This is a genomic window from Actinophytocola oryzae (assembly GCF_004364325.1).
GTDB lineage: Bacteria > Actinomycetota > Actinomycetes > Mycobacteriales > Pseudonocardiaceae > Actinophytocola > Actinophytocola oryzae.
Genome location: NZ_SOCP01000017.1, coordinates 114,269 through 226,318 on the forward strand (window position 1 = coordinate 114,269; position 112,050 = coordinate 226,318).

General features: G+C 70.3%; 103 protein-coding genes and 6 pseudogenes (1 of these 109 running past the window's edge). 67 read left to right on the plus strand and 42 right to left on the minus strand.

Going from position 1 to position 112,050, the window contains the following annotated elements; genetic code table 11:
- Nucleotides 1-265 carry the 3' end of an alpha/beta hydrolase gene (locus tag CLV71_RS35255; protein ID WP_133907333.1) on the plus strand. The gene continues 1,334 nt to the left of window position 1, outside the view, so 265 of the gene's 1,599 nt are visible here — the last part of the coding sequence; its start codon lies beyond the left edge, outside the window; the stop codon is at nt 263-265.
- Nucleotides 266-404: 139 nt separating this feature from the next.
- On the plus strand, nt 405-1,337 hold the full coding sequence (locus CLV71_RS35260; RefSeq protein WP_133907239.1) for a DNA-3-methyladenine glycosylase family protein: 933 nt from the start codon (nt 405-407) through the stop codon (nt 1,335-1,337).
- Between the two features lie 378 nt (nt 1,338-1,715).
- On the opposite strand, the gene CLV71_RS35265 is transcribed toward CLV71_RS35260, so the two are convergent.
- Entirely contained in the window at nt 1,716-4,514 is a 2,799-nt protein-coding gene (locus CLV71_RS35265) for an aconitate hydratase (protein ID WP_133907240.1), read from the minus strand.
- A 98-nt stretch (nt 4,515-4,612) separates the two neighbouring features.
- On the opposite strand from CLV71_RS35265, the gene CLV71_RS35270 reads away from it, so the two are divergent.
- The gene (locus CLV71_RS35270; RefSeq protein ID WP_133907241.1) at nt 4,613-4,978 is read left to right on the plus strand and encodes a VOC family protein; all 366 of its coding nucleotides are present in this window, start codon (nt 4,613-4,615) and stop codon (nt 4,976-4,978) included.
- A gap of 59 nt (nt 4,979-5,037) precedes the next feature.
- Here CLV71_RS35270 and CLV71_RS35275 read toward each other — a convergent pair whose 3' ends face one another.
- Both CLV71_RS35275 and CLV71_RS35280 read right to left on the minus strand, forming a co-directional pair.
- Entirely contained in the window at nt 5,038-6,531 is a 1,494-nt protein-coding gene (locus CLV71_RS35275) for a flagellar basal body protein FliL (RefSeq protein ID WP_208297903.1), read from the minus strand.
- Entirely contained in the window at nt 6,528-7,016 is a 489-nt protein-coding gene (locus CLV71_RS35280) for a hypothetical protein (RefSeq protein WP_133907242.1), read from the minus strand. Before CLV71_RS35280 ends, CLV71_RS35275 begins: the two co-directional genes overlap by 4 nt.
- Nucleotides 7,017-7,210: 194 nt before the next feature.
- Here CLV71_RS35280 and CLV71_RS35285 point away from each other — a divergent pair, with 194 nt between their 5' ends.
- On the plus strand, nt 7,211-8,506 hold the full coding sequence (locus CLV71_RS35285; RefSeq protein WP_133907243.1) for an NlpC/P60 family protein: 1,296 nt from the start codon (nt 7,211-7,213) through the stop codon (nt 8,504-8,506).
- 1 nt (nt 8,507) lies between these two features.
- Here CLV71_RS35285 and CLV71_RS35290 read toward each other — a convergent pair whose 3' ends face one another.
- Genes CLV71_RS35290 through CLV71_RS35300 form a run of 3 tightly spaced genes read right to left on the minus strand, consistent with a single transcriptional unit; the run spans nt 8,508 to nt 10,114 of the window.
- The gene (locus CLV71_RS35290) at nt 8,508-9,272 is read right to left on the minus strand and encodes an SDR family NAD(P)-dependent oxidoreductase (protein WP_133907244.1); all 765 of its coding nucleotides are present in this window, start codon (nt 9,270-9,272) and stop codon (nt 8,508-8,510) included.
- Entirely contained in the window at nt 9,265-9,774 is a 510-nt protein-coding gene (locus CLV71_RS35295; RefSeq protein WP_133907245.1) for a cupin domain-containing protein, read from the minus strand. The genes CLV71_RS35290 and CLV71_RS35295 overlap by 8 nt, the downstream gene beginning before the upstream one ends.
- 10 nt (nt 9,775-9,784) lie before the next feature.
- Complete coding sequence (locus CLV71_RS35300; RefSeq protein ID WP_133907246.1) at nt 9,785-10,114, minus strand: TfoX/Sxy family protein; 330 nt, start codon at nt 10,112-10,114, stop codon at nt 9,785-9,787.
- A gap of 78 nt (nt 10,115-10,192) precedes the next feature.
- On the opposite strand from CLV71_RS35300, the gene mobA reads away from it, so the two are divergent.
- The 7 genes from mobA to CLV71_RS35335 all read left to right on the plus strand — a co-directional run bounded on the left by mobA (nt 10,193) and on the right by CLV71_RS35335 (nt 16,474).
- Nucleotides 10,193-10,741: a molybdenum cofactor guanylyltransferase gene (gene mobA / locus CLV71_RS35305; RefSeq protein WP_133907334.1), complete on the plus strand. Its 549-nt coding sequence runs from the start codon at nt 10,193-10,195 to the stop codon at nt 10,739-10,741.
- 75 nt (nt 10,742-10,816) lie between these two features.
- Complete coding sequence (locus tag CLV71_RS35310) at nt 10,817-11,887, plus strand: AAA family ATPase (RefSeq protein ID WP_243867005.1); 1,071 nt, start codon at nt 10,817-10,819, stop codon at nt 11,885-11,887.
- A 58-nt stretch (nt 11,888-11,945) separates the two neighbouring features.
- Nucleotides 11,946-12,830, plus strand: coding sequence for a DUF58 domain-containing protein (locus CLV71_RS35315; protein ID WP_133907336.1), 885 nt, complete (start codon nt 11,946-11,948; stop codon nt 12,828-12,830).
- Complete coding sequence (locus CLV71_RS35320) at nt 12,830-13,822, plus strand: VWA domain-containing protein (protein WP_133907247.1); 993 nt, start codon at nt 12,830-12,832, stop codon at nt 13,820-13,822. Before CLV71_RS35315 ends, CLV71_RS35320 begins: the two co-directional genes overlap by 1 nt.
- Before the next feature lie 92 nt (nt 13,823-13,914).
- Nucleotides 13,915-14,619, plus strand: a complete 705-nt coding sequence (fabG, locus tag CLV71_RS35325) for a 3-oxoacyl-ACP reductase FabG (protein WP_133907248.1) — start codon at nt 13,915-13,917, stop codon at nt 14,617-14,619.
- 55 nt (nt 14,620-14,674) lie between these two features.
- The gene (fabI, locus tag CLV71_RS35330; protein WP_133907249.1) at nt 14,675-15,445 is read left to right on the plus strand and encodes an enoyl-ACP reductase FabI; all 771 of its coding nucleotides are present in this window, start codon (nt 14,675-14,677) and stop codon (nt 15,443-15,445) included.
- Nucleotides 15,446-16,474: a ferrochelatase gene (locus CLV71_RS35335; RefSeq protein ID WP_133907250.1), complete on the plus strand. Its 1,029-nt coding sequence runs from the start codon at nt 15,446-15,448 to the stop codon at nt 16,472-16,474. It begins immediately after the preceding gene.
- On the opposite strand, the gene CLV71_RS35340 is transcribed toward CLV71_RS35335, so the two are convergent.
- From CLV71_RS35340 to CLV71_RS35350, 3 genes are all read right to left on the minus strand, one after another.
- Nucleotides 16,456-16,899, minus strand: a complete 444-nt coding sequence (locus tag CLV71_RS35340; protein WP_243867007.1) for a Clp protease/crotonase-like domain-containing protein — start codon at nt 16,897-16,899, stop codon at nt 16,456-16,458. The two genes, CLV71_RS35335 and CLV71_RS35340, sit on opposite strands and share 19 nt — an antisense overlap.
- A gap of 587 nt (nt 16,900-17,486) precedes the next feature.
- Nucleotides 17,487-18,272, minus strand: coding sequence for a hypothetical protein (locus CLV71_RS35345; RefSeq protein ID WP_133907252.1), 786 nt, complete (start codon nt 18,270-18,272; stop codon nt 17,487-17,489).
- Nucleotides 18,273-18,331: 59 nt separating this feature from the next.
- Nucleotides 18,332-18,814 (minus strand): YcxB family protein, encoded by a 483-nt coding sequence (locus CLV71_RS35350; protein WP_133907253.1) that lies wholly within the window; start codon nt 18,812-18,814, stop codon nt 18,332-18,334.
- Between the two features lie 48 nt (nt 18,815-18,862).
- On the opposite strand from CLV71_RS35350, the gene CLV71_RS35355 reads away from it, so the two are divergent.
- Nucleotides 18,863-20,071 (plus strand): low temperature requirement protein A, encoded by a 1,209-nt coding sequence (locus CLV71_RS35355; RefSeq protein WP_133907254.1) that lies wholly within the window; start codon nt 18,863-18,865, stop codon nt 20,069-20,071.
- On the opposite strand, the gene CLV71_RS35360 is transcribed toward CLV71_RS35355, so the two are convergent.
- On the minus strand, nt 20,068-21,219 hold the full coding sequence (locus CLV71_RS35360; RefSeq protein ID WP_133907255.1) for a phosphotransferase: 1,152 nt from the start codon (nt 21,217-21,219) through the stop codon (nt 20,068-20,070). The genes CLV71_RS35355 and CLV71_RS35360 overlap by 4 nt on opposite strands.
- 124 nt (nt 21,220-21,343) lie before the next feature.
- On the opposite strand from CLV71_RS35360, the gene CLV71_RS35365 reads away from it, so the two are divergent.
- From CLV71_RS35365 to CLV71_RS35375, 3 genes are read left to right on the plus strand one after another with little or no spacing between them, the layout of a single operon-like run.
- Nucleotides 21,344-21,832 carry a signal peptidase II gene (locus tag CLV71_RS35365; RefSeq protein WP_133907256.1) on the plus strand — a complete coding sequence of 163 codons (489 nt, stop codon included), beginning with the start codon at nt 21,344-21,346 and terminating at the stop codon, nt 21,830-21,832.
- A gap of 53 nt (nt 21,833-21,885) precedes the next feature.
- The gene (locus CLV71_RS35370) at nt 21,886-23,295 is read left to right on the plus strand and encodes a sigma 54-interacting transcriptional regulator (RefSeq protein ID WP_133907257.1); all 1,410 of its coding nucleotides are present in this window, start codon (nt 21,886-21,888) and stop codon (nt 23,293-23,295) included.
- The gene (locus tag CLV71_RS35375) at nt 23,292-25,223 is read left to right on the plus strand and encodes a VWA domain-containing protein (RefSeq protein WP_133907258.1); all 1,932 of its coding nucleotides are present in this window, start codon (nt 23,292-23,294) and stop codon (nt 25,221-25,223) included. Before CLV71_RS35370 ends, CLV71_RS35375 begins: the two co-directional genes overlap by 4 nt.
- Nucleotides 25,224-25,299: 76 nt before the next feature.
- Here the strand turns inward: CLV71_RS35375 and CLV71_RS35380 are convergent, their stop codons facing one another.
- Nucleotides 25,300-26,223 carry an ABC transporter permease gene (locus tag CLV71_RS35380; RefSeq protein WP_133907259.1) on the minus strand — a complete coding sequence of 308 codons (924 nt, stop codon included), beginning with the start codon at nt 26,221-26,223 and terminating at the stop codon, nt 25,300-25,302.
- 26 nt (nt 26,224-26,249) lie between these two features.
- Nucleotides 26,250-29,138: an alpha/beta fold hydrolase gene (locus tag CLV71_RS35385; protein WP_243867008.1), complete on the minus strand. Its 2,889-nt coding sequence runs from the start codon at nt 29,136-29,138 to the stop codon at nt 26,250-26,252.
- Nucleotides 29,139-29,407: 269 nt separating this feature from the next.
- On the opposite strand from CLV71_RS35385, the gene CLV71_RS35390 reads away from it, so the two are divergent.
- A complete protein-coding gene (locus tag CLV71_RS35390; protein WP_133907260.1) occupies nt 29,408-30,505 on the plus strand; it encodes a TerC family protein in 1,098 nt (365 codons plus the stop codon).
- A 9-nt stretch (nt 30,506-30,514) separates the two neighbouring features.
- Here the strand turns inward: CLV71_RS35390 and CLV71_RS35395 are convergent, their stop codons facing one another.
- The 8 genes from CLV71_RS35395 to CLV71_RS35430 form a co-directional block, all read right to left on the minus strand.
- A complete protein-coding gene (locus CLV71_RS35395; protein WP_133907261.1) occupies nt 30,515-30,736 on the minus strand; it encodes a hypothetical protein in 222 nt (73 codons plus the stop codon).
- A gap of 123 nt (nt 30,737-30,859) precedes the next feature.
- A complete protein-coding gene (locus tag CLV71_RS35400) occupies nt 30,860-31,534 on the minus strand; it encodes a DUF899 domain-containing protein (RefSeq protein ID WP_133907262.1) in 675 nt (224 codons plus the stop codon).
- A complete protein-coding gene (locus tag CLV71_RS35405; RefSeq protein WP_133907263.1) occupies nt 31,531-31,890 on the minus strand; it encodes an ArsR/SmtB family transcription factor in 360 nt (119 codons plus the stop codon). The genes CLV71_RS35400 and CLV71_RS35405 overlap by 4 nt, the downstream gene beginning before the upstream one ends.
- On the minus strand, nt 31,880-32,311 hold the full coding sequence (locus tag CLV71_RS35410; RefSeq protein ID WP_133907264.1) for an SRPBCC domain-containing protein: 432 nt from the start codon (nt 32,309-32,311) through the stop codon (nt 31,880-31,882). The genes CLV71_RS35405 and CLV71_RS35410 overlap by 11 nt, the downstream gene beginning before the upstream one ends.
- A 38-nt stretch (nt 32,312-32,349) precedes the next feature.
- The gene (locus tag CLV71_RS35415) at nt 32,350-33,723 is read right to left on the minus strand and encodes an MFS transporter (protein WP_133907265.1); all 1,374 of its coding nucleotides are present in this window, start codon (nt 33,721-33,723) and stop codon (nt 32,350-32,352) included.
- Nucleotides 33,724-34,038: 315 nt separating this feature from the next.
- Nucleotides 34,039-34,692: an RES family NAD+ phosphorylase gene (locus tag CLV71_RS35420; protein WP_133907266.1), complete on the minus strand. Its 654-nt coding sequence runs from the start codon at nt 34,690-34,692 to the stop codon at nt 34,039-34,041.
- 1 nt (nt 34,693) lies between these two features.
- Nucleotides 34,694-35,269: a DNA-binding protein gene (locus CLV71_RS35425; protein ID WP_133907267.1), complete on the minus strand. Its 576-nt coding sequence runs from the start codon at nt 35,267-35,269 to the stop codon at nt 34,694-34,696.
- Nucleotides 35,270-35,313: 44 nt separating this feature from the next.
- Nucleotides 35,314-36,168: an alpha/beta fold hydrolase gene (locus CLV71_RS35430; RefSeq protein WP_243867009.1), complete on the minus strand. Its 855-nt coding sequence runs from the start codon at nt 36,166-36,168 to the stop codon at nt 35,314-35,316.
- Nucleotides 36,169-36,276: 108 nt separating this feature from the next.
- Here CLV71_RS35430 and CLV71_RS35435 point away from each other — a divergent pair, with 108 nt between their 5' ends.
- Nucleotides 36,277-36,549 carry a DUF4342 domain-containing protein gene (locus tag CLV71_RS35435; RefSeq protein WP_243867010.1) on the plus strand — a complete coding sequence of 91 codons (273 nt, stop codon included), beginning with the start codon at nt 36,277-36,279 and terminating at the stop codon, nt 36,547-36,549.
- 8 nt (nt 36,550-36,557) lie between these two features.
- Here the strand turns inward: CLV71_RS35435 and CLV71_RS35440 are convergent, their stop codons facing one another.
- The gene (locus tag CLV71_RS35440) at nt 36,558-37,199 is read right to left on the minus strand and encodes a nucleoside/nucleotide kinase family protein (RefSeq protein ID WP_133907269.1); all 642 of its coding nucleotides are present in this window, start codon (nt 37,197-37,199) and stop codon (nt 36,558-36,560) included.
- A gap of 87 nt (nt 37,200-37,286) precedes the next feature.
- Here CLV71_RS35440 and CLV71_RS35445 point away from each other — a divergent pair, with 87 nt between their 5' ends.
- A complete protein-coding gene (locus tag CLV71_RS35445; RefSeq protein WP_133907270.1) occupies nt 37,287-39,236 on the plus strand; it encodes a beta-propeller domain-containing protein in 1,950 nt (649 codons plus the stop codon).
- On the opposite strand, the gene CLV71_RS35450 is transcribed toward CLV71_RS35445, so the two are convergent.
- Entirely contained in the window at nt 39,209-40,447 is a 1,239-nt protein-coding gene (locus CLV71_RS35450; protein ID WP_133907271.1) for a nitric oxide synthase oxygenase, read from the minus strand. The genes CLV71_RS35445 and CLV71_RS35450 overlap by 28 nt on opposite strands.
- 87 nt (nt 40,448-40,534) lie before the next feature.
- Here CLV71_RS35450 and CLV71_RS35455 point away from each other — a divergent pair, with 87 nt between their 5' ends.
- Together CLV71_RS35455 and CLV71_RS35460 are read left to right on the plus strand one after the other, a co-directional pair.
- Nucleotides 40,535-42,025, plus strand: coding sequence for an MFS transporter (locus tag CLV71_RS35455; RefSeq protein WP_279588777.1), 1,491 nt, complete (start codon nt 40,535-40,537; stop codon nt 42,023-42,025).
- Between the two features lie 166 nt (nt 42,026-42,191).
- On the plus strand, nt 42,192-42,734 hold the full coding sequence (locus CLV71_RS35460; protein ID WP_133907272.1) for a hypothetical protein: 543 nt from the start codon (nt 42,192-42,194) through the stop codon (nt 42,732-42,734).
- A gap of 25 nt (nt 42,735-42,759) precedes the next feature.
- On the opposite strand, the gene CLV71_RS35465 is transcribed toward CLV71_RS35460, so the two are convergent.
- On the minus strand, nt 42,760-44,046 hold the full coding sequence (locus CLV71_RS35465; protein WP_133907273.1) for a cytochrome P450: 1,287 nt from the start codon (nt 44,044-44,046) through the stop codon (nt 42,760-42,762).
- Between the two features lie 31 nt (nt 44,047-44,077).
- Here CLV71_RS35465 and CLV71_RS35470 point away from each other — a divergent pair, with 31 nt between their 5' ends.
- On the plus strand, nt 44,078-44,842 hold the full coding sequence (locus tag CLV71_RS35470) for an alpha/beta fold hydrolase (RefSeq protein WP_243867011.1): 765 nt from the start codon (nt 44,078-44,080) through the stop codon (nt 44,840-44,842).
- Here the strand turns inward: CLV71_RS35470 and CLV71_RS35475 are convergent.
- Together CLV71_RS35475 and CLV71_RS35480 are read right to left on the minus strand one after the other, a co-directional pair.
- On the minus strand, nt 44,807-45,292 hold the full coding sequence (locus CLV71_RS35475) for an AMIN-like domain-containing (lipo)protein (protein ID WP_133907274.1): 486 nt from the start codon (nt 45,290-45,292) through the stop codon (nt 44,807-44,809). The genes CLV71_RS35470 and CLV71_RS35475 overlap by 36 nt on opposite strands.
- Nucleotides 45,293-45,386: 94 nt before the next feature.
- Nucleotides 45,387-45,761: an FKBP-type peptidyl-prolyl cis-trans isomerase gene (locus tag CLV71_RS35480; RefSeq protein WP_133907275.1), complete on the minus strand. Its 375-nt coding sequence runs from the start codon at nt 45,759-45,761 to the stop codon at nt 45,387-45,389.
- A 116-nt stretch (nt 45,762-45,877) separates the two neighbouring features.
- Here CLV71_RS35480 and CLV71_RS35485 point away from each other — a divergent pair, with 116 nt between their 5' ends.
- The 4 genes from CLV71_RS35485 to CLV71_RS35500 all read left to right on the plus strand — a co-directional run bounded on the left by CLV71_RS35485 (nt 45,878) and on the right by CLV71_RS35500 (nt 50,277).
- The gene (locus tag CLV71_RS35485; RefSeq protein ID WP_243867012.1) at nt 45,878-46,675 is read left to right on the plus strand and encodes an ArsR/SmtB family transcription factor; all 798 of its coding nucleotides are present in this window, start codon (nt 45,878-45,880) and stop codon (nt 46,673-46,675) included.
- Nucleotides 46,676-46,817: 142 nt separating this feature from the next.
- Nucleotides 46,818-47,900: an aminotransferase-like domain-containing protein gene (locus CLV71_RS35490; protein WP_243867013.1), complete on the plus strand. Its 1,083-nt coding sequence runs from the start codon at nt 46,818-46,820 to the stop codon at nt 47,898-47,900.
- Nucleotides 47,901-48,484: 584 nt separating this feature from the next.
- A complete protein-coding gene (locus CLV71_RS35495) occupies nt 48,485-48,835 on the plus strand; it encodes a hypothetical protein (RefSeq protein ID WP_133907278.1) in 351 nt (116 codons plus the stop codon).
- On the plus strand, nt 48,832-50,277 hold the full coding sequence (locus CLV71_RS35500) for a hypothetical protein (RefSeq protein WP_133907279.1): 1,446 nt from the start codon (nt 48,832-48,834) through the stop codon (nt 50,275-50,277). The genes CLV71_RS35495 and CLV71_RS35500 overlap by 4 nt, the downstream gene beginning before the upstream one ends.
- Before the next feature lie 387 nt (nt 50,278-50,664).
- Here the strand turns inward: CLV71_RS35500 and rnhA are convergent, their stop codons facing one another.
- Nucleotides 50,665-51,111, minus strand: coding sequence for a ribonuclease HI (gene rnhA, locus CLV71_RS35505; protein WP_133907280.1), 447 nt, complete (start codon nt 51,109-51,111; stop codon nt 50,665-50,667).
- A gap of 30 nt (nt 51,112-51,141) precedes the next feature.
- On the opposite strand from rnhA, the gene CLV71_RS35510 reads away from it, so the two are divergent.
- Both CLV71_RS35510 and CLV71_RS35515 read left to right on the plus strand, forming a co-directional pair.
- Complete coding sequence (locus CLV71_RS35510) at nt 51,142-51,813, plus strand: DUF429 domain-containing protein (protein ID WP_133907281.1); 672 nt, start codon at nt 51,142-51,144, stop codon at nt 51,811-51,813.
- A 43-nt stretch (nt 51,814-51,856) separates the two neighbouring features.
- Complete coding sequence (locus tag CLV71_RS35515) at nt 51,857-52,762, plus strand: phosphotransferase family protein (protein ID WP_208297904.1); 906 nt, start codon at nt 51,857-51,859, stop codon at nt 52,760-52,762.
- Here CLV71_RS35515 and CLV71_RS35520 read toward each other — a convergent pair.
- On the minus strand, nt 52,751-53,494 hold the full coding sequence (locus CLV71_RS35520; RefSeq protein ID WP_243867014.1) for a GNAT family N-acetyltransferase: 744 nt from the start codon (nt 53,492-53,494) through the stop codon (nt 52,751-52,753). The two genes, CLV71_RS35515 and CLV71_RS35520, sit on opposite strands and share 12 nt — an antisense overlap.
- Before the next feature lie 166 nt (nt 53,495-53,660).
- Here CLV71_RS35520 and CLV71_RS50765 point away from each other — a divergent pair.
- Nucleotides 53,661-53,723, plus strand: a pseudogene (locus CLV71_RS50765) (SEC-C metal-binding domain-containing protein); the annotation flags it as partial.
- 21 nt (nt 53,724-53,744) lie between these two features.
- Here the strand turns inward: CLV71_RS50765 and CLV71_RS35530 are convergent.
- The gene (locus CLV71_RS35530) at nt 53,745-54,212 is read right to left on the minus strand and encodes a hypothetical protein (RefSeq protein ID WP_133907282.1); all 468 of its coding nucleotides are present in this window, start codon (nt 54,210-54,212) and stop codon (nt 53,745-53,747) included.
- 138 nt (nt 54,213-54,350) lie between these two features.
- On the opposite strand from CLV71_RS35530, the gene CLV71_RS35535 reads away from it, so the two are divergent.
- The gene (locus tag CLV71_RS35535; protein WP_133907283.1) at nt 54,351-55,478 is read left to right on the plus strand and encodes an alpha/beta hydrolase family protein; all 1,128 of its coding nucleotides are present in this window, start codon (nt 54,351-54,353) and stop codon (nt 55,476-55,478) included.
- Here the strand turns inward: CLV71_RS35535 and CLV71_RS35540 are convergent.
- Nucleotides 55,471-56,352 carry a hypothetical protein gene (locus CLV71_RS35540; protein ID WP_133907284.1) on the minus strand — a complete coding sequence of 294 codons (882 nt, stop codon included), beginning with the start codon at nt 56,350-56,352 and terminating at the stop codon, nt 55,471-55,473. The two genes, CLV71_RS35535 and CLV71_RS35540, sit on opposite strands and share 8 nt — an antisense overlap.
- A 307-nt stretch (nt 56,353-56,659) precedes the next feature.
- Between CLV71_RS35540 and CLV71_RS35545 the strand changes: the two genes are divergently transcribed.
- From CLV71_RS35545 to CLV71_RS35575, 6 genes are all read left to right on the plus strand, one after another.
- Nucleotides 56,660-58,273 (plus strand): TIGR02677 family protein, encoded by a 1,614-nt coding sequence (locus CLV71_RS35545; RefSeq protein WP_243867016.1) that lies wholly within the window; start codon nt 56,660-56,662, stop codon nt 58,271-58,273.
- On the plus strand, nt 58,270-59,496 hold the full coding sequence (locus tag CLV71_RS35550; RefSeq protein ID WP_133907285.1) for a TIGR02678 family protein: 1,227 nt from the start codon (nt 58,270-58,272) through the stop codon (nt 59,494-59,496). Before CLV71_RS35545 ends, CLV71_RS35550 begins: the two co-directional genes overlap by 4 nt.
- Nucleotides 59,493-63,569, plus strand: coding sequence for a TIGR02680 family protein (locus tag CLV71_RS35555; RefSeq protein ID WP_133907286.1), 4,077 nt, complete (start codon nt 59,493-59,495; stop codon nt 63,567-63,569). The genes CLV71_RS35550 and CLV71_RS35555 overlap by 4 nt, the downstream gene beginning before the upstream one ends.
- Nucleotides 63,569-64,846, plus strand: coding sequence for a TIGR02679 family protein (locus CLV71_RS35560; protein ID WP_133907287.1), 1,278 nt, complete (start codon nt 63,569-63,571; stop codon nt 64,844-64,846). Before CLV71_RS35555 ends, CLV71_RS35560 begins: the two co-directional genes overlap by 1 nt.
- A 771-nt stretch (nt 64,847-65,617) precedes the next feature.
- Entirely contained in the window at nt 65,618-66,178 is a 561-nt protein-coding gene (locus CLV71_RS35570) for a TetR/AcrR family transcriptional regulator (RefSeq protein ID WP_133907288.1), read from the plus strand.
- Nucleotides 66,179-66,271: 93 nt separating this feature from the next.
- On the plus strand, nt 66,272-67,042 hold the full coding sequence (locus tag CLV71_RS35575; RefSeq protein ID WP_133907289.1) for an SDR family NAD(P)-dependent oxidoreductase: 771 nt from the start codon (nt 66,272-66,274) through the stop codon (nt 67,040-67,042).
- A 424-nt stretch (nt 67,043-67,466) separates the two neighbouring features.
- Here the strand turns inward: CLV71_RS35575 and CLV71_RS49700 are convergent, their stop codons facing one another.
- The 5 genes and pseudogenes from CLV71_RS49700 to CLV71_RS49705 all read right to left on the minus strand — a co-directional run.
- The gene (locus CLV71_RS49700) at nt 67,467-68,288 is read right to left on the minus strand and encodes an RNase H family protein (protein WP_243867018.1); all 822 of its coding nucleotides are present in this window, start codon (nt 68,286-68,288) and stop codon (nt 67,467-67,469) included.
- Nucleotides 68,289-68,697: 409 nt separating this feature from the next.
- Nucleotides 68,698-68,898: a type II toxin-antitoxin system Phd/YefM family antitoxin gene (locus CLV71_RS35590; RefSeq protein WP_208297905.1), complete on the minus strand. Its 201-nt coding sequence runs from the start codon at nt 68,896-68,898 to the stop codon at nt 68,698-68,700.
- Nucleotides 68,899-68,944: 46 nt separating this feature from the next.
- Nucleotides 68,945-69,136, minus strand: a pseudogene (locus tag CLV71_RS35595) (MBL fold metallo-hydrolase); the annotation flags it as partial.
- A gap of 37 nt (nt 69,137-69,173) precedes the next feature.
- Nucleotides 69,174-70,424, minus strand: coding sequence for an ATP-binding protein (locus CLV71_RS35600; RefSeq protein WP_133907290.1), 1,251 nt, complete (start codon nt 70,422-70,424; stop codon nt 69,174-69,176).
- 194 nt (nt 70,425-70,618) lie between these two features.
- Nucleotides 70,619-70,759: pseudogene (locus CLV71_RS49705) on the minus strand (MBL fold metallo-hydrolase); the annotation flags it as partial.
- A gap of 110 nt (nt 70,760-70,869) precedes the next feature.
- On the opposite strand from CLV71_RS49705, the pseudogene CLV71_RS50770 reads away from it, so the two are divergent.
- From CLV71_RS50770 to CLV71_RS35625, 5 genes and pseudogenes are all read left to right on the plus strand, one after another.
- Nucleotides 70,870-71,010 (plus strand): annotated as a pseudogene (locus CLV71_RS50770) (hypothetical protein); the annotation flags it as partial.
- A 103-nt stretch (nt 71,011-71,113) separates the two neighbouring features.
- A pseudogene (locus CLV71_RS50775) lies at nt 71,114-71,230 on the plus strand (hypothetical protein); the annotation flags it as partial.
- A 7-nt stretch (nt 71,231-71,237) separates the two neighbouring features.
- A pseudogene (locus tag CLV71_RS50780) lies at nt 71,238-71,402 on the plus strand (DUF2399 domain-containing protein); the annotation flags it as partial.
- 31 nt (nt 71,403-71,433) lie between these two features.
- Entirely contained in the window at nt 71,434-73,287 is a 1,854-nt protein-coding gene (locus tag CLV71_RS48855; protein WP_208297907.1) for a plasmid pRiA4b ORF-3 family protein, read from the plus strand.
- Nucleotides 73,288-73,410: 123 nt separating this feature from the next.
- Nucleotides 73,411-74,067 (plus strand): Uma2 family endonuclease, encoded by a 657-nt coding sequence (locus CLV71_RS35625; protein ID WP_133907291.1) that lies wholly within the window; start codon nt 73,411-73,413, stop codon nt 74,065-74,067.
- Between the two features lie 126 nt (nt 74,068-74,193).
- Here the strand turns inward: CLV71_RS35625 and CLV71_RS35630 are convergent, their stop codons facing one another.
- A complete protein-coding gene (locus CLV71_RS35630) occupies nt 74,194-74,871 on the minus strand; it encodes an MBL fold metallo-hydrolase (protein WP_133907292.1) in 678 nt (225 codons plus the stop codon).
- A 47-nt stretch (nt 74,872-74,918) separates the two neighbouring features.
- Here CLV71_RS35630 and CLV71_RS35635 point away from each other — a divergent pair, with 47 nt between their 5' ends.
- Nucleotides 74,919-75,464: a DUF1349 domain-containing protein gene (locus tag CLV71_RS35635; RefSeq protein ID WP_133907293.1), complete on the plus strand. Its 546-nt coding sequence runs from the start codon at nt 74,919-74,921 to the stop codon at nt 75,462-75,464.
- Here CLV71_RS35635 and CLV71_RS35640 read toward each other — a convergent pair.
- Nucleotides 75,461-76,258 carry a maleylpyruvate isomerase N-terminal domain-containing protein gene (locus CLV71_RS35640; protein ID WP_133907294.1) on the minus strand — a complete coding sequence of 266 codons (798 nt, stop codon included), beginning with the start codon at nt 76,256-76,258 and terminating at the stop codon, nt 75,461-75,463. The genes CLV71_RS35635 and CLV71_RS35640 overlap by 4 nt on opposite strands.
- Before the next feature lie 213 nt (nt 76,259-76,471).
- Here CLV71_RS35640 and uvrA point away from each other — a divergent pair, with 213 nt between their 5' ends.
- Entirely contained in the window at nt 76,472-79,324 is a 2,853-nt protein-coding gene (gene uvrA / locus CLV71_RS35645) for an excinuclease ABC subunit UvrA (RefSeq protein WP_133907295.1), read from the plus strand.
- A gap of 6 nt (nt 79,325-79,330) precedes the next feature.
- Here uvrA and CLV71_RS35650 read toward each other — a convergent pair whose 3' ends face one another.
- The gene (locus CLV71_RS35650; protein WP_133907296.1) at nt 79,331-80,200 is read right to left on the minus strand and encodes an oxidoreductase; all 870 of its coding nucleotides are present in this window, start codon (nt 80,198-80,200) and stop codon (nt 79,331-79,333) included.
- 32 nt (nt 80,201-80,232) lie between these two features.
- On the opposite strand from CLV71_RS35650, the gene CLV71_RS35655 reads away from it, so the two are divergent.
- Both CLV71_RS35655 and CLV71_RS35660 read left to right on the plus strand, forming a co-directional pair.
- Complete coding sequence (locus CLV71_RS35655) at nt 80,233-80,679, plus strand: SRPBCC family protein (protein WP_133907297.1); 447 nt, start codon at nt 80,233-80,235, stop codon at nt 80,677-80,679.
- A gap of 122 nt (nt 80,680-80,801) precedes the next feature.
- Nucleotides 80,802-81,779, plus strand: a complete 978-nt coding sequence (locus tag CLV71_RS35660; RefSeq protein ID WP_133907298.1) for an AraC family transcriptional regulator — start codon at nt 80,802-80,804, stop codon at nt 81,777-81,779.
- Nucleotides 81,780-81,844: 65 nt separating this feature from the next.
- Here the strand turns inward: CLV71_RS35660 and CLV71_RS35665 are convergent, their stop codons facing one another.
- Nucleotides 81,845-82,408, minus strand: a complete 564-nt coding sequence (locus CLV71_RS35665; protein ID WP_133907299.1) for a TetR/AcrR family transcriptional regulator — start codon at nt 82,406-82,408, stop codon at nt 81,845-81,847.
- Nucleotides 82,409-82,452: 44 nt separating this feature from the next.
- Between CLV71_RS35665 and CLV71_RS35670 the strand changes: the two genes are divergently transcribed.
- A complete protein-coding gene (locus CLV71_RS35670; RefSeq protein WP_133907300.1) occupies nt 82,453-82,911 on the plus strand; it encodes a pyridoxamine 5'-phosphate oxidase family protein in 459 nt (152 codons plus the stop codon).
- A gap of 87 nt (nt 82,912-82,998) precedes the next feature.
- Here CLV71_RS35670 and CLV71_RS35675 read toward each other — a convergent pair whose 3' ends face one another.
- On the minus strand, nt 82,999-84,384 hold the full coding sequence (locus CLV71_RS35675; RefSeq protein WP_243867020.1) for a cation:dicarboxylate symporter family transporter: 1,386 nt from the start codon (nt 84,382-84,384) through the stop codon (nt 82,999-83,001).
- A gap of 102 nt (nt 84,385-84,486) precedes the next feature.
- Here CLV71_RS35675 and CLV71_RS35680 point away from each other — a divergent pair, with 102 nt between their 5' ends.
- The 9 genes from CLV71_RS35680 (at nt 84,487) to pheT (ending at nt 93,750) form a co-directional block, all read left to right on the plus strand.
- Nucleotides 84,487-86,073: an ATP-binding protein gene (locus tag CLV71_RS35680; protein WP_133907302.1), complete on the plus strand. Its 1,587-nt coding sequence runs from the start codon at nt 84,487-84,489 to the stop codon at nt 86,071-86,073.
- Nucleotides 86,070-86,744, plus strand: coding sequence for a response regulator (locus CLV71_RS35685; protein ID WP_133907303.1), 675 nt, complete (start codon nt 86,070-86,072; stop codon nt 86,742-86,744). The genes CLV71_RS35680 and CLV71_RS35685 overlap by 4 nt, the downstream gene beginning before the upstream one ends.
- A 288-nt stretch (nt 86,745-87,032) precedes the next feature.
- Nucleotides 87,033-87,587, plus strand: a complete 555-nt coding sequence (gene infC / locus CLV71_RS35690; RefSeq protein WP_133907304.1) for a translation initiation factor IF-3 — start codon at nt 87,033-87,035, stop codon at nt 87,585-87,587.
- Between the two features lie 74 nt (nt 87,588-87,661).
- A complete protein-coding gene (gene rpmI / locus CLV71_RS35695; protein ID WP_133907305.1) occupies nt 87,662-87,856 on the plus strand; it encodes a 50S ribosomal protein L35 in 195 nt (64 codons plus the stop codon).
- A gap of 66 nt (nt 87,857-87,922) precedes the next feature.
- Entirely contained in the window at nt 87,923-88,297 is a 375-nt protein-coding gene (gene rplT, locus CLV71_RS35700; protein ID WP_133907306.1) for a 50S ribosomal protein L20, read from the plus strand.
- Nucleotides 88,294-89,109 carry a TrmH family RNA methyltransferase gene (locus tag CLV71_RS35705; RefSeq protein ID WP_133907345.1) on the plus strand — a complete coding sequence of 272 codons (816 nt, stop codon included), beginning with the start codon at nt 88,294-88,296 and terminating at the stop codon, nt 89,107-89,109. Before rplT ends, CLV71_RS35705 begins: the two co-directional genes overlap by 4 nt.
- Before the next feature lie 94 nt (nt 89,110-89,203).
- Nucleotides 89,204-90,031 (plus strand): DUF6159 family protein, encoded by an 828-nt coding sequence (locus CLV71_RS35710; RefSeq protein WP_133907307.1) that lies wholly within the window; start codon nt 89,204-89,206, stop codon nt 90,029-90,031.
- A gap of 110 nt (nt 90,032-90,141) precedes the next feature.
- Nucleotides 90,142-91,209, plus strand: a complete 1,068-nt coding sequence (gene pheS / locus CLV71_RS35715; protein WP_133907308.1) for a phenylalanine--tRNA ligase subunit alpha — start codon at nt 90,142-90,144, stop codon at nt 91,207-91,209.
- Nucleotides 91,210-91,245: 36 nt separating this feature from the next.
- Nucleotides 91,246-93,750: a phenylalanine--tRNA ligase subunit beta gene (pheT, locus tag CLV71_RS35720; protein WP_133907309.1), complete on the plus strand. Its 2,505-nt coding sequence runs from the start codon at nt 91,246-91,248 to the stop codon at nt 93,748-93,750.
- Between the two features lie 1,780 nt (nt 93,751-95,530).
- On the opposite strand, the gene CLV71_RS35730 is transcribed toward pheT, so the two are convergent.
- Nucleotides 95,531-96,325, minus strand: coding sequence for an AAC(3) family N-acetyltransferase (locus CLV71_RS35730; protein ID WP_133907310.1), 795 nt, complete (start codon nt 96,323-96,325; stop codon nt 95,531-95,533).
- 19 nt (nt 96,326-96,344) lie between these two features.
- Nucleotides 96,345-97,031 carry a DNA alkylation repair protein gene (locus tag CLV71_RS35735; protein WP_133907311.1) on the minus strand — a complete coding sequence of 229 codons (687 nt, stop codon included), beginning with the start codon at nt 97,029-97,031 and terminating at the stop codon, nt 96,345-96,347.
- A gap of 394 nt (nt 97,032-97,425) precedes the next feature.
- On the opposite strand from CLV71_RS35735, the gene CLV71_RS35740 reads away from it, so the two are divergent.
- From CLV71_RS35740 to argH, 9 genes are all read left to right on the plus strand, one after another.
- The gene (locus CLV71_RS35740) at nt 97,426-99,048 is read left to right on the plus strand and encodes an alpha/beta hydrolase (protein WP_133907312.1); all 1,623 of its coding nucleotides are present in this window, start codon (nt 97,426-97,428) and stop codon (nt 99,046-99,048) included.
- A 114-nt stretch (nt 99,049-99,162) separates the two neighbouring features.
- On the plus strand, nt 99,163-100,179 hold the full coding sequence (gene argC / locus CLV71_RS35745) for an N-acetyl-gamma-glutamyl-phosphate reductase (protein WP_133907313.1): 1,017 nt from the start codon (nt 99,163-99,165) through the stop codon (nt 100,177-100,179).
- A gap of 34 nt (nt 100,180-100,213) precedes the next feature.
- The gene (gene argJ, locus CLV71_RS35750; RefSeq protein ID WP_133907314.1) at nt 100,214-101,371 is read left to right on the plus strand and encodes a bifunctional glutamate N-acetyltransferase/amino-acid acetyltransferase ArgJ; all 1,158 of its coding nucleotides are present in this window, start codon (nt 100,214-100,216) and stop codon (nt 101,369-101,371) included.
- Nucleotides 101,368-102,252 carry an acetylglutamate kinase gene (gene argB / locus CLV71_RS35755; protein WP_133907315.1) on the plus strand — a complete coding sequence of 295 codons (885 nt, stop codon included), beginning with the start codon at nt 101,368-101,370 and terminating at the stop codon, nt 102,250-102,252. Before argJ ends, argB begins: the two co-directional genes overlap by 4 nt.
- The gene (locus tag CLV71_RS35760; protein ID WP_279588778.1) at nt 102,249-103,433 is read left to right on the plus strand and encodes an acetylornithine transaminase; all 1,185 of its coding nucleotides are present in this window, start codon (nt 102,249-102,251) and stop codon (nt 103,431-103,433) included. The genes argB and CLV71_RS35760 overlap by 4 nt, the downstream gene beginning before the upstream one ends.
- Entirely contained in the window at nt 103,434-104,351 is a 918-nt protein-coding gene (argF, locus tag CLV71_RS35765; RefSeq protein ID WP_133907316.1) for an ornithine carbamoyltransferase, read from the plus strand. It abuts the gene before it with no gap.
- Entirely contained in the window at nt 104,348-104,860 is a 513-nt protein-coding gene (locus tag CLV71_RS35770) for an arginine repressor (protein ID WP_133907317.1), read from the plus strand. The genes argF and CLV71_RS35770 overlap by 4 nt, the downstream gene beginning before the upstream one ends.
- The gene (locus CLV71_RS35775) at nt 104,853-106,049 is read left to right on the plus strand and encodes an argininosuccinate synthase (protein ID WP_133907318.1); all 1,197 of its coding nucleotides are present in this window, start codon (nt 104,853-104,855) and stop codon (nt 106,047-106,049) included. Before CLV71_RS35770 ends, CLV71_RS35775 begins: the two co-directional genes overlap by 8 nt.
- On the plus strand, nt 106,042-107,445 hold the full coding sequence (argH, locus tag CLV71_RS35780) for an argininosuccinate lyase (RefSeq protein WP_133907319.1): 1,404 nt from the start codon (nt 106,042-106,044) through the stop codon (nt 107,443-107,445). The genes CLV71_RS35775 and argH overlap by 8 nt, the downstream gene beginning before the upstream one ends.
- Here the strand turns inward: argH and CLV71_RS35785 are convergent.
- The gene (locus CLV71_RS35785; RefSeq protein ID WP_133907320.1) at nt 107,414-107,797 is read right to left on the minus strand and encodes a hypothetical protein; all 384 of its coding nucleotides are present in this window, start codon (nt 107,795-107,797) and stop codon (nt 107,414-107,416) included. The genes argH and CLV71_RS35785 overlap by 32 nt on opposite strands.
- A gap of 120 nt (nt 107,798-107,917) precedes the next feature.
- On the opposite strand from CLV71_RS35785, the gene CLV71_RS35790 reads away from it, so the two are divergent.
- Genes CLV71_RS35790 through tyrS form a run of 4 tightly spaced genes read left to right on the plus strand, consistent with a single transcriptional unit; the run spans nt 107,918 to nt 111,650 of the window.
- Nucleotides 107,918-108,475, plus strand: a complete 558-nt coding sequence (locus tag CLV71_RS35790) for a winged helix-turn-helix domain-containing protein (RefSeq protein WP_133907321.1) — start codon at nt 107,918-107,920, stop codon at nt 108,473-108,475.
- The gene (locus CLV71_RS35795) at nt 108,472-109,710 is read left to right on the plus strand and encodes an MFS transporter (protein ID WP_133907322.1); all 1,239 of its coding nucleotides are present in this window, start codon (nt 108,472-108,474) and stop codon (nt 109,708-109,710) included. Before CLV71_RS35790 ends, CLV71_RS35795 begins: the two co-directional genes overlap by 4 nt.
- A 10-nt stretch (nt 109,711-109,720) precedes the next feature.
- Nucleotides 109,721-110,353, plus strand: a complete 633-nt coding sequence (locus CLV71_RS35800; protein ID WP_424923933.1) for a DNA-3-methyladenine glycosylase — start codon at nt 109,721-109,723, stop codon at nt 110,351-110,353.
- 22 nt (nt 110,354-110,375) lie between these two features.
- Nucleotides 110,376-111,650, plus strand: coding sequence for a tyrosine--tRNA ligase (tyrS, locus tag CLV71_RS35805; RefSeq protein ID WP_133907323.1), 1,275 nt, complete (start codon nt 110,376-110,378; stop codon nt 111,648-111,650).
- Nucleotides 111,651-112,050 lie beyond the last annotated feature (400 nt).

Here is a 112,050-nt window from a genome sequence, read left to right on the forward strand (position 1 = left end):
GCGGACCGACAACCCGGTGCTCGTGTTCGGCAACTACTACGACCCGGCCACGCAGTACGAGTTCGCGAAGCGCATGTCCAGGCAGCTCGGCAACGCACGGCTGGTCAGCGTCGACTCGTTCGGCCACTGCATCCTCGGCGACAGCTCGTGCACCGACGTGATCGCGGCCGACTTCCTGGTCGACCTCGAGGTCCCGGGCCCCGGCACCGTGTGCCACCCGGACGTCCAGCCGTTCCCGGCACCGCCGCCCGCACGGACCAGCTGACGTGGGAGCCGGTCGGTCCTCGGGCCGACCGGCCTCTCTCGTCCCGAAAACGGCAGGTCAGACACCTTCCCGCGCGAAAGTCCCTTTCGTGCGGCCCACCCGAGCGGTTTTGTCGGTGCCTCCCGGCAGAGTGCACCCCATGACAACTATCGACCAGGTCACCTGGCTTGAGCTCGACTTCGACGGACCCTTCGACCTGACGGCGAGCGCTCGTTTCCTCGAGGGCTTCGCCCCCGCGGCGCGTGCCGACGCCGCCACCCAGCCCGGCGAGCTACGCCTCGCGTTCCCCGTCGCGCCCAGCTGGCGGCCAGTCGGCGTGCTGGTGCGACAACCCGTGCCCGGCGGGCCCCTGCGGGTGGCTGTCCGGGCGGCTCCCGACGACGTGGACGACACGGTGGCCGCGGTGCGGCGCATCCTGTCGATCGACGTGTCCGGCGACGGCTTCCTCGACGTCGGCGCCCGCGACCCCGTGGTGGGTGAGCTGCAGAGACGCTATCCGGGCCTGCGCCCGGTGGCGTTCTACTCGCCGTACGAGGCGGCCTGCTACGCGATCATCGGGCACCGCATCCGCATGACGCAGGCCGCGACCATCAAGTACCAGCTGTCGACGCGTCTCGGCGAGCCGGTGGAGGTGCACGGCACGACCCTGCCGACGTTCCCGGCGCCGGCGGTGCTCCGGTCGCAGCCACACGTGCCCATGGTGAGCGAGCTGAAGAGCGACCGGCTGAAGGCGATCGCCGAGGCGGCGCTGGACGGGCGGCTCGACGCGGCGGAGCTGAGATCACTGCCGGTCAAGGAGGCGCTGGCCCGCCTCAAACAGCTCCCCGGCATCGGCGACTTCTCCGCGGAGCTGGTGTTGATGCGCGGGGCGGCCCACCCGGACGGGTTCCCCGTGGCGGAAACCCGTCTGCATGAGGAGATGCGTCGCGCCTACCACGCCGCGACGAGGAGCGACCTCGAGCAGGTGGCCGAGGAATGGGCGCCGTTCCGCACGTGGGTCGCGCTGCTGATGAGGGTCCGCAGAGAGGAGGAGACGGGGGAGATCGCCTCGGGCCGGCGGCCTGATCGCTGAGCGGTGTGAGTACGCCGTCGACCGCTCTGACCCGAGTGGGCCGGCCTTCCACGATGGTCGTCCGGACGCGGTGGCGCTGACGCGGCAGCGCCACCGACCGGAACCTCCACCCGGACACCGCTCGGGTCGATGTCGCCCGCCCGGTGCCCGGAGGCGCCGGTCGACGCACTCGGGCAGGCACGGTGTGCCGGAAGTGGACGGCGCCGGAAACCGACATTGGCGGGAGGCGACATTGGCGGGAGGCGACGGTGGCGGAAGCGGACCGTGCCGGGAGTGGACTATGCCGGAAGCCGACCGTGGCAGGAGGTGACGGTGCCAGGAGGTGACGGTGCCGGCGGCCTGTGAGTGGCCGCCGGCACCGGGGAAAGGAGGGAGCTGTCAGCTGTTGACCATCTTGCGCAGCACGTACTGCATGATGCCGCCGTTGCGGTAGTAGTCGGCCTCGCCCGGGGTGTCGATGCGGACCACCGCGTCGAACTCCTTGGTGGAGCCGTCCTCGTGGGTCGTGGTGACCTTGACCGTGCGGGGGGTCCTGCCCTCGTTGAGCTCGGTCACGCCCGCGACGGAGAAGGTCTCCGTGCCGTCGAGGCCCAGTGACGACGCGGTCTCGCCCTGCGGGAACTGCAGCGGCAGCACGCCCATGCCGATGAGGTTCGAGCGGTGGATCCGTTCGAACGACTCCGCTATGACCACACGAACACCCAGAAGGGAGGTGCCCTTGGCGGCCCAGTCACGGGACGAGCCGGATCCGTACTCCTTGCCGGCCAGCACGACCAGCGGCACACCGGCCTCCGCGTAGGCCACTGACGCGTCGTAGATCGTGGTCTGCTCGCCGCCCGCGAGGAAGTCGCGGGTGAAGCCGCCCTGCACGTCGTCCAGCAGGAGGTTGCGCAGGCGGATGTTCGCGAACGTGCCCCGGATCATCACCTCGTGGTTGCCGCGGCGGGAACCGTAGGAGTTGAAGTCCTTGCGCTCCACGCCGTGCTCGGTCAGGTACTTCCCGGCCGGGGAGTCCTGCTTGATGGCACCCGCGGGGGAGATGTGGTCGGTGGTCACGGAGTCGCCCAGCATGGCGAGCACGCGTGCGCCGTCGATGTCGGTGACCGGCGACGGCTCCTGTGCCATGCCCTCGAAGTACGGGGGCTTGCGCACGTAGGTGGAGTCGGCGGCCCACTCGAAGGTGTCGCCGGAGGGCGTGGGCAGCGACTGCCAGCGCTCGTCGCCCGCGAACACGTCCGCGTAGTCCTTCGTGAACATCTCGGAGGAGATGGCCGACGCGACGACCTCCTGGATCTCCTGCGGCGACGGCCAGATGTCGGCGAGGTAGACCGGCTCTCCGTCGCTGCCGGTGCCGATCGGCTCCGTCGTGATGTCCTTGTCCATCGACCCGGCCAGCGCGTACGCCACCACCAGGGGCGGGGACGCGAGGTAGTTCATCTTGATGTCCGGGTTGATCCGGCCCTCGAAGTTGCGGTTGCCGGACAGCACGGACACCACGGCGAGGTCGGACTCGTTGACGGCAGCGGAGATCTCGTCCTGCAGCGGGCCGGAGTTGCCGATGCAGGTGGTGCAGCCGTAGCCGACCAGGTGGAAGCCCAGCTTCTCCAGGTACGGCAGCAGGCCCGCGCGGTCGTAGTAGTCCATGACCACCTTCGAGCCGGGCGCCAGCGTCGTCTTCACCCACGGCTTGCGGGACAGGCCCTTCTCGACGGCCTTCTTCGCGAGCAGGGCCGCGCCGATCATGACCGACGGGTTGGACGTGTTGGTGCACGACGTGATCGCCGCGATGGCCACGGCGCCGTGGTCGATCTCGAAGGTCGCCCCGTCGAGGGTCACGGTCGTCGGCTTGCTCGGCCTGCCCTCCGCGCCCTCGGCCGCGGTGTAGTGGACGGGCTTGCCGTCGCCGTTGCCCTCGGAGACCGCGGGGGCGTCGGAGGCGGGGAAGGTCTCCTTGCCCGCCTCGTCCACCGGCGAGTGCGGGGCGTCGGAGGTGTACGAGCCGAGCGCGCCGCGGAACGCGGGCTTGGCGTCGGACAGGGCGATCCGGTCCTGCGGGCGCTTCGGGCCCGCGATGGACGGGACGACGCTGGACAGGTCGAGCGTCAGCGTCTCGGAGTAGACCGGCTCGACCCCCGCGTCGTGCCAGAGGCCCTGCTCCTTGGCGTACGCCTCGACGAGCGCGACCTGCTCGGCCGAGCGGCCGGTGAACCTGAGGTAGTCGACGGTCTCGCCGTCGATCGGGAAGATCGCGCAGGTAGAGCCGAACTCGGGGCTCATGTTGCCGATCGTGGCGCGGTTCGCGAGCGGCACGGCCGACACGCCCGCGCCGTAGAATTCGACGAACTTGCCGACGACGCCGTGCTCACGCAGCATCTCGGTGATCGTCAGCACCAGGTCGGTCGCGGTGGCGCCCGCGGGCAGCTCACCGTCGAGCTTGAAGCCGACGACGCGCGGGATGAGCATCGACACCGGCTGGCCGAGCATCGCGGCCTCCGCCTCGATGCCGCCGACGCCCCAGCCGAGCACGCCGAGGCCGTTGACCATGGTGGTGTGGCTGTCGGTGCCGACCAGCGTGTCCGGGTAGGCCTGGCCGCCCCGGGTCATCACGACGCGGGCGAGGTGCTCGATGTTGACCTGGTGCACGATGCCGGTGCCCGGCGGCACGACCTTGAACTCGTCGAACGCGCTCTGGCCCCACCGCAGGAACTGGTAGCGCTCCCTGTTGCGCTCGTACTCGAAGTCGACGTTGCGCTCGAAGGCGTCGGGGCGGCCGAAGATGTCCGCGATCACCGAGTGGTCGATGACCAGCTCGGCAGGCGCGAGCGGGTTGACCTTGCCGGGGTCGCCGCCCAGCGCGGTGATGGCCTCGCGCATGGTCGCGAGGTCGACCACGCACGGCACGCCCGTGAAGTCCTGCATGACCACGCGGCCCGGGGTGAACTGGATCTCCGTCGACGGCTCGGCCTCGGGGTCCCAGTCGGCGAGCGCGTTGACGTGGTCGGCGGTGATGTTCGTGCCGTCCTCGGTGCGCAGGAGGTTCTCCAGCAGGATCTTCAGGCTGTAGGGGAGGCGTTCCGAGCCCTTGACGGCGTCGAGCCGGAACACCTCGTGCGAGGCGTCGCCGACGGTCAGCGACTGTCGTGCGCCGAAGGTGTCCTTACTTGCTGGTGCGGTCACGTCCATCTCCATTGGCCTGTGGTGGTCTTCTGGGAACGTCCTCTCGACGCAAACAGTACGCTTGTCCTGTATTCGACGCCAAGGGAGGGTCAGCCACCATGCTGCACCACGTACAGATAGCCGCACCGGCCGGCAGTGAAGATCGGCTTCGCGCCTTCTACACGGGGGCCCTCGGCTGGCGGGAGCTGGCGAAACCCCCGCTGCTCGCGGTCCGGGGCGGTTGCTGGTTCCAGGTCCCCGGCAGGGGCGGCCCGGACGCCGAACTGCACGTCGGCATCGAGGAGGACTTCCGCCCGGCGCGCAAGGCGCACCCGGCCTTCGTGGTCGACGTCGACGAGACGGCCGCGAGGGTCGAGGCGGCCGGCCACGAGGTCCGCTGGGCCGACCCGGCGGAGATCCCCGGCCTCAGGCGCTTCCACACGGACGACCCCGTCGGCAATCGACTGGAGTTCCTGGCGGGCTGAGACGCCGAACGGCCCGGCACCTCGGGCGAGGGCCGGGCCGTCCGGGACAGAAGGAGTGATCAGCCGTTGGACACCAGGGCGATGACGTCGTCCGGGGTCAGGTCGGACAGAGCGGTCAGGCCCAGCTCGCTGTAGGTGCGCAGCGGGCTGACGTACCACTTGCCGTCGACCTCGGTCGCGACCACGCCGGTGTTCTTCAGCATGCCGGACGCCAGGTGCGCCAGCGCCTGCTGCATGGCGGGGCTCATGCTGCTGCCGCCGAGCTCGGTGGCGATGTCCTCGGCGCAGAGCTGCTGCTTCTCGCCCTCGCCCTCGGCGCTGTAGCAGTCGCCGTCCTTGGTGACGCGGTAGGTCTGGCCGTCGGCGTTGACCTCGACCGTCTTGAGCATCACGCGCTTGCCGCCGGTCTCCGCGTCGGTCGACTCGGTCTCCAGCTTCGTGACCTGGACACCGGCCGCGGGCGGGTTGCCCATCTCGTCGAGCAGGGCGGGACCCGCGTCGTGCAGCGCGCCCATCTCGTCCGGCGGGAGCAGCTCGATGACGCGCTCGGCGTCGCTGTTGACCGCGGCCTGGACCATCTGCTTGACCGCTTCGTCGGCGGTGGCCGCGCCGTTGTCCGGGATGGACTTGGCAGGCCACTTCTTGCCCGCGTCCTGCAGGGCGTAGTCGGCGATCGTGTAGAAGAGGCTCGGGTACCACTTGTCGTCGACCTTCACGGTCGCGATGCGGATCGGCTCGCCGCCGTTCTTCCTGACCTCGTCGGCGATGTCGATCTTCTCGTCGGTCGGCTTGGAGTTCACCCCGTCCGGGAACGCGGCCTGCATGAAGTCCTCGGTGAGCGGCAGCTCGTTGAAGTCCGAGTGGAAGGCCACGGTGCCGCCGACGAGCTTGGTGATGGTCAGGTGGTCGTTGACCTTCTCCGCGCCCTTCTCGTCGTACTTGAGGTTCGCAGCCTTGATCTCCGCCCCGTGCAGCTGGTTGGGGTCGGCGTCCTTCTTGTAGACGTTCAGCTCCTGGAGCCGCTTGCTCGTCCTCGAGTTGAAGTCGACGAGCAGCGCCGACTCGGCGGGCGTCAGGCTCTCCAGGACACCGAGCACGTCACCCTGGCTGAGGCTGTTGACCAGGTTGGTCGCGGCCTGCGTCGGGTCGTCCTCGCCGCCACTGCCCGCGTCGCTGCGGTTGAGCACGAAGAACGTCGCGGCAACGCCGACGGCCACCACGACCACCGCGGCGATGGCGCCGATGATCGGGCCCTTGCTCTTCTTCTTGGGCGCCTCGCCGAAGCCGCCCGGCACGCCGCCGTACTGCGGCTGCTGCTGCCCGTACTGACCCCCGTACTGCGGCGTCTGTGGCGCCTGGAACCCCTGCGGGCCCGTCTGCGGCTGCTGCGGGAAGCCCTGCGGCCCGGTCTGCGGGTAACCGCCCTGCTGCTGGCCGTACCCCTGCTGGCCGTACCCCTGCTGTGGGTAACCACCCGGCTGGGCCGGGAAAGGGCCACTTCCCGGCTGGTTCGGATCCTGTGGCTGCCACTGGCCGCCAGGTGGATAGGTCACGGTTCCCCTCCTGCGTGTTCGGTCGCTCTTCCGCGCCGCCCTACGAAGACGCCCACGACCCCGGTCAAGGTCAGCACCGCCCCGATCAACGTCGTCGTCGGACCGGTACCGGAGATGCCGAGGCGAACTTCCTCGCCACCGCTTACGACGTTCGCCGCACCGGCGATGGTTCCGCTGATTATCGCGACGACCCCGGAAATCGTTGCGGCCGACCGGCGAAACCCCGCCGCGTAGGCGACCACGCACGCAGTGCTCACCGGGATCAGCAGCGTCCACGCGACGACCACCAGCGCCAACGGGCTGCCGTCGAGCACCCTGGTCGACCGGATGATCGCGATCGACTCGTAGCTGTCGCGCAGCACGGAACCCGAGACCACCCACGGCAGGAACGTGCCGACCGCGACGGTCGCCAACCCGAGCGCGGTCAGCACAGCGCCCGCGAGGCCGGCCCCGGTGTGCGGGCGGGTCGCGTCTCTGGTCAGCACCGGCCCATGGTGGCAGCCCCTCGGACATCGCGGGGGCGGACACCCTCAGTGAGCCTTGCCGTGCCCAAAGGGGTGAAAGTTTCCCCAGAGGTGGATGTGACTCGTGTTGCTGACGGTACGAAAGGTGCGAAGGGTGGGAGAGTGACCTGCCTGAGCCGCAGCTCAGAAGGGTTGTTCGAGGGAGGTTGTGCACCATGGGCGGCACCAGACTTCGGATCGTCGTGGCGTCCCTGTTGCTCAGCACGAGCATGGCCGCGGGCACGGCGGTCGCGGCCCCGCCGCCGCCACCCAACCCGAGTGACGACCAGCTCGGGGCGAGCAGGGCCGATGCGAACACCAGGGCGACCGAGGTCGGGCAGCTCACCAACCAGGTCGCCCAGGCCGAGGCGCAGCTCGACCAGCTCCAGGCCGACGTCGAGCTGAAGATGGAGGACGCCAACCGCGCGCTCGTCGACCTGCAGCTGGCCCAGGACGAGGCCGCCAGGGCCAAGGCGGAGGCCGACGCGGCGAGGGCGGCCGCGGACGGCGCGTCGAAGGACATCACCGACGCCCGCGCGGACGTCGACAGGTTCGCCGCCGCCAGCTACAGGCAGGGCACCGAGATCGGCTCGATGTCCGCCTACATCGGGTCGAAGAACCCGGATGACCTCCTGGCCAGGGCGCAGTTGCTCGCCGCCGTCGGCTCCAGCCAGCTCGACGCGCTGGACGCGATGGAGGTGGCCAGGACCGAGAAGGCCAACAAGGACTCGACCGCCCGCCAGGCGCTCGACGTCGCGAACCAGAAGCAGGCGGCCGCGTCGGCCGCCAAGGACGCCGCCGACGCCGCCACCGCGGTCGCACAGGCGGCGCAGGACAGCCAGGCCGCGGCCACCCAGCAGCTCGAGGCGCGGAAGAGCTCGGCGGAGTCCGCCCTCGCGGCCGCGCAGTCGACCGTGTCCGGGCTGGCCGGCCAGCGGCAGGCGTACCTGAACTGGCTCGCGGCCAGGCAGGCCGAGGACGCGGCGCAGAACCAGCCGCCACCCGGCACCGGCGGGGGACAGCCTTCCGCCGCCGCGCCGCCACCGTCGAGCGGCGGCGCGCAGGCCGTGATCGACCGTGCGATGTCACAGCTGGGCGTGCCCTACGCGTGGGGCGGCGGCAACGCGAGCGGCCCCACCCGCGGCATCCACGACGGCGGTGTCGCCGACGCGCACGGCGACTACGACAAGGTCGGCTTCGACTGCTCCGGCCTGATGATCTACGCGTTCGCGGCGGTCGGCAAACGGTTGCCCCACTACAGCGGCTACCAGGCGACCGCGGGCAGGCGGGTGCCGCTGTCCCAGAAGGCGCCCGGCGACATGCTGTTCTGGGCCACGCAGGGCCACATCCACCACGTCGCCCTCTACATCGGCGGCGACCGGATGGTGGAGGCCCCGTACTCCGGGTCGCACGTGCGTGTCGCCGCCGTCCGGTACGGCGGCATCGTGGGCTACGCGACCAGGCTGCTCTGACCTACCAGGTCGGGTGCGCCGACACGCCGCCGTCGACGACGAGGTTGTGGCCGGTCACCCACGCGGCCAGCGGCGAGGCCAGGAACACGCACGCGTTCGCCACATCGGCGGGCGTGCCGAGGCGGGTCAGCGGCGCGGCGTCCCGCCACCGGCGCACGCCGTCGGGCCAGTCCTCGGCGAGGCCGGGCCGGTCGACGAGACCGGGGGAGACGGCGTTGACGCGGATGCCCCTCGGCCCGTACTCGAGTGCGGCGTTGCGTGCGTGCATGACCAGCGCCGCCTTGGCGGTGCTGTAGTGCGCGTGCCCCGGCGTGGGCTGGGTCGCCTCGATGGAGGCGATGTGGATGACCGAGCCGCCGGTCATGACCTCGGCGGCGGCCTGCGTGCAGGAGAACGCGCTGGTCAGGTTCGTGTCGAGCATGGCGCGCCACCGGGTGACCGGCATCCCGGCCAGTGGCTCCACCGGCTGGATACCCGCGTTGTTGACGAGCGTGTCGAGTTGTCCCGACCACTCGACGACCGCCCGCACCAGCCCGTGGCACGCGTCGTCGGCGGACAGGTCGGCCGCGAAGGCGGCTGCCTTGCCGCCACCGGACTCGATCGCCGCGACCACGTCGTCGGCGGCCTGCCGGTGCGTGTTGCAGTGGACGGCCACGGCACTGCCCGCCTCGGCGAACCGCAGCGCGATGCCGCGGCCGATGCCACCGCCTGCGCCGGTCACGAGCGCCGTCGTGCCGGTCAGGTCGGGCAGGGCGGGGTCACGCATCGGGGTCCTCCGTGAGGTGCGTCGGCGCGTCCGGCCTGCACAGGGCCCGGATGAGGTCGGCCTCGCCGGGGTAGCGGGCGCACAGCGTGTCGGCGTCGCCGCCCTCGTAGTCGGCAGGGACGAAGCCGGGTGCCATTGTCGTGCCGCACAGGGCCCAGCGCCCGCCGTCCGCGACCCGAGCACCCATCCAGGTGCCCGCCGGGACGGTCAGCTGCACGAGGTCCGGCCCGAGCGCCTCGACACGTGCCTGCCCGGACGGGGACAGCAGGAGCATCTCCAGCGGGTCGCCGCGGTAGAAGTGCCACACCTCGTCGATGGGTAACCGGTGCATGGCAGAGAACAGCCCGTCCTCGATGGACAACAGGACCATGATCGCCGACCCCGAGGGCCGTCCGGTCCCGTCGACCGGTCCGGCCCAGGTCCGCCGGAACAGGCCGCCTTCGACAGGCAGGGGCGCGAGCCCGTACCGCGCGGCGATCAGGGCAGGTTCGTCGCTCAACACGGGCAGGAAGCTACTTGGTCGGCAGCGTCCGCACGAAGGAGATGCTCCGCGCCACCCACTCCGCGAGACACGCGTCGTCGTCGACCGCCTCGGCGTCCACCCGCAACCAGCCACGCATCTCGCGGCCACCCATGACCGCCGTGTGGACCTGGTCGCCGAGCAGGTCTGGCACGTCGGCCGGGTCGACGCGGACCAGCAGCCCGCCCTTTCCGCTGGCCGACACCGACATGTTCCCGCCGACGAGGAACGACAGCCCACCGAACATGCGCTTCTCGTCGACGCCCTTCTCGGTGGCGACCAGCTCACGGATGCGGTCGGCCAGCTCGTGGTCGTAGGCCATGGCGGCGATTATCGCGCGGGCGGCCATTCGACGGGGGTGACCACACGCGACACCGCCATGGCCCCGATAATCACCCGCGTGCGTTTCGCCGCGGTGATCGTCGCCGGGGGTGCGGGCAGGCGCCTCTCCGGCATGGACAAGCCCGCCATCGAGGTCGGCGGCCGGTCCCTGCTGGCCCGCGCGGTCGACGCGGTCGCCGACGCGGAGGACGTCGTCGTGGTCGGGCCCGAGCGCCCCCTCGACCGGGCCGTCACCTGGACCAGGGAGGACCCGCCCGGCACCGGTCCGCTCGCCGCCCTCTCGGCGGGACTCGCGGCACTCGGCCCCGCCGACGAGGTGGCGGTCCTGGCCGCGGACCTGCCGAACGTGACGCTCGAGACCGTCCGCCGCCTGCGTGCCGCGCGCGGCGACCACGACGGCGCCGTCCTCGTCGACGCGGGTGGTCACCGGCAGTGGCTGCTCGGCGTCTGGCGCCGCGACGCGCTCCGCGCGGCCATCCCCCCGGACCCGGCGGGCGGCGGCATCGGTCGTGCACTCGGCGGCCTGGCGCTCGTGGAGGTCGCGGCGCAAGCCGGTGAGGCGGACGATGTGGACACTCCGGACGACCTGGCCGGACTCGACCGGTAGTAGTTCACAGCCGTCATACCGCTTGTCCGGTTGCCTGTACCCCGGAGAAGCACAGCTTCACGAGGAGGTTTGTCAGTGACCGAGCCGGCGGAGTCGGTGAACGGATCGGGGAGCGACGCGCCCGTCAGCACGCCGGCCCGGGACGCACAGCTGCTCGAACGCACCGTGTTCGAGGTCAAGCGCGTCATCGTGGGGCAGGACCGGCTGGTCGAGCGCATGCTCGTCGGTCTGCTGTCCAGAGGTCACCTGCTCCTGGAGGGCGTCCCCGGCGTCGCGAAGACGCTGGCCGTCGAGACCTTCGCGAAGGTCGTCGGCGGGTCGTTCACGCGTGTCCAGTTCACCCCCGACCTCGTGCCCGCCGACATCCTGGGCACCAGGATCTACCGGCAGGGCAGCGAGAAGTTCGACGTCGAGCTGGGTCCGGTCGTGGCCAACTTCGTGCTCGCCGACGAGATCAACCGCGCACCCGCGAAGGTGCAGTCGGCGATGCTCGAGGTCATGGCCGAGCGGCACGTGTCGATCGGCGGCGAGACCTTCCCGATGCCCGACCCGTTCCTTGTCCTCGCGACGCAGAACCCGATCGAGAACGAGGGCGTCTACCCGCTGCCCGAGGCCCAGCGCGACCGGTTCCTCTTCAAGATCATCGTCGACTACCCGACGGCGGAGGAGGAGCGCGAGATCGTCTACCGGATGGGCGTGACCGCGCCGGAGCCGCACCAGGTCCTGAGCCCCGCCGAGCTGGTCCGCCTGCAGGAGGTCGCCTCGCGCGTCTTCGTGCACCACGCGCTGGTCGACTACACGGTCCGCGTCGTCCTCGCGACCCGCACACCCGCCGAGCACGGTCTCGCCGACGTCGCGGGCTGGGTGGCCTACGGCGCCTCGCCGCGTGCGAGCCTCGGCATCGTCGCCGCCTCGCGTGCGCTCGCGCTGATCCGCGGGCGTGACTACGTGCTGCCGCAGGACGTCGTGGACGTCGTGCCGGACGTGCTGCGCCACCGTCTCGTGCTGTCCTACGACGCGCTCGCCGACGGCGTGCCGATCGACCACATCGTGTCCCGCGTGCTGCAGACCGTGCCGCTGCCGCAGGTCTCCGCCCGCCCGCAGTCCGGTGGCGTCCAGCCACCGCCAGTCGGGGTGGGCCGCTGACTTGAGCAGGGAGAAGGAGCGGCCGCCCTGGGCGCCTCCGATCCTGCAGGGCGATCGGATGGAGCACGGGCTGCGGCTGCTCGAGCTGGACGTGCGTCGCAGGCTCGACGGGCTCCTGCAGGGCAACCACCTCGGTCTCGTGCCGGGGCCCGGCTCCGAGCCGGGGGAGGCCCGCACCTACCAGCCCGGTGACGACGTGCGCCGCATGGACTGGGCGGTCACCGCGCGCACGACCGTGCCGCACATCCGCGAGACGGTCGCCGACCGCGAGCTGGAGACCTGGCTCGTCGTCGACCTGTCCGCGAGCCTGGACTTCGGCACGGCCGCGTGCGAGAAGCGTGACCTCGTGGTGGCCGCGACGGCCGCCGTCGCGCACCTCACCGGCGGTGGCGGCAACCGCATCGGCGCGATCATCTCCACCGGCGAGAAGATCACCCGCATCCCGGCGCGGGGCGGCCTCGCGCACGCCCGCGGCCTGGTCCGCAAGATGGCCGAGACCCCTCGCGCCGCGGAGGGTGTCCGCGGCGACCTGCGGGAGACGATGGAGCAGCTGCGCCGTCCGCCCCGCCGCAGGGGCCTGGCCGTGGTGATCTCCGACTTCCTCGGCGACATCGACTGGCAGCGTCCGCTGCGTGGCCTGTCCACGCGGCACGAGCTGATCGCCATCGAGGTGGTCGACCCCCGCGACCTCGACCTGCCGGAGGTCGGCACGGTCGTGCTGGCCGACCCGGAGTCCGGGCGGCAGCGCGAGGTGCACGCGTCCGCGCTGCTGCGCAGGGAGTTCGCCGCCGCGGCCGCCGAACACCGGTCGAACGTCGCCTCCGCCATCCGCGGCGCCGGTGGCGGGCACCTGGTGCTGCGCACGGACTCCGACTGGATCGCGGACACCGTACGTTTCGTCGTCGCCCGCAAGCGACGGTGGTCTGGAGGAGGGGTGGCCTGATGTTCGGCCTCAGCTTCCGCAACTTCACGGCGCCGTGGTGGTTCCTGCTGCTCGTCGTGGTCGGCGCGATCATCGCCGGTTACGTCCTGGTGCAGCGCATGCGCCACCGGCGGACCATGCGGTTCACCAACCTGGAGCTGCTCGAGAAGGTCGTGCCCAAGCGGCAGAACTGGATACGGCACATCCCGGCGGTGGTGCTCGTGGTCGCGCTGATGCTGCTGACCACGGCCATGGCGGGCCCGACCGACGAGCAGCGCGTGCCACGCAACCGGGCGACCGTGATGCTGGTGGTCGACGTGTCCCTGTCGATGGAGGCCACCGACGTGCGGCCGACCCGGCTGCGGGCCGCCCAGGACGCCGCGAAGGACTTCGCCACCGGCCTCACCCCGGGCATCAACCTGGGCCTGATCTCCTTCGCGGGCACCGCGAGCGTGATGGTCTCCCCGACCACCGACCGGACGAGCGTCGCGAAGGCCATCGACAACCTGAAGCTCGCCGAGTCCACCGCGACCGGCGAGGCCATCTTCGCGGCACTGCAGTCGATCGAGGGCTTCTCGCAGATCATCGGCGGCGCCGAGGGTGCCCCGCCTGCCCGCATCGTGCTGATGACCGACGGGAAGCAGACCGTCCCGACCGACGACGCCGACGACCCCAGGGGCGCGTTCACCGCCGCCCGCGCCGCCAAGGACGCGAAGATCCCGGTGTCCACGATCTCCTTCGGCACCAGCGACGGCGAGGTCACGATCGACGGCAAGAGCCAGCCGGTGCCGGTCGACGACGAGTCGATGAAGCAGATCGCCGACCTGTCCGGCGGCGAGTTCTACAAGGCGGCCACGGCCGACCAGCTGCACCGGGTGTACGACACGCTGGGTGAGCAGATCGGCTACGAGACCAAGGACGCGGACGCCAGCAAGCCGTGGCTGATGCTGGGCACCCTCGCGGCGCTGGTCGCGGCGGGCAGTGCGCTGCTGATCGGGCAACGGCTGCCGTAGCGCACCTGACCGCGCGGAGCCAGCGGCGACTTCGTCAGTGCTGACGGATAGCCTTTGGACCGGCATGGCCGTCGCACGGGCAAGGAGCAGAAGTGGGCCGTTCAGTACTGGTAACAGGGGGTAACCGGGGGATCGGTCTGGCGATCGCCAGGGCGTTCGCGGCGCAGGGGGACAGCGTCGCGGTGACGTACCGGGGCAAGCCCGCGCCGGACGACCTGTTCGGCGTGCGGTGCGACGTCACCGACACCGAGCAGGTCGACGCGGCGTTCAAGGAGGTCGAGGAGAAGCAGGGTGCCGTCGAGGTGCTGGTGTCCAACGCGGGCATCACCGACGACACGCTGCTGATGCGGATGACCGACGAGCAGTTCGCGAACGTGCTCGACGCGAACCTGACGGGTTCGTTCCGCGTCGCCAAGCGCGCCACCCGCGCCATGCTGAAGGCCCGCTGGGGCCGCATGATCTTCATCTCGTCGGTGGTCGGCCTGATGGGCGGCCCCGGCCAGGTCAACTACGCGGCCAGCAAGGCGGGTCTCGTCGGCGTCGCGCGCTCGATCACGCGTGAGCTGGGTGGCCGCAACATCACCGCGAACGTCGTCGCACCGGGCTTCATCTCCACCGACATGACCGAGTCGCTGACCGACGAGCGCAGGAAGACGATCCTCGCGAACGTCCCGTCCGGCCGCTACGGGCAGTCCGACGAGGTCGCGGCGGCGGTCACGTTCCTGGCCTCCGACGCCGCCGCGTACATCAGCGGCGCGGTCCTGCCCGTGGACGGCGGCCTAGGGATGGGGCACTGAACCGGTACTGACAGACTGACGCCAGAACCATCGCCAGCGTTTTGGAGGACGGCAAGTGACCGGTCTGCTCGAGGGGAAGCGCCTGCTCATCACCGGCGTCATCACCGACGCTTCCATCGCGTTCCACGTGGCCAAGGTCGCCCAGGAACAGGGCGCGACCGTCGTGCTCACCGGTTTCGGCCGGATGAGCCTCGTGGAGCGGATCGCCAAGCGCCTGCCGGAGCCGCCACCGGTGATCGAGCTCGACGTGCAGAACCAGGAGCACCTGGACTCGCTGGCCGACCGGGTGCGCGAGCACGTGGACGGCCTCGACGGCGTGCTGCACGCGATCGCCTACGCCAACCCGGAGACCTGCCTCGGCGCGCCGTTCATCGACGCGCCCAAGGGCGACGTCTCCAACGGCTTCGAGGTGTCGGCGTTCTCGTACAAGTCGCTCGCCGCCGCCACACTGCCACTGCTCGGGCCGGGTTCGTCGATCGTCGGCCTCGACTTCGACGCCCGCGTCGCGTGGCCCGGCTACAACTGGATGGGTGTCGCGAAGGCGGCGCTGGAGTCGGTCAACCGCTACCTCGCGCGTGACCTCGGCGCCCAGGGCATCCGCGTGAACCTCGTGTCGGCGGGCCCGCTCAAGACGATGGCCGCGAAGTCCATCCCGGGCTTCAGCGAGCTGTCCGACCCGTGGAACGACCGGGCGCCGCTCGGCTGGGACGCCGAGGACGCGACACCGGTCGCCAGGTCGATCTGCGCCGTGCTGTCCGACTGGCTGCCCGTCACGACCGGCTCGGTGGTCATGGTGGACGGTGGAGTCCACGCGATGGGGATCTAGATGGACGCGTTGCTGTGGCTGTCGTTCGGCGGGCCCGAGAAGCCCGAGGACGTGCGGCCGTTCCTGGAGAACGTCACCAGGGGCAGGGGCGTGCCGCCGGAGCGGCTCGACGAGGTCGAGCAGCACTACCTCGGCTTCGGCGGCGTGTCCCCGATCAACGAGCTGAACAGGGCGGCCATCGAGGCGGTCGAGCTGGAGCTGACCGCGCAGGGCATCGACCTGCCGGTGTACTTCGGCAACCGCAACTGGCACCCGATGGTCGAGGACACGGTCGAACGGATGGCGGCCGACGGCGTGAAGTCGGCCCTCGTGTTCCCGACCAGCGCCTACGGCGGGTACTCGGCGTGCAGGCAGTACGACGAGGACATCTCCCGTGCCCGCGCCGCGGTCGGTGACGGTGCGCCGGATCTGACGAAGCTGCGGCAGTTCTTCGACCACCCGCTGTTCGTGTCGGCGTACGCGGACGCGGTCCGCACGGCGGCGTCCGGTCTGGACGACTACCGGCTGGTCTACACCGCGCACTCCGTGCCGGTGTCCGCCGACGCCGCCGCCGGCCCGCCGTCCTCGGGGGGCCACCTGTACTCGCAGCAGGTCGCCGAGGCCGCCCGGCTCGTGGCCATGGACCTCGGCGTGGCGGACTACGACGTCGTGTGGCAGTCGCGGTCGGGGCCGCCGAGGGTGCCGTGGCTGGAGCCGGACATCATCGACCACCTGGAAGCCCTGCACGACAAGGAGGTCCCGGCGGTCGTGCTGTGTCCGGTCGGGTTCGTGAGCGACCACCTCGAGGTCGTGTGGGACCTGGACACGGAGGCCGCGGAGAAGGCCGCCGAACTGGGCATGGGCTTCGCACGGGCCGTCGCGCCCAGCGGTGATCAGCGGTTCGCCCAGCTGGTCGTCGAGCTGATACGGGAGCAGCTGGCGAGCGCGCCGGCGCGCAAGCTGTCGGCGTTCCCGGTGGCGGGCTGCACCCTCAACGGCGCACCGTGTGCCGTGGGGTGTTGTGAACCTGCTCAGCGGAGTCGCAAGTAGGCTTCGCCGCGGGGCGAGAGCCGGTAGCCGACCACCAGGCTCAGTGTCAGGCCCAGGTTCTTCAGCTTGCGAACGTCCAGTTTGAACGGTGCGGTCTCGCGGCCCAGTTCCGCCGCGAGGTCGCCCGCCCGGACGGCCGGTCGCTTCTCGATGACGGCAAGGGTTTCGTTCGTCCACGGGCCGTCGCGGTCGAGCCGCTCCAGCCGACGCGTGATCTCCTCGACGTCCGAAGAGGACAGTGCGGCACTGTTGGCCAGCTCGGTGCGCGGGTCTTCACCGTCGGCCGGGTGCAGGCGCAACAGAAACACCGGATCTCCTGGCGTACCACGGAGATCCGCCACAGCCTCGGCCGTGGACGCGTAACCGGCGGCACGCGCGTCGGCCAGGCGGATCCGGGACGGTGACACCTCGGTCACCTCGTCCACGACGATCCGCCCGGCCGCCGTCCGGTACGTGTTCCCCGCAGTGACCTGCCGACGCTTCCAGCGCCGGAACATCACCGTGACGGAACCGTCCTGTATGCCTTTGTGTAACCGCTTCTCGATTAACACGGCCTCGCTCCGCTCGGCGCTTCGCGAGCCTCAGTCCGGCGTCTTCCCTCCTGCGCTGCTCGTCCCCTGGGCTCGTTCCTCGCGCAGGAGCCTCCGCTGCTCGTCAGTCCAGACGCCGGCGGCTCGCTCAGTCAACACGGCCTCGCTCCGCTCGGCGCTTCGCGAGCCTCAGTCCGGCGTCTTCCTTCCTGCGCTGCTCGTCCCCTGGGCTCGTTCCTCGCGCAGGAGCCTCCGCTGCTCGTCAGTCCAGACGCCGGCGGCTCGCTCAGTCAACACGGCCTCGCTCCGCTCGGCGCTTCGCGAGCCTCAGTCCGGCGTCTTCCTTCCTGCGCTGCTCGTCCCCTGGGCTCGTTCCTCGCGCAGGAGCCTCCGCTGCTCGTCAGTCCAGACGCCGGCGGCTCGCTCAGTCAACACGGCCTCGCTCCGCTCGGCGCTTCGCGAGCCTCAGTCCGGCGGCTCGCTCAGTGAGCATCCGAGACGTCCAGCGACCGGACCGCCTCGGCGACCGCCGCGCAGCGGGCCGTGCGGACGGCGTGGAACAGCGGGCGGATGGCCTCGGCACGCTTGTGCGCCGCCGAAGCCGACAGGGCCCCGCCCGGCTCGTCCTCCATGGCCAGCTCCAGGATCGCCGCCACCTCGGCCGCGCGCTGCAGGACGCGCAGCGCCCGCTGCGGCATCCCTTCCGGCCACCGCGACTTGGTGCGTTCGGCGACCCGGGCCTGCAGTTCCTCGCGGACACCCGCGCGCTTCTTGGCCACACCCAGCTCGATCAGGATGCCTGCCGCGACACGCATCGCGCCGGTCAGCTCGTGCTCGGCCTCACCGAGCGGCACGTTGGGTGCCGGCGTGGTGCGGTCGATCTCGAAGACGGTCCAGCGGATGATGCCCTCACCGATCGGCTCCGGCACGATGCCGAGGCCGTTGAACACCACCGCCTCGCCCGCTCGTAATGCCTCGGAAGCGAACCGGCTGGCGCCGCCCAGGCCGCGCACGTCGCCGGGAACCGGCATCACCAGTTCGGCGTTCTCGGCACCGGAGCGGCGCAGTGCGGCGAGTAACACGGCCGGTGAGCCGCCCGCCTCGCCGCGGAGGGGGATCTCGAGGGTGGAGGCGAGCCGCTCGTCCGCGGCCACCACCTCGTGCAGCTCGGCCCAGTCCTGCAGGGCGTCGAGCACATCGTCGGCGGCAGCAGCGCCACTCAGCCAGGCTGAGCTCCACACCGCCAATGTCGCGCTGGGGGATGACACGAGGGAAAGATTACGCGACGATGGTCGGCTGGCTCACGGGTGGTGATCCGTGGTGGCGCTCAGCGCCTGGCAGGCTCCCCGAGCTGGGCGCGGAGCAGGTCGCGGAAGCCGTCGAGGTCTCCCTGCTCGCCGAAGGCCCGGCCCGGCACGGGGAACAGCGACGTCCCGCCGGTGCGCAGCACGAAGTTGTGCCTGGTCTCGACCCAACCGTCCATCGCGGACCAGCGCAGGTCGGTGTACGCGGTGCCGTCGACGGTCATCATGCGGAACGACCGGTCGTCCACTGTCGCCGTGACCGTCGAGGCCGCGACCGGGTTGCGGCGGAACTGCAGCCACACGGCCACCATCGGCAGCGCCGCGATGACCATCGCGGCCAGCACCCCGAACGAGCCGGGCAGCGGCTGCCCCGCCACGAGCAGCACGATGGCCAGCACCCCGAGGCCCAGGCCGAACCAGGGGGCGAAACGGTAGGTCGGGTACACCGCGCGCAGTGCGTCGTTCCAGTCGGAAGGCGCGGGGTCCCACCGCAGTTCGAGCGCCATTCCGTGGCCGTCCTCCCAGGTCGTGGCCTCGTGGGCGAGACTGTGCGCATGTCACGTCCAGCCCGCGTACGGGTCGAGAGGGTACGGGAGGCCGGTTCGGCCACGACGCTGGAACTGTTCTTCGACCTGGTTTTCGTGTTCGCGCTCACGCAGATCACGGCGCTGATGGCCGAGGAGCCGACCGCGACGGGCCTGCTGCGCGGCACGCTGCTGATGATGGTCGTGTGGTGGTGCTGGGTCGGGTACTCGTGGGTGTCCAACCTGGTGAAGGCCGACGAGGGTGTCGCACGCGTCGTCATGCTCGTGGCGATGGCGGCCATGTTCCTGCTGGCGCTCGCCATCCCCGAGTCCTTCCGCGACCTGCCCGGCGGCCTGCACGGCCCGACGGTGTTCGCGTTCGGCTACCTCGTGCTGCGGCTGGTGCACGTCGTGCTGTTCTGGATCATTAGCGGCGACGACGCCGGGCTGCGCAGCCAGGTCGGCCGGTTCGCGTTCACGATGGTCGGCGGCACCGTGGCACTGCTGTTCGCCGCGAACACGTCCGGCACCGCGCAGCTCCTGCTGTGGGGCGCGGCTGTGGTGGCCGACTACGGCGGCACGCTGGTGATCGGTGCGAAGGGCTGGCGGCTCAACTCGGCGGGCCACTTCGCCGAACGCCACGGGCTCATCGTGATGATCGCCCTCGGCGAGTCGATCGTGGCCATAGGTGTGGGTGTCACCCACCTGGCGATCTCGTGGCCGATCGTGGTCGCCGCGATCCTCGGCCTCTCGGTGTCGGCGAGCCTGTGGTGGGTGTACTTCGACACCACGGCCCTGCTCGGCGAGCACGCACTGAGCGGCGCGGAGGGCGAGAAGCGGGTGTCCATGGCCCGGTCGGCCTTCACCTACCTGCACCTGCCGATGACGGTCGGCATCGTGATGCTGGCACTGGGCCTGAAGAAGGTCCTCACCTATGTGGGTGACACCGAACACCACTCGCTGTCGGACGCCCTCCACGGGGCGCCGCTGTGGGCCATGTACGGCGGCACGGCCCTCTACCTGCTGGCCCACGTCGGCTTCGCGTGGCGGTGCTACCAGGGCCGCAAGGTCTACCGCCTGGTCGCGGGCGTCGTGCTGGTGGCGCTGGTGCCACTCGTCGCGAACCTGCCCGCGCTGGGCAGCCTCGGCGTGCTCGCGGCACTGCTGATCGCACTGAACGTCGTCGAGTCGATCCGCTTCAGCGCCTCCCGCGACGAGATCCGCCACGCGGACGCCTAGCGTGCCGCGTCGAGCAGCCGCCCGAGCGTGGCAGGCGTCGGCAGGGACGACAGCAGGTGCCGCACGTTCCGGTCCGCGAACCGGCGGTCCTCGCCCGTCACCGACAGGGCGTGCCGCACCTGCCCGCACAGGTAGTTGGCGAGGGCGGTCAGCGCCCCTCGGAACGCGCCGAGGTGAAGCGCGGGCACCGAGCCCGTGACCGCGCGGTAGCCGTCCACCAGCGCGCGTGCCCCGGCCGGGTTCACGCCGCGGCCCGCGTCGACCGTCCAGTCCAACAACGCGCCGCACAGCTCCCACGCGGGCGGCTGCCCACCTGCGTGCTCCCACCCGAACACGACGAGCCGCCCACCCGGTCCGCGCCGCACGACGCCCGGTGTGAGCGCGTTGTGCGTCAGCACCGGCCCGGCGGGTTCGCCGTCGATGGCACCCAGCTCGTCCAGGCCGGGCACCGCGTCGGTCAACGCTGCCGCCCACTCGGCGTTGCCGGCCCGCGCCGCCAGCTCGCCCCAGCTCACGTCCGACATGCGTGCCGCGTGCCACGGGCTGACCCGGTCGACCGGCAGTGCGAGGCCGTGGAGTGTGCCGAGCACCTCGCCGACCGCCCGGGTGACAGCCGCGCCCGCGGGTGCGACCAGCGGCGGCCCGGAGTGCCGCCACTCGGACACCCGCCAGTCGTGCCCGCCGATCGACTCGACGACGTTGCCCGTCCGGCCGAGGACCGGGGCCGGCAGCAGCACACCTGCCTTCGCGGCGGCCTCCTGCAGCGCGACGTCGTCCTCGGCGCTGACGATGGGCCACCACGCGTCCATCGTGCGGACGGCCCAGCGGCCACGTTCGGTGTCGAGCGACCAGCGGCGGCCCATCTCGTCCTGGCGGGCCACCGACCGCAGCCCGCCGGTCACCGCGCCGAGGTCGTACGCGTCGGCGACCGCCCGTGCCAGCTCCGGGTCGCCCGCCTCGGCGCCACCCCGCAGGCGGTCGGCCTCGGCCTTGAGCTCGGGCCAGGAACGGAAGCCGTACTGCCGCGCCAGGGCGGCCTGCGCGGTGGCCAGGGAGGTGGCCGGTTCGGTGTCCCGCAGCCCGGCCAGGAGGTCCTTGGCCTGCTGGCGCAGGTGGCCGAGATCGGGGTTGTCGGGGAGTGTCCTCATGCGGATGCACCTCGCTCGTGGGAGAACGGGGTGGCTTCGAGCCTTCCGGCCGATCGCGGCGCGTCCCCGACGCGCTCCCGGCGAGCGTAACCCGCCTGACCTGGGGTGGCTACGCTTGACCGCGATGAACACCACACCAGTACGCAGGCTGCCGCTCGCCCTGGGCATCGCGGTCGTCGTGGTCGTGCTCGACCAGGTCACCAAGCTGTGGGCCGTGCGCACCCTCACCGACCATGCCCCGATCAGGGTGATCGGCGACTTCATCCGGTTCCGGCTGCTCTACAACCCGGGCGCGGCGTTCTCCATGGGCGAGAACGCGACCTGGCTCTTCACGATCATCGCGGCGGTCGCGGTCGGTGCGCTGCTCTGGTACCTCACCCGCCCCCAGCCGACGAACCGCGCGGTCGGGCTGGCCCTGCTCCTCGGCGGCGCGACGACCCACCTCGGTGACCGGCTGTTCCGCGCGCCGGGCTTCGCGCGCGGGCACGTCGTCGACTTCATCGACTACAACGGGTGGTTCGTCGGGAATGTCGCGGACATCGCGCTGGTCGGCGGCGCCGCGTGGCTCATCCTGCTGAGCTTCGCGAAACCCGAGGTGCCCGCCAATGGATAGTTCGAGCGCACTCCACGTCGACTGATCGACGTAACGCCAGTAGCGTCGTAATCGTGACAGGCGCTGTACCAACCCCACCCGAGAACCTCCCACGCACAGCAGGGGAGGTGCGCGCGGCCGAGTACGTCCCCCGGGGCGTCAAGGCCGAGATCCGCGAAAACCTGCTGGCGGCGTTACGCGAGGGCCGCGACCCGTGGCCCGGCATCGTCGGCTTCGACAAGACCGTCCTGCCCCAGCTGGAGCGGGCACTGCTGGCCGGGCACGACGTCGTGCTGCTCGGTGAGCGCGGCCAGGGCAAGACCCGGCTGCTGCGCACCATGGTCGGCCTGCTCGACGAGTGGACCCCGGTCATCGAGGGCTCCGAGCTGGGCGAGCACCCCCTCGACCCGATCACGCCGGAGTCCCGCCGCAGGGCCGCCGAGCTTGGCGACGACCTCCCGGTCGCGTGGCGGCACCGCTCCGAGCGCTACTCCGAGAAGCTCGCGACCCCGGACACGTCCGTCGGCGACCTCATCGGCGACGTCGACCCGGTCAAGGTCGCGCAGGGCCGCACGCTCGGCGACCCCGAGACCATCCACTTCGGACTCGTGCCGAGGGCCCACCGCGGCATCGTGGCCATCAACGAGCTGCCCGACCTGGCCGAACGCATCCAGGTGGCACTGCTGAACGTCATGGAGGAGCGGGACATCCAGGTCCGCGGCTACACGCTGCGCCTGCCGCTCGACGTGCTCATGGTCGCCACCTCCAACCCCGAGGACTACACCAACCGCGGCCGGATCATCACCCCGCTGAAGGACCGCTTCGGCGCCGAGGTCGTCACGCACTACCCGCTGACGGTCGCCGCCGAGGTCGAGGTCATCCGCCAGGAGGCGGGCCTCGTCGCCGAGGTCGGCGACGAGCTGCTGGAGATCCTGGCCCGCTTCGTCCGCAACCTGCGGGAGTCGACCGCGATCGACCAGCGCTCCGGCGTGTCCGCGCGGTTCGCGGTCGCCGCCGCGGAGACGGTCGCGGCAGCCGCGCTGCGCCGCTCCGCGCTGGTCGGCGAGCACCCGGCGGTCGCCCGCCCGATCGACCTCGACTCCGTGCCGAGCGTGCTGCGCGGCAAGCTGGAGTTCGAGTCCGGTGAGGAGGGCCGGGAGACCGAGCACCTCGTGCACCTGCTGCGCCGCGCGGTGGCCGAGACCGCGAAGGACCGGTTCGCGGGCCTGGACCTGCGGCCACTCGTGGACACGGTCGTCGACGGCCACCTGGTCGCCACCGGCGAGCGAGTGTCGGGTGCCGAGGTACTGGAGGCACTCCCGGAGCTGCCGCTGCTGCACGAGGTCGCGAGCCGCGTCGGCGTGTCCTCGACGGACAGTCCCGGCCGGATCGCCGCCGCGGTCGAGCTGGCACTGGAGGCGTTGTACCTGCGTCGCAAGCTGGCGAAGGACTCCGACGAGGGAACCACGGTCTACGGCCCATGAAGTTCACCTATGGCCGCTACTACGACGGTCCTGACCCGTTGGCGCCGCCGGTCGACCTCAGGGACGCCCTGGACGCGATCGGCCGGGACGTCATGGACGGCCGCTCCCCGAGGTCCGCGCTGGAGGAGCTGCTCCGGCGCGGCACCCGGAACTCGGCGGGCCTGGACGAGCTGACCCGCAAGCTCTGGGAGAAGCGGTCGCAGATCCAGCGCAGGCACAACCTCGACGGCACGCTGCAGCAGGTGCGCCAGCTGCTCGACGAGGCCGTCCAGCTGGAGAAGACGGCGCTGTTCCCCGACCCGGACGACGACGCCCGGTTCCGGGAGGCGCAGCTGGACGCGCTGCCCTCCGGCACGGCGGCAGCGGTGCGGGAGCTGGCCGAGTACGACTGGCGTTCCCCCGAGGCACGCGAGAAGTACCAGGAGATCCGCAACCTGCTCGGCCAGGAGCTGATGGAGTCCCGCTTCCAGGGGATGAAGCAGACGCTCGAGAACATGACGCCGGAGGACACCGAGCGGATCCGCCAGATGATGGCGGACCTCAACGAGCTGCTGCTGTCCCACCTGCGCGGCGACGACACCACCCAGCAGTTCCAGGACTTCATGCGCAAGCACGGGGAGTTCTTCCCGGAGAACCCCCGCAACACCGAGGAGCTGATCGACACGCTCGCCGCCAGGGCCGCGGCGGCGCAGCGGATGATGAACTCGATGTCCGAGCAGCAGCGGGCGGAGCTGTCGGAGCTGATGTCCTCGGCGTTCGGCGATCCCCGGCTGGCACAGCAGGTGTCCACACTGGACGCGAACCTGCGGGCGCTGCGGCCGGGCGAGGACTGGACGGGCTCGGGCCGGTTCCGCGGCAACCAGCCGCTGGGCATGGGCGAGGGCGCACAGGCGATGGCCGACCTCGCCGAGCTGGACGCGCTCGCCGAGCAGCTGGCCCAGTCGTACCCGGGTGCCCGCCTGGAGGACATCGACCTGGAGGCACTGGAACGCCAGCTGGGCGAGGACGCGAGGGTGGACGCCAGAAGGCTCGCCGAGCTGGAGCAGCAGCTGCGCCAGCAGGGCCTGCTGGAACGTGCCCCGGACGGCTCGCTTCGCCTGTCGCCCAAGGCGTTGCGCAGGCTCGGCCAGACCGCGCTGAAGGATGTGCTGAACGCGGCGCGGGCGTCGGGCCAGCGTGACTCCACACTGGCCGGTGCGTCCGGCGAGCCGACGGGCTCGACGCGCCCGTGGGAGTTCGGCGACACGTCCTCGTGGGACACGTCCAGGACGATCCGCAACGCGGTCCTGCGCTCGGGCCCCGGCCCGGTGACGCTGGACGTCGTCGACGTCGAGGTGGTGGAGACCGAGCAGCGTTCCCGCGCGGCGGTAGCGTTGTGCGTGGACACGTCGTGGTCGATGGTGCAGGACGGCCGCTGGGTGCCGATGAAACGCACGGCCCTGGCCCTGCACCAGCTGATCACGACAAGATTCCGAGGCGACGCGCTGCAGCTGATCACGTTCGGCAGGCACGCCCAGCCGGTGGAGCTGCCGGAGCTGGTCGGCCTGGAGGGTGTGTGGGAGCAGGGCACGAACCTGCACCACGCGCTGCTGCTGGCGGCCAGGCACCTGCGCAAACACTCGGACGCGCAACCGGTGGTCCTGGTGGTCACCGACGGCGAGCCGACAGCCCACCTGGAACCGGACGGCGAGGCCCTGTTCGACTACCCGACGACCCCCAGGACGATGCGCAAGACCCTCGCCGAGGTGGACGCACTGGCCAAGCTGGGCGCGTCGGTGAGTGTCTTCATGCTGGGCGAGGACCCGAAACTGGAGGCGTTCGTCGACATGGTCGCCCGCCGCAGCGGCGGCCGCGTGATAGCCCCCGACCTGGACGGCCTGGGCGCCGCGGTGGTCGGCGACTACCTGCGCACCCGCCGAGCCCGCTAGCCTTCGTAACGCTCAGCGCCACGAAGGACTCCTTCAGTGCGCCCAGCGTTACGAAGGCGTCCTTCAGTGCACGGGGTCAGGACGTGATGTCCTTCGTGCGGAAGCGGCGGGCCGCCAGCAGGCCGAAGAACGCCGCGTAGCACACCGACGAGAACGCGCCCGCGGCCATGTTCGACCAGTCGATGTCCGTCGAGATCAGGTCCGACCACGCGAACGCGTAGTGCGTCGGCAGGTAGTTGCGCAGTCCTTCCAGTGCCGTGATCTGGTCCAGGATCGACGACAGGATCGCGATCAACACCGTGCCGCCGACGGCCCCGAGGGGCGCGTCCGTCGACACCGTCAGGAACAGCGCCACCCCGGCCACCCACAGCAGGTGGATCGCCAGGTAGATCACCGTGAACAGCAACGCCAGCATGGCCTGGTCGAACGGGATCGCGTCCCCGGTGGGGCTCAGCGCCTCACCCGCGCCGTAGAAGATCACGCCGACACCGAGCGCCACCAACGGCAGCAACGTGATCGCGAACAACGACAGCAGCGCCGACGTGATCGCCTTCTGACGCATCAGCCGATGCCGTGGGACGGGCGTCGCCAGCAGGTACTTCAGCGACGACCACGACGCCTCGCTCGCGATCGTGTCGCCGAAGAACAGGGCCACGATCATCGGCAGCAGGAAGCTCGACACCGCGAACAGCACGAACACCACGAAGTTCGGCGCCGACGACGTCGCCAGGTCCACGAACCCACCCGACCGGTTGCCCCGCGAGTCGCTCCCGAACTCGAACGCCGCCCACAGGATCCACGGCAGCAGCACCAGGAACGCCAGTACCAACTGCACGCGCCGCCGCCGCAGCTGACGGGCCATCTCGACCCGCAGCCGCAACGTCCGGGACGCCTTGTACCCCGCGACCGACCCGTCCGCCTGAACCGCGGACTCCTCGTGGGAGGCGGCCTCGGCCAACTGCTCGATAGCGGCTTCGTCCGTGTGAACCTCGGTGCTCATCTGGCTCGCTCCGTTTCCCTGCGCGGTCATGACTCCCCAACCAGAGCAAGGAACGCGTCCTCGAGGCGCCGGCGTGGCCCGGCCTGTTCCACCGCGACACCCGCACCGACGAGCTTCGCCAGAGCCTCGGCGCGGGGGAGGCCGTCCAGGTCCGCGTGCACCTGGTTGCCCTCGATCTCCACGCCCTCGACGCCGTCGACCGACCGCAGCAGCGACGCGGCCTCCTCGGGACGGTCGACCCGGAACGTGGCCTCGCCACCCCCGCCGACGATGTCCTCGACCAGACCCGACGCGACCAGCCTGCCGTGGTGCATGACCACGACGTGGTCACACGTCTGCTCGACCTCGGCCAGCAGGTGCGACGACACCACCACGGTCCGCCCGGTCGACGCGTACCTGCGCAGCACGGCCCGCATCTGGTGGATCTGCGGCGGGTCCAGCCCGTTGGTCGGCTCGTCGAGCACCAGCAGGTCCGGCAGCCCCAGCATGGCCTGCGCGATCGCGAGCCGCTGCCGCATGCCCTGGCTGTAGGTCCGCACCCGCCGGTGCACCGCCTTGCCGAGCCCCGCGATCTCCAGCGCCTCGGCCACGTGCGCCCTCGACGGCGGCCGGCCGGTCGCCGCCCAGTACAGCTCCAGGTTCGCCTCGCCGGACAGGTGCGGCAGGAACCCGGCACCCTCCACGAAGGACCCGATCCGCGACAGCACCGGCGCACCCGAGTACACCTTGTGGCCGAACACCCGGATGGACCCGCCGGACGGCTGGATGAGACCCATGAGCATCCGCAGCGACGTCGTCTTGCCCGCCCCGTTCGGGCCGAGCAGGCCGAGCACCTGACCCGCCTCTACGCGGAACGACAGGTCGTCGACGGCGACCACGTCACCCGGGTACTTCTTCGACAGCCCCTCGATCACGAGCGGCACGTCGCCCAGCGACGGGTCGTGGTCGGTCGCCCGGCGCCGCCGGAACGCACCCCAGATCGCCGCGAGGACCACGATGCCCAGCACGATCGCGATGCCCACGAGCGGTCCGGCCGGCGGGCCGCCGTCGGAGCGCGTGCCGGACACGACCGGTGCCGCGACGGTCGCGTCGTCCGCGATCGACACCCGGTAGGCCGCGGCCTGCGTCGGTGTCGCGTACGCCTGGTCGGTCGTCGCGATGACCAGCTCGATCCGGTGGTCGGTCTCGACCGGGCGGACGACGGCGGGCAGCGTCACGGTCACGTCGACCGGGGAGCCGTCCGCGGGCAGCGCCGGGATCCGGAACGGCGACACCGCCGAGCCCGGCAGGACCCGGCTCGCGCCGTCCTGCGAGACGTCGTACAGCTTCGCGAACAGCACCGCGCCGTCCTGGCTCGCCGGCGCGACACCCGGCAGGGCCGAGACCCGCACCTTCACCGTGCTCGCCCCGGCGATCAGCAGTTGCTCGGTCAGTGGCCTGCTGTCGAACCGCGCGGACTGTCCCGGCAGGTCGATCGACAGCTGGTTGACCAGCCGCGAGGACGTCCCGATCATCGCGCCGAGCCCGGGCAGGCTGCTGATGGCCGCTGGGTTGCCGCCCGGCGGGTTGATGATCGTCTGTTCCGGGCCGTAGATCCGCACCTGACGCCGCTGGGTCGCCGGGTCGCCCGGCAGGCCGGGGTAGGCGTTCGCGCTGACGGTCCGCACCGACGGCGCGTCCTGCACCCGCAACGCGCCCTGCACGGCGTACTCCAGCCCGGTTCCGGGGTCGGTGCCTCGGCCACGCAGGTGGAAGTCGAACCAGTCGGCGATCTCGGCCCGCAGCTCCGGTCCGGGCTTGCCGCCGTCGTGTCCGCCGGTGTACCAGACGACCTTGACCTCGCCGCCCGCCGCGGCGATCTGCCTGGCACTGGCGTCGGCCTGGTCGAGGCCGAAGAGCGTGTCCTGCTCGCCCTGCACCAGCATCGTCGGCTGGGTGATGTTCTTGGTGACCGTCATCGGCGACACGGACTTCAGCAGGTCGACGGTCTTCTGGCTGGCGCGGCCGGTGGTCGCGACCTCGGCGTAGGCGGCGCAGACATCAAGGCGGAACCGGCCGCACGGGCTGTCCGCGTTCAGCTGCTGCGGCGCACCACCCGGCTGCGCCTCCTGCCCGCCGTCCGTGGGCACCCCGCTCGCCGGTGCGGTGCCACCGCCCGCCGGGGCGTTGATGTCGTCGTCCTCGCTGCCCGGCTCGATGGCGTCCGCGCTCGGGTCGGCGATCCCGGCGCCGCCGAGGCCGGAGGAGAAGAAGATGCCCGCCCACGACCGCTTGAACACGCCGTCCGGCGCGTACGCGTTGGCCGCGGGCGTGCCCGGCACGCTGCCGGTGGTCGCCGAGTTCGGCAGCAGCGCCTGGCTCAGGTCGTTGTAGGTGATCACCGGCGCGAGGGCGTCGACCCGCTTGTCGGTGCCCGAGAGCAGCAGCGACAGCGACCCGCCGTAGGAGCCGCCGGTCACGCCGACCTTCGGGTCGTCGGGTCCGTCCTTGGTGACCTCGGACTGCTCGCCGAGCCAGTCGACGACCCTGGACGCGTCCGCGACCTCGTAGGGGATCGCGTTGAGCCCGATCTGCCCCTCGCTGCGCCCGAAACCGCGTGCGGAGTAGGCCAGCGCGACGAACCCGCGCTCGGCCAGCTCGCGTGCGTCGTTCGCGACGCTCTGCTTCGACCCGCCGAACCCGTGCGCGACGATGATCGCCGGTGCCGGCGTCTGTTCCGGCAGGTAGAGGGTGGCGTCGAGCTTGACGGGGGCCTTGTCGTCCGGACCCTGGGCGCCGGTGAGCGTCAGGTCTCGAGTGTGGACCGGGGGCGGCTCGTCACCGCTGTTCAGCCAGACGAGCGCGCCCGCGGCCGCGATCACGACGACCAGCGCGGCGGCGATGGTGCGTGGTCGGGGACGTGGGATGCGGGGCACGCCAGAGAAGCTATTGGAAGATTCCTGAGAGTAGCTGAGAGGGTGTGTCCAAATCGTCGGGTTCGTCCGATGTGATGTATCACAACCCGTCTCGACTGGTGCGAATCGGACGCAACAAGGACAATGGGCCGTGTTGGAGGGGAGTATTCCTTCGCGGCGGTGTCGTCAGCACGGACCTGGAATGACAGGGCCCGGCACCCCCGGCGGGCGGTAGGCCCGCGGAAGAGACCTCCGGTTTTGGCCTGTTGTGCGCTTGAACCGGAGGTTCAATGATCGTGCCCGCATGGATCTGGTTGGCCACGATCGGTGGTCTCCTCGTGCTACTTGCCATCGACCTCGTCATCGTCGATCGCAAGCCACATGAGGTCACTGTCGGTGAGGCCGGCCGTTGGGTCGCCTTCTACGTCGCCTGTGGTGTGTTGTTCGGCATCGGCATCTGGATGTTCTCCGGAGGCACGCATGCCGGGGAGTACTTCGCCGGCTACATCACCGAGTACTCGCTCTCGGTGGACAACCTGTTCATCTTCCTGGTGATCATGTCGGCGTTCAAGGTGCCTGCGATCCACCAGCACAAGGTCCTGCTCGTCGGCATCCTGCTGGCGCTGGTCTTCCGCGGTGTCTTCATCGCGGTCGGCGCGGCGGCCATCTCGCAGTTCAGCTGGGTGTTCTACGTGTTCGGCGCGTTCCTCGTCTACACGGCGGTCAAGCTGTCCGGCTCCGGCCTCGGCGGCGACGACCACGACGAGGAGTACGAGGAGAACCGGGTCACCAAGTGGGCCCGCAAGCTCTTCCCGGTCACGGACGACTACCGCGACGGCAAGGTCTTCACCAAGGTCGACGGCAAGCGCCTCGCGACGCCGCTGTTCATCGTGATGATCGCGATCGGCTCAGCGGACCTCATGTTCGCGGTCGACTCGATCCCCGCGATCTTCGGGCTCACGAAGGAGGCGTTCCTGGTCTTCGCGGCCAACGCCTTCGCGCTGATGGGCCTGCGGCAGCTGTACTTCCTGCTCGGCGGCCTGCTCAGGCGGCTGGTCTACCTGTCGATGGGGCTCGCGGTGATCCTGGCCTTCATCGGCGTCAAGATGGTGCTGGAAGCCCTGCACACCAACACGTTGCCGTTCGTCAACGGCGGCGAGCCGCTGTCCGTGCCGACGATCGGCATCCCGCTGTCCCTGTCGGTCATCGTCGGCGTGCTCGTGATCACCGCCGTGGCGAGCCTGGCGAAGACCCACCGGGACGAGCGCAGGTCGACCGGTGAGGGACCCTCCGAAGACGATCCGACCGCCGGGGGCACCAACGGTGCCGCCGTCACCGCCGAACGGTCACCCGTCGAGGCCGGGGACACCGCCTCCGACCATCGCTGAGGTGACCGCTCACGCCACCTCGACCAGGTCGTACCGAGTGTGCAGCTCGGTCCAGGTGGCGTGGTGCCAACCGTCCGCGGAGTGGTAGATCCCGTCGGTGCCGGGCACCCAGGTCCGCATCCTGGTGTCCCGGACCGGCGGCAGGTCGGCGGGATCGGGGGTGGTCCCGACCCTGCCGACCAGCCACACCCGCGGACGGTTCGGCATGTCTGCCGCGGCTTCCTGGCTCATGACGCCCTCCCAGTGTCTGTGATGCGACTCACGATCCGTTGTCCCAACGCTAGGACGCGAGAGCCGGTCAAAACACCAGGGAAGCCCCCGAACCGGGGTAGGGGCAGCCCCACCGGGGACCCCTCAGGACGTCCGAGCGTCGTACAGGTCGTGCGGCTTCCACCAGTCGTAGGCCGGGGTCTGCGGGTAGCCCTCCGGTGAGTCCTCCCACTCCTCCTGACGCCCGAGCGCGGTGAGGTCGAGGCAGCCCCAGGTGCTGCCCATCGCCTCGTCGCCGCGGTTGTTGACGAAATAGGTGCGGAACACACGGTCGCCGTCGCGGAAGAACGCGTTCGTGCCGTGCCACTCGGCGACCCCGAAGTCGGCGTCGAACGAGTCGGTCAGCGAGTACCAGGGCATCGTCCAGCCCATCCGCTCCTTGAGCCGCTCGATGTGCCCCTGCGGTGCGCGCGACACGAACACCAGCGAAGTGTCGCGGACGTTCAGGTGTGCGACGTGGGCGACCTGGTCGGCCACCATGGAGCAGCCCTGGCACGCGTGGTCGGGCCACCCGTTCACGTCCGGGTCGAAGAAGGCCCGGTAGACGAGCAGCTGGCGCCTGCCGTCGAACAGGTCGAGCAGGCTCACCCGACCCGAGGGCCCGTCGAACGCGTACTCCTTCTCCACCAGGAGCCACGGCATCCGCCTGCGCTCGGCCGCCAGCGCGTCCTTGGCGCGGGTGACCTCCTTCTCCTTCACGAGCAGCCGCTCGCGGGCCGCCTCCCACTCCTTCGCGGTGACTACCTCCGGTGTGTTCATCGTTCTCTCCCTTCCTGTTCTCGCGCCGTTCTGTCCAGGTGGTCGCTCAACGCGCCGAGCGGGCCGTCCCAGTCGCGGGCAAGACCGGCCAGGAACTGTTGCGCCACCTGCATGGGTGCCGAGCGGAGCCGGTAGCGCACGCGGCGCCGCTCGCCCGGCTCGGCGATGACCAGCCCCGCCTCGGACAGCAGGGCCAGGTGCTTGGCGATCGCCTGACGGGTGATCGGCAGGCGGGTGGCCAGGTCGGTCGCGGTGGCCGGCCCGCGTGCCGCCAGCTCGGCGAGGATGACGCGCCGGGTGGGGTCGGCGAGGGCCGTGAAGACCTGCTCGGCCACCGCCTCGATGTCAGGCGGCATCGAGGTAGGCGACGAGCTCGTCGAGCTCGCGCAGCCAGCCGTTGCTGTTCCCGCCGAACGCCGTGTCGTGGGTGTCGTCGGGCAGCTGGGCGAAACCGGTCTCGACGACCGTGAGCCGCGTGCCGGGGCCTGCGGGCTCGAGCGTGAACTCCACGTACGTGCGGCGCGGGTCGTCCTCGGGCAGGCCGTAGATCTTCCAGGTGAACCCGAACACCGTGGGCTCCTCCACCCGCTCGACGCGCATGGTGGCGCTGGCCCCGTCGGTCCACCGCATGGACGCCGCGCCACCGGGACGCAGGTCGATCGTCGCCTCGTTGCCGAACCACGTGCCGAGCCCCTCGGCGGTGGTGATCGCCGCCCACACCGCCTTCGGCGGGTGCGCGACCTCCAGGGTCCGTTCGATGCGGTCGGGGAATGCCATGTCGTGCCTCCATTCATCGCAACCGGTTGGTTGCAAACCTATGACAGCTTCCGCAGCCCGCGCCACACGAGCCCGGCGCTCACGAGCGTGACGACGACGTCGACGCCGAGCGCGAGTCGAAGCCCGGCGAGCTGGGCCACCTGCGTGGCGCCGATCGCGCTGAGGACCGGGATGCCGACGGCACCTGCGACCTGCTGGGTCATCGAGGTGAGACCGGTGGCGAGGCCCTGCTCGCCGTTCGGCAGGCCGGAGGTGCCGGTCACGGTGTAGGCGACCATCGCGGCCACGTGGCCGAAGAACGCCACGAACAGCGCAGGGACGACGATCACGAGCGAGAGCCGGTCGGCGGAGGTGAACAGCAGGGCGATCGTGGTGAGACCGGACGCGACCATGGCCACGGTCAGGACCGGCCGGGGCCCGAAGCGCCCGATGGCCCGCCCGGCGACCACGCCCGCGGCAACGGACGCGAGGCCGGGAACCCCGAGGACCAGGCCCGTCATCAGGGGTGACAGACCGAGTACCTGCTGCAGGTACAGCGTGACCATGAAGATCATCGCGGGCACCAACCCGCAGGTGACCAGCCCCGCGACGTTCCCCCAGCGCACCGAGGGTCGGGCAAGGATGCGCGGCGGGACCAGGGGTGCTGACGCACGCCGCTCGACCAGCCAGAACGCGACGAGCAACACGACGCCGACGGCCGAGGCGGAGAGGCTCCGCTCGATCACCGCGTAGACCACGGCGAGCAGGCCACCGGTCACGGTCACGGCGCCCGGTACGTCGAGCCGAGGCCGCGTCGCCGCCCGGCTCTCGATGATCACGAAGGGGGTGACCAGCAGTGCGGCCACGGCCACGGGCACGTTGACGAAGAACGCCGCCCGCCAGCCGAGCGCGGTGACCAGGGTGCCGCCGAGCAGCGCGCCGACGGTGAAGCCGCCGCAGGCCAGGGCGCCGTTGAGCCCGAGCACGCGGTCACGGCGAGGTCCTTCGGCGAAGGTGGTGGTGAGCAACGACATCGCGGAGGGGATCGCCATCGCGGTGGCGAGCCCCTGCAGTGCCCTGGCGAGCAGGAGGGTCCGGGGGCCGGCCGCGAGACCGCCGAGCATCGAGGCGCCTGCCAGAAGGGCCATGCCGAGTAGCAGGAGTCGTCTGCGCCCGAACAGGTCACCGAGGCGCCCGAAGAGGAGCGTGAAGCCCGCCGCGGGCAGCGCGAAGGTGGACGTGATCCACGCGAGGTCGGCCCGGTCGAGCCCGACGCCCGCGCCGGCGCCGGGCAGCGCGACGTTCAGGATCGAGAAGTCCACCGAGAGCATGAAACCCACTCCGAGCAGGACGAACAGCACCACGCTGTGTCGAGCGGCCGCACGTGGTGGGTCGGCCACCGGGGTGGTGACGGACGCGGTCATGACGGCCATGGCAACCTCCTCCAAGTAGCAACCGAACAGTTGCGACACTATGGCAACCGATGAGTTGCGTCAAGAGGATGGCGCAGACCGCGCAATGCCGCTGGTGGTGTCCCCTCGTGAATGTCGCCTTCGCCCGCGTTCGTCGGCGAAATTCATCCACAGGCCGCCCTGAACAGGGCTTTTGTCGGTTCCACCTAGTACACTGGCGTGGCGGGGTGCCCCCGGGACAGGGTGGGGGCTGCCCGGGTTACCTTCTGTGCCGTCATTGATCATGAAACAGCGAAGGCCCAGCGACCTGCGGATACGCGGTCTGGGGTCGGTAGGTCAGTTGAGCACGTAGTTGAGCGAGTCGCAGATGCGCGCCAGCGGGAGGTCGAGGCCCGGGTAGTCCAGCGGCAGCAACACCTCCGGCGTCAGGGGCAGCGCGTCACCCGCCGGAGGGTGCCACAGGCACACGGCAGGGTCGCCGGAGTCCATCGACGACCGGTACCAGAGCCCGTCGAGATGGGGAAACGCGTCACGGATCGTGCGGGCCCAGGCCTGCGTGATGTCCTTGGGACCGCTGGAGATCTCCTGCGAGGCGCCGACCCGCGTCGGCCAGAGGCCGGTCAGGTCCAGCAGACACAGGGGCCGCGTCGGCGCGAACACCGCGAGGTGTGGCCGCCGCGTCGTGCGGTCCACCATCGACGACGCCTGGAACACCTCGGCGATCGAGGTCCGCACCGACAGACCGAAGTAGAGCACCCCGTGCTCCGGGGACGTGATCACCCCGCCGTCGGGCTGCGGCGGTTGCGGGTCGAAGCGGGCGTGCGGCAGGGGACCGGTGTGGCGGAAGGTGTTCCACCGCTGCTGGTGCGCGCCGGACGCGACGAACACCCTGACCAGCCGCGTGGACGTCGGCAGTGCCACCACGTCCTCGTCCTGGCGCAGCAGCTTCTGCAACACGGCCGAGTTCGGGGGCATGGGAAGTCGGGACACGTCAGGCAGGCGTCCCCAGTACGGACATCAGCGCCGCGACCCGTCTCGGGGCGCCGCCTGCCAGGAGCCAGTCCCTCGGGGTGACCGGCGGGTCGCCCAGTGCGGCCTGCGGCGTGGTCATGAACGCCGCCACCACCAGCGCGGGCTGGTCCGCGGGCACGGCGGCGAGCACGGTCGCGAGCCCGGGCAGCGCGTCGTCGTCGGTGAACTGCCACACCGGCAGCCGCCAGCCGCCGCGGTCCTTCCAGCCGACCAGCTGACCGGCCGACAACCGGTGCCGCACCCGGCTCGAGTCGACGCCGAGCCGGTCGGCGGCGCCTGCCACGGTCAACGCGGTGTCCCGCAGCACGGCCTGCAGTGCTACCGTCCGCGCCCGCACGTCCTTCTCGCCGGACCGCTGGGGTGACAGGTCCAGGCCGACGGACTCGAGGGCGGCACGCTGGTCGACGCTGAAGTAGTCGGCGGGCCGCGGGTCGACGGGGGCGAGCCTCCTGGAGGCGTCCTCCACGAGCGACACGAACTCGTCGGCCTCGACGCGCAACCCGGCGCGGGTGAGCGCGGACCGCAGGCCTGACATGCACCCAGGCTAGCACGCCCGTGCGCCAACGTGCGCCAAGGCCCTCACCCGGTGAGGAAGTCGCGGAGCTTTCGACTGATCATCGGCCAGTCCGGGCTGAACCAGACGAAGTGGCTGTCGGCCCCGCTCTCGAGGAGGGTGGCGTACCGGATGCCGGACGCGAGTGCCTCGGCGTGGGCAAAAGGTACGGCGGCGTCGTTTCGGCTGGCGATCACGAGAGCGGGCTGTGTGACGTCGCCGGAACAGTCGGGTGTGACGGCGAGGTCGTTGAGGAAGCCGCGACCCGACCGCATCCGGGAGAACAGGTCGATCAGGGTCGCTCGATCGCCTGGCGACAGGGCCGTCACGACCTGTCGCGCGGGGCGGGTGGAGAGCGGCCCCAGCAGAGCCCGCAGACCGAGGTCCGGGACGGTACGCATGATCGCGTGCACCACCGACCAGGTGACTCCCTCGGTCGCGCCGGCGAACACGAGGTGAGCGCCCAGCCGGGTCCCGCGGTCCGGCCAGGGCAGCGGTCCCAGCGCGCTCTGCAGGACGACCCGTTCGACCAGGTCCGGGTGGCGCGCGGCGGTCGCTGTCGCGGTCGGCCCGCCACCCGAAACGCCCACGACCGCGGCGACCCGCCTGATGCCGAGGTGTTCGCACAGCGAGCCGACGACGTCCGCGAACCCGGTGACCGTCGTGCCGGTCGACACCGGTGTGCGCCCGTAGCCGGGGCGCGACGGCACGAGCACCGAGTAGCCCGCGTCGACGAACACGTCCTCGCCGAGCGCGAGTCCCGCGTGCATGTGGCCGCCGTACAACACCACGACCGTGGCGCCCCCGCGCCGGTCGTGTCGGTACTCGACGACCCCGTGCGCGAGCCTCGTGGTCGTGGTGGGACGGGCAACGGTGGCCATGGCGCCATGATGGGCCATCCGGCGACCACTCCCGCGTGCTGTACCCGGCGACCAGGGCGTGGCAGACTTTCACGCCGACTGACCACGCGGCGGAAATGGGGGAGAACCGTGGGCAAGGAAGCCGAGGGCACCGGCGTACAGGCACTGTTGGACAAGGTGAACGACCTCGTGCGCGAGGGCAACGTCCGGCGGATCGTGATCACCGACCGGACCGGGCGCAAGGTCCTGGACATCCCGGTCAACGCGGGCCTGATCGCCGCCGTGATCGCCCCGATGCTGACCGTCGCGGGCACCGGTCTGGCGCTCGCGGGCGGCTGGCACGTCTCGGTCGAGCGCACCGAGTCGACCGTGGTCCCCGCCGCGCCCGACGACGAGGCGTAGACCCCCCGTCAGCCCAGCAGGACCGGGTTCGTCAGGTCCGCGTTGTCGATCACCACGGTCGCCCGGTCACGCGGATGGCACTCCGCCATGTACAGCCGTTGACCGCCGACGTACCGGCGGTTCTTCATCGACTGCGGGTCCGCGTCGGGCGTCTTCTCCCGCTGCGCCGCCCTCGGGATCGACACCTCGAACGGGACCTCCAGCCACACCGAGTAGTCCCAGTAGCGGATCAGCTCGTCCCGGTGGGTGAAGATCCCGTCGAACACGAGGATCGCGTCGTCGTCGGCGAGCTCCGGCAGCCTGCGCACCTCGCGTTCGCGCCTGATGTCGTAGACCTCGCGGATGTACTCGCGGTTGCCGCCGGGGCTGAGCGGGTCGAGCAGCAGTCTGACCATGCGGCCGTAGTCGTAGGAGTCCCGGTAGAACCCCTCCGGCGAGTCGCGACCTCGGCGGTGTCTCGTACGGGGTGGGTTGAGGAACCCGTCGGCCGACGCGCGGATCACCTTCGCACCGCTGACGGTCAGCTCGGCGCCGACCGCGTCGGCGAAACGAGTCTTGCCGGCACCGTCCACCCCGTCGACCGCCACGCGGCGGACCCGGTCGGCCGGCAGCGCGAGCACCGCTGCCGCTACGTGTTGACTGGGACGCATCCCGTAAGTGAACCCGTACCGCCGCCGATTTCCAAGAACTTCGCTTGATGGAGCAACGCACTCGCAACCCGCGTCCGTCCTGGCGGCATGAGGCACCACTTACCGAGCACCCGACGGTCCGCGCTCACGGCCGGCGTCGTGATGGCACTCGGCGCAGGCATGATCACCGCGGGAGTGGTCGTCGGCGCGGCGGACGGCGGCGGCGAAACGCATGTGCCACAGGGGATCCGCCTCGTGGCGTACGACAGCTGCGCGAGCGCGCTCCGGGAGATGAAGGACCGCCTCCTCCCGCACGTCGGCGCCTACGGCCTCGAGTCGGGCGACGTCGCGATGCCCGAGGGCGGTGACATGCGTGCGATGGAGGACGCGGCAGGCGCCGCGCCGAAGCAGGCGGGCGCCCCCGGGGCGCCGGAGGCGGGGGAGCACTCGACGACCAACGTCCACGAGGCGGGCGTCGACGAGCCCGACCTCGTGAAGACCGATGGCAGGCGCGTGGTCAGCGTCGCCGACGGCGTGATCCGGGTCGTCGACGTCGCCTCGCGTGCGGTCACCGCGACGGTCCCGCTCGACGGCAACGCCCAGGCGAGCCAGCTGCTGCTCGCCGGTGACCGGGCGCTCGTCATGACCTCCTCGGCCATCGCCTACGACGTGCCCGGCATCGCGCCGGGCGAGCGCACCCCGAAACGCGCGCCGACCGACACCCTCCCCGGTGGCTCGCAGCTCGTGCTCGTCGACCTGACCGGCGCCGGCAAGGTGCTCGCCACCCTGGCCGTCGACGGCACCTACCTCGACGCGCGGCAGGTCGGCGACATCGCCAGGGTCGTCGTGCGGTCGATGCCGCACATGGAGTTCCGCTACCCGGCGACCGAGGGCGACCAGTTCGCGACGCTGCTCGCGAACAAGGACACCGTGGTCAACTCCACGATCGGGGACTGGCTGCCCCGCTACCAGCTGACGGTGGCGGGCGGCGCGACGACGAACGGCCAGCTGACCGCCTGTGCTGACGTGAGCCACCCCGTCGACTACACGGCGACCGGCATGCTCACCGTGCTGTCCTTCGACCTGACCAGGGAGCTCGGCACCGGCGACCCGGTCACGATCGTCGCCGACGGCGACACCGTGTACGGCACCGAGCGCAGCCTCTACGTCGCCGACGACCACTTCACGCACGGGACGGTCGAGGGTCCACTCGAGGGCGAGCGCACCGAGCTGTACCAGTTCGACATCTCCGGGCCGGGCAAGCCGGTGCACGTGGCGTCCGGTGGCGTCGACGGCAGCCTGCTCAACCAGTACTCGCTGTCGGAGTACGAGGGCAACCTGCGGGTCGCCACCACGACGTCCGGCCGGAGCGGCTCGCAGAGCATGATCACCGTGCTGACCCGCAAGGGCGACCAGCTGACCAGGGTCGGCCAGGTCGGCGGGCTCGGCCTCGGTGAACGGATCTACGCCGTCCGCTACTTCGGCGACATCGGCTATGTCGTGACGTTCCGGCAGACCGACCCGCTGTACACGGTGGACCTGTCGGATCCGGCCGCGCCGAAGGTGACCGGCGAGCTGAAGATCACCGGCTACTCCGCGTACCTGCATCCCGCTGGCGACGGTCGCCTGATCGGTGTCGGCCAGGAGGCCAGCGAGGCCGGTAGGGCACAGGGCGCCCAGCTCTCCCTGTTCGACACGTCCAACCCGGCGGGCGCCACCAGGCTCGCCCAGTACCACCTGCCGTCCTCCTACTCCGAAGTGGAGAGCGACCCGCACGCGTTCCTCTACTGGCCGGACGCGAACCTGGTGGTGCTGCCGATGAGCGGCGGCGGCGACCCGAACCTGCCCTACGGCGGCGCGGTCGTGCTTCGCCTTCGGGACAACGGGTTCACGCAGGTGGCGGTGCTCGGCCACCGCTCGCCGAAGTACGGCGACACGCCGCTGGTGCCGAGGCGCGCGATGGTGGTCGGCGACGAGCTGTGGACCGTGTCCGAGGCGGGCATGCTGGTCAACGACACGGGCTCGCTGGCTCAGCTGGCCTGGGTGCCGTTCGTCTGACCGGTCCGCAGGTAGGTCCACAGCGGACTGTGGGAGGGCGTGCCCCGCGTGGCGACACGCGGCGGCACGCCCTCGAGGGCGGCCCGTGTGGACTCGTCGTCGGTGACGAACTCGGGCCTGAGCCGGTCGGTGTCGTAGTAGCGGTGGTACACGGGCGTGAGCGCGCCGGACATCGGCGGCACGATCCAGCTCCAGTCGGCCGGGCAGGTGCGGCCCGCCCGTTCCTCCCTGGCGAGGTGCTTGAGGAACCGGGAGGTCTCCGTGTGGTGGTCGCTGATCGTCACCCCGGCCTTCTCGAACGAGTGAAGCACCGCCCGGTTCAGCTCCACGAGCGCGGTGTCCCGCCACAGTGTCCGGTCGTTGCTCGTGTCCAGCCCCAGCTCGGCCGCGACGGTCGGCAGCATGTCGTACCGGTCGGCGTCCGCGAGGTTGCGCGCGCCGATCTCGGTGCCCATGTACCAGCCGTTGAACGGCGCGGCGGGGTAGGTGATCCCGCCGATCGACAACCGCATCGAGCTGATCGCGGGCACCGCGTGCCAGCGCAGCCCGAGGCCGGCGAACCAGTCGTGGTCGGGGTGGGACAGCGGCACCTCGGCCGTAGCGTCGAACGGCAGCTCGGTAACGCAGGTCACACCATCGGCTGACACCACGAGCGGCAGCACGTCGAACGCCGTGCCCGCACCCCGCCAGCCGCGGCGGGCGACGGCCTCGGTGAACTTCACGTAGCGCGGGTCGCCGACCACCGTCCCGTCCGCCCTCCGGTGGCCCGCGTACCGGATGAGCTGGTCGTTCCAGATCCTCGGGCCGGGCAGACCCGGCTCGTCGGGCGCGAACACGGTGATCACCGGCCGGACCCGGCCACCGTTGTAGGCCATCCGCAGGTGGTCGAAGCAGTGTGCGGCCACCTCACCCGGCTCGCGGACCGCCCGCAGGTCGCGCACCCGCATGCTCTGCCAGTACAACCGCCCCACACAACGTGCGCTGTTGCGCCACGCGACCCGCGCGCCGAACGCCAGCTCGTCGCTCGTGTGCGCGTAGGTGCCGGTCAGCTCGATCTCGCCGCGTACCCACGCGACGCGGTGCTCGGCCGAGCCCGCGTCGGGGTTCTCCGCGTGGAACAGCCGGAGGAACTCCACTGCCTCGTCCACGTCGACCGGCGCTGCGGGGGGATCCGTGGTATGCCCCGGCGGATCCCAGGTCTGGGCGGTCACTCGCGCGAAGTTACCCGACGCGGCCCGTCTGCCCGGCGACAGTTCGCCCGTGTGGAGGAGATCGCTTCCCTGGGGTACACATCAGACGTGCCACGACCAACCACGCAGCCGACCGACTACGAGCCGGGAACGGATCCCCGGCGATGGCGGGCCCTCGTGGTCACCCTGGCCGGCGGGTTCATGATCCTTCTCGACGTCAGCATCGTCACCGTCGCGATCCCGGCCATCGAGCAGGGGCTCGGCACGTCGGCGAGCGGCGTCCAGTGGGTGGTCTCCGGCTACCCGTTGACCTTCGGCCTCGCGCTGGTCGCGGGCGGGCGCCTCGGCGACGCTTTCGGCAGGCGCACCATGTACCTCATCGCACTGACCGCCTTCGTGGCCGCCAGTGTGTTCGCCGGGCTGTCGACCACGCTCACCATGCTGGTGATCGCCAGGCTGCTGCAGGGGCTGGTCGGCGGCCTGGTCACGCCGCAGAACTCCGGCCTGATCCAGGACCTGTTCCGAGGTGCGGAGCGGGGTCGTGCGTTCGGGCTGCTCGGCGCCACCATCGGCATCTCGACCGCGGCCGGGCCCGTGATCGGCGGGCTCATCCTCGGCGTCGCCGGTCAGCCGGACGGCTGGCGCTGGGTGTTCCTCGTGAACCTGCCGTTCGGCCTCCTCGCGCTCGTGCTGACGCTGTTCCTGGTGCCGAGGACACCCAAGCGCCAGACCCGTCCCGACATCGACTACGCAGGCATCCTGCTGCTCGGCCTCGCCGTGCTGTGCGTGATGTTCCCGATCGTGCTGTCCGACGCCGACGGCTTCCGCCGGTTCTGGTGGCTCATCCCCGTCGCGGTGCCCCTGAGCTGGGCTTTCCTGCGCTGGGAGCGACGCCGCGTGGCGCGGGAGCGGGCGCCGCTCGTCGACATGCGCCTGTTCACCGCGACGCCCGGCTACTCCTCCGGCGCCGGGATCGCGACCGTCTACTTCTGCGGGTTCAGCGGGATCTGGCTGATCTTCGCGGTGTACTTCCAGACCGACCTCGACATGACGCCACTCGAGTCGGGGCTCATGGTCACGCCGTTCTCGGCCGGCTCGGCCGTGTCGTCGTGGCTGGCCGGGCGGCTGGTCGCGCGCTGGGGGCGGTGGGTGACCGTCTCCGGTCTCGTGCTCATGGCGGTCGGGCTCGGCGCGGTCGGTGTGATCGGGTTCCTCGTCGACAAGGACGCGCTCGCGTTCGCGATCGCGGTCCCGCTGCTCGTGGCAGGCGTCGGCGGCGGCGCGGTGATCTCGCCGAACACGACGCTGACTCTCGCGCAGGTGCCGAGCCGGATGGCCGGCGTGGCGAGCGGGGTGCTCCAGACGGGTCAGCGGCTCGGCACCGCGGTGGGCACCGCGCTGCTGGCGGCCGTGTTCCACGCCGTAGCCACCGCGTCCGGCGCGTACGCGAACGGCTTCTCGGCCGCCATGTTCGCCGCCGTGCTCGTGATCGTGATCGCCCTCGTGCTGGCCGTCCGGGAAGAACGTGGACGAATTGGGAACCATGGGAACGTCGAGTTGGAAAGTTTCTCATCGAACACTGTGACACCTCGTCAATAAATGCTAGCGTTTCGCACCGAAAGCGTTCTGGTGACCGTGTGCGTGGGCCCTGCTGATCCCCGCCCGGTTCGAGGGCCGCTTTCTTTCGCTCATTCCCGGAAAAGGGGCCGGCTGCCGGCGCACGTCGGCGGCCTCGTGCTGCCCCGAGGATGGAGGGATCGAGATAATGAGACTGGTAGTTCGTGCACTCACAGTGGCCGCGGCCGCCGCGACCGCCCTGCTCATCGGTACGTCAGGCGCGCAGGCCACCGCGAACGGCAGCGACCCGGTGTTCGACAACCCGCCGGCAGGCACCGCGACGATCGGCATCCTGGCCACGAAGCTCACCCACGCGGACGCGACCGCGCGGTTGCGGTCGTCCGGCATCACCTGGTCCTCCAGTGGCGGCTGCAGCAACCGCAACAACGCGACGTGTACGTCGTTCGACCAGGTCAACCTGACGACGATCCAGGGCATCCAGACGCTCCGGTCGGCGAGTGGCTGCGCGATCAACGTCACCGGCGGCACCGAGACCGGCCACGCCAGCGGCACCTACAGCCACTGGAACGGCTACAAGCTCGACACCAGCCTGTCGACCTGCCTGAACAACTACATCCAGGGCAACTTCTCGTCGATCGGCGGCTCCAAGTGGGAGTCCGGCGCCGGCAACATCTACTACAAGGAAGGCAACCACTGGGACATCACGTACTACAACTGCGGCGGCTGCTGAGCGGTGCGGGTCGGGCTCGCTCCGCTCACCAGCTGATCGGCAGACGTTTGACCCCGTGCTGGAAGTTCGACCGCAGCCGTACCATCTCCCCGGCCGGTCGCACCTCCCCGAGACGGTCGAACACAGCCGAGAACAACGCCCGCATCTGGGCCTTCGCGAGATGTGCCCCGATGCAGTAGTGCGGCCCGTGGCCGAAGCTCAGGTGGTCATTCGACGAGCGGGTGACGTCGAACCGGTCAGGTTCGGCGAACACCCGCTCGTCGCGGTTCCCGGACGAGAACCACACGACCACCTTGTCGCCCGCCCTGATCTCCTGGCCACCGAGCACCGTGTCCACGACCGCCGTGCGCCGGAACCGCATCACCGGCGACCACCAGCGCAGCATCTCCTCGACCGCGCCGGGCAGCAGTGACCGGTCCACCATCACGCGGCGGTACTGGTCCATGTCGGACATGAGCGCGTGGAGGCCGCCGGGCAGCCCGTTGCGCAGGGTCTCGTTGCCCGCCACGGCGAACAGCCAGAACATGTTCTCGAACTCCGCCGTCGTGACGCCCTCCGCGACGAGGTTGCTCATGACGTCCTCGCCCGGCTCCCGTCGCTTCAGCTCGGCGAGGTCGCCGGCGTAGGCGTACAGGTCGGGCATGCCGTCCCTGGTCCGCTGGTTGGGCAGCACCCCGTTCTCGTCCGGCTCGGGCCGCAGCGCCATGGCATGCCTGGCCATCTCGGTCGAGCCCGCCGCGCTCGCCTTGGCGCTCAACGCGTACTCCGGGTCCTGGTAGCCGATGACCCGGTTGCTCCAGTCGTACAGCAGCCAGCGATCCTGCTGCGGCACACCGAAGATCTCCGCGAGGGTCCGCAGCGGCAGGTCGGCGGCGAGCTCGGCGAAGTCGCACTCGTGGTCGGACGCCACCCGGTCCACCAGCTCCCGCGCACGCGTGGTGATGCGGTCCTCCAACCGGGCGACCGCCTTGGGAGTGAACGCGCTGGCGAGCATCCGGCGCAGCCGTGAGTGCCCGGGCGGGTCCTGGTTGAGCATCATCTGCCGCACGAACGCGAGGTCCCGCTCCGTCGGCGGGTCCATGATCTGCGTGGCCCTCGCGTACGACGAGAAGGTGGCGGGGTCACGCATGACCTGCTTGATCTCCGCGTGCCGCACCACGCCCCAGAACCCGGGACCCGCGGGCCACGGCGGCAGCGCGGGCTCGGTCATCCACACCACGGCCGACTGTTCACGCAGTCGGGCGAACTCCTCGTGCGGGACCCCGGTCACGTACGTACCCGGGTTGATGAAGATGTCGTTGGCACTGGACATGATCAGCATCCTGCCGGTTCGATCGAGGGCTGTGACCGCACTCCATCTTGCCCGGCACGCCGCCGGTGGCGATCCCGTCCTGCTGCTCCTGCACGGCCTCGGCGCCACGGGCGAGGTGTGGCACGAGCTGCTGGAACGCGGGTGGCCGGGGGAGGTGCTCGCCCCCGACCTGCCGGGACACGGCCGCTCGCCCCGGCTCGACGAGTACACGTTCGAGGCGATGGCGGCGTCGGTCGCGTCCGTCCTGCCCGCGGGGCGGCCGGTCGTGGTGCTGGGGCACTCGCTCGGGGGAGTGCTCGCGTTGACGCTGGCCGCCGGTTCGTACGGCGTCGTGGCCGCGTGCGGGCTGGGCATCAAGCTGCGGTGGTCGGCGGAGGAGCTGGAGAGGGCGGCCGGGGTCGCGGCACGGCCGGAGCGGGTGTTCGCCACGCGCGAGGAGGCCGTGGACCGGTGGTTGAGGGTGTCGGGGCTGGCCGGTCTGGTGCCGCCGTCGTCGCCGCTGGTCGGACCCGGAGTCGTGGCCGGGGACGACGGGTGGCGGGTCGCGGTCGACCCGCGTGCGTTCGGGGTCGGTGCGCCCGACGTGCCGTCGCTGCTGGCCAGGGCCTCGTGCCCGACGGTCCTGGCGGCGGGGGAGCGGGACCCGATGTGCCCGCGTGAGCACCTGCTGGCGGTCTCACCCACGGCGACCCTGCTGGCGGGGGTCGGCCACAACGCCCACGTCGAGGACCCGTCGACGTTGTGGCCGCTTCTGGACCGGCTACACGCCGACGTCGATAACCACCCGGTTGGGTGACGTCAGGACGGAGGTGCGCACCCACGTCTGGTTGCGCAGACCGAGCCCGACGGAGAGGTAGCCCTCGAAGTCACCGGTGAGGGCGACCGCCATGACGTTGCGGAGGTCGCGCGTCCGGAACCGCTCGGGGCCGGGGTAGGTCCTGTTGCCCGCGTCGTCGTGTGCGGCGGCCGGGTGGGACACGACCTCGACGAAGTACTGGCCCGTGAGCCAGACGACCTCGCCGGAGCCGTCCGCGGTCAGCTCGTCGACCCATCTGTTCGTGACCGTCGGGGGCGTCGACCCCGTCAGATCGAGGACGACGCGGTCGAAGCCGGGGTGCTGACCGGTGCGGATCGCGGTCAGCGCGGGAAGGGTGGTGGCTGGCTGGGCGGCGGCTGTGGCGCCGCCGCCCACCACCAGGACGATGGCGACGAGCGCGCCGAGCGCACGTCGCGAAATGGTGGTCATCTCGTGGACCTCCTGCCGGGAGTGGTGACAACGAGTCCCAGCGCCGGGTCTTCTACGAGACGTGCCGATATTGCTTTGGTTGCCTGGTTCGTCCTCAGCGGACGCCGAGCAGGTCCACCACGAAGATGAGGGTCTCGCCGCCCTTGATCGCGCCACCCGCGCCGCGGTCGCCGTAGCCGAGGTGGGGCGGGATGACGAGCTTGCGACGGCCGCCGACCTTCATGCCCGCCACGCCGCGGTCCCAGCCTGCGATGACGCGACCCGCGCCGAGCGGGAAGTTGAACGCCGAGCCGCGGTCCCACGACGCGTCGAACTGCTCACCGGTCGAGTGCGCGACGCCGACGTAGTGGACGTCCACGCTCTTCCCGGCTGTGGCTTCGTCCCCGTCACCGACAGTGATGTCCTCGACGACCAGGTCAGCGGGCGGCGCCCCCTCGATCGGGTCGACCTCGGGCTTCTCGAGCGCCATGCGTGTTCCTCCTTGGTTGGTTCCTCTGGTTGCCCGACCCATCCAACCAGCCGCGAGCCCGCGACGTCCGACCAGTCGGGTTGACATGTGACCAAATGGTCACCTATCTTTGCCTCGTGACCGACGACGACCGGGTTTTCAAAGCCCTGGCCGACCCGACGCGCAGGCTCCTGCTCGACCGCCTGTTCGTTCGCGACGGCCGGAGCCTGAGCGATCTCGAGTCCGACGTGGACATGACCCGCTTCGGAGTGATGAAGCACCTGCGCCTGCTGGAGGAGGCAGGTCTCGTCACGACCCGCAAGGCCGGACGGGAGAAGTTGCACTTCCTGAATGTCGTACCCATCCGGTTGATTCACGACAGGTGGATCGACAAGTACACGGAGCCGCAGGTGGCCGCGCTCACCTCGCTCAAGACAGAACTGGAGCAGACGATGACTACTGCCGCGACCGCAACGACCGTGCAGGTGCACCGCGTCTACATCAAGGCGACCCCGCAGGCGATCTGGGACGCGATCACCAGGCCGGAATGGTCGAAGCGCTACGGCTACCGCGCGGTCGTGAACTACGACCTGCGTGCGGGTGGCAGGTTCGAGGCCCTGACCGGTGACGGAATGCCCGGCATGGACCCGACGGCCTGCGTCGTCGAGGGCGAGGTGATCTCGGCCGACCCGCCGCACCGTCTCGTGCAGACGTGGCGCCCGACCTGGCTGGACGAGCCCTTCACCACGGTCACGTACGAGATCAGGGAGGGCCAGGACGGCGTCTGCTCCCTGACCCTGACCCACGACGTGCGCGACGCCCCACAGACCGCGGCCCAGACGTCCGGCAGCGTGGAGGGCGCGGGCGGCGGCTGGCCTGAGGTCTTAAGCGACCTGAAGTCGTTGCTGGAGACGGGGAGCGGCATGTACACGTGAGCGGAGCCCGCGGAGCGGGACAGAGCCTGCGAGGGCCGACGTGAGCGTTCGTTAACATTGGTGTATGTCGCCAGCCCGCCGGTTGCACGGTGTCAAGAGTTCCCCGGTCCGTGATCTGTTAGCGCTGACACTCCGACCGGAGGTGATCTCCTTCGCCGGCGGGCTCCCGGCTCCCGAACTGTTCGATGTGGACGGCTGGGCAGACGCGTTCGCGAAAGCGGCCACCGACCGGCGCAACCTGCAGTACGGCACAACGGAAGGTGACCCGCATCTACGTGCGCAGCTCGCGGCACGCATGACGTCGAAGGGCGTCCCGACAACGGAGTCGGACCTGCTGGTCACGACGGGCTCCCAACAGGCACTGACTCTGGCGACCATCGCGCTGGTGGAGCCCGGCGACGTGGTGGCGGTGGAGGAGCCGACCTACCTGGCGGCACTGCAGTGCTTCCAGCTGGCAGGCGCCCGCGTGGTCCCGGTGGCCAGCGACGACCAGGGCATGGTCCCGTCCGCGCTGGCGGAGGTCCTGACACGGGAGAAGCCGACCCTGGTCTACGTGGTCCCGACGTTCGCCAACCCGAGCGGCCGCACCCAACCCGCGGCACGCCGCGAGGAGATAGCGGCACTGGCGGCCACCCACGACACCTGGCTGGTGGAGGACGACCCGTACGGCGAACTGCGCTACAGAGGCACTCCCGTCCCGCCCCTGGCGGCCTACGGCGACAAGGTCCTGTACCTGGGAAGCCTGTCAAAGATAGGCGCCCCGGGCCTGCGCCTGGGCTGGCTGAGGGCACCGAAGGACCTGATGCCTGCGACGGTGATAGCGAAACAGGCGGCAGACCTGCACACGAGCACGATCGACCAGGCGGCAGCGGCGACCTACCTGGCGAACACGGACCTGAACGCACACGTGGCAGCCCTGTGCACCGCCTACCGCGAGCGCAGGGACACCATGATCAAAGCCCTGCCCACGACGGTCCCGAAAGGAACCGAGTGGACAGACCCGGACGGCGGCATGTTCGTGTGGCTCAAACTCCCCGACACCACCGACACGGCGGACCTACTGAAAGAGGCACTGAAACACAACGTGGCCTTCGTCCCGGGCGCCCCGTTCTTCGCGACCACTCCGGACAACACCACTTTCCGCATGTCCTTCACGACCAACCCGCCAGAAGAAATATCGGAAGGCATGCACCGCCTGGCGACGACGTTCAGCTCATTGACGTGATCTCAGTGACTTCCATCTGAGTCGGCTGTGTTCGAAATGGGTGAGGACGAGCGCGGCTGTGACGATGTCGCCGATCTTGCCGGGGCTGGCGGTGGTGTGGCGGTGGAGTGCGCGCCAGCGGCCGGTGAGGACGGCGAAGCGCGTTCGTCCAGGCAGTGCATGCCGCGGCGCAGGGTGTTGTGGGTGCGGTTGTCCACGTGGAGTACTCGGTCACCGGCGGGTTGTCTGGTCAGGGAGCACGTCGATGACCTCGTCCGGACAGCGGTAGCCGGTGGCGCGGGAGACGCCGTGATCCCACGGTACTCGGCGAGTTCGCGTGGCACGTCGAGCATGGCACTACAGGCAATCACGGGGAGCCCCTGCCCTTGCACTCGATCTTCGCAAATCCAGCCCTGTCAGGAGCTCCGCGCCCACATCTCACCGGCGCCCATCAGCCAATCGGCACATCCACGCCGTTGCCCACCCGCACCACCATCAAGCTGATCTTGCTGAGATCACCTCAGTGGAGTAAACCCACCCGAAAGTAACGCACGCGCTCACCGTGACGACGTCGCAACCAACCGACGTTCAGCGATGGGGGCTGTATGACGCTTGATTCCTATCTCCTGAAAACCGACGACGAACTCTACGAACTGCTCGGTGCGGAACTGCTGGGCGACGGCGTGAGCCTCTCACCGGAGGACAAGGACGAGCATCGCCGGTTCGGCAGACAATGGTTCGGCAACAAGCGACGTGAGCTCCAACGAAAGATCTGCCACCACGAGAAGCTCAAAGGCCTGCTCGGCAACTCGACCTCGGATCTCGCCATCGACGCCGCCGCCATCTACGAGACCCTCCAGAACCTGGGCGAGGACGCGGTCAACGCGGCCGTCCTGGCGGTGCTCGTCGCGCGTGTCGGCCTCGGTGCCTTCTGCGCCAACGCTCCCGCCGCATGACCTCCGGGGAGTCGATGGCCGAACGACGGATGAGAGGTCTCTCGCCCGACCGTTCGGCCCAGCTGCTCGACATGAAGATCCGCATGGCCGAGCTGGGCATCCCCGAGCAGTCGGCGGTGCTGGACGACGCGATGGAAGCGTGGTCCGGGACCGAGTTCGCGGCCGAGTACGGCGATCCGGTCTCCGGTCTCGTCCGTAGCTCGGCCGACCAGCTGATCGGGGCGATGATCCGGTTGGGCGCCGATCCGGCACGGATGGCGACGGTGCGGGTGACGACGATCCTGCGAGAAGACGTGGCGGCACAGATGCGCCCGTTCGCCGACGGGTCCGGCCTCGTGATGATCTCCGACGCGGCCCTCACCCTCTGCGGCGTCTACAGCAGGTACGTCGGCGAGGCGTTCAGTCGAATACTGTCCGGCGGCCGAGTCCGGGGCCTGTGGCGTGCGTTCCGTGCCGTGCGACGAGGCGGGTTCGGCGAGGAGCCGACGATGCTCACCGGGCTCCTCCGCTACTACAACGTGAGCCAACGCGTGTACGGGCTGGCCGCCAAACTGGTCGAACACACCTCGCCCGCGGCCCAACCCCACATCGCCGTGCTCCACACGATGGCGGTGTACTTCATCGTCGGGCACGAGCTGGCCCACCACGCACTCGGTCACGACTCGGCGCCGAGCGCTTTCTCACCGGGGGAACACCTTCCCGTGTGTTCGGACGACCAGCGACGAGAACTCGACGCGGACCTGCTGGCGTACCGGGCAAGTGTGCTCGCCGTGCGGCAGGAGGCACTGGCGAGCGGCGAGGCGGAGGCTGACCGGGTCGCCGAGGCGGCAGGGCTCATGTCCGCGCTCGGAGCACTGACAGCGATGCTCGTGGTGCATTCGACAGAGCGGGCGCTGTTCGTCCGGCGGGGGGTCTCGCACCCCGAGGCCGCCACCCGGGCATCGCTGCTCCTCGACCGGCTCGACGGCGGCGACCTGACCTTCGCCCGGATCTTCCTCACCAACATGGCGGCCGCGACCGAGAACGCCGCGGACTTCAGTCCGTCCGGCACGTCGTTCGAGTGGGAGTGGTTCGCGAGGTCACCCCGGCTCGACATCCCGCACTCCGACGAGTACCTGAGGAGCATCCACTGGCTGGACAGGTTCCAGTGCATGACCTCCGAGGACCTGGTGCGTGGTGCGGCGAAGGCGGGCTACGACGAGTCGATGCCAGTGGGTAAGGGGTTTCGCCTGGCCGCGGACGGCCGGACAGCCGACGCGTTCGCGATCTGGGGCGTGCCGGACGACCGAGCCGAGCAGATCACCGACCGGCGACGTGCGCTGACGATGCACACCCTCGTCGAGACAGTACAAACCGCCTTCGCGGCGCTGGGCATGCCGGGGGATACGGTTCTGTCGCTCGCCGTGATGGGCGCGACGGTCGCCGCGAAATCGTTGACATAGAACGGCTGTCGGACCGGGCGTCCCCTCGAACGAGAACGCCCGGCCCACGGAGAGCCAACCCCAATGCCTCCGGTGCGCACGAACGGCCCACTCGGAGATCGCGGCAAGGTCGGCCCGTTCCGGCAACGGGGTCCTCCCCGTCGCCGGCAGGTCCTCCACCTGCTCCCGATCCTCGGCGATCTCCGCGAGCACGTCCTCGAGCCCCGCGACCTCCCCGCGCCTCACCGCGAGCACCCGAGCACGCTCGACCGGAGCCGTCGGCAGCGTGCGCCTCGCGTCCGGGCAACCTCCAGCCCCTGACAGGCAAGCCGAAGACAAATGTCCTTCCTGGCCGCTGTTCCCACGACATCCGAGGACGAGCCGCCGACCTGTCCCCGGCACGGCGCGCTAACGGCCGGACGCCTCCTGGGAGCCCTTCACCGCGAGCTGGTCGGCGCGCTCGTTCTCCGGATGTCCCGAGTGCCCCTTCACCCAGTACCACCGCACCTCGTGCGGCTTGATCGCCTCGTCGAGACGCCGCCACAGGTCCGCGTTCTTCACCGGCTGCTTCGCGCTCGTCTGCCAGCCGTTGCTCTTCCACCGGGGCAGCCACTGCATGATCCCGTTCCGCACGTACGTGGAGTCGGTGTACATGTCCACCACCGACGGCCGGGTGAGGCTCTCCAGCGCCTGGATCGGCGCCATCAGCTCCATCCGGTTGTTCGTCGTGACCGACGACTCCGCCCCGTACAGCTCCTTCGAGTGCTTGCCGTACTTGAGCACGGCCCCCCACCCACCCGGCCCGGGATTCCCACTGCACGCACCGTCGGTATAGATCTCCACGCTGTTCGACACGAACGGGAGCGTAGCGACGACACAGCCGGCATGGACACGGTGTTGGGCGTAGACGCCTGCAGGACCGGCTGGGTGGGCCTGACCTGGTCCGGCGACACGCTCACGCCCCACCTCGCCCCCACGATCGCGGAGCTGGTCGACGCCGCGGGCCCCGTCGCGGTCATCGCGATCGACATTCCGATCGGGCTGCCGGAACGCGGTCACCGTCCGGCCGACCTGCTGGCCAGGACGTTCATCCGCCCTCGCCAGTCCTGTGTCTTCCTCACCCCCGTCCGCGCCACGCTGGGTCTTCGCGCACACGACCACGCGAGCGCCGTGAACCACGAGCTGGCCGGCCAGGGCCTGTCGATCCAGGCGTTCAGCCTCCTGCCGAAGATCCAGGAGGTGGACGACTGGTTACCGAGAGCACCGTGCCGGGTGGTCGAGGTTCACCCGGAAGTGTGCTTCACGGAACTGGCGGGTGTACCGCTGCCGCCGAAGAAGACCTGGTCAGGTGCCGAACAACGCCGCGACCTGCTGAAGTCGGCTGGTATCACCCCCGTGGGCACCCTGGGCGAAGCGGGCAAAGCGGCCGTCGACGACATCCTGGACGCCGCGATAGCGGCCTGGACCGCCCGCCGAGTCCACGACGGTACCGCCCAGTCCTTCCCCGACCCGCCGGAGCGCGGTACCGATGGCATCGAGGCCGCCATCTGGCGCTGAAAACGAGGTGCGACCAGCGACCCGGCGGACCATCATGATCGCCATGGCGTCGGGCACCCGAATCGGCTGGCACGAGCTACCCACCCACGTCCGACAGGCCGTCGCGGACATCCTCGGCGGCGAGGTCGTCGAGGCGACCTCCCAGTCCGGCGGCTTCTCGCCCGGCACCGCCGACCGGGTCCGCACCGTCGACGGGCGTCGGGCGTTCGTCAAGGCCGTCAGCTCAGCGCAGAACGAGCACAGCCCCGCCCTCCACCGCCGCGAGGCGTGGATCACCGCCACTCTCCCGCCGCACGCGCCCACACCCACCCTCCTGGGCAGCTACGACGACGGTGACTGGGTCGCACTCGTGCTCACCGACGTCGAGGGCCGCCACCCGGCGACCCCGTGGCTCCCCGACGAGCTGGCCGCCGTCCGCACCGCGCTCGACGACCTCGCCCGGGTGCTCACCCCCGCGCCTGCCGACGTGCCCACCGCCCGGCAGCACCTCGAACAGGACTTCACCGGCTGGCACCGCCTCCGCGCCACCCCGCCGGCCACCCTCGACCCGTGGACCGCAACCCACCTGGACGACCTGTGCGCGCACGCCGAGCACGGTCTCGCCGCGCTGGCCGGTGACACCCTCGTCCACACCGATATCCGCGCCGACAACCTCCTGATCGGCGAGGACGGCACGGTCACCGTGGTCGACTGGCCGCACGCGAGCCGCGGCCCCGCCTGGCTCGACACGCTGTTACTGCTGATCAACGTCCGCCTCCACGGCGGCCGCCCCGACCTGGCCACGGTCGACGCCGACCCCGCGGACCTGGTCGGCGCACTGGCGGGTTTCGGCGGCTTCTTCGCCGACGGCGCGAGGCACCCGCCGCCGCCCGGCCTGCCGGAACTGCGTGCGTTCCAGCAGGCACAGGCGGACGTGGTGGTGGCGTGGCTGCGTGAGCTAACGGACTAGGTGCACCATCGCCCCGGCCGGCTCGTAGCCGACCCGCGCGTACAGCCGTTGCTCCGGTATCCCGTCCGGCGTGAGGAACACCGTCCGGCCACCGGCGTCGTGCACCGCGGTGGTCAGGAACGCGGTCATCGCCGAGGCGATCCCGCGTCGCCGGTACGCCGGCAGAACGCCGATCCCGCCGACCTCGGAGGTCCCGTCGACGACGGCCTCCGCGACCCCGCCACCGGCGGCCGCACCGGTCGCGACATCGCGTGCCAGCACGGCGAACCCGCCGTCACGGAGCCGGTCCCTGGTCTTGGCGATCTCACTGTCGGGTACGTCCGCCGACTGCCCGAACGCCTCGTTCTGCACCGCGATCATGCCGCGGATCTCGTCGTCCGACTCCGGCACGACCAGCTCGATGCCGGCGGCCGACGCCGGCGTGACGACGGACCCGGGTGAGCAGAGCATCACGGGGATCCGCCGCTCGACCGACCAGCCGGCGGCCAGCAACGCGGTCTCGGCCGCCGGTGCGGTGTCCACCAGGAACTCCACCCTGGGCAGCAGCTCGCGCCGCCGGTACGCGGCGGTCAAACCCTCCACATCGGACGGCGACGGCGTCGCGCCGTCGTCCGGGATGGCGTAGTTGAGGTAGGGGTTGGTCGAGTCGGTGGCGAAGGTGGCGAGAAAGGGACCGATCTGCTCGGTCGTGCGTCCGGACGCGGCAGCCCGGCGCATGTGTGACTGCAACAAGAGCAAGAACCTTTCGAAAGCATGAGGGAATGACAGCGGAACGGCGCCACCGGCACTACAGGCGACGCCCGTTCGGGGCGTCAGGCATGAGGCATTCCCTTGCTCGAAGGTCCGCGTCAGTCTGCCACGCGCACGCGCGGCCGCCAACCGGGAATTCGGGTGACACGACCCGTGCCCGTGCGGTTCAGGGCGGCGGTTTCCGTCGCTGTTGCCGGCGGTTGGGGCGTGACGACGACACCATGGGCGTCTACTACGTCCGCTGACGCATACCGAACGCGGTCGCGTCGTAGCTGAGGAACACGCCCAAGCCGTGGTCGCGGTCACCGCGGACCTGACCGGGCAGGGCGACGGCTCGCCGGTGGCGGCGCTGCAGCCGGATCAACCCCGGCCGCAGCCGCGCCGCGTCGGGGTAGGCGAGCCGCCCGATCCGGTGCCCGCCGAGCCACACCGCGACCGCGTCGCGGTCGACCGGGTTACCGTGCTCGGCCACGAGAAGCGCGTGGATGTCCTGCCGGACGGGCTCGGTGGCGTCCCGCCCGACGATCGACCACAGGACGTCCTGGTGCCCGGGCAAGCCGACCACCCGCAGGTCGTCGTGGCCGAAGATCTCCATCGCCCGCATGCCGTCCCGCATCCACTGTGGACGGCACGCGGTCGGTGACGTGTCCGGTATACCCGCCCCGGTCAGCCTTGTCCGCACCCAGTCGGTCACATCCATTCGTTGTCACCTCAACGGGTTTCTCGACACCTGTCCGCAAGCTCTGTCGTCACGCCGCGAGATTCGTTACCTCATACCAGGGTCTGACAGACCACGGTCCGATGTGCGACCGCCCTCACTTCCGGCACGCTCATCGCCATGACCACGACACGCCGCGGCTTCCTGGCCCTGACGTCCACTGCAGCACTGCTCCTGACGGCCTCACCCGCGCGGGCGAGCACCCGCGCCCGGTTCACGCTGCCGAGACCGTCTGGGCCGCACCCGGTAGGTGTGCGTCAGCGCCACCTGGCGCAGCGCGGGCGACCCGACCCGTGGCACCCGGAGGCGGACCGGGAGCTGATGATCAGCATCTGGTACCCGGCACACGACTGTGACCGTCCCCACGCCCGGTACCTGGACCCGCTGGTGGCCAGGAAGTACACGACCGACGGCGTACTGGGCGTGCCGCCGGACACGGTCGACTGGGCTACCCCCACGGTGACGGCCCGCCGACAAGCCCCGCCGGACGGGCGTCACCCAGTCGTCGTCTACGCGCCCGGGTCCGGCAACAGCCGCGCGTTGGGCACGGTACTGGTGGAGGACCTGGCGAGCCACGGTTACGTGGTGGTCACCGTCGACCACACCTACGAGACGCCCATCGAGTTCCCCGGGGGCAGGCTGGTGGACGTGGGCATCCCCGCCGACCCGCCGGACCTGGAAGCGGCGAAACGCCTGTACATGGACGCGAGGGAGGCGGACGTCCACTTCGTACTGGACCAACTGGTCGACGAGCCCAACGCGGACCTCGACCGCCTGGGCCTGTTCGGCCACTCGGCGGGCGGCGTCATCGCGACGCGCGTCATGCGTGCCGACCCACGCGTGCGGGCCATGGCGAACCTGGACGGCTTCTTCGAGTTCGGCGACAACCACCCGGAGCGGGGCGTTGACCGCCCGCTACTGCTGATGGGTGCGGCGTCGCACCCAGAGCAGCCACCACTGTTCGGCGCTGTCCGCACCCATCTGAGCGACCCCGGATGGGCGACGCTCTGGAACGCGTCGACAGGCAGGCGCACTGACCTGTCCGTTCGGGAGGGCCGCCACTACACCTACACGGACGCCCAGTGGTTCATCCCGCAGCTGGACGTGGACCCGACGGGCCTGATCGGCACGGTGGGCCCGAGAGTGGTCCACGGGCAGCGAGACATACTCCGGTACCTGTTCGACCGCCACCTGAAGGGCCGCCCGGGCCGGTTACCGACCCACCCGGACGTGACGGAGGTCAGATGACCTTGTTGGCACGCAACACATCGATGGCACGCACGGTTTCGTACCCACGCCACTCGATGGCGGCGGCGGGGGAGTAGCTGTCGAAGTCGACGCGCCACCCACCGTCGTCGTGCTGCCCCGAGGCCAACCGCTCGAGATCGGCGTCGACGACACCGTCCCCGAGGAGCTGCCGCGAGGCCTGCCCGGGAAACGGTGAGAAGTCGAGCGGCCGCAAGGTTTCCCCGTCCGCCCCGCCGGCGACGCCGACCAGCCCGTCGGCGGGGATGAACTGACCGAGCTTCGTCAACAGGGAAGCAGCCTCGACGTGCGTGTCGTGAACGGTGTCGAGAAACCGGACAGCGAAGGCGAGAGCGATGGCGTGCGGCGCGTCGTCGAGTGCGGCGATGGCGTCGAAGCAGTACCGGGTAGCGGCCACCAACCAGGGGTGGCCGGCGAGCCGGGCGTCGCCAGCAGCGACCCGATGAGCAACCCCGGCGACGAAAGCGGTGCTCTGCAAGGAGGAGGAAAGCGGATCAGCGTCGACCCAGAAGGGCGCACACCCGGCGGAGTCGGCAACGGGCAGGGCGAAGGGCACCCCACCGTCGGAGAGGCTGACACGCCCGAGCCAGTCGAAGACCCCGAGAGCACGCCCCCGATCCCCGACCTCGGCGAACACCTCGAGGGCGTGGAGGGCGCCACCGGGCTGGCTCTCGGGCGCCCGGAGATCAGGCTCCAACCCCCACCCGTAACCACCGTCGGAGTTCCGATACCCGTCAACGGCGGCAAGGACAGCCCCAGCATCCCCACCCCCGAACAAGAACTCGAACCGACGCCGGTCCAACACCCGACCATGCGTGGCCATGAACGACGCGGCAGCCCCGAGATCAACAGTCATGACGCCATTCTGCCGCCGACCGGCCCCACGGTCTTGAACGTTCCGGACAACCTGTCCTGTAGGCGACCGGCACGGATTCACGGCGTGGGCCACACGCCGGAGCACGCCTCGTCGGACCAACGGGCTCGGGGCGGGAACCGCTGGTCAGCACACTCACCGCCGTGAACACCACCCGACCGCCACCGGCGCCCGACCACCACCCTGCGGACACTCCACGAACGACGACATCAACGGCTCGACTCCACGTCACTGACCAACGACGCGTGGTGGTGCCGGGACTGTCGGTGCGGTTCGCCACAATGGCGTGGTGACCACGCAGCAGCGCCGCGACGAAGCGACCGTCGAAACAGTGCCTCGGCAGCCGTTCGCGCACCTCAGTGCGCCGAACGCGCCGCTGTACCGCGACGTGCTGATGACGTTCGCGCGAGCGAGGGACCGGTTCATCGTGCACATGCGGCCGGAGGACGTCATCGCCGATCTCGGCCGTCCCGGCGAGACCGACGAGGTGGTCGCCGCACTGGACAAGCTGGTCGAGTGGGGGAACCTCCGGGCAGACCCGGACACCAGCCGGGTCACGAGCGTGGCGGACTTCCACCGTGCCCGGTACCTGTACCAGCTCACCGCGGGCGGGCAGGCGGCGGAGCAGGCCATCGCGGTCTACGAGGAGGCCATCGGACGTCGTGGATCGCTGCAGTCGGTGGCGCTGGCCGACATCGCCGCGCAACTGCGTTCGCTGGTGGACATGGCCGCACGACAGGCCGATCCGGATCCGGCCAAGGTGCATCTGCTGCTCCTCGGACTGGCCGAACGGTTCGCCGGCCTCGCCGACAACGCCCAGGCGTTCATGGCTTCGCTGCGTAGGGTGATCGACTTCGCGGACGGCGACGTCGACGCGTTCGTCGCCTACAAGCAGCGGCTCATCGACTACATCAACCGGTTCATCGCCGACCTGGCCAACCGGGGAGCGGAGATCGCGACGGTGCTCGCCCACCTCGAGTCGGCCGGCGTCGAACGGCTGCTGCTCGTGGCAGCCCGTCGCGAGGCCGCCGACGCGGTGCCCGACCTGACCGAGGACGGGCCGGGGGACCAGGAGCCCGGCGATGCCTACGACGCGGCTGTCACCGAGTCCCTCAACTCGTGGCGCAACAGGTGGCGCGGCCTGCGCGACTGGTTCGTCTCGGCCGACTCACGCCACCCGTCGCAGGCACGGTTGCTGCGTGGCGCGGCGGTCACGGCCATCACACAGCTCATCGACACGGTCGCCGCGTTCAACGAGCGCCGGTCCGGACGTTCGGACCGGTCGGCGGACTTCCGCACGCTGGCCCGATGGTTCGCCGAGGCGCCGGACGACGTGTCGGCACACGCACTGTGGCGGGCGGCGTTCGGCCTCACCCCGGCGCGGCACCTGACCGTCACTCCGGACACCGTCGCCGAGTGGGAACAGGAGCGGCCGCTGCCGAGCACCCCGTGGCGAGAGGCGGCTCCGGTGCGGATCAGCCCGCAGCTGCGCAAGACCGGCTCCTACGAACGGCGCGGCCGGCCCAACCGGGTCGCCGACCGCGCCGAGCAGCGACAGCTGCTGGCCGCGCAGGCCGCCCGCGAGGTCGCCGAGACCAGCGCGGCCCGTGCGAGGCTCCGCACCGACGGTCCGACCTTGCTCTCCGAGCTGGGGGTGCTGGACACCCGGGCTTTCCGGTTGTTTCTCGGGTTGCTCGGGGACGCGCTGTCCGCCCGGCTGCCCGGCGACACGGAGGTGCGCACCACGACCGGCGACGGCACCATGGAGATCCGGCTGTCGCTGGTGCCTGACGGCGGCATCGTGGTGGTCCCGACCGAGGACGGTGAGCTGCGCGGTCCGCAACACGTCGTCGACATCGTCGACCTGACCGCGGCCCGCCTCGGCGCCGGAGCGCTGGCATGACCACGGCTGTCACCGACGAGAACCTGGCGCAGCGACGTGCGGCGCTGCGTGCCCTCCTGGCGAAGCCGTTGCTCACCGCGGGCGCGGATGACGAGGTGCTGCGACTGGTACGCCGGCACGCCACCGGCCTGCGTGACTGGCTGGCCGCCGAGACCGGGTGGCGGCTCGTGGTGGACGCGGAATCCGCGCGCCTGTTCAAGACGGCCGGGCACGAGGACGGCACCCATCCGGCGCGGGAGGGCAGGGGCCGGCCCGCGTTCGGCCGCCGCCGCTACGTGCTGACATGTCTCGCGTTGGCGGTGCTGGAGCGGGCTGACGCGCAGATCACCCTCGGCCGGCTGGCGGAGGGTGTGCTGGTCGCGGCGGGCGAGCCGGAACTGGCCGAAGCCGGCGTCGTGTTCACCCTCAGCCGCCGCGACCAGCGATCGGACCTGGTCGCCGTCGTCCGGCTGCTCCTGGGTCTCGGGGTGCTGGAGCGGGTCGCCGGAGACGAGGACGCCTACCTGACCGCTACCGGCGACGTGCTCTACGACGTGCGCCGCCGGGTGCTCGCCGCACTGCTCACCGGTGCGCGCGGCCCGTCGACGGTCGAGGCGTCCGGGCATGCCGCGCGTCTGGCGGAGCTGACCAGCGAGCCCCTGCCCGACACCGACGACCTGCGCAACCGGGCGCTCCGGCACCGGCTGACCAGACGCCTGCTCGACGACCCGGTGGTCTACTACGACGAGCTGACCGATGACGAGCGCGGCTACCTGGTCGGCCAGCGGCACGTGATCACCCGGCGGATCGAGCAGGCCACCGGTCTGGTCGCCGAGATGCGGGCCGAGGGCGTCGCGATGGTCGACCCGGACGACGAGCTGACCGACGTGCGCATGCCCGAGCAACGCACCGACGGCCATGTGACCCTGCTGGTCGCCGAGTACCTGGCCCGCCGCACGCACGACGGCGAGCCGGTCCCGGTGCCCCGGTTGTGCGCCTACGTCCGGGCGAAGGCGGTCGAGCACGAAACCTACTGGCGCCGCGGGGTCACCGAGCCGGGCGCCGACGCGGAGCTGCTCGCCATCGCGCTGGACAAGCTGCGTGCCCTGCGACTCGTCGCCGACGTGCCCGGTGAGCCGCCCGCCGTGATCGCCCGGCCCGCGATCGCGCGTTATGCCGTGCAGGCGCCGACCATCCGCACCGGGCCGGCGGACCGTTCGACGAGGAAGGCGAGACGTACGTGAGCCCGACCCCGCACCGTGTCCGGTGGCAACCGCTGCGCACCGGACTGGTCGACCTCTTCTACTACGACGTCGAGGAGTTCCACTTCCACGACGGACGGCTGCTCCTGCGTGGCAACAACGGCACCGGGAAGTCGAAGGTGCTCGCACTGACCCTGCCCTTCCTGCTGGACGGCGAGCTCGCCGCGCACCGGGTCGAGCCGGACGGCGACCGCAACAAGCGGATGGAGTGGAACCTGCTGCTGGGCGGGAAGCATCCCCACCCGGAACGGCTGGGCTACGCGTGGCTGGAGTTCGGCCGGATACTTGACGACGGCACCGCCGAGTACCGCACGATCGGTGCCGGGCTCAAGGCCGTCGCGGGGCGCGGCATAGCCCGGCACTGGTTCTTCGTCACCAGCCAGCGCGTCGGTGGTGACCTGTCCCTGCTCAGCCCGACGCGGGTCGCCCTGACGAGGGAGAAGCTGCGGGACGCGGTGGACGGGCACGGCACGGTGTACGACACCGCGTCGGACTACCGCAGAGCGGTGGACGAGAGCCTGTTCGGCCTCGGCACGCACCGGTACGAGGCGCTGGTCAACCTGCTGATCCAGCTGCGACAGCCGCAGCTGTCCAAGAGGCCGGACGAGAAGTTGCTGTCCCGCGCGTTGACCGAGGCGTTGCCGCCGCTCGACCCGGCGCTCGTGACCACGGTCGCCGAGGCGTTCCGTGGCCTGGACGAGGAACGGGAGGCGCTGCGTGGGCTGGCCGAGGCCAGGTCCGCGGCGGAGGCGTTCCTCACCCACTACCGCCGCTACGCCGGCATCGCGGCGAAGCGGCGCGCCACTCCCGTGCGGCAGGCTCACAGCCGTTACGAGCAGCTGGGTCGTGAGCTCGGCGATGCCGAAGCCGCACACGCGGCGGCGCATGAGGCGCTCGCCGCCGCCGAGGAACGGCTCGAGGAGCTGGCCGCGACCGAGGCCACCCTGGAAGCACGCCGGACCGCGCTCCAACAGAGCCCCGAGATGCGGGATGCCGAGGCGTTGAAGACGGCAGGCCAGGACGCCCAGCGGCTGGACCGGTTCGCCACGACCCGCGAAGCCGACCAGGCCACCGCGGCCGACACCGCCAGGCGCAGGGCAGAGCAGCTGGCGCGGTCCAGGGCGGATGCCGAATCCGACGAGGCGTCCTTCCGCACCGCGCGAGAGGCAGCGCGGCAGGCCGCCGAGACGGCCCTGCTGACCGAGGGGCACGAGGCGTTGCTCGCCGAACTGGCCGCCGAGGCGCCGCCGTTCACGAACGCCGGCCGCTCGGGCGACGCGCTGATCGACCGGCAGTCCTCCGCGCTGTCCCGGCTGGAGGTCCTGCTGGGCGAGCTGCACGCCGCCGAGGCGGCCCTGCGGGTGGCCCGCGACGAGGTGGACCGGATCACGGGCGAGCAACAGGCCGCGGCAGACCGGATCGCCACGGCGGACGCGGTGGTCGCCGAACGAGCCGCGGCGCTGATCGCCGCCACCACCCGGTACGTCGCCGGAGCCGTGCACTTCCAGGTGGACGAGGCCGAGGAAGTGCTCGCCGCGCTGGCGGCGTGGACCGAGGCGCCGGTCGGGTCGAACCCGGCCGAGTCGGCGGTGGACGACGCGGTCCGCCGTGGCGCGGCCGACCTGAGCCGGCGGCAGGCCGACGTGGACACGCGGCGAGCCGGGGCCGAGGCCGAGCGGGTCGCCGTGGCCGATGAGATCGAGCGGTTGGCCGAAGGCGGTCACGACGTCCCGCCGACGCCGCACACCCGCGACAGGAGCGGCCGGACCGGGCGGCCCGGCGCACCGTTGTGGAAGGTGGTGGACTTCGCCGCCGGCGTTCCCGAAGATCACCGGGCCGGTGTCGAGGCCGCCCTGGAAGCTGCGGGCATCCTCGACGCGTGGGTCACACCCGACGGCGAGCTGCGTGACGTGCACGACGACGTCGTCGTGCGACCCGGTGATCGGGCGCCGGCCGGCGGCTTGACCGCCGTACTGGTCCCCGCCGTCGACCGGGACGAGCCGCATGCGGCCACGCTCACCGACGCCGCGGTCGGCTCCGTGCTGGCGACCATCGGTCTCGGCCCAGGGGCGTCCACCTGGGTCGGCGTCGACGGCCGGTTCGCCAACGGCCCTCTCACCGGTTCCTGGCACAAGCCCGCCGCCGGCTACATCGGTGAGGGCGCGCGGGAGGCCGCGCGCCGGATCAGGCTCGCCGAACTCGAGGCCGAACACGCCGGTATCCGACGACGGCTCGACGAACTGGCCGAGATCGCGGCCACACTGGCGGCCGCGGCCGACGCCCTCGTGGCGGAGCAGCGGGCGCGGCCGTCCGACGCCGACCTGCTGCAGGCACACGTCAAGCTCGCGGCCGAGCACGAGACCAGACGTCGGATCGACGGGCAACTGGCCGAGGCAGCGGAGATCGCGGCGCGGCGAGGAGCCGAGGAGCGAACCGCACGGGGCGAGATGACCGAGTTCGCCGGCGATGTCGGGCTACCACCGGAGGACCGTGCGTTGTCGGCGGTGCGTGCCGCGCTCGGGGACTACCGGGTGGCGCTGGCCGGCCTGTGGCCGGCGGCACGGGCGGCTGACCGGGCACGCGGCGCCGCCGCGCAGGCCGAACAGGAACACGATGGCGCGGTGGCGGCACACGAGCGGAGCGTCGTCGCGGCCGACCGGGCGCGCGGCGAGGCGGACGCCGCGGCCGAACGCCACCGGGTGCTGGTCGAGACGGCCGGCGCCGGGGTGGAGGAGCTGTACCGCAGGCTGGACGCGGTCGCGACCGACATGGCGGTGCGCGACGAGCACGAGCGGGATGCTCGCCGGTCCGCGGACCGGGCGCGGGACGAGCGCGGTAAGGCCGACGGCCGACGGGCGACCTTGCGGGTGTCGATCGACACCGCGGCCGGGGAACGGGACCACGCCGTCGCCGCGCTGCGTGCCTTCGTGGCCACCGGGTTGCTGCACACCGTGTTGCCCCACCTGACGACGCCGGACGCGGCGCAGGCATGGGCGCCGAACCCGGCCGTCGCGGTGGCCCGGGCCGTCAACTCGGGCCTGGAGACCGTCGACGACGCCGACCGGCCGTGGGAACTGGTTCAGCAGCGCGTCTCAGCCGAGCACAAGCTGCTCACCGACGCGCTGTCCCGGCACGGGCACTCGGTCGGCATGACCGTCCGCGACGGCATCATCGTGGTGGACGTGCTCTTCCAGGGACGCAACCAGGACATCCCCACACTCGTCGCGGGCCTCGCGGAGGAGACCGAGCACCGGGCGACGCTGCTGTCCGCGAAGGAGCGGGAGATCCTGGAGAACCACCTGGTGAACGAGGTGGCCGGCACGTTGCAGGAGTTGATCACCGGTGCGGAGAGCCAGGTGACGGCGATCAACGCCGACCTGGCGGACCGCCCGACGTCGACCGGCATGAGGCTGCGGTTGCAGTGGCGGGCAGCGCGTACCGCGCCTGAGGGCCTGGGCAGGGTGCGTGACCGGCTGCTGCGCCAGACCGCGGACGCCTGGAGTGCCGAGGACCGGGCCGCGGTCGGCGGCTTCCTGCAGGAACAGATCCGCCGGGAGCACGCCGAGGACACCTCGGGTGGTTGGGTGGAGCAGCTGACCAGGGCACTGGACTACCGCGCCTGGCACGAGTTCACCATCCAGCGCTACCAGGACGGTCAGTGGCATCCGGCGACGGGACCGGCCTCGGGCGGTGAGCGGGTGCTGGCCGCGTCGGTGCCGCTGTTCGCCGCTGCGTCGTCGTTCTACACCTCGGCCGGCAACCCGCACGCGCCACGTCTGGTCGCCCTGGACGAGGCGTTCGCCGGGGTGGACGACGACTCCCGCGCGAAGTGCCTCGGCCTGCTGGCGGCCTTCGACCTGGACGTGGTGATGACCAGCGAACGCGAGTGGGGTTGCTACCCGCAGGTGCCCGGCCTGGCCATCGCCCAGCTCACCCGCCGCGACGGCATCGACGCGGTGCTGGTCACCCCGTGGCGGTGGGACGGCCGCGAGCGGGTCCGCCTCGACCGGCCTGCCTCCTACCTCCCGGTGCCCGAGGACCGGGTCGACGTGTGATGGCGGACGGTGTCGACGAGGTCCGCTTGCGTCGGCTGCTCGGCGGTGACCACACCGCCTGGCTGCTCGACCGGGTTCGCCGCAGGCTGGAACTGGGCAGGCCCGTGACGGGCGCGGTCACGCTCACCGGAGCCAGCCTGGAACAGCGACGCGCGGTCGAGCGGCTGCTCGGCCGCCGCGCCGGAACCGGCACCTCGTTGACGGTGTCCTTGGACGACGTCGACGCCGTCGTGCGCGCCAGCGGCGCCGCGCCGGACGGACTCGTCGCGGCCGTCAGGGTTCTCCTCGGCGAGGTGTCCGACCGGTCCGTGGCGGAGGCCGAGGAATCCGCGGCGTGGTCGGCGGCGTGCGCGCCACTGGACGGGCTCGCCGCGCGCCGGCCCGAACTGACGACCTGGCGCGCCTGGCTGGACGCCACCGGCATGGTGCGCAGGATGGCGTCAACCCCCGCGGACGCGACGGCGCTCGTCGAAGCGCTGGTGCGGGTCCTGGACGCCTTGCCATCGACCGGTCTTCCACTGGGCCGGCTGGCCGCGATGGCGACCGGCGACGCGCACGCGCTGGATGATGGCAGGCCACTGTCCACGCTGTCGCTTGGCGCGGTCCGCGTGCTGGCTGGAGCGGCTCCGGCCGGCCATGGTTCGGCTTCCGAACGCCGCGCGGCCTGGGCGGCTGTCGGCGTGCACCGGGACGAGTTGTCGTCCTCGGTGCTGTGCGTGGGTTTGCCCGGCGGCACCGCGACCGCCGTGGCACGAATGGTCGCCCTGGCCCGCGAGGCCGGGGAGCCCTGTGTCCTGACCCTGCGCCAACTCGGCCAGGACGACCTGAACCTCGGCGTCGGTGTCGGTCCGGTGCGGGTGTGCGAGAACCCGATCGTGCTGGCCTGCGCCGCCGACGAGCTGGGTGCCGAGTGCCCACCTCTGGTGTGCCTGAGCGGCCACCCGTCCGCGGCGGCACTCCGCCTGCTCACGATGTCGGCGACCGGCGGTGCCCATCTCGCCTACCACGGTGACTTCGACTGGGGCGGCATCCGCATCGCCAACGCACTGCGAGAGCGGTTCGAGTGGAGACCGTGGCGGTTCGACGCGAGGGCGTACCGGTCCGCCCTCACGTCGGTGACCGGCGGCACACTCACCGGCCGCCCCGTCGACGCCGCCTGGGACCTCGACCTGCGCCCCGCCCTTCAACAGCACGGCGTGCACATCCAGGAGGAACTGGTACTACCCGACCTCATGAATGATCTTGCCGGCCGGGTTCACCGATCGCACGTTCCGTGAGAGTGTCCCCGCCGGCGGATGCTGAGGCCGAGGCCCTGGCCCGAGAGAGCCGGCAGGGCTTGCCGCCAAGGTGGCCATGCGCACGCCCGTCCGTGGCTGTAGTCCCGTACCCGCCGCCGTGTCCGCCCCCGAACTGCTCGCCCTCATGTGCATGCGGGCAAGATCGGCTCGCACGCTGAACGGAGGGCGCCGGAAGGTAAGGTTGGCATAGTCCGACCTGCGCGTCAGGTGCCGCAGCCGTTCGGCTTCGAGGTGTCAACAGAGCACCGGGACCATTGGGATCAGCTTGGTGACCGCTGCACGGATCGCCCGTGCGAGTGGTTGATCCATCCGTTCGCACGCTCCGACGTGCTCCGTTCTGTCCCGGACGGCCTCTACCAGCCGCGCTCGCGCCATTCGTCGAGCTTCGGACGTTCCGTGCCGAGGATCGCGTCGTCCCCGTAGCCCGGTATAACCAGGTGCCGGCAGCTTGTCGAAGAGCCGCGACTTCACGTCGTCGATGAACGACAGGCCGCCTGAGGTGTCCGGACGGTGGTGGTCTGACTGCCTAGGCGTGGGGCGAGCGTGAGTCGGTGTGGCGCGAGGCCGCTGCGCTGCTGGGGCAGGGCGTGCCGGTCGCGGCGGTTCTGGCGCGGCTGCGGGTGTCGGCTGCGGGTGTACGGGTGCATCGTCAAGATCGGCGGAACTTTGTCTCGGTGGCAAGGTCACGCCGACTGGTGACGTCGGTCACCAGGCTTGACTGCCTACCAACTAGAAGGTAGAAATACCGGCATGGCGACAGCGGATCGAATCCTGGACAGCGCTCAGGCGCTGGTGCAGGTTCGGGGGTACAACGGCTTCTCCTACGCCGACATCAGTGCCGAGCTGTCGATCACGAAGCCGAGCATCCACCACCATTTCCCCACCAAGGCCGCATTGGCCGAGGCGCTGATCGCGCGCTACCGGGAGCGGTTCGCCGCAGCGCGCAAAGAGGTCGACGACGACATGGCGGGCGCGCGGCAGCGCCTCGTGAACTACGCAGGGCTGTACGCCGAGACCTTCGCCGACGGCGGCCGTATCTGCCTGTGCGGCGTCTTCGCCGTGGATGCGGAGAGCCTGCCCGTCGAAGTGCGGCAGGCGACGGACGGATTCTTCGCCGATCAGCGGCAATGGGTGGCCGGCGTGCTGGCCGAGGCGGGCGTGCCTGCCACCCGGACCGGCGCGGCGGCGGAGGCATACCTGGCGGCCCTAGAGGGTGCACTGTTGCTGGCCCGGGCTCATGGACAGCCGGACGGCAACGACCGGGACGTCGTCCGGTCGGTAGCCGCAACCTTGGTCGACGCTCTGCTCTGAAACACACCCCGAGGGCACCGTGCCTTCTGCGGTGCTCTTTTTCGGGACCAACGAACCTTCCAACTAGTAGGTAGCCAAGTAAGGAGAACGAACATGGACTTCACCGGCCGAAAGCTCATCGTTGTCGGCGGCAGCAGCGGCATGGGCCGTCAGGTCGCCGCGGATGTCGTCAGCCGCGGCGGCAGCGCCGTCGTCATCGGCTCCCGCCCCGAGCGGGTCGAGAAGACCGTGGCCGACCTGGCCACCCGCGGACAGGCATGGGGCATCACCGCCGACCTGCGTGACCCCGCCGAGGCGACCCGGGTGCGCGAGGAACTGGCCGACCAGCACGCGGACGCGACGCTGCTGGTCAACGCGGCCGGCGTGTTCAAGCCGCTGCCGTTCCTGGAGCACACCGCCGCCGACTACGACAGCTACCTGGACCTGAACAAAGCCACGTTCCTGATCACCCAGACCGTGGCACAGGGCATGGTGAACAGCGGCCAGGGCGGCGCCATGGTCAACATCGGCAGCATGTGGGCTAAGCAGGCCATCGCCGCGACTCCGTCGTCGGCGTACTCGATGGCCAAGGCCGGCCTGCACGCACTGACCCAGCACCTGGCCCTGGAACTGGCTGCCTACAAGATCCGGGTCAACGCCATCTCCCCGGCCGTGGTGGCCACCCCCATCTACGAAGGTTTCATCCCGCCGGCCGAGGTCAGCACCGTGCTGGCCGGGTTCGACAGCTTCCACCCGATCGGCCGGATCGGCACCACCGAGGACGTCTCCGCCGCCGTCACCTTCCTGCTCTCCGACCAGGCCGGCTGGGTCACCGGCGCGATCTGGGACGTCGACGGTGGCGTCATGGCCGGCCGCAACCAGTAAGCGCCGAGGCAGGGCCGTAGGCATTGATGTCAGAACGGCAACCAAGACGTTGAGGTGCCGGGGTCAAGCCGCTCAAGTAGCGGTTTGACCCCAGCGTCGTTCGAGTGTGGAACAACCGGCCTTCCCAACCGCCGACGTGCTGGTGCCGAGACAGGTCGTCGATGAATGGCTGGCTGAGTTCGACACCGGGTTCGCGGCGATCGCGGGCCGGTTCGGGCGAGGTGGAGCCGCGCAGGCAGGCGCGAGCGTTTCTGCTCGGCCTTCTCGATGCCGACCGGAATCTCGAACGCGTGCACTCCGACAATCGGGAGGATCAGGCTCACTCGACCAAGGCACGTTGGGAACGGTCTCGTTGTGCTCCGAGATGGTTGCGCCACTCATGCGCCATTCGAGCTTGGGCCGTTCGGCGCCGAGGGTGGAGTCGTTAGCTGGGATATCCGTGGCGCTTCAACCACCGAGAAGTGCAGCAGGACTCGCAGGGCTCCAGCGCGCCCGGGGTCACGTCGCCCCAGGCGATGCGGACCTTCTCGTGAACGTTCTTGCCCTGCCGGTCTGCACGCCGTTGTCCCCGGTCAAGCCACGTGCAGTCGGGGTCGTTGTGGTAGGCATTGCCGCCTTTGGTGCGGTAGCCGTACGGCAGTACGCCAGGCTTGGGTGGTTTGCAGAGGGAACACCAGTCGACGGGCAGCTCGTGCACACATTCACCGTTGTCCGACGCATCCTGACTGGCGGTTGTCTCTACCGATTCCGCCGGGCCGGCAAACGCGTCAGCCGTGACGTCCTCTCTTCCGCTCATCGCCAGCCGCATACTCTCCATGGCCAGACGATTCGTGCGGGCGGTGTTCGGATCACCGTCGATCCAGTGCCAATCCACCTCGTGCCGTTCAACGACGGTGCCGAGTTCTCGCCACAGGTCGACGTTGTCTGCTGCGTCAACCCGCGGACCTGGCGGCGTACGTGTGACCCCGTCTGAAAGGTATCTGCAGTCCGTGTGGACTCGGGCTGAACAAGGCCGGGTCAGGCTCCCGAACGCCTGGATCAGTGCCGTCAGCACCATGCGGTCTCTCGTGGTCGCCGACACTCGGCCTCCGGCGAGTTCCTTCTCGTGGCGACCGTACTTCAGCAAGGCGCCCCAACCGCCCGGGCCAGGATCAGAGTGGCAAACGCCATCTATGTAAATATCGACGGCCCGCCCAGGTTCCGTGGACACGTTCCCGAACATAGCGTCGAGGGATGCCACCGTCACGCTATGGATTGGATTGGGTGGATGAAGTTCTCCGGCGAGGTCGTCCGGCCCATCCCACCCGGGAACCGAGTATCGCACTGGCGGTGAACAGCGTGGCAACGATCAGCGACCTTCGTGAGGTATGAGAGGGCGCGCGACCGACACGACGACGAGTAGATCCCGAAGCCCATCGAAGTCGTCTGGACTCGTCGTGTAAAGCGGTAGTTCCTCCGCGAATGGAATGGGATCGAACTCGTGCTCGGCGCGCTGGAGTAGTCCAGGCGGCGAGCGCGTTCCGCATGCTCGTCGTAGGTCTCCTGCTCGCTGTTCGGTCGAACTTGGTGGGGCCCAGCAGAGAGTTCGGCGAGAGTGATCGCACTGATCGCCAGCTCGACTGGCAGTTCGGCTGGATCAACCCAGCGGCGCAGGATCAGACGGTTGCGGCGTTGCGTGACATGGCAATGAACTCATCCCGAGCGACAAAGCGTCGACGTAACGGGATCAGCTCGCCGATTTCGTGGCCGTCTCGGGTGACCGTGAATGATTGGCCGCCTTCGACGGCATCCATGATCTCTCTGGACCGGCTTCGAAGGTCGCGTTGCGTGATCTGAGGCTGGGCCATGACCTTCATGGTGAATAATTGTGCTACACGGTGCCACCGTGTAGCACGCTGGGAGTCACCAGCCACGTTCGCGCCATTCGTCGAGTTTGGGGCGCTCGGCGCCGAGGGTGGAGTCGTCTCCGTGCCCCGGGTAGAACCACGTGTCGTCCGGGAGCTTGTTGAAGATCCGCGACGACACGTCGTTGACCAACGACGTGATGTTCTCCGGCGACGACGTCTTCTCCACCCCACCCGGGAACAGCGCATCGCATCAGCGGTGAATACCGGATGCGTTGCCGGCTGAGTTACGGAGCGAGGCGCCACAGTGCGTCCACCGGCAGAGCTCTGATCTTCTCGCCGAACGGCAAGGTCTGCTGCCCGGTATAGAGCACATAGCCGGCGACGAATCGATCACCGAGATGGCTGGCCAGATTCCGCAAGCCGGCCAGGTCTTCGGTGCGCACCGTCGCGCCCGCCTTGACCTCTACTCCGATCACCCTGCCGTCGGGTGTCTCGATGACCGCGTCTACTTCCTGCTTGTCCTTGGTGCGGTAGTGGTAAAGCCGTCCACGCTCTTCGGACCAGGTGAGCTGGCGGGCGAGTTCCATGACGACGAAGTTCTCCATCATCGACCCGGCGGATCCGCCCGGTTCCCCCAGCCGTATGGGGTCTTGCCCGATGAGATGACTGGCGATGCCGGTATCCACGAACGCGAGTTTTGGTGTACCCACGGCCCGGCGCGTCTGTCCGGATGACCAGGCTGGAATGCTCTTGATGAGAAAGACCGACGCCAGCAACTCCAGGTAGCGCACGAGTGTGGTTCGAGGGATACCGGACTGAGTGGCGAGTGCGGCCGGTTCCAGCATGCCGCCGGCGCGCCCGGCAAGCAGTGCGATCAGTTTGAGTAGGTCACCCCGGCGCTCGATGCTGGCCAGCTCCAGGACATCGCGTTCGATCAGGGTCGACAGATAGGAGTCGAAGAAGGCTGTTCGACGGCGGGGAGTGCGGCGCGTGGCTTCGGGGAAGCCGCCGACGACGAGACGCTCCAGGTAGTCGCGGCGGCGCAGCTCCGATGAATGGTCGATCCGGGGACCATGCCTGAAAGCGGTGTCGACAAAACGATCGGGGCCTCCCACTATCTCTCCCTGGGAGAACGGCCACAGTTCGATCACCTCCATGCGGCCGGGCAGTGCGTCAGGGAGAGTTCGCATGGCCAGGATCCGTGACGAGCCTGTCAGGAGGTAGCGCCCGGGTGTCGGGTCCAGATCCACGGATACCTTGATCGGCTGAAGAAGTTCCGGGACCAGTTGTATCTCGTCAATGACCATGAGGCTGTCGTGCTCCACGAACCCGGTTGGGTCGTCCCTGGCGGCCCGCAACGTAGCTGGGTCGTCGAGGAGCCGGACCACTGTCGGCTGGCGTTCGGTGGCGAGTCTGGTCAGCGTGCTCTTGCCGGCCTGGCGAGCTCCATTGACCAGGACAACGCGTGTGTCCGCAAGCGCCTCGTGAACAAGGGTCTCAGCGCGGCGGGGGATCAGGCCAGAGGGCTCGGGCATGGTGACAGTGTGCCGCACGAGCAAGATCAATGGTCATCTGGCCGGTCACCTTGTGGTCATCTGGACGGTATTCACGTGGTTATCTGGACGAGCCGCTGCTCGTCGCCTGGACGCCTTCGACGGAGCTACCTCCTCGGTGCCGACAACGAGTGCTTTGACAAGCCATTGACTTCCACAGCGCTCGCCCTCGACGGCTACCAGCCACGGGTGCGCCACTCGTCGAGCTTAGGGCGTTCCGCGCCAAGCGTGGAGTCATCGCCGTGGCCGGGGTAGAACCAGGTGTCGTCGGGAAGCTTGTCGAAGATCCGCGACTTCACGTCGTTGATCAGCGACGTGAGGTACGAGGGGGCGGGTAACCGGCTGCTGCGTCAGACTGCCGACGCCTGGAGTGCCGACGACCGGGCCGTCGTCGGCGCGTTTCTCCAGGAACAGATCAACAGGGAGCATGCCGAGGACGCGTCGGGTTGGCTGGGTGGAGCAGCTGACCAGAGCACTGGACTACCGCGGTTGGCACGAGTTCGCCATCCAGCGCTACCGGGACGGCCAGTGGCGCCCGGCGACGGGACCGGCCTCGGGCGGGGAGCGGGTGCTGGCGGCGTCGGTGCCGCTGTTCGCCGCCGCGTCGTCGTTCTACACATCGGCCGGCAACCCCGCACGCGCCACGCCTGGTCGCGCTGATCGAGGCGCTGGTGCGGGGTGTTGGCGGCTGTGCCGTCGAAGGCCTCGCGCTGGGTCGGCTGGCTGCGGAGGCCATCGGCGACGCCCACGCCCTGGTCGACGGCAGGCCGCTGGCGGCGTTGTCCCTCGGCGTGGCGGTTCGATACGCAGGCCTATCAACGTGCACGGACTTCGGTCACCGGCGGCGCGCTCACCGGCCGTCCCGTCGACGTCGCCTGGGACCCCGGCCTGCGGCCCGCTCTCGAACAGCAACGGCGCCCACGTCCAGGAGGAGTTGGTGCTGCCCGACCTCGTGGCTGATCTCGCCGGAGGAGTTCTCTAGACTGCGCGCGTGCCAGACGTCGATGTGGATCTTGTCCGCCAACTGGCCGCCGCGGCCCGGACCTGCCCGGTGCTCGCCACCGCTCAAACGCTTGCCGAGTGGATCGGTGCAGGCCGGGCGGTCACCACACGCGGGGTGCTGAAGCCGGCAGCCGCCGTCGAGGCCTGTGACCTGCTCGGCATCGAGCCGCCTTCACGCAAGCCGCGTAGCGCTCTGGACATCCACGAGCTGATGATGGTGTGGGCGGCGGCTTCCTCGGCCGGATTCATCGAGGTTTCCGGCGGCCGGGTGACATCCGGACCGGCCCTTCAGTCCTGGCTGGCCGGTGCTCCGGACGCCGTGGTCGCCGTGTGGAGCAAATGCGTGCTGGAGTCCCTCGGGCTGGTTGGGGAGACCAACGCGGACACGCTCGGGTTCCTGGTCGTGCTGGCCACCCTCGACGATCGCGGAGGCACGGCCTCGCTCGCCCACCTGGATGCGGAGATCGCGGAGGTGGCCGGCAACGACCCAGCCGGCTGTTCGTGCCCGGACTGCGTCCCGAACGAGCTGTCCGGGCTCGTGGTCGACCTCGGCGCTGACGAGTCGGAGGCCGAGGACACCGTGCGGGCTCTTGACGAGTTCGGTGTCGCCGTCCTGCGAGACGACGTCGCCAAGTTGACACCGCTCGGCCACTGGCTCACCGGGTTTCTGTTCCGGGAGAGTGCGCCGCCCGCGGATGCCGAGGCCGGTGTCCTGGTTTCCGAGCTGGCTCAGCTTCCCCCCAAGGTGGCCGTGCTGATGGCCCGTCCTTGGTTGTCGTCCCGTACTGCCGCCGAGGCTGCCCGGGAGTTGCTCACCGCCGGCGAGTCCACGTCCGGGCAGGAGCGTCTCACCGCCCTCGACCTGGTCCGCGGCTGCGGCCCGGGGGCGGAGTCGGCCTGGCGTGAGTGGGCGACCAGGGACGGTTTCGGCGCCCACGCCCGGGTCTGGCTGGCCGAACAGGAAGGTACCGAGCCGACCGCCGCCGATTCGGCATGGATCACCGTGGACGCGCTGGTCACCATGTTGGACGCCCTGCCGCCCGAACTACCCGAGGACCTGCTGCCCGCGATGCTCCAGGCCCAGGCCGGCGACGAGTTGGCCGAGGCGCTACCGCTGCTGGAGAGTTGTAGTCATCCGAGCGCACCCCGGCTCGTCAAGCTGTTGACCGGCCCGGTCAACCCGACCGGGCTGTTGGCCGGCCTGCTGCCCGAGACTTTCTCGGAGGTGTTGCCGGAGGCGCAGGTGCTTCGCCGGAGCCCCGCTCTGCCGGCCACGCTCTCGGCCGGCACCGCGTACCAGATCAAGGTCCAGTTGCTGGGCGTGACGAAACCGCCCGTGTGGCGGCGCCTCCAGGTACCCGCTGACCTCAGCCTCGACCAGCTCCACGAAGTGATCCAGACCGCGATGGGCTGGCACAACTGCCACATGCACCTGTTCTCCGACGGCTGGGCCGACTACGGGCGCCCCGATCCCGAACTTGGCCACCAGGACGAGCGGAAAACACACCTGTCCCAGCTACTCACCGGGGTCGGCGCCAAGATCGGCTACACCTACGACTTCGGCGACGACTGGCAGCACGAGATCACCCTGGAGAAGATCCTCCCTGCCGGCGCCACGACGACCGGCGCGGTGTGCACAGCCGGCAAGGGCGCGTGCCCACCAGAAGACTGCGGCGGTGCGTGGGGGTACGAGAACCTGAAGGCCACACTGGCCGATCCCGACGCCGAGGATCACGACGACATGCTCGAATGGCTGGGCCTGTCCTCAGGCGACGACTTCGACCCCAAGGAGTTCTCCGCTGAAGGGGTCAGCCGCAGACTCGGCCACACAACGTCGCGGTAAGGGTGTCGACTCGGCTCAGCGTCACCCGACAAAGTCCCTGCGCGCGGGTACCTCGGGTGGAGGGTGCTGGGCGGTAGAGTCGGTACAGTCCGACCTGCGCGTCACGCGAGAGGAGCGCTGCTCATGAGTGTCGCGGCAGTGGCGCATTTCATGCTGCCGGACTCGCCCTACGCCATGTGGGTGCGTGACGAGTTGGCCGGCTACCTGCACCTGCCGAAGGACGGCACGCGTGTCGAGGTCATCGGAGGAGAGATAGTCGTGTCACCCGGCCCTTCCGTCGACCACAACGGCATGGTCAGGGACATCGAACGTGGACTGTTTGCCGCGGAGCTGACCGATCCCACCTTCGTCTGGCGCTCGGTGCAGACCACTGATCTCAATATGTTCGAGATAGGTGACGGCTATATCCCGGACCTGATTGTCATGGATGCCGAGGTTCTCGCGGAGGCGCGCGCGACCAAAGCCAGGCATTTGTTGCCTTATCAAGTCGATCTCGTCGTCGAGGTCACTTCGCGATCGAACGCGGTCAGCGACCGACGTCCGGACCAAAAGCGTAAAGCTGGCACCAAGTGGAGCGGATACGCGCACGCGGGAATTCCTTATTACCTACTTGTTGACCGTGATCCGAAGGTATGCGACATCACGTTGTACGCGAATCCGGACACTCGAGCCGGAACGTATGTCGCGCTGCAAACCTGGGACTTCGGCGAAACTGTCCGCCTGCCGCATCCGTTCGGCTTCGAGATTTCAACGGAGCACTGGGATCATTGGGGCGACTAGGTTGCTGACCGCAGCGGCCTTTTGACTCGGTTACGCGCGGTCATGGCCAGCCATATCCCGCTGAGATGTCATCTGGATGTCCGCTGCCTGACATGTTCCGTTCTGTCGCCGACGGTGAGTCGGTGTCTACCACCCGCGTTTGCGCCATTCGTCGAGCTTGGAGCGCTCCTCGCCCAATGTGGAGTCGTCTCCGTGGCCCGGGTAGAACCACGTGTCGTCCGGCAGCCTGTCGAATATCCGCGACGACACGTCGTTGATCAGTGATGTGAAGTTCTCCGGTGATGTCGTCCGTCCCACGCCACCGGGAAACAGCGAGTCCCCGGTGAACAGGTGCCCGTGACCGCCCGGGTCGCGGTACAGGAGCGCCACCGAACCAGGGGTGTGACCACGCAGGTGGATCACCTCGAGAACACAGTCGCCGACCGGGATGGTGTCGCCCTGCGTGACGTACTCGTCCGGCGGCACGGGCAGCGGCCCGGCGTCCTCCTCGTGGGCGATCGTGTTCGCGCCGTACGCACCGGCGACCGCACCGAGAGCACCCCAGTGGTCCTGGTGCTGGTGGGTCGTCACGATCGTGCGCAGGGTCGGCCGGTCGTCGCCGTGGCCGATGAGGTCCGACAGGCGTTCCGGGTCGTTTGCGGCGTCGATGAGCAGCGCCTCGCGGGTGTTGCGGCACACCAGCAGGTAGGCGTTGTTGTCCATCGGACCGACGGAGATCTTCGTGATCGTCAGGGCGTCCAGCGTGCGCCGCGCGGCAGGGCCGCCGGGCTCGACATGACCGGTGTACTCATCGACAACATCCACGGTCGCGACCCTAGCGGCTGGCACCGACACGCTGACAGCATGGCAACGTGGATCACCTGATCAGTACCGGCTGGCGCTGGCTCAACGAGCCCGCGAAGTGGGGCGACGACACCATCACCGCCGACGCGGACACCGACTTCTGGCGCACCACCCACTACGGCTTCGTCCACGAGACCGGCCACATCCTCGGCACTGACCGCCCCGGCGACTTCGAGCTCACGGTCACCTTCTCGGGTGACTACCAGGCTCAGTACGACCAGGCCGGCGTCGGGCTGTGGATCGACGACCGGAACTGGATCAAGTCCGGCATCGAGCTGGTCGACGGCCAACACCTGATCTCCGCCGTCGTCACGCGCGAGGTGTCCGACTGGTCGGTCGTGGCGCTCGCGCTGCCGACCGAGCGGGTCACGATCAGGGCCGCCAGGGCCGGGGACACCGTGATCATCTCCTACGGGCTGAACGGCGATCCACCGGCGACGATGCTGCGCCTCGCCTACCTGCCGCCGGACATGTCGGTGCTCGCCGGTGTGATGTGCGCGTCACCGACGGGGAAGGGGTTCACCACGAGGTTCGAGAGCGTCGAGATCAGCTAGCCCCAGGCGGGGAGCACCGGCACGTCGCCGCGCAGCGCCGTGCCGTCGCCCCGGCCGGTGAGCCACGCGACGACATCAGGCGCGGGTCCCGCCAGCTCGTAGGTCCGGTCGTCGCCTCGGCCGCCAGTGAGGTCGACCGTGTGGGTCCGGTCACCCGGCAGCTCCGCCGTGAGCCGCATCACGGGCCAGTCCGGCCTGCCCGAGTGCGGGGACACCGCGCCGGCGACGAGCGCCTCCAGGTGGTGGGCGGGAACGTCGTCGAACGTGAAGTCGACGCCGAGGTCCACCAGGTGCACCCACAGCTCGAACAGGCGCATGGACGGCACCTCGGACGCCGAGATGGCGCCCTGCATCCGCGCGGCCACCGTCGCGGTCCACGCCCGCTCCGGCTGCTCGGTCGCCGCGACCAGGAACCGCGCGCCCGCCGCGCGCAGGTCCTCGCGCAGGATCTGGGCCAGGCGGTCGGCGCCCTCGTCGATGTCCGCGTCACGGTCGGCCCTGCTCGCGTACATTGGATGCTCGACGCCGGTGCGTGCCCAGGTCAGCAGGTTGACCAGCGCGTCGGCGTTACGGGCAAGATGGGTCACGACATGCGCTCTCGACCAGCCGGGCAGCCGGCTCGGCTGATGGATGGTGTCGTCGTCGAGTCCTGCGACAATGAGGTCGAGTCTCTCGGTCGCCTCGCGCACCAACGGGAGAAGGCGCACCGCGCGCTCCGCCGCCGGCCACTGACCGACGCGACGCCGTGCCGGTACGCCGTTCTGCTCGACCGAAGCCTCAGGTGAGATGCTCATACCGCCCAATCCCCGCGTGTTGGCAGCAAGACATGACTCGGAAAACCAGACCTGGTGAAGCCAGCGTAGGTGAGCACAGCCGGTAACCGGTAGGCACGGGGCGCAACCCGTCCCGAAATTGTCGGTGCTCCGTCCTACAGTGGGCGCGGCCATGCCGCCCGACCCGGGAACCGGCCTGTGACCAGTCAGAAGAGGAACTTCGAAGGGACTTCAGTGGCTGACCGCCTCGTCGTTCGCGGCGCCAGGGAGCACAACCTGCGCGGCGTTGACATCGACCTGCCCAGGAACAGCATGATCGTGTTCACGGGGCTGTCCGGGTCCGGCAAGTCGAGCCTGGCGTTCGACACGATCTTCGCCGAGGGGCAGCGCCGGTACGTGGAATCGCTCTCGGCCTACGCGAGGCAGTTCCTGGGCCAGATGGACAAGCCGGACGTCGACTTCATCGAGGGCCTGTCGCCGGCGGTGTCGATCGACCAGAAGTCGACCAACCGCAACCCGAGGTCGACCGTCGGCACGATCACCGAGGTCTACGACTACCTGCGCCTCCTGTTCGCGCGCGCGGGCAAGCCGCACTGCCCGCAGTGCGGCGAGCCGATCAGCAAGCAGACCCCGCAGCAGATCGTCGACCAGGTCCTGGCCATGGACGACGGCCTGCGGTTCCAGGTCCTCGCGCCGGTCATCCGCGGCCGCAAGGGCGAGTACGTCGACCTCTTCTCGTCGCTGCAGTCCCAGGGCTACTCCCGCGCTCGCGTGGACGGCGAGGTGCACTCGCTGACCGACCCGCCGAAGCTGAAGAAGCAGGAGAAGCACGAGATCGCGGTCGTGATCGACCGCCTGCAGGTCAAGTCGAGCTCCAAGCGCAGGCTCACCGACTCGGTCGAGACCGCGCTGCGCCTCGCCGACGGGCTGGTGGAGCTGGAGTTCGTCGACCTCGACCCGACCGACCCCAACCGGATCCGCGGCTTCTCCGAGAACCTCGCGTGCCCCAACGGCCACGCGCTCGCGGTCGAGGACTTCGAGCCGAGGTCCTTCTCGTTCAACTCGCCCTACGGCGCGTGCCAGGTCTGCACCGGCATCGGCGTCCGCCAGGAGGTGGACCCGGAGCTTGTCGTGCCGGACGACGAGCTGAGCCTTGCCGACGGGGCGATCGCGCCGTGGGCGGGCGGGCAGACCGCGGAGTACTTCGAGCGGCTGCTGACCTCGCTGGCCGAGGCCGTCGGCTTCCGGATGGACACGCCGTGGCGCAAACTGCCTGCCAGGGCACAGAAGGCGGTGCTGCACGGCACGGCGGACCAGGTGCATGTCCGCTACCGCAACCGTTACGGGCGCGAACGCTCGTACTACGCCAACTACGAGGGCGTCATCCCGTTCCTCGAGCGGCGCCAGGAGCAGACCGAGTCCGAGTACATGCGGGAGAAGTACGAGGGCTACATGCGCGAGGTGCCGTGCCCGGCGTGCGAGGGCACCCGCCTCAAGCCGGAGATCCTCGCGGTCACGCTGACGCACAAGAAGGAGGGCCCCCGGTCGATCGCCGAGGTCACGGCGCTGTCGATCAGCGAGTGCGCCGACTTCCTCGCCGGGCTCCAGCTCGGCCGCCGCGAGCAGGCCATCGCGGGCGCGGTGCTGAAGGAGATCCAGGCCCGCCTGCGCTTCCTGCTCGACGTCGGCCTCGACTACCTCTCACTCAGCCGCGCGGCGGGCACGCTGTCCGGCGGCGAGGCACAGCGGATCCGCCTGGCCACGCAGATCGGCTCGGGTCTGGTCGGCGTGCTGTACGTGCTCGACGAGCCCTCGATCGGCCTGCACCAGCGGGACAACCACCGGCTGATCGAGACGCTGACGAGGCTGCGCGACCTGGGCAACACGCTGATCGTCGTCGAGCACGACGAGGACACCATCCGCAACTCCGACTGGGTGGTCGACATCGGCCCCGGCGCGGGCGAGCACGGCGGCGAGATCATCCACAGTGGCTCGTACGAGAAGCTGCTGAAGAACAGGAAGTCGCTGACCGGCGCCTACCTGTCCGGTCGCGAGCAGATCGAGGTCCCCGCGATCCGACGCCCGGTGGACAAGAAGCGGCAGCTGACGGTGGTGGGCGCGCGGGAGCACAACCTGCGCTCCCTCGACGTGTCGTTCCCCCTCGGCTGCCTGGTGTCGGTGACGGGGGTGTCCGGCTCCGGCAAGTCGACACTGGTCAACGACATCCTGGCGACCGTGCTGGCCAACAAGCTGAACGGCGCGCGCCAGGTCCCCGGCAGACACACGAGGGTCAACGGGCTGGCCCTGGTGGACAAGCTGGTCCGGGTGGACCAGTCCCCGATCGGGCGCACCCCGAGGTCCAACCCGGCGACGTACACGGGCGTGTGGGACCACGTGCGCAAGCTCTTCGCGGTCACGACCGAGGCGAAGGTCCGCGGCTACCAGCCGGGCCGGTTCTCGTTCAACGTCAAGGGCGGCCGCTGCGAGGCCTGCGCGGGCGACGGCACCATCAAGATCGAGATGAACTTCCTGCCGGACGTCTACGTCCCGTGCGAGGTCTGCAAGGGCGCGCGGTACAACCGCGAGACGCTGGAGGTGCACTACAAGGGCAAGACCGTCTCCGAGATCCTGGACATGCCGATCGAGGAGGCGGCGGCCTTCTTCGAGCCGATCAAGGCGATCCACCGCCACCTGAAGACGCTGGTGGACGTGGGCCTCGGCTACGTCCGTCTCGGCCAGCCCGCGACGACGCTGTCCGGCGGTGAGGCGCAGCGGGTGAAGCTGGCCTCGGAGCTGCAGAAGCGCTCCACCGGCAAGACCGTCTACGTCCTGGACGAGCCGACCACGGGGCTGCACTTCGAGGACATCCGCAAGCTGCTCGGCGTCATCAACGGGTTGGTCGACAAGGGCAACACGGTGATCGTGATCGAGCACAACCTCGACGTCATCAAGACGTCGGACTGGGTCATCGACATGGGTCCGGAGGGCGGCAACCGGGGCGGCACGGTCGTGGGCGAGGGCTCGCCGGAGGACCTCGCGGCGATGGCCGAGTCGTACACGGGCCAGTTCCTGAAGACGGTTCTCTAGACCGGGTCAGAGGGCGACGGTCACCTCGGTCAGCTTCTCCGACAGCGACCAGAGCGCCGTCGCCTTCTCCCGGTCGTGCGATGCCGGGCTGGAGCGGGCCAGCCGGGGGGAGCCCGACACCACCGCGCTCGGACCGACGTAGGCGCCGTTCGGCAGGTCGGCCGTCGCCGCGTACAGCGTGGGAAGGGCACCCATCGCCGCGCTCTGGGCCGCGACCCTGTTGCCGAGGGCCATCACCGTGTCCAGGAGCGTCTCCGTGTGGGACATCAGGTTCGTCGACGCGTAGCCGGGGTGAGCCGCGTAGGAACCGAGCGGCGAGCCCGCGGCGGTCAGGCGGCGGGCCAGCTCGTAGGTGAACAGCAGGTTGGCCAGCTTGGACTGCTCGTAGGCCGACCAGCGGCGGTAGCGCCGCCGATCCCAGTTCAGGTCGTCCAGGTTCACGTGGCCGAACCAGTGGAAGACGCTCGTGACCGTGACCACCCGTTCGGTCAGGCGGTCCAGCAGCAGGCCGGTCAACGCGAAGTGGCCGAGGTGGTTCGTCCCGATCTGCAGCTCGAAGCCGTCCGCCGTGCGGCGGTGGGGGACCGCCATCACGCCCGCGTTGTTCACCAGGACGTTCACCGGCTCGTCGATCGACGCGGCGAACTCCCTGACCGACGCGAGGCTCGCGAGGTCCAGTGCGCGCACCTCGACCGTGTCGGCCATCGTCGCGGCAGCCGCCTTGCCTTTCTCCACATTCCGGCACGCGAGGATCACGCGGGCGCCTGCCGCCGCGAACGCCGTGGCCGCGGCCAGGCCGACACCGCTGTTCGCACCCGTCACGACCACGGTGCGCCCGCTCTGGTCCGGGAGATCCGCCACCGTCCACTTCGCCATAGCCGCACCCTAGTGGCGGCATACTCGGAGAGGTGTCGCTCAACGACTACCGGTTCCGCAGCCTCTGGTCGGTTCGTGCCGACACGGGGCGTGTGTTCGACGCGCTCGTCGACCTCGCCAGCTACCCCGCCTGGTGGCCCGACATCCGCACCGTGCACCAGCTCGACGACGACACCGCCGAGGTCGTGTGCCGGTCGACACTGCCCTACGACCTCACCTTCCGCCTGCACCGCGCCATCGAGGACGCCCCGAACGGGCGAATGCGCGTCGACATGACCGGTGACCTCGAGGGCTACGTCCAGGGCGACGTCGCCGAGCACCGGGCCGCGGGCGCACTTCTCGCCATCTCCCAGCGGGTCGTCGTCACCAAGCCGCTGCTGCGGGTGCTCTCACCCGTCGCGAGGCCCGTCTTCCGCGCCAACCACGCCCTCATGATGCGGCGCGGCCAGCGTGGCTTCCGGGCCTACCTGGGCGCCTGAGGTCATACAGACCGTCCAGTCACACGGGGAGCGGTTGGCGATCCCATGACCGGAACTCGCCACTCCATGCCCGATCGTCCAGGCCGCTTGGATGCCCGGTGCCGACCGGTCATATTCGTCCCATGAAGGGTTTGGACCCGTGGGCACCCACCGACCCGGTCGGTGAGGCGCTGCACCTCCTCCGGATGAACGGCGCCTTCTACTGCCGCGCCGAGCTGAGCGCGCCGTGGGGCATGTCGATGCCCGCGATGCCGGGGCACCTGTGGTTCCACGTCGTGACCGCGGGCACGTGCTGGCTCGGCACCGGCGACGGCCCGCCACGCGTCATGGGCGCGAGCGAGCTGGTGCTGGTCCCGCACGGCCAGGGGCACACGCTGCTCAGCGAGCCCGGCGTGCCGACCCCGAGCGTCGTCGACCTGCCGCGGGGCCTGGTGAGCGACCGGTACGAGCTGCTGCGTCACGGCGGCGGCGGCGCGCCGACGCACATGATCTGCGGCGCCATCCGCTTCGACCAGCCGAGCGCGCGGCACCTCATCGAGGTCCTGCCCGAGACCCTGCACATCGAGACGGCCGGCAGCGCCCCGGACAGCTGGATGCCCAGCCTGCTGCGGCTGATGGCGAACGAGGCGAAGGAGCTGCGCCCCGGCGGCGAGGAGGTGATCACCCGTCTGTCGGACATCATCGTCATCCAGGCGATCCGCACCTGGCTCGAGGCCGACCCGGCGGCACGCACCGGCTGGCTGGGCGCACTGCACGACCCGCAGCTCGGCCGCGCGCTCGCGCTGATCCACCGCCAGCCCGACCACCCGTGGACGGTCGCCGACCTGGCGAGCGAGCTGGCGATGTCGCGCTCGGCGTTCTCCGCCCGGTTCACGAAGGTGGTGGGCGAGCCGGTCATGCAGTACGTGACCCGCTGGCGGATGCAGGTGGCGCTCCGCTCGTTCGAGGAGGGCCAGACGACCACGGCCGAGCTGGCCCGCAAGCTGGGCTACCGCTCGGAGGCGGCGTTCGCCCGCGCCTTCAAACGCGTGCTGGGCGTCTCCCCGGGCGCGGCCAGGAAACGCCGAGGCGACGACCTGCTCGACCTGAGCATGACCTGACGGGAAGCCGGTTTGTCGGCCCCCTGCCGTAGCCTCGGAACCGGGGCCGGAGGCCAAGCCCCGGCTCAGCGCCACCGCGCGAGCACCGCGTCGATGTCCCTGCGCAGGACGTCCGCCACCACGCCCCCGGGGTCGAGCGACCAGTCCATGAGCGCACCCTGCGTCAGCGCGGCGACGATCCGCGCCGCCTGCGCGGGTGGGGGAGCACCAGGCAGGGCCGCCGCCGCGAACAGGTCGGTCAGCACCTCCCGCACGTTCGCCCGCAGCGCCGCGAACCCGGCCCGCAGCGCGGGTTCGGCCAGGTCGACGCCCAGCTGACCGAGGTGGTTGGCGGTCGTGGCCGGGTCGTCCACGCCCTCGGTGATCACCAGCGCCGCCGCCACGATCGCCTCGACCGGGTCCCGGCCCGCGGCCGCGGCCCGCATGCGGGGGGCGACGCTCTCACCGCCCGAGGACATCATCGCGTGCAGTAGCCGGTGCTTGGAGCCGAAGCGGCCCGCGACCGTGCCGACGGCGACCCCCGCCTCGCCCGCGACCTGGACCAGCGTGAACCCCGACCCGTGTCGCCCGATCGCCCGGCCCGCCGCCGCGAGGAGGTCGTCGTCGGAGATCTTGCGGGGGCGCGCCATCGTGTTATTGAACCACGATTCAGAAACGGGGTAGCATCCGCGGCATGGCTACCTGGCAGGAGATCGAGAAGGACGCGCCCGAGTTCGCCGAGAAGGTACGCGGCAGGTTCGAGGCAGGCAGGCACAAGACCATGGCGACACTGCGCAAGGACGGCTCGCCGCGGATCAGCGCGTCGGAGCTGCAGTTCGAGGACGGCGAGGTGACCTTCGGCATGATGGGCGACTCGCTCAAGCTCGCCGACGTGCGCCGCGACCCGCGCATCGCCGTCCACAGCCCGTCGATCGACCCGCCGGAGAACGAGGCCGACTGGCACGGCGACGCGAAGCTCTCCGGTCGCGCGGTCGAGGTGCCGCCGGGCCCGGACGCGGAGGAGGGCTCCGGGGCCTTCCGCATCGACGTCACGGAGGTCGCGCTGACCTACCTCGGCGGCACGCCGCCGGACCACCTGGTGATCGAGTCCTGGCACGAGGGCACGGGCTGGCGCCGCCGCACCCGCAAATGAGAAACCCGTTGCCGCCCAAGGAAGGCGGCAACGGGTGTGGCCTCCGGCCCCCGGTTCCACGCTACGGCACGGCACCGACAGGGCCGGTCACCTCGTGGCGGGCTCCGGTGCGGCGGGTGGGGTCGGCTCGGCGGGTGGGGAGTCCTCCCCGGACCGGGTGTTGCCGTGTTCGTCGAGGAGGGTGCTTTCGTCGAACGGATCGTCGCCCGCCAGGACGCGGTTCGCCTTGTCCCGGTCGAACTCTCCTGTCCACGTGCCCAGCAGGACGGTGGCGACCGAGTTGCCCGCGAAGTTCGTCAGCGACCTGGCCTCGGACATGAACCGGTCGATGCCGACGATCAGGCCGACACCGTCGACCAGCTCCGGCCGGTGCGACTGCAGACCACCCGCCAGCGTCGCGAGGCCCGCGCCGGTCACGCCCGCCGCGCCCTTCGACGCGATGATCATGAACAGCAGCAGCCCGAACTGTTCGCCGACCGCGAGTGGCTTGTCCATGGCCTCCGCGATGAACAGCGTCGCCATCGTCAGGTAGATCGCCGTGCCGTCCAGGTTGAACGAGTAGCCCGTCGGCACCGCGATGCCCACGACCGGCTTGCTCACGCCGAGGTGCTCCATCTTGGCGATCAGCCTCGGCAGCGCGACCTCCGACGACGACGTCGACAGGATCAGCAGGAACTCGCGCGACAGGTAGCGGAACAGCGTCAGGATGTTCATGCGCGCCACCAGCCACAGGATGCTGGACAGGATGCCGAACACGAAGATCAGACACGTGATGTAGAAGGCGATCATGATGATCGCCAGGCTCTTCAGCGCGTCGACGCCGGTCTCGCCGACCACCGCCGCTATCGCACCGAACGCGCCGATCGGCGCCACCCACATGATCATCGACAGGATGCGGAACACCAGGCGCTGGAGGTGCCCGATGCCGCGCAGGATCGGCTCGCCCTTGCTGCCGAGCGCCTGCACCGCGAACCCCGTCAACAGCGCGACGAGCAGCGTCTGCAGCACCGACCCCTCGGTGAACGCGGACACCAGCGTGGTCGGGATGATGCTGAGCAGGAAGTCGACCAGGCTCGTCGGCTCGCCGGCCAGCTCCTTGCCGGCCGCCTGAGCGTCCGGGGTGATGTGCAGGCCCTCACCCGGATGGATGATGTTGCCCACGATGAGGCCGATGATGAGCGCCACCGTCGACATGACGAGGAAGTAGCCGATGGCGAGCGTGCCGACCCTGCCGACCTTCGCGGCCTTGGCCACCGAACCGACACCCAGCACGATCGTGCAGAAGATGATCGGGCTGATCATCATCTTGATCAGGTTGACGAACCCGGTCCCGAGCGGCTTCAGTTCCTTGCCGAGCTCGGGCCACACCAGGCCGATGAGGATGCCGATCGCGACCGCGACCACGACGGCGATGTAGAGGAAGTGCGTGCGGTCGCGACGACGCGGCCGTACTGGCTGTTCAGCGCTGGACATGCGGGTCATTGTCCGAACGAGTGAGACCTGGGTCACGTTTCTGTTCATTACGTACATGGGTCGAGATCAAAGGTTGTTGTGAAGCAAGTCACACTAGAGCGCATGACGCGTGAACGTCGCGGCTGGAGCCTCGCGCGGCAGCTGCTCGTGCTGCAGGTGATCATCGTCGGTTTCCTGGTGGTGGCCGGTGCCGCGCTCGCCTACCTCGACGTCGCCGACCGCACCGAGGACTCCACGCGCGACGAGGTCGTCGCCGTCGCGCTGACCATCGCCGACTCCCCGGCGGTCGTGGACGCCGTCGAGGCGACCGACCCGAGCGCGATCCTGCAGCCGTTCACGAACCGGGTGCTGCACGACACCGGGATCGACTTCGTCACGATCATGGACCCGACCGGCAAGCGGTACACCCACCCCGATCCGGCGAGGATCGGCGAGAAGTTCCTCGGCCACATCGACCAGGCACTGGCGGGCAGGGTGTTCACCGAGACCTACACCGGCACGCTCGGCCCGTCGATCCGCGCGGTGGTCCCGATCCGCGACGACGAGCGCGTCGTCGGCCTCGTCAGCGTCGGCATCACGCTCGACGCCATCGCGGGCCAGGTCCGCGACCGCCTGCTCGGGCTCGTGCTGGTCGCCCTCGCCACCCTCGCGGTCGGCATGACCTGTATCTACCTGGTGAGCCGCCGCCTCGCCCGCCAGACCCACGGCCTCGGCGCGGCCGAGCTGAACCGGCGCCTCGAGTACCACGAGGCGATCCTGCACACCGTGCGCGAGGGTCTCCTGCTCGTCGACCAGGCCGGCCGGGTGACCCTGTGCAACGACGGCGCCCGCGAGCTGCTGGACCTGGGCGACGACGTCGAGGGCAGGGCGCTCACCGAGCTGGGCCTGCCCTCCGAGATGGTGGCGAGCATGGCGGCCAACCGGACGACCCGGGACGAGATCCACCTGACCGAGCGCCGCGTACTCGTCGTCACCTGCTCACCGGTCCGCTCCGGCAACCACGCCCACGGCACCGTCGTGACCCTGCGCGACCACACCGACCTCCAGGCGCTGACCGGCGAGCTGGACTCGGTCCGCGGCTTCGCGGAGTCACTGCGCTCCCAGGCCCACGAGGCGGCGAACCGGCTGCACACGGTCGTCTCGCTGGTCGAGCTGGGCCGCTACGGAGAGGCAGTCGAGTTCGCCACGGCCGAGCTGGCACTCGCCCAGCAGCTCACCGACCGGGTGGTGGACGCGGTGTCCGAACCCGTGCTCGCCGCGCTGCTGCTCGGCAAGGCGGCCGAGGCGAACGAGCGTGGCGCGGAGCTGGTGATCACCCCGGAGACCGAGATCGACGACGCGGTCCTCGGCGGCACGCTCGCACCGAGGGACGTGGTCACGATCCTCGGCAACCTCATCGACAACGCGCTCGACGCCGCACTCGAGGGCGGCAACGCGCCCAAGGTCTTCGTGACGGCCCGCGCCGAGGCCGGCGAGCTGCTGCTGCGTGTCGAGGACACCGGCAAGGGCCTGTCGGCGGGCGAGGTGGCGTTCGACCGGGGCTGGTCGACCAAGGCCGACGGTCGCGGCCTCGGCCTGGCGCTGGTCCGCCAGGCCGTCCGGCGCGGCGGCGGCACCATCGAGGTGAGCCACGGCGAACGCGGCGCCGTCTTCACCGCCCGGCTGCCGACCGCGCTGGTGAAGTCGTGATCCGCGTTCTCGTCGTCGAGGACGACCTCGTCGCGGCCGACGCGCACCGGCTCTACGTCGACCGCGTCGACGGCTTCGAGGTCGCGGGCGTCGTGCACACCGCGGCCGAGGCGCGCCGCGCGCTCGGTCGCCTCGACGTCGACCTCCTGCTGCTCGACCAGTACCTGCCCGACGGCAACGGCCTCGACCTGTGCCGCACGCTGCGGGCCGAGGGCAGGCTCGTCGACGTGATCATGGTGACGTCCGCGCGCGACCTCGGGCTCGTGCGTGCGGCGGTGTCCAGCGGTGTCGTCCAGTACCTGCTCAAGCCGTTCACCTTCGCCACCCTGCGCGACAAGCTGGAGCGGTACGCGCGGTTCCGCCGCGGCGTCGACCGCGCCGAGCAGGCCGACCAGACCGACGTCGACCACCTCTTCGCGACGCTGCGGGGGAGTGAGAGCGCACAGCTGCCGAAGGGCATGAGCGCGCCGACCCTCGACGCCGTGGCCGCGGCGCTGCGGGGCGCGGGGGAGGGGCTGTCGGCCAGTGCCGCCGGTGACGTGCTGGGCATGTCCAGGGTCACCGCGCGGCGCTACCTCGAGTACCTCGCCGACCACGGGCTCGCGGTGCGCCAGCCGATATATGGTCAGGTAGGCAGGCCCGAGCTGCGGTACCAGTGGGCCGACAACTGACCCGGGGAACAAATCCCCCTGGCCGGGGTGTTATTCTGTTCGCTGCGACCCGCCTCGTCCGCGAGGCGGAACAAGTGGAGCCCCGCTCCCACCCGAGTCACTCAGTGGCCGGGTTCCGGTCGCCGCGGTGGATACCCGTGCGGTGTCCAGACGTGGTTCTCCTGTCGGGTGCGGCAGGTGTTGATCGGAAGCGGGCCCCGTACGCCTACATGGCGGCGGGGTTTCGTGCTTGATGGGACTCCGCGAGGGTCGCGGGAGAGAACGACCCAACCGGCCTGAGGAGGCCCCATCAGCTCCGAGACACGTATCAACGACCGCATCCGAGTTCCGGAGGTCCGGCTAGTAGGACCGAACGGCGAGCAGGTTGGCATCGTGCGCATCGAAGACGCACTGCGACTCGCTCAGGAAGCGGACCTGGACCTCGTGGAGGTTGCCCCGCAGGCTCGTCCGCCCGTCTGCAAGCTCATGGACTTCGGCAAGTTCAAGTACGAGAGCGCCCAGAAGGCACGCGAGTCGCGTCGAAACCAGCAGCTCACCGTGATCAAGGAGCAGAAGCTCCGTCCGAAGATCGACACACACGACTACGAGACCAAGCGCGGGCACGTCATGCGCTTCCTCGAGCACGGCAACAAGGTCAAGGTGACGATCATGTTCCGGGGTCGTGAGCAGTCGCGACCCGAACTTGGCTTCCGGCTGCTGCAGCGGCTGGCCGAGGACGTCGCCGATCTCGGCTTCGTCGAGGCATCGCCGAAGCAGGACGGCCGCAACATGATCATGGTGCTGGCGCCGCACAAGTCCCAGAAGACCCGGCCGAAGGCGAGCGCGGGCACCGACACGAACTGATCCGATGCCCGACCGAAGACCGAGCGCCTCGTCAACCGAGGCGACCCGGTCGCAGCACTGTGCGAGGAAGAACGATGCCCAAGAACAAGACCCACTCCGGTACGTCCAAGCGTGTCCGGGTCACCGGCAAGGGAAAGCTGCGTCGTCAGAAGACCGGCCTTCGCCACAAGCTGGAGAAGAAGCCCAGCTCCGTCACCCGTCGGCTGTCCGGCACCACCGAGGTCGCCAAGTCCGACGTCCGCCGCGTGAAGAAGCTGCTCGGTCTCTGACCGTCCTCGTTTCCCTGACCACCGGGCGCGCGTGAAGCCGCCCACGAGATCGACAGGATTTGCACCGTGGCACGCGTCAAGCGGGCAGTGAACGCCCAAAAGAAGCGCCGCACGACCCTCGAGCTGGCCAGCGGCTACCGCGGCCAGCGCTCGCGGCTGTACCGCAAGGCGAAGGAGCAGATGCTCCACTCGCTCAACTACGCGTACCGGGACCGGCGCGCCCGCAAGGGTGACTTCCGCCAGCTGTGGATCACCCGCATCAACGCCGCGGCACGCCTCAACGGCCTGACCTACAACCGGTTCATCCAGGGCCTCAAGAACGCAGGCGTCGAGGTGGACCGCAAGATCCTCGCCGAGCTGGCCGTCAACGACGAGGCCGCGTTCGCCGCGCTCGTCGAGGTCGCCCGCGAGAACGCGCACCAGCAGGGCAAGGCTTCCTGAACACCGCACCACGACCCGGGGATGGTCCGTTCACCGAGCGGACGCCCCGGGTCGCTGCTGCCAGGGCCCTGTCCCGTCGCACGGGCCGGGAACGCGCCGGCCGGTTCCTCGTCGAGGGCGCCCAGGCCGTCCGCGAGGCACTCGCGTGGCCGGGTGAGGTGCACGAGCTGTTCGTGACCGAGGATTTCCTCACCCGCCGCGACAGCGAGCTGGTCGCCGCCGCACACGATCGTGGCGTCCCGGTCTCGACGGTCACCGACCGTGCGATGACGGGCCTCGCCGAGACCGTCACCCCGCAGGGCGTGGTCGCCGTGTGCGGCCTCGTCGACCGCCCCCTCGCCGACGTGCTGGCCGGTGCGCCCCGGCTCGTCGCCGTCCTCGTCGGCGTGTCCGACCCCGGCAACGCGGGCACGGTCATCCGGGTGGCGGACGCCGCGGGCGCCGACGCGGTGGTCCTGGCGGGCGACGCCGTCGACCCGCACAACGGCAAGTGCGTGCGTGCCTCCACCGGCAGTGTCTTCCACGTGCCGATCGCACGTGCCCCCGTCGACGAGGTCGTCGACGCCTGCCGTGCGTCGGGTCTGCGACTGGTCGCCACCGACGGCTACGCGAAGGCCGAGCTCACGCCGGGTGCCGTCACGGGCCCCACCGCGTGGCTCTTCGGCAGCGAGGCCCACGGGCTCTCTGACGAGGTGAAGGCGGCCGCGGACGAGTCGCTGCGGGTGCCGATCTACGGCCACGCGGAAAGCCTCAACCTGGCGACAGCCGCGACCGTCTGCCTCTACGCCTCGGCGTGGCAACAAAACGGATGACTTCACTCGAACGGGTTTAACCGGACGAGGATTTGATCACTCTCCGTCTGGAGGCACGCGACGGTGCCTCGTCGTCCGAGTCCGGGGGTTCGGAATGGGTCGGTTCGCGCGTTCCTGGCAGATGTTCACGGCGTCCTGGCGAGTGCTGCGCTCACGCAAGGAGCTGGTGGTCTTCCCGATCCTGTCCGGCGCCGCCGGGCTGCTGGTCGCGATCATCTTCCTCACCCCGGCCGTGTTCACGCTCGACGTCGACTCGCGCGACGGCGGCGCCTCCCCGGCGACCTACGTCCTGCTCGTCGCGTTCTACCTCGTCAGCGCGTACGTGGCGATCTTCTTCAACACCGCGCTGATCTCCCAGGCGCACATCGCGCTCATGGGCGGCGACCCGAGCGTCGCGGGCGGGCTGCGCACCGCCGGGTCCATGGCAGGGCGACTTCTCCCGTGGGCGCTGCTGTCCGCGACCGTGTCGATGATCATCCGGGCGATCGAGGAGCGGCTCGGCTTCGTCGGCCGGATCATCGGCGGCATGGTCGGGATGGCGTGGCACCTCGTCACCTACCTGGTGCTGCCGGTCATGGTCCTCGAGGGCGCGACCACCAAACCGGCCGTGAAACGCTCCGTCGAGCTGTTCCGCGGCACCTGGGGCGAGAACGTGCTGGGCAACGCGGGGATCGGCGCGGTCGGCTTCCTGCTGTTCCTGCCCAGCGTCCTGCTCGTCGGGCTGGGCATCGCGGCGGGCGGGGCGGTGAGCCTGGTGCTCTACGGCCTCGCCGTCCTGTGGTTCCTGGTCTCGGTCGTCGTGTCCAGCGCGCTGTCCGGGATCTACCAGACGGCGCTGTACCACTACGCGGCCGAACGGGCCGTGCCGCGGGAGTTCGCGGGCACGGACCTCGGCAACGCGTTCCCCCAGAAGCGTCGATAGGGGAAACTGGGTGCGGGCCGAATCGGCCGATCACCTAGGATCACTGTGCTCGACGTATGCGCGAGCACCAGATCGATCCAGGCTAACCGTCCCGGGAGCTCGCACTCACCATGTCCGCAGCCAATGACTCCTACGATCCGAAGCAGGTCGCGGCGCTGGCGCCGGAGACGCTGACTGCTGCCGTGGAGCAGGCGCGCAAGGAGTTCGCGAAGGCGGCGGACCTGGCGGCGCTGGCCGCGGTCAAGCCTGCCCACCTTGGCGACAAGGCGCCGCTGATGGTCGCCCGCCGCGAGATCGGCGCGCTGCCGCCGAACGCCAAGGCCGACGCGGGTAAACGCGTCAACGAGGCACAGAAGCAGGTGCGTGCGGCGTTCGACGTCCGCCGTGTCGAGCTGGAGGCCGACCGCGACGACCGGGTGCTCCGTGAGGAGGCCGTCGACGTCACGCTGCCGTGGGACCGCGTCCCGCGCGGCGCCAGGCACCCGCTGACGACGCTGTCCGAGCGCATCGCCGACGTGTTCGTCGCGATGGGCTGGGAGGTCGCCGAGGGCCCCGAGGTCGAGACCGAGTGGTTCAACTTCGACGCGCTCAACTTCAAGAAGGACCACCCGGCCCGCTCCATGCAGGACACGTTCTACGTGGCGCCGGCGGACTCGGGCCTGGTCCTGCGCACCCACACCTCGCCGGTGCAGATCCGCTCGCTGCTCGAGCGTGAGCTGCCGGTGTACGTGGTGTGCCCGGGCCGCACGTTCCGCACCGACGAGCTCGACGCCACGCACACCCCGGTCTTCCACCAGGTCGAGGGTCTCGCGGTGGACAAGGGCCTCACGATGGCCCACCTGAAGGGCACGCTGGACGCGTTCGCCAAGGCCATGTTCGGCGGGAGCTCCAAGATCCGGTTGCGCCCGTCCTACTTCCCGTTCACCGAGCCGTCCGCCGAGCCGGACGTGTGGTTCCCGGAGAAGAAGGGCGGCGCGGGCTGGGTCGAGTGGGGCGGTTGCGGCATGGTTCACCCGAACGTGTTGCGGGCGTGCGGTGTCGACCCGGACGTGTACTCGGGCTTCGCGTTCGGCATGGGCATCGAGCGGACGCTGCAGTTCCGCAACGGCATCCCGGACATGCGCGACATGGTCGAGGGGGACGTGCGGTTCACCGCCCCCTTCGGCGTCGAGGCCTGACCGCGCCCCACATCCCGTCTGTAGGAGAGGAACACCGTGCGGGTCCCCGTCAGCTGGCTCACCGAGAACCTGGAGACCAAGGACAAGTTCACGCCGGACCAGATCGCCGACGCGTTCGTGCGTGTCGGGCTCGAGGTCGAGGACGTCACTCCGCTCGGCCCGGTGACCGGTCCCGTCGTGGTCGGCCGTGTCGCCGAGATCGAGGAGCTCAAGGAGTTCAAGAAGCCCATCCGGTACTGCATGGTCGAGGTCATCGAGGCGGACGACCACGACGAGACCATGGGTCCCCGGATGCGCGGCATCATCTGCGGCGCGACGAACTTCACCGAGGGCGACCTCGTGGTCGTCGCACTGCCGGGCGCGGTACTCCCCGGCGGCTTCGAGATCACCAAACGCAGGACGTACGGCCACGACAGCGACGGCATGATCTGCTCCGCCCGCGAGCTGGGTCTCGGTGACGAGCACTCCGGCATCCTCGTGCTGCCCAGCGGCGAGGCGGGTGCGGGCGACGACGCCGTGGAGCTGCTCGGCCTCGACGAGACCGTGATCGAGCTGGCGATCACCCCCGACCGCGGCTACGCGTTCTCCATCCGGGGCCTCGCCCGCGAGCTGGCGTGCGCGTTCAACATCGACTACCGCGACCACGCGGCCATCGACGTGCCCGAGCCGGAGGGCGACGCCTACCCGGTCAAGGTCGAGGACAGCGAGGACTGCCTTCGCTTCGTGGTCCGCCGCATCACGGGCGTCGACCCCACGTCGCCGACCCCGTGGTGGCTGCGCCAGCGCCTGATGCTCGCGGGCATCCGGTCGATCTCCCTGGCCGTCGACGTCACGAACTACGTGATGCTCGAGATGGGCCAGCCGATGCACGCCTTCGACACCCCGTCGATCAAGGGCACGATGGTCGTCCGCAGGGCCGAGAAGGGCGAGAAGCTCACGACGCTGGACGACGTCGAGCGGGAGCTGGACCCCGACGACATCGTCATCGCCGACGACACGGGCCCGATCTCCCTGGCCGGCGTGATGGGCGGCGCGAGCACCGAGGTCCGCTCGGACAGCACGGACATCCTGCTGGAGGCGGCGAGCTGGAACCCGACGCAGATCCTGCGGTCGGTCCGGCGCCACAAGCTGCCGTCGGAGGCGTCCAAGCGCTTCGAGCGCCGCGTCGACACCAACATCGCCCCGATGGCGCTGGAGCGGGCGGCACGCCTGCTCCGCGACCACGCGGACGGCAGCATCCAGCCCGGCCGCACGGATGTCGGCGGTGTGACGCCGATGCCCATGGTCGCGATGCCGATCGGCCTCCCGGACCAGGTGGCGGGCGTCCGCTACCCGAGCGGTGCCACGGTGCGACGGTTGCAGCAGATCGGCTGCAAGGCGGAGGTCGTCACGGGCGAGGACGGCCAGCCGCTCGTCATCGCGCATCCGCCGACGTGGCGTCCCGACCTGGCCGAGCCCGCGGACCTGGTGGAGGAGGTCCTGCGCCTGGAGGGCTACGACAGCATCCCGACCGCGCTCCCGCCCGCGCCTCCCGGCACCGGTCTGACGGCGAGTCAGCGTCGCCGCCGGGCGGTGGGCCGAGCCCTGGCCGAGGCCGGGTACATCGAGGTGATCCCGTTCCCGTTCGTGTCGCCGACGGTGTGGGACGCACTGGGCCTGCCCCACGACGACAACCGCAGGCGCACCATCACGGTGCTGAACCCTCTCGAGGCCGACCGCAGCGAACTGGCGACGACCCTGTTGCCGAGCCTGCTGGACGCCCTGACCCGCAACGTCTCCCGAGGCATGCGTGACGTGGCCCTGTTCCACATAGGACAGGTGACACTGCCGAAGTCCCAGCGGATCCCGGTGCCCGCCGTGGCGGTGGACGGCCGCCCGAAGGACGGGGAGATAGCGGCGCTGCACGCCGCACTGCCGCAGCAGCCGGTCCACACGGCGGTAGTCCTGGCAGGCAACCGCGAGCGAGCCGGCTGGTGGGGCCCGGGCCAGCAGGCCACCTGGTCGGACGCGGTGCGAGCGGCCGAGATCGTCGCGGAGGCCGCGGGCCTGGCACTGACCGTCCAGGCCGCGGAGCTCCCGCCGTGGCACCCGGGCCGCTGCGCGCAGCTGCTGGTGGGCGACCTGGCGGTGGGCTACGCGGGCGAGCTGCACCCCAAGGTGATCGACGCCCTGGGCCTGCCGAAGCGCACGTGTGCGATGGAGTTGAAGCTGGACTCCCTCCCCCTGGTGGACCGCCGCCCGGCCCCCGCTCCGTCGCCGTATCCGCCGGTCCTGCTGGACGTGGCCCTGGTGGTGGACGAGTCGGTGCCGGTGGCCGAGGTGGCCACCACACTCCACAACGGCGGCGGCGAACTGCTGGAGGACATCCACCTGTTCGACGTGTTCACGGGCGAGCAGGTGGGTGAGGGCAAGCGCTCGTTGGCGTACTCCCTGCGCTTCCGCGCTCCTGATCGCACTCTCACGGTCGAGGAGGCGACAGCAGCCCGCGACGCCGCCGTGGCTGCGGCAGCGTCCCGCTACGGCGCGGCACTGCGTTCCTGAGCCTGCCGCGTCACGGCACGGCCTCGGAACACTTGGCCTCAGGGCGAGTTGGCATGACCAACTCGCCCTGAGTCGTCCTTACCCTCGCCGATCGCGCGACAGAGCCAGTGTGGCGAGGATCCGCGGTCACGAGCGACACCGATACGCGCCTCGAGCAACGGACCCGCCGCGACTGGCAGGACGAAGCACTCGCCGTCCGGTCGCCACTTGCCGCGAGCGACACAGCGCGCGAGGCAAGGCCGCGTGTCCTGACGCTGGCGCCACCGTCGTCTCCAGCCAACGCGCATCGCTGCGGCTCTGCGCCACGCCAGGAGTCAGAGCGGCCGTACACCAGCCCGACTGCTGACCGCGCTGCCCACGCGCGAGTTTCCGTAGCCACCACACGTCGAGGCGGCCGCTGGCCGCAAGGCCGGCGGACACCGACCACCCTCAGACCGGTGCGCCGACGCCAGTCAGCTCACCGAGACGAGACCACCATCACCGCACACCAGCACCGACATGATCGTCACTGGGCGTCGCCGGCATGACCAACCTGCCGGGCGCCCGCGCCACAACGAACCACGTCAAACGGGCGGTCGCCGATGCGCGCTCGCCCGAAGGCTGATGCGCCCGCGAACGCTGACGGGCTCGCGCGAAGGCATGCGCGGTGCTGATCGTCGCGTTCGGCGCGGTGCTGCGGCTGCGCGGACGCTGACCGCAGGCGGCATCGGCGCCACTCCACGCCTGTCGCCCAGGCGTCCCGCAACGGGCGGCTCCAACACCCGCCGCGCCGTTCGAGAACGGCGGCCCGTCGATGGGACCAAGAGAGGCGCAGTGGGCGCCGGACGGGCCTCGCCACGATGCCTTCCGCGCGAGGCACGAGCAGCCCGGACGTGCCAGCCACGCCGAACGCACAAGCTGAGCGGTCGCCGGCCGCGTGGAGCGCAAGAGCGGGGTCGGCCGCCATCCGCATGGGACGTGCACGTGGTTAGCCCGTCGGCCGCATGGGACGTTCGTGTGGTCGGTCGCCAACTGCGCGAGTCACACTCGCTGGTTCGCCGCCGGCCACAAGGGACCTGCGACTGGTCGGCCGCCAGCAAGCGGCACTCTTGCGTGGTCGGCCACCGACCGCGTCGAACGCGCGAGCTGGTTGGCCGCCCAACTCGCTCGGTACTCGCGAGTGGTTGGCCGCCGGTCAGGCGGGACGTTCGTGCGGTCGGCGTGGACAACGTGGGATGTGCGAGCCGGTTGGCGGCCCCAACGCTCGGTTCGTGCATCCGGTTGGCCGTCGACCAGGTGGGAGGATCGTGCGGTCGGGAGTGGACGGCGTGGGACCTGCGATGTGGTTGGCTGCCCAACCCGCTCGGTCAGGCATCTGGTTGGCTGCTGGCGGGGTGGAACGTTCCTGCGGTCGAGGACGAACTGCATGGGACGGGCGAGCCGGTCGGCCGCCCAACCGCTCGGTATGTGCGTGCGGATGACCGTTGGCGTGGTGAACGTTCGTGGGGTTGGCCGCGATCGCGCGGGGCGCGCCAGCTGGTCAGCCGCCAGCCGCATCGGAGCTGCGCGAGGTTGGCCAGCCAGCCGCGTGGACGTAGGTGTGGTCAGCCACCGACCTCGTGGGGACGTGCGAGCAGGTTCGCTCCGCCCGCCCGCCCGCCCGCCCGCCCGACCGCCCGACCGCCCGACCGCCCGACCGCCCGACCGACCAACCCCCGACTGACCGACCCCGACTGACCGACCCCGACCGACCCCGACCGCCCGGCCGGGGCGGCCAGCCGGCCGCGTGGGCGTGGAGGGCCTACGGCTGGGGCGGTTCGCGGTTCGTGCGTAGCCAGTCTGTGGCGAAGGCTATTGCCTCCCTTGCCGGGAAGAGGCGTGTGTCTGCCCCGCCCACCCGTCCTCTGCTGAGGGTGGCCGTTGGTTCGTAGGCTGCTCCCAATCTGTCGAAGTCGTCGCTGTTGGTGGCCACGTCGCTGTAGGTGACCCACTCTCGGCCGTCCTCTGTCTTCATCGCGCAGCTGAACTCCGCCCTTGGCGACGGAACGCGGTACTCCGCCAGGTGGAAGGTCGTGCACGTGTCGTAGCCGACGCCCAGCAGCAGTATCCGTGCGTCGACGCGTTCCAGGGCGGCCAGTGGGGAGGCCTCACCCAGGTGGCTGTCCAGATCGTGCCGTGCCATCAGTTCCCCTGCTCGTGCGCCCACCGCCGCGAACGACGCCTGGGGGTGGTTGCTCCGCACCGCGCCCGGCCACGTGCGTACCGCCTCCGCCAGTGCGCCGATGCCTCGGCTCGGCCACACCGCTGGGTCGAACGCCGGCATGTGTTCGCGGACCACCGGCCACCACGCCTCCGGTACCGGCGGATGCTGCCAGTGCTTCGGGTCCGAGTTCTCCATCGTCTGCGTCGGCACCACTAGCGTGCCCGCCGGACCGAGCACGTCCAGCAGCGCCTGCGTCACGGCGACCCGGCCGCCCGGCACCCAGCCGACCGCGCGCAGCGACGAGTGCACCAGGACCGTGTCGCCTCCGCGCAGGCCGAGTGCGGTGAGATCGGTGGCGAGTGAGGCACGAGTCGGCGGCAGATCCGTGGTCATGTACGCATCGTGTCAAGCGCTACAAGTGCTTTACCGCCTCTCGGACCGACAACGGGGACAGTCCCGGGTGGGTGTCCACGAACGCCCGCACCCAGCCGGGTTCGGTGCGGGCGAACTGGCGTAACGCCCAGCCGATGCCCTTGCGGATGAAGAAGTCCCTGTCGTCGAGGTTCGCCTCGATCGCACTGGTGAGCAGCTTCGTGTCGGTCGCCTCCTTGAAGGTGAGCTGGCAGATGATGGACGTCCGGCGTTTCCACAGGTCGGTGTCCGTGGCCCAGGAGTACATCGCCGGGGTCAGGTCGTCGGGGAACCGGCGTAACAGTGGGCCGACCCGGCGGCTCGCGACCTCGTCGACGTAGTCCCACCACGCTCCTGTGACGATCAGTTCCTCGTACAACGGGAGCAGTGCCGGGGTCTGCCATGCCGCGTACCGGCGGTCACCGGTCAGGGCGATCGCCATGTACCGCTCCTCGCGGTGGGTCGCTTCTCGCCACAGGGTGAGGACGGCTGCGCGCCATTCGTCCTCGTCGGTCAGCACGTGCGTCGAGAACAGTCGTCGGGCGAGGGTCGTGCGTTCGGGGGACGGCACGCCGTGGAAGGGCATCGTCGACTTCATGTAGCGCTGCATGTCGGGGGCCTTGCCAGCGTCTCCTGAGGAGGCCAGGCCGTCGCGGATCGCGGTGATGAGGGTTTGGGATTCGGTCATGAGGCCAAGTTACGCCGGAGGACCGACAATTCCAGCGAATCGGGCTGGGAATGGGGGAGGAGTGCGAGCGAGAGTCCCATTGATGCGAGCCGGGGGCTGTTCTCGCGATTTCACGGCTGTCGACAGGGATTCACACATATACCCGGTGGCCGCCGGCGCCGCCAGTGCGAACCCGAGCGAATGGGACTTTCGTGCGCCCGGGGACCCCCGATTTCAATGGTAGGGGTGGGTACCGACAGTTTCTTCGGGCGTGGGAGGGGTCGTGCGTGCGGTGGTGTCCGCCGGGGGAGGGTCTGGCCCGGTGTTCGACGCTGGTTGGGGCGTGTTCGAGTGGACACGCTCCGTGAGTATCACGATATGGTAAAGCGACTTTCGGGGTATTCCCCGGTCACGAATGCGACGGCAGGCTCGACCGGTGATCAAAACACACAGATTCGCCGCCGTAGCTGCGGTGGTGGGAGTTGTGCTCAGCGGCGTGAGCGTGGGTGCGGTTGCGGCGGCAGCACCGGCTAAACAACCTGAATTCACTCCAAAAGCCATCCAATGGGGTGAATGCGACAATCCACGGCTCGTGCAGGCGGGCGCCCAGTGCGGGCTCCTCGAAGTGCCTCTGGACTACGCCAGGCCGACCGGCGAGATGATCAAGCTCGCCGTGTCGCGCGTGACGCACAAGGGGCCGGACTCCTCGTACCAGGGGCCGATGCTCGTCAACCCCGGCGGCCCCGGCGGGTCCGGTCTCATCTACTCGATCTTCGGCGACTTCGTCCCCGACGGAGGCGGCGACGACTACGACTGGATCGGCTTCGACCCGCGCGGTGTCGGCGCGAGCCAGCCGTCGCTGTCCTGCATCCCGGACTACGACGGCTACAACCGCCCGTTCTACACACCGATCACGCCCGGCCTCGAGCGGACCTGGCTGCAGCGCTCGAAGAACTACGCGCAGGCCTGCGGCGCCAACGGCGGCGAACTGCTCGAGCACATGACCACGGTCGACTCGGCCAACGACATGGAGAGCATCCGCAAGGCGCTCGGCGCCGAGCAGATCAACTACTACGGCTTCTCCTACGGCACCTACCTCGGCCAGGTGTACGGCACGCTGTTCCCGGACCGGTTCCGCCGCGTGATCTTCGACGGCAACGTCAACCCGAAGCGGGTCTGGTACGACGCGAACATCGACCAGGACGTCGCGTTCGAGAAGAACATCAAGATCTACTTCGCCTGGGTCGCCAAGTACGACTCCGTCTACCACCTCGGCAGGACCGAACGGCAGGTCGAGGCGCTCTACTACCAGAAGCAGGCGGAACTCCTGCGTGCCCCGGCGGGCGGCGTGATCGGCCCCGACGAGTGGAACGACATCTTCCTGCAGGCCGGCTACTACGTGTACGGCTGGGTGGACATCGCCAACGCCTTCGCGGGCTTCGTCCACGACGGTGACTGGCAGCCCCTCCAGGACCTGTACGGCACGCCGCCGTTCGACGACAACGGCCACGCCGTCTACCTCGCGGTGTCCTGCACCGACGCCCAGTGGCCGACCAACTGGAACAAGTGGCGTGCCGACCAGTGGATCACCTTTACCCGTGCCCCGTTCGAGACGTGGGGCAACGTCTGGTTCAACGCGCCGTGCGCGTTCTGGCCCGCCACGTCCGACCGCCCGGTGAAGGTCGACGGCCGAGGGGTCAAGGACGCCCTGCTGATCAACGAGACGTTCGACGCGGCGACGCCGTACTCGGGTGCGCTCGAGGTCCGCAAGCTCTTCCCGCACTCGGTGCTCATCGAAGGTGTGAACGGCACCACCCACGCGGGTTCGCTTTCGGGTGTCGAGTGCACGGACAGTCTCATCACCGACTACCTGAAGACCGGTGCGCTGCCGGCACGCAAGCCAGGCAACCGCTCGGACGTGCAGTGCGACCCGGTGCCCGCGCCGGACCCGACGGCGCCTGCCGCCGCGGACCAGCGAGCCGCGTCGACGGCGAGCCTCGACGCCCGCGCCGAGCTGGCGTTGTCGGTTCCTCGCTGAGCTGACCCGAACGGGCGCTCCCGGCCACGCCGGGGGCGCCCGTCACCGTGTCGGGAGTCACGATCACCCGAATGCAAGTTGAGTGACTTTGCAGGGCTGTGCATAATCATCCACGTGACGATGAGGATCGCGGTCGGCGGAGCCAGCGGGTACGCCGGGGGTGAGCTGCTCCGGCTGCTGCTCGGGCACCCCGACGTCGAGATCGGGGCGCTGACCGCGGGTGGGAACGCCGGAACACCACTCGGCAGGCACCAGCCCCACCTCCTCCCGCTCGCCGACCGGGTCCTGGCCGACACGACGACGGAGAACCTCGCGGGGCACGACGTCGTCTTCCTCGCCCTGCCACACGGCCACTCCGCCGCCGTCGCGAAGGAGCTCGGGCCGGACACGCTCGTCATCGACTGCGGGGCCGACCACCGCCTGGTCGACCAGGACGACTGGAACCGCTGGTACGGCGGTGAGCACGCGGGCACCTGGCCCTACGGCCTCCCCGAGCTGCCCGGCAACCGCGAGAAACTCACGGGCACCAAGCGGATCGCGGTCCCCGGCTGCTACCCGACCGGCGCCTCCCTGGCCCTCGCGCCCGCGCTCCTGGCAGGCATCGTCGAGCCGGACGTCGTGGTCACCTCGGTCAGCGGCACCTCCGGGGCGGGCAAGTCGCTCAAGCCGCACCTGCTCGGCTCCGAGGTCATGGGGTCGGCCAGCGCGTACGGCGTCGGCGGCACCCACCGGCACACGCCCGAGATCGCCCAGAACCTCGGCCGGGTCGCGGGCACCACCGTGACGGTCTCCTTCACCCCGGTGCTCGCCCCCATGCCCCGCGGCATCCTCACGACAGCCTCCGCGCGCCTCACGGAGGACAGCGACGTCGAGGAGATCTACCGCGAGGCCTACGCGGACGAGCCGTTCGTCCACGTCCTCGAGGACTCCTGGCCCGCGACGGCCGCCACGCTCGGCTCCAACGCCGTCCAGCTCCGCGCCACCGTCGACCGGGACGCGCACCGGCTGGTCGTGGTCGCCGCCCTCGACAACCTCACCAAGGGCACCGCGGGTGCCGCCGTCCAGTCGATGAACATCGCGCTCGGCCTGCCGGAGACCACCGGCCTGACCACAGTAGGGGTAGCTCCGTGACCGACGACGTACGTTTTCCCGCGGAGGCGGCATCATGAGTGTCACCGCGCCGAAGGGGTTCCGTGCCGCCGGGGTCGCCGCCGGCATCAAGGACAGCGGCAACAAGGACCTGACCCTCGTGGTCAACGACGGTCCGCTCGACGTGGCCGCGGGCGTCTTCACCCGCAACAAGGTCAAGGCCGCGCCCGTCCTGTGGTCCCGGCAGGTCCTCCAGACCGGACGTGTGCGTGCCGCCGTCCTCAACTCCGGCGGCGCCAATGCCTGCACCGGACCAGAGGGCTTCCAGGACACCCACGCCACCGCAGAGCACGTCGCGAGCGTCCTCGGCGTCGGCGCGGTCGAGGTGGCCGTCTGCTCCACCGGCCTCATCGGCGCCCGCCTGCCCATGGACCGGCTCACCGAGGGCGTCACGACCGCCGCGGGCAGGCTCGACAGCTCGGCCGAGGCGGGCCTCGACGCCGCGGAGGCCGTCATGACCACCGACACCGTCCCCAAGCAGGCCCAGGCCGGCACGAACGGCTGGACCATCGGCGGCTTCGCCAAGGGCGCGGGCATGTGCGCCCCCAACATGGCCACGATGCTGTCGCTGCTCACCACCGACGCGGTGCTCGACCAGGCCCAGGCGGACGCGGCCCTGCGACAGGCCGTCGACGCCACCTTCAACACCCTCGACATCGACGGTGGCACCTCCACCAACGACACCGTCCTGCTGCTGTGCTCCGGCGCCTCCGGCACCGCCCCCGACCAGGACGAGTTCACCGCGCTGCTCACCACCGTGTGCCGTGACCTGGTCGAACAGCTCCAGGCGGACGCGGAGGGCGTCACCAAGCACGTCACGATCACGGTCCGAGGCGCCGCGACCGACCACGAGGCGCTGCTGGCCGCGAAGGCCGTCGCCGAGGACAACCTCTGCAAGACCGCCTTCTTCGGCTCCGACCCGAACTGGGGCCGCGTCGCGATGGCCGTCGGCAACGCGCCGACCGACTTCGACCAGAGCAAGCTCGACATCACGATCAACGGCGTCGAGGTCTGCCTGGCGGGCACCGCGGCCGAGGACCGCCACAAGGCCGACCTGTCCGGCAAGGACATCACCGTCGAGGTCGACCTGCACGCGGGCGATGGCAAGGCCACCGTCCTCACCACGGACCTCTCGCACAGCTACGTCGAAGAGAACAGCGCCTACTCCTCATGACCATTCCCCAGGCCGCGGAGAAGGCCGAGGTCCTGATCGAGGCACTGCCGTGGCTGCAGCGCTTCCACGGCACGACCGTCGTCGTGAAGTACGGCGGCAACGCCATGGTCGACGACAAGCTCAAGGCCGCCTTCGCGCAGGACATGGTGTTCCTCAAGCTGGCCGGTCTGCACCCCGTCGTCGTCCACGGCGGCGGCCCGCAGATCACCGCCATGCTGAAACGGCTCGGCATCCCGGGCGAGTTCAAGGCAGGCCTGCGCGTCACCACGCCCGAGACCATGGACGTGGTCCGCATGGTGCTCACCGGCCAGGTCAGCCGCGAGCTGGTCGCACTGATCAACGCGCACGGCCCGTACGCGGTCGCCATCTCCGGCGAGGACGCCAACCTGCTCACCGCCCAGCGTCGTACCGCGACGGTCGACGGGGAGGAGGTCGACCTCGGTCTCGTCGGCGAGGTGATCGCGGTCAACCCGGACGCGGTGCTCGACATCGTCCACGCTGGCCGGATCCCGGTCGTCTCGTCGGTCGCCCCTGACGTGGACGGCCTGGCGCACAACGTGAACGCCGACACGGCCGCCGCCGCGATCGCCGTGGCGCTGGACGCCGAGAAGCTCGTCATGCTCACCGACGTCGAGGGCCTGTACGCGAACTGGCCCGACACGGACTCCCTGCTCAACCAGGTCAGCGCCGACGAGCTGGAACGCATGCTCCCCGGCCTCGCCAGCGGGATGATCCCGAAGATGGAGGCGTGCCTCGCGGCCGTGCGCGGCGGCGTGCCCCGCGCCCACGTGATCGACGGCCGCCTCGCCCACTCCGTGCTGCTCGAGGTCTTCACCGGCAGCGGCGTCGGCACCATGGTCCTCCCCGAGGAGAAACAGTGATCACCTCCAACACCGACGGCCAGGCCAGGTGGCAGTCGTCGCTCATGGACAACTACGGCACCCCCCAGGTCACGCTGGTCCGCGGGGAGGGCGCGTACGTGTGGGACGCCGACGGCAACCGCTACCTCGACCTCGTCGCCGGCATCGCGGTCAACGCCCTCGGCCACGCCCACCCGGCGATCGTCGCGGCCGTCACCGAGCAGATCCGGACCCTCGGCCACACCTCGAACCTGTACGTCAACCCGGTCACCGTCGAGCTGGCCGAGGTACTGCTGGACATCGCCGGTGTCACCGGCAAGGTCCTCTTCTGCAACTCGGGTGCCGAAGCGGTCGAGGCGGCACTGAAGCTGTCCAGGCTGACCGGTCGCACCAAGCTCGTGGCCTGTGAGGGTGCCTTCCACGGCCGCACCATGGGCGCGCTCACCCTGACCGGTCAGCCTGCGAAGCGAGAGCCGTTCGCGCCACTGCTGCCCGACGTCGAGCACGTCCCCTTCGGCGACATCGACGCGCTGACCGCCGCCGTCGACGAGCACACCGCCGCCGTCGTCATCGAGCCCGTGCTCGGCGAGGCAGGCGTCCGCCCGGCACCCGCCGGCTACCTGCAGAAGGCGAGAGAGCTCACCACCCGGCACGGCGCCCTGCTGATCCTCGACGAGATCCAGACCGGCCTCGGCCGCCTGGGCACCTGGTTCGCCTTCCAGCAGGCAGGCATCACCCCGGACGTCATCACCGTCGCCAAGGGCCTCGGCGGCGGTTTGCCGCTCGGCGCGTGCATCGGCGTCGGCGCGGCGGGCGAGCTGATGAAGCCCGGCCACCACGGCACCACGTTCGGTGGCAACCCCGTCTGCTGCGCGGCCGGTCTCGCGGTCCTGCGCACCATCGCCGCGGACGGTCTCGCCGAGAACGCCGCCACGCTCGGCAAGGAGATCGCCGCGGGCGTCGAGGCACTCGACCACCCGCTGGTCACCGAGGTGCGGGGGAGTGGGCTGCTGCTCGGCATCGGCCTCGCCAAGCCGGTGTCCGCCGCCGTCGCGCAGGCCGCGCGGACCGCGGGCTACCTGGTCAACAACGTCGCGCCGGACACGATCCGGCTCGCGCCGCCGCTGGTGCTCGACACCGACCAGGTCCACGGCTTCCTCGACGCCCTGCCCGGCGTTCTCGACCAAGCACAGGAGGGCTGAGTGGTGCGGCATTTCCTCCGGGACGACGACCTCACCCCAGAAGACCAGCTCGCCGTACTCGACCTCGCCGACCGGATGAAGGCCGACCGGCTCGCCTTCACCCCCCTCGCGGGGAAGTCGGTCGCGACGATCTTCGAGAAGAACTCCACACGCACCCGCCTGTCGTTCGAGGTCGGCATCGCCCAGCTGGGCGGCCAGCCCATCGTCGTAGACGGTCGCACAATGCAACTCGGTCGCGAGGAGACCATCGAGGACACCTCCCGCGTCCTGTCCCGGTACGTCGACGTCGTCGTCTGGCGGACGTACGCGCAGGCCAGGATGTCCGCGATGGCCTCGGCGTCCCGTGTCCCGGTGGTCAACGCGCTGACCAACGAGTTCCACCCCTGCCAGGTCCTCGCCGACCTCCAGACCATCCGCGAACGCCACGGCAGGCTCGCCGGTCTCACCGTCGCCTACCTCGGTGACGGCGCCAACAACATGGCCCACTCGATGCTCCTCGGCGGCGTCACCGCCGGTCTGCACGTCCGCGTCGCCCACCCCCAGGGCTTCGCGCCACACGAGGACGTCCTGGCCGACGCGGGCAAGCGCGCCGCGGACACCGGCGGCAGCGTGACGGCCCTGACCGACCCCAGGGCCGCGGTGGCCGGCGCGGACGTGCTGGTCACCGACGCGTGGACGTCCATGGGCCAGGAGAACGACGGCAAGGACCGGATCTCGCCGTTCCGCCCGTTCCAGGTCAACGCCGAGCTGCTGGCCACGGCCAACGACGGCGCGATCGTCCTGCACTGCCTGCCGGCCCACCGGGGCTTCGAGATCACCGACGAGGTCCTCGACGGTGCGACCAGCGCGGTCTGGGACGAGGCCGAGAACCGCCTGCACGCGCAGAAAGCCCTGCTCAGCTGGGTGATCGGACCGTGACAGCCGCGACGAGGGTCGCGCGGCAGGCACGGATCGTCGAGCTGGTCTCGACCATGGGCATCCGCAGCCAGACCGAACTGGCGCGGCTCCTCGCGGGCGAGGGCATCGACGTCACCCAGGCGACCCTGTCCCGCGACCTCGACGAGCTGGGCGCGGTCAAGCTCCGGGGCGCCGACGGCGGCGCGGCCGTCTACGTGATCCCCGAGGACGGCTCACCCGTCCGCGGCGTCCAGGGCGGCACGTCGAGACTGTCCCGCCTGCTCGCCGAGCTGCTGGTCGGGGCCGACTACTCGGCCAACCTGACCGTCCTGCGAACCCCGCCCGGTGCCGCGCAGTTCCTGGCCAGCGCGATCGACCGGGCAGCCCTGCACGAGGTCGTCGGCACCATCGCCGGCGACGACACCGTGATGGCCATCGCCAGGGAACCACTCTCCGGCCAGGACCTGGCCGAACGCTTCACCGCACTCGCGGCGCGCACGAACGTAGAAGGAGAACACGAAGATGACTGAGCGGATCGTCCTCGCCTACTCGGGCGGTCTGGACACCTCCGTCGCGATCGGCTGGATAGCGGAGGAGACCGGCGCCGAGGTCGTGGCGGTCGCCGTCGACGTCGGACAGGGTGGCGAGGACCTCGACACCATTCGCAAGCGCGCGCTGGACTGCGGTGCCGTGGACGCGGTCGTCGCAGACGCCCGCGACGAGTTCGCCGAGCAGTACTGCCTTCCCGCGCTGCAGGCCAACGCCCTCTACATGGACCGCTACCCGCTGGTGTCCGCGCTGTCCCGTCCGGTGATCGTCAAGCACCTGGTCGAGGCGGCGAAGTACCACGGCGCCACGACCGTGTCGCACGGCTGCACCGGCAAGGGCAACGACCAGGTCCGCTTCGAGGTCGGCATCGGCGCGCTCGCCCCGGACCTCAAGGTGATCGCCCCCGTCCGCGACTTCGCGTGGACCCGCGAGAAGGCCATCGCCTGGGCACACGACCGCAACCTGCCCATCGACCAGTCCAAGTCGTCGCCGTACTCGGTCGACCAGAACGTGTGGGGCCGCGCGGTCGAGACCGGCTTCCTCGAGGACATCTGGCAAGCGCCGATCGAGGACGTCTACTCCTACACCGACAACCCGGCCGAGCCACGCGACGCCGACGAGGTGATCATCACCTTCGACAAGGGCGTCCCGGTCGCCATCGACGGCGAGACCGTCACGGTCCTGCAGGCCATCCAGCAGCTCAACCGGCGCGCGGGCGCCCAGGGCGTCGGCAGGCTGGACATGGTCGAGGACCGGCTCGTCGGCATCAAGAGCCGCGAGGTCTACGAGGCACCCGGCGCGCTCGCGCTGATCACCGCGCACCAGGAGCTGGAGAACGTCACCGTCGAGCGCGACCTGGCCAGGTTCAAGCGGCAGGTCGAACAGCGCTGGGGCGAACTCGTCTACGACGGCCTGTGGTTCTCCCCGCTCAAGGACGCGCTGGACACCTTCGTCGCGCAGACCCAGAAGTACGTGTCCGGCGACATCCGCATGTCGCTGCACGGCGGCCGCGCCGTCGTGAACGGGCGCCGGTCCGCGCAGTCCCTGTACGACTTCAACCTGGCCACCTACGACGAGGGCGACACGTTCGACCAGTCGCTCGCCAAGGGTTTCGTGCAGCTGTGGGGCCTGCCGTCGAAGATCGCCGCGAAGCGGGACCAGCATGCCTGAGGCGCTGTGGGGCGGCCGGTTCACGTCCGGCCCGGCCGACGCGATGGCCGCGTTGTCGGTGTCGACCCACTTCGACTGGCGCCTCGCGCGCTACGACATCGCGGGCTCACGCGCACACGCGAACGTGCTGCACAAGGCGAAACTGCTGACCGACGGCGAGCTGGCGGGCATGCTCACCGCGCTCGACCAGCTGGCCGCGGACGTCGCGTCGGGTGCCTTCACCCCGGCTCCCGAGGACGAGGATGTGCACACGGCCCTCGAACGCGGGCTCATCGAACGCGCCGGTGCCGAACTCGGTGGCAAGCTGCGGGCAGGCCGCTCGCGCAACGACCAGGTGGCGACGCTCTTCAGGATGTTCCTGCGGGACGCCGCGCGGACCGTCGTGCTCGGCGTCGCCGACATCGTCGACGCGCTGCTGCACCAGGTGGACCGGCACCCGGCGGCGATCATGCCGGGCCGCACCCACCTCCAGCATGCCCAGCCGGTGCTGCTCGCGCACCACCTGCTCGCCCACGTCCAGGCGCTGCTGCGTGACGTGGACCGCCTGCGTGACTGGGACCGGCGCACCGCGGTCTCCCCGTACGGGTCGGGCGCGCTCGCGGGCTCGTCGCTCGGCCTCGACCCCGACGCGGTCGCCAAGGAGCTGGGCTTCGACGCGGCCGTCGCCAACTCCATCGACGGCGTCGCCTCCCGCGACTTCGCCGCCGAGATGGCGTTCTGCCTGGCCATGCTCGGCGTGAACCTGTCCAGGATCGCCGAGGAGGTGATCATCTGGACGACCGCCGAGTTCCGGTACGCGACCCTCGACGACGCGTGGGCGACCGGCTCGTCGATCATGCCGCAGAAGAAGAACCCGGACGTCGCGGAGCTGACCAGGGGCAAGTCCGGCAGGCTCATCGGCAACCTGACCGGGCTGCTGGCCGTGCTGAAGGCCCAGCCGCTGGCCTACAACCGGGACCTGCAGGAGGACAAGGAGCCGCTGTTCGACTCGGTCGACCAGCTGACGCTGCTGCTGCCCGCCATCGCCGGCATGCTCGGCACGCTGCGGTTCGACACCGCGCGCCTCGCCGAGCTGGCGCCCGCCGGGTTCACCCTGGCCACCGACATCGCCGAGTGGCTGGTGCGCCAGGGCGTGCCGTTCCGCGTCGCACACGAGGCGGCGGGGGAGTGCGTGCGGATCGCCGAGGCCCGCGGTGTCGGCCTCGACGAGCTGACCGACGAGGAGCTGGCAGGCGTGCACCCGGCGCTGTCACCCGAGGTGCGGGACGTGCTGACCGTCGACGGCTCGGTGTCCTCCCGCGACGCGGAAGGCGGCACGGCTCCGACCAGGGTCGCCGAGCAGCGGGCACGGCTCGACGAGGTGCTCACCGACCTGCGGGACTGGGCCCGGCGCTGACGGCTGCCCACCGCTGCCAGTCACCCGAGTTGGCCATCCAGCGTGCGACCGGGACCCGTTTGCGGGTCCCGTCGCCGCGGACGGCGAACACCTTGCCCCCGGTGAACTCCAGCGTCTCGTAGGGGAACTCGCGCCGCACCGGCCCGAACACGGCGACGAGCGCCACGGACCCCGGTGACACCAGGAAGTACGGCCGCACGAAGTACAGGATGCCGAGCACCATCGGCACCAGTCCCACGACGATCCCCGGGTTGAACTCGCCGAGCATGGCCAGCCACAACCCCAGGAACACGCAGACCGCGCCGAGCACGATCATCACGGTGCCGACGGCCGGGTTGTAGCGGACCTTCATGTGTTTCCTCCAGGGACGTTCCGGGCTGCCGGGTAACTATGTCGTGCCTGCGCTGGGATTGGTCCCCGGAATGTTCCACAGAAGTTGTGCATAACTTCTGTGCACAGTTATTGTGCATGTATGGAGCACATCCGACTGGGCAGCCGGGCCCTGCGGGTGCTGGCCCACCCCCTGCGGGTCCGGCTGCTCAGCCAGCTACGCCTGCACGGCCCGGCCACCGCGACCGTGCTCGCGCGACGGCTCGACACCAACACCGGCGCCACCAGCTACCACCTGCGCAAACTCGCCGAGGTGGAGCTGGTCGTCGAGACCGGCGAGGGGACTGGCAAGCAACGCTTCTGGGCCGCGGCGCAGGACGCGCACAGCTGGCGTGAGGTCGACTACGAGGACCCGGACGCGCGTGCCGCCGCCTCCTGGCTGAACCAGGAGTACTGGCAGCAGTTCGTCGAGCGAGCCGTTCGCTGGCAGCAGGTCCGCGAAAGTTGGCCCGTGCCGTGGCAGGAAGCGGCCGGGATGTCGGACGTCATCCTCGACCTCGACGCCGCACAGCTGACCGAGCTGATGGCGGAGCTGTACGAGGTGGCCCTGCGCTACCGGGACCGCGCGCCGGTCGAGGGCAGCCGCCAGGTGCTGCTCAACCTGTTCGCCATGCCCGCCGAGCCGCGGAGCCTGCCGTGACCCAGGGGCAGGCCAGGTCCCGGTACCTGTTCCTGCTCGCGGTGCGCTGGTTCCCGGTCGGGCTGTGGACGCCGCTCGTCGTCCTCCTGCCCCTCGACCGGGGACTCACGCTGACCCAGGCCGGCCTCGCCGCGTCGCTGCAGGGCTTCGTCGTACTGGCACTCGAGCTGCCGACCGGGGGACTGTCCGACTCCTGGGGAAGACGGCCGGTGCTGGTGCTGTCCGCCGCGGTCGCCGTCGCGTCGACGGCTCTCCTGGTCTTCGCGGACACCTTCGCGATGTTCGCGCTCGTCTACGTGATGCAGGGCGTCTACCGGGCGCTGGACAGCGGTCCGCTCGACGCCTGGTACATCGACGCGACCCTCGACGCCGACCCCGACGCGAAGCTGGAGCGGGGACTCGGCCACGGCGCGACGGTGATCGGGCTCTCGATCGCGGTCGGCGCGCTGACCACCGGCGCCGTCGTGGCCTGGGTGCGGACACCCGGCGTGCCCACCCTCGTACAGCCGCTACTGATCGGTCTCATAACGCAACTCGTCGGGCTGGTCGCGCTCGTCCTGCTGGTCACCGAGCCGGCACGGCCACGAGGCGGCCTCCTGCTCGCGTCACTGCGGGACGTGCCGAGGGTGATCGCCGATGGGGTGCGGCTCGTCCGCGGCTCCCGGGTGCTGCTCGCGCTGCTGCTGGTGGAGCTGAGCTGGGGGTTCGGCATGGTCACGTTCGAGAAGCTCATGGCGGTGCGCCTGTCCGAAGTCGTCGGCGGCCTGGAGAAGGCGGCGTCGCTGGCCTCCCCGGCGGCTGCCGCCGCATGGTTCGCCTCCGCCGCGGGCGCCGCGCTGGTCCCGCCGGTCACGGCCCGAATCGGGATCGGCGTCACCGCGGTCCTGCTGCGTGTACTGCAGGGCGTCACCGTCGTCGGCATGGGACTGCTCGCCGGACCGGCCGGCGTCATCGCCGGCTACCTGGCCACCTACCTCGTGCACGGCGCGAGCAACCCGGTGCACAACACGCTGCTGCACCGCGAGGTGACCGGCGACCTCCGGTCGACCGTGGCGTCGATGAACTCGATGGTGGGCCAGCCCGGCTTCGCCGTCGGCGCGATCCTGCTCACGGCACTCGCGTCCGGCGTCTCGACCGGCTTCGCCATCGTGGTCGGCGCGGTCGTGCTCGCCTTGGCCGCGCCGCTGTACCTGCCCGCGGTGCGTGCCGAACGACGGCGATCAGTGGCCGTATAGGGTCGAACACGTGTCCGTCTCCGTGCCGCTGGACCGGCAGCTCACCAGGGAGGAACTGGCCGTCGACCCCGTCGACGCGGCCAGGCTCCTGCTCGGCTGCGTGCTGGAGGCGGGTGAGGTGCGCGTGCGGCTGGTCGAGGTCGAGGCGTACCGGGGCGGCGACGATCCCGCCTCCCACTGCTACCGAGGCATCACCCCTCGCAACGAGGTGATGTTCGGCCCGGCGGGCCACCTGTACGTGTACTTCGTCTACGGCATGCATTTCTGCGCGAACGTGGTCGCGCTCACCGACGGCGTGCCCGGCGCGGTGCTGCTGCGCGCCGGCGAGGTCGTCGGCGGCCTGGAGGAGGCCCGCTCCCGGCGACCGGCCTCCCGCAGCGACGCCGAGCTGGCCAAGGGACCGGCACGGCTGACGACCGTGCTCGGCCTGGACCGCGACGACAACGGCGTGGACCTGACCGACCCCGCGTCACCGGTGCGCCTGCTCGCGGGGGAGCCCGTGCCACCGGCGCGCATGCACGCCGGCCCACGCGTCGGTGTCGCGGTGGCCATGGACGTGCCGTGGCGTTTCTGGGTCGACGGCTCGCCCGCGGTCAGCGTGTACCGCCGAGGAGGCAAGGCGGCTCGCCGGCAAACCCGTTGAGCTGGTAGGAGACACTGGCTCCGTGACGGAGCACATTCTCGACGAGCTGACCTGGCGCGGGCTGATCGCGCAGTCCACCGACCTCGACGCGCTGCGCAAGGACCTGGACAGCGGTGTTCTCACCCTGTACGCGGGGTTCGACCCGACCGCGCCGAGCCTCCACGCCGGGAACCTGGTGCCGTTGCTGCTCCTGCGCCGCTTCCAGCGCGCCGGACACCGGCCGATCGTCCTCGCGGGCGGCGCCACGGGCATGGTCGGCGACCCGAGGGACACCGGGGAGCGGACGCTGAACTCGCTCGAGGTCGTCGCCGAGTGGACCGAACGCATCCGCGGCCAGCTCGAACGGTTCGTCGACTTCGACGGCTCACCCACCGGTGCGGTGGTCGTCGACAACCTCGACTGGACCGCGGACGTGCCGGTGCTGGAGTTCCTGCGCGACGTCGGCAAGCACTTCTCCATCAACGTCATGCTCGCCCGGGAGACGGTCAAGCGCAGGCTCGACGGCGACGGCATGTCCTACACGGAGTTCAGCTACCTGCTGCTCCAGTCGTTCGACTACCTGCAGCTGTCCAGGAGGCACGGCTGCGCGCTCCAGGTCGGGGGCTCCGACCAGTGGGGCAACATCATCGGCGGGGTCGACCTCATCAGGAAGGTCGACGGAGGATCGGCGCACGCGCTCACCGCGCCGCTGGTCACCGACGCCGAGGGCCGCAAGTTCGGCAAGTCGACCGGTGGCGGGAACATCTGGCTCGACCCGGCCCTGACCTCGCCGTACGCCTGGTACCAGTACTTCGTGAACGTGAGCGACGCCGACGTCGTCCGGTACCTGCGCCTGTTCACCTTCCTGTCGCGCGAGGAGATCGAGGCGCTCGAGGAGGACACGCGCGAGCGCCCCCACCTGCGGTCCGCCCAGAAAAGGTTGGCCGAGGAGTTTACGACCCTGGTTCACGGGGAACACGCGACAGAGCAGGTGGTCGTCGCGAGCGGCGCGTTGTTCGGTCGCGGCGAGCTGCGGGATCTCGACGAGGCGACACTGGACGCCGCCATGGCCGAGGTGCCGAGGGGCCAGGCCCGGCTCGCCGAATCGCCGACGATCGTCGATCTGCTGGTGACGTCCGGGCTCGCCGAGAGCCGGGGCGCCGCGCGCCGCGCCGTGAAGGAGGGCGGGGCGTACGTGAACAACTCGAAGATCGCCGACGAGGAGTGGCAGCCGGCCGCCGACGACCTCCTGCACGGCCGGTGGCTCGTGGTGCGTCGCGGCAAGCGAAGCACCGCAGGGGTCGAAATGGTCCCCTGACCTGCGGAAACGCACGTTAAGGGGGGGTGGTTGAAACGGGGTTTTGGCGCCCGTGTAACTTTCTCTCTGCCAGCGCGGAACGGGCCGGAAAGCCGAAAGGCCAGACCGGAACGGAGCGAAGGCAGGGGGTCGCGAACCAAGCTCTCACAGCTAGTGATAGAGTGGGCGACCTGCGGTTGAGAGAGATCCCAGCCGGAACAAGCCCCTTGAAGATCACTCTTGCAGTGTCTGACGGGTGTGCGTGTGTTGTTTGAGAACTCAACAGTGTGCCGATAAAATGCTAGTGAGCTTGTGCCTGGCCTTTATGGTTTAGGTATTTTTGCTGGGATTTTGGTTCTTCAACTCATTCATTGTTGGAGAGTTTGATCCTGGCTCAGGACGAACGCTGGCGGCGTGCTTA

Excerpts from the sequence above, each read along its gene's own strand:
- CLV71_RS35270 (WP_133907241.1), top strand. The coding sequence starts at position 4,613 with ATGCTGCACCACGTACAGATAGCCGCACCGGCCGGCAGTGAAGATCGG.
- CLV71_RS35535 (WP_133907283.1), top strand. The coding sequence starts at position 54,351 with ATGACCACGACACGCCGCGGCTTCCTGGCCCTGACGTCCACTGCAGCA.
- CLV71_RS35475 (WP_133907274.1), bottom strand. The coding sequence starts at position 45,292 with ATGACCACCATTTCGCGACGTGCGCTCGGCGCGCTCGTCGCCATCGTC.
- CLV71_RS35500 (WP_133907279.1), top strand. The coding sequence starts at position 48,832 with ATGACCTCCGGGGAGTCGATGGCCGAACGACGGATGAGAGGTCTCTCG.
- CLV71_RS35315 (WP_133907336.1), top strand. The coding sequence starts at position 11,946 with ATGGAGCACGGGCTGCGGCTGCTCGAGCTGGACGTGCGTCGCAGGCTC.
- CLV71_RS35775 (WP_133907318.1), top strand. The coding sequence starts at position 104,853 with ATGACTGAGCGGATCGTCCTCGCCTACTCGGGCGGTCTGGACACCTCC.
- pheS (WP_133907308.1), top strand. The coding sequence starts at position 90,142 with ATGTCCGCAGCCAATGACTCCTACGATCCGAAGCAGGTCGCGGCGCTG.
- argB (WP_133907315.1), top strand. The coding sequence starts at position 101,368 with ATGACCATTCCCCAGGCCGCGGAGAAGGCCGAGGTCCTGATCGAGGCA.
- CLV71_RS35675 (WP_243867020.1), bottom strand. The coding sequence starts at position 84,384 with ATGTCCAGCGCTGAACAGCCAGTACGGCCGCGTCGTCGCGACCGCACG.
- CLV71_RS35260 (WP_133907239.1), top strand. The coding sequence starts at position 405 with ATGACAACTATCGACCAGGTCACCTGGCTTGAGCTCGACTTCGACGGA.
- CLV71_RS35495 (WP_133907278.1), top strand. The coding sequence starts at position 48,485 with ATGACGCTTGATTCCTATCTCCTGAAAACCGACGACGAACTCTACGAA.
- CLV71_RS35670 (WP_133907300.1), top strand. The coding sequence starts at position 82,453 with ATGGCTACCTGGCAGGAGATCGAGAAGGACGCGCCCGAGTTCGCCGAG.
- CLV71_RS35400 (WP_133907262.1), bottom strand. The coding sequence starts at position 31,534 with ATGAACACACCGGAGGTAGTCACCGCGAAGGAGTGGGAGGCGGCCCGC.
- CLV71_RS35550 (WP_133907285.1), top strand. The coding sequence starts at position 58,270 with ATGACCACGGCTGTCACCGACGAGAACCTGGCGCAGCGACGTGCGGCG.
- CLV71_RS35320 (WP_133907247.1), top strand. The coding sequence starts at position 12,830 with ATGTTCGGCCTCAGCTTCCGCAACTTCACGGCGCCGTGGTGGTTCCTG.
- CLV71_RS35460 (WP_133907272.1), top strand. The coding sequence starts at position 42,192 with ATGAGACTGGTAGTTCGTGCACTCACAGTGGCCGCGGCCGCCGCGACC.
- CLV71_RS35335 (WP_133907250.1), top strand. The coding sequence starts at position 15,446 with ATGGACGCGTTGCTGTGGCTGTCGTTCGGCGGGCCCGAGAAGCCCGAG.
- CLV71_RS35360 (WP_133907255.1), bottom strand. The coding sequence starts at position 21,219 with ATGAGGACACTCCCCGACAACCCCGATCTCGGCCACCTGCGCCAGCAG.
- CLV71_RS35510 (WP_133907281.1), top strand. The coding sequence starts at position 51,142 with ATGGACACGGTGTTGGGCGTAGACGCCTGCAGGACCGGCTGGGTGGGC.
- CLV71_RS35390 (WP_133907260.1), top strand. The coding sequence starts at position 29,408 with ATGATCGTGCCCGCATGGATCTGGTTGGCCACGATCGGTGGTCTCCTC.
- CLV71_RS35365 (WP_133907256.1), top strand. The coding sequence starts at position 21,344 with ATGAACACCACACCAGTACGCAGGCTGCCGCTCGCCCTGGGCATCGCG.
- CLV71_RS35290 (WP_133907244.1), bottom strand. The coding sequence starts at position 9,272 with ATGCGTGACCCCGCCCTGCCCGACCTGACCGGCACGACGGCGCTCGTG.
- CLV71_RS35350 (WP_133907253.1), bottom strand. The coding sequence starts at position 18,814 with ATGGCGCTCGAACTGCGGTGGGACCCCGCGCCTTCCGACTGGAACGAC.
- CLV71_RS35300 (WP_133907246.1), bottom strand. The coding sequence starts at position 10,114 with ATGGCCTACGACCACGAGCTGGCCGACCGCATCCGTGAGCTGGTCGCC.
- CLV71_RS35540 (WP_133907284.1), bottom strand. The coding sequence starts at position 56,352 with ATGACTGTTGATCTCGGGGCTGCCGCGTCGTTCATGGCCACGCATGGT.
- CLV71_RS35575 (WP_133907289.1), top strand. The coding sequence starts at position 66,272 with ATGGACTTCACCGGCCGAAAGCTCATCGTTGTCGGCGGCAGCAGCGGC.
- CLV71_RS35740 (WP_133907312.1), top strand. The coding sequence starts at position 97,426 with ATGCGACGGCAGGCTCGACCGGTGATCAAAACACACAGATTCGCCGCC.
- CLV71_RS35465 (WP_133907273.1), bottom strand. The coding sequence starts at position 44,046 with ATGTCCAGTGCCAACGACATCTTCATCAACCCGGGTACGTACGTGACC.
- CLV71_RS35410 (WP_133907264.1), bottom strand. The coding sequence starts at position 32,311 with ATGGCATTCCCCGACCGCATCGAACGGACCCTGGAGGTCGCGCACCCG.
- CLV71_RS35790 (WP_133907321.1), top strand. The coding sequence starts at position 107,918 with ATGGAGCACATCCGACTGGGCAGCCGGGCCCTGCGGGTGCTGGCCCAC.
- CLV71_RS35395 (WP_133907261.1), bottom strand. The coding sequence starts at position 30,736 with ATGAGCCAGGAAGCCGCGGCAGACATGCCGAACCGTCCGCGGGTGTGG.
- CLV71_RS35560 (WP_133907287.1), top strand. The coding sequence starts at position 63,569 with ATGGCGGACGGTGTCGACGAGGTCCGCTTGCGTCGGCTGCTCGGCGGT.
- CLV71_RS35530 (WP_133907282.1), bottom strand. The coding sequence starts at position 54,212 with ATGGATGTGACCGACTGGGTGCGGACAAGGCTGACCGGGGCGGGTATA.
- CLV71_RS35625 (WP_133907291.1), top strand. The coding sequence starts at position 73,411 with ATGAGTGTCGCGGCAGTGGCGCATTTCATGCTGCCGGACTCGCCCTAC.
- CLV71_RS35375 (WP_133907258.1), top strand. The coding sequence starts at position 23,292 with ATGAAGTTCACCTATGGCCGCTACTACGACGGTCCTGACCCGTTGGCG.
- CLV71_RS35600 (WP_133907290.1), bottom strand. The coding sequence starts at position 70,424 with ATGCCCGAGCCCTCTGGCCTGATCCCCCGCCGCGCTGAGACCCTTGTT.
- CLV71_RS35355 (WP_133907254.1), top strand. The coding sequence starts at position 18,863 with ATGTCACGTCCAGCCCGCGTACGGGTCGAGAGGGTACGGGAGGCCGGT.
- CLV71_RS35570 (WP_133907288.1), top strand. The coding sequence starts at position 65,618 with ATGGCGACAGCGGATCGAATCCTGGACAGCGCTCAGGCGCTGGTGCAG.
- CLV71_RS35665 (WP_133907299.1), bottom strand. The coding sequence starts at position 82,408 with ATGGCGCGCCCCCGCAAGATCTCCGACGACGACCTCCTCGCGGCGGCG.
- CLV71_RS35735 (WP_133907311.1), bottom strand. The coding sequence starts at position 97,031 with ATGACCGAATCCCAAACCCTCATCACCGCGATCCGCGACGGCCTGGCC.
- CLV71_RS35650 (WP_133907296.1), bottom strand. The coding sequence starts at position 80,200 with ATGGCGAAGTGGACGGTGGCGGATCTCCCGGACCAGAGCGGGCGCACC.
- CLV71_RS35785 (WP_133907320.1), bottom strand. The coding sequence starts at position 107,797 with ATGAAGGTCCGCTACAACCCGGCCGTCGGCACCGTGATGATCGTGCTC.
- CLV71_RS35425 (WP_133907267.1), bottom strand. The coding sequence starts at position 35,269 with ATGTCAGGCCTGCGGTCCGCGCTCACCCGCGCCGGGTTGCGCGTCGAG.
- CLV71_RS35405 (WP_133907263.1), bottom strand. The coding sequence starts at position 31,890 with ATGCCGCCTGACATCGAGGCGGTGGCCGAGCAGGTCTTCACGGCCCTC.
- CLV71_RS35680 (WP_133907302.1), top strand. The coding sequence starts at position 84,487 with ATGACGCGTGAACGTCGCGGCTGGAGCCTCGCGCGGCAGCTGCTCGTG.
- CLV71_RS35430 (WP_243867009.1), bottom strand. The coding sequence starts at position 36,168 with ATGGCCACCGTTGCCCGTCCCACCACGACCACGAGGCTCGCGCACGGG.
- CLV71_RS35415 (WP_133907265.1), bottom strand. The coding sequence starts at position 33,723 with ATGGCCGTCATGACCGCGTCCGTCACCACCCCGGTGGCCGACCCACCA.
- argJ (WP_133907314.1), top strand. The coding sequence starts at position 100,214 with ATGAGTGTCACCGCGCCGAAGGGGTTCCGTGCCGCCGGGGTCGCCGCC.
- CLV71_RS35710 (WP_133907307.1), top strand. The coding sequence starts at position 89,204 with ATGGGTCGGTTCGCGCGTTCCTGGCAGATGTTCACGGCGTCCTGGCGA.
- CLV71_RS35640 (WP_133907294.1), bottom strand. The coding sequence starts at position 76,258 with ATGAGCATCTCACCTGAGGCTTCGGTCGAGCAGAACGGCGTACCGGCA.
- CLV71_RS35480 (WP_133907275.1), bottom strand. The coding sequence starts at position 45,761 with ATGGCGCTCGAGAAGCCCGAGGTCGACCCGATCGAGGGGGCGCCGCCC.
- CLV71_RS35730 (WP_133907310.1), bottom strand. The coding sequence starts at position 96,325 with ATGACCACGGATCTGCCGCCGACTCGTGCCTCACTCGCCACCGATCTC.
- CLV71_RS35380 (WP_133907259.1), bottom strand. The coding sequence starts at position 26,223 with ATGAGCACCGAGGTTCACACGGACGAAGCCGCTATCGAGCAGTTGGCC.
- rpmI (WP_133907305.1), top strand. The coding sequence starts at position 87,662 with ATGCCCAAGAACAAGACCCACTCCGGTACGTCCAAGCGTGTCCGGGTC.
- CLV71_RS35515 (WP_208297904.1), top strand. The coding sequence starts at position 51,857 with ATGGCGTCGGGCACCCGAATCGGCTGGCACGAGCTACCCACCCACGTC.
- CLV71_RS35445 (WP_133907270.1), top strand. The coding sequence starts at position 37,287 with ATGAGGCACCACTTACCGAGCACCCGACGGTCCGCGCTCACGGCCGGC.
- CLV71_RS35590 (WP_208297905.1), bottom strand. The coding sequence starts at position 68,898 with ATGAAGGTCATGGCCCAGCCTCAGATCACGCAACGCGACCTTCGAAGC.
- CLV71_RS35660 (WP_133907298.1), top strand. The coding sequence starts at position 80,802 with ATGAAGGGTTTGGACCCGTGGGCACCCACCGACCCGGTCGGTGAGGCG.
- CLV71_RS35440 (WP_133907269.1), bottom strand. The coding sequence starts at position 37,199 with ATGCGTCCCAGTCAACACGTAGCGGCAGCGGTGCTCGCGCTGCCGGCC.
- CLV71_RS35285 (WP_133907243.1), top strand. The coding sequence starts at position 7,211 with ATGGGCGGCACCAGACTTCGGATCGTCGTGGCGTCCCTGTTGCTCAGC.
- argH (WP_133907319.1), top strand. The coding sequence starts at position 106,042 with ATGCCTGAGGCGCTGTGGGGCGGCCGGTTCACGTCCGGCCCGGCCGAC.